The 115,343-nt window shown below is 57.5% G+C and carries 99 protein-coding genes (2 of these 99 running past the window's edge); 61 read left to right on the top strand and 38 right to left on the bottom strand.

Annotation, left to right across the window (positions count from 1 at the left end; translation table 11 throughout):
* Positions 1-611, bottom strand: partial view of an EamA family transporter RarD gene (gene rarD / locus CPA59_RS21095; RefSeq protein WP_038920482.1) — the 5' portion only. The gene continues 310 nt to the left of window position 1, outside the view; the window shows 611 of its 921 coding nt (coding positions 1-611); its start codon is at positions 609-611; its stop codon lies beyond the left edge, outside the window.
* Positions 612-713: 102 nt separating this feature from the next.
* Positions 714-1,184, bottom strand: coding sequence for a thioesterase family protein (locus CPA59_RS21090; RefSeq protein ID WP_038920481.1), 471 nt, complete (start codon positions 1,182-1,184; stop codon positions 714-716).
* A gap of 223 nt (positions 1,185-1,407) precedes the next feature.
* On the opposite strand from CPA59_RS21090, the gene pldA reads away from it, so the two are divergent.
* From pldA to rhtC, 3 genes are all read left to right on the top strand, one after another.
* Positions 1,408-2,277: a phospholipase A gene (gene pldA, locus CPA59_RS21085; protein WP_049854256.1), complete on the top strand. Its 870-nt coding sequence runs from the start codon at positions 1,408-1,410 to the stop codon at positions 2,275-2,277.
* A 152-nt stretch (positions 2,278-2,429) separates the two neighbouring features.
* Complete coding sequence (gene recQ / locus CPA59_RS21080; RefSeq protein ID WP_038664763.1) at positions 2,430-4,259, top strand: ATP-dependent DNA helicase RecQ; 1,830 nt, start codon at positions 2,430-2,432, stop codon at positions 4,257-4,259.
* 61 nt (positions 4,260-4,320) lie between these two features.
* The gene (rhtC, locus tag CPA59_RS21075) at positions 4,321-4,941 is read left to right on the top strand and encodes a threonine export protein RhtC (RefSeq protein WP_038664766.1); all 621 of its coding nucleotides are present in this window, start codon (positions 4,321-4,323) and stop codon (positions 4,939-4,941) included.
* Between the two features lie 133 nt (positions 4,942-5,074).
* On the opposite strand, the gene CPA59_RS21070 is transcribed toward rhtC, so the two are convergent.
* The gene (locus CPA59_RS21070) at positions 5,075-5,632 is read right to left on the bottom strand and encodes a TetR/AcrR family transcriptional regulator (protein WP_049854255.1); all 558 of its coding nucleotides are present in this window, start codon (positions 5,630-5,632) and stop codon (positions 5,075-5,077) included.
* A 95-nt stretch (positions 5,633-5,727) separates the two neighbouring features.
* Here CPA59_RS21070 and CPA59_RS21065 point away from each other — a divergent pair, with 95 nt between their 5' ends.
* Complete coding sequence (locus CPA59_RS21065) at positions 5,728-6,204, top strand: HPP family protein (RefSeq protein ID WP_049854254.1); 477 nt, start codon at positions 5,728-5,730, stop codon at positions 6,202-6,204.
* Positions 6,205-6,308: 104 nt separating this feature from the next.
* Here CPA59_RS21065 and rhtB read toward each other — a convergent pair whose 3' ends face one another.
* Complete coding sequence (rhtB, locus tag CPA59_RS21060; protein ID WP_038664774.1) at positions 6,309-6,929, bottom strand: homoserine/homoserine lactone efflux protein; 621 nt, start codon at positions 6,927-6,929, stop codon at positions 6,309-6,311.
* Between the two features lie 113 nt (positions 6,930-7,042).
* Here rhtB and pldB point away from each other — a divergent pair, with 113 nt between their 5' ends.
* Both pldB and yigL read left to right on the top strand, forming a co-directional pair.
* The gene (gene pldB, locus CPA59_RS21055; RefSeq protein WP_107760648.1) at positions 7,043-8,035 is read left to right on the top strand and encodes a lysophospholipase L2; all 993 of its coding nucleotides are present in this window, start codon (positions 7,043-7,045) and stop codon (positions 8,033-8,035) included.
* Positions 8,036-8,087: 52 nt separating this feature from the next.
* Positions 8,088-8,885: a sugar/pyridoxal phosphate phosphatase YigL gene (gene yigL / locus CPA59_RS21050; protein WP_038920476.1), complete on the top strand. Its 798-nt coding sequence runs from the start codon at positions 8,088-8,090 to the stop codon at positions 8,883-8,885.
* On the opposite strand, the gene glpQ is transcribed toward yigL, so the two are convergent.
* Positions 8,876-9,958 (bottom strand): glycerophosphodiester phosphodiesterase, encoded by a 1,083-nt coding sequence (gene glpQ / locus CPA59_RS21045; RefSeq protein ID WP_107760646.1) that lies wholly within the window; start codon positions 9,956-9,958, stop codon positions 8,876-8,878. The genes yigL and glpQ overlap by 10 nt on opposite strands.
* A gap of 149 nt (positions 9,959-10,107) precedes the next feature.
* The gene (glpT, locus tag CPA59_RS21040; RefSeq protein ID WP_100850258.1) at positions 10,108-11,457 is read right to left on the bottom strand and encodes a glycerol-3-phosphate transporter; all 1,350 of its coding nucleotides are present in this window, start codon (positions 11,455-11,457) and stop codon (positions 10,108-10,110) included.
* 300 nt (positions 11,458-11,757) lie between these two features.
* Here glpT and glpA point away from each other — a divergent pair, with 300 nt between their 5' ends.
* The 4 genes from glpA to CPA59_RS21015 all read left to right on the top strand — a co-directional run bounded on the left by glpA (position 11,758) and on the right by CPA59_RS21015 (position 17,201).
* Positions 11,758-13,401, top strand: coding sequence for an anaerobic glycerol-3-phosphate dehydrogenase subunit A (glpA, locus tag CPA59_RS21035; RefSeq protein WP_038920473.1), 1,644 nt, complete (start codon positions 11,758-11,760; stop codon positions 13,399-13,401).
* The gene (gene glpB, locus CPA59_RS21030; RefSeq protein WP_107760644.1) at positions 13,391-14,641 is read left to right on the top strand and encodes a glycerol-3-phosphate dehydrogenase subunit GlpB; all 1,251 of its coding nucleotides are present in this window, start codon (positions 13,391-13,393) and stop codon (positions 14,639-14,641) included. The genes glpA and glpB overlap by 11 nt, the downstream gene beginning before the upstream one ends.
* The gene (gene glpC, locus CPA59_RS21025; protein WP_038920471.1) at positions 14,641-15,840 is read left to right on the top strand and encodes an anaerobic glycerol-3-phosphate dehydrogenase subunit GlpC; all 1,200 of its coding nucleotides are present in this window, start codon (positions 14,641-14,643) and stop codon (positions 15,838-15,840) included. The genes glpB and glpC overlap by 1 nt, the downstream gene beginning before the upstream one ends.
* Positions 15,841-16,502: 662 nt before the next feature.
* Positions 16,503-17,201: a pirin family protein gene (locus tag CPA59_RS21015; RefSeq protein WP_038920470.1), complete on the top strand. Its 699-nt coding sequence runs from the start codon at positions 16,503-16,505 to the stop codon at positions 17,199-17,201.
* Positions 17,202-17,337: 136 nt separating this feature from the next.
* On the opposite strand, the gene CPA59_RS21010 is transcribed toward CPA59_RS21015, so the two are convergent.
* Positions 17,338-18,135, bottom strand: coding sequence for a hypothetical protein (locus tag CPA59_RS21010; RefSeq protein ID WP_107760642.1), 798 nt, complete (start codon positions 18,133-18,135; stop codon positions 17,338-17,340).
* Between the two features lie 503 nt (positions 18,136-18,638).
* Here CPA59_RS21010 and gntR point away from each other — a divergent pair.
* Positions 18,639-19,637 carry a gluconate operon transcriptional repressor GntR gene (gene gntR / locus CPA59_RS21005; protein ID WP_022635213.1) on the top strand — a complete coding sequence of 333 codons (999 nt, stop codon included), beginning with the start codon at positions 18,639-18,641 and terminating at the stop codon, positions 19,635-19,637.
* Between the two features lie 10 nt (positions 19,638-19,647).
* On the opposite strand, the gene CPA59_RS21000 is transcribed toward gntR, so the two are convergent.
* On the bottom strand, positions 19,648-20,166 hold the full coding sequence (locus CPA59_RS21000; RefSeq protein WP_033569420.1) for a gluconokinase: 519 nt from the start codon (positions 20,164-20,166) through the stop codon (positions 19,648-19,650).
* A 248-nt stretch (positions 20,167-20,414) separates the two neighbouring features.
* Between CPA59_RS21000 and gntT the strand changes: the two genes are divergently transcribed.
* Positions 20,415-21,731 (top strand): gluconate transporter, encoded by a 1,317-nt coding sequence (gene gntT, locus CPA59_RS20995; protein WP_038664809.1) that lies wholly within the window; start codon positions 20,415-20,417, stop codon positions 21,729-21,731.
* Between the two features lie 70 nt (positions 21,732-21,801).
* Here the strand turns inward: gntT and CPA59_RS20990 are convergent, their stop codons facing one another.
* On the bottom strand, positions 21,802-22,395 hold the full coding sequence (locus CPA59_RS20990; RefSeq protein WP_012768001.1) for a YhgN family NAAT transporter: 594 nt from the start codon (positions 22,393-22,395) through the stop codon (positions 21,802-21,804).
* Between the two features lie 200 nt (positions 22,396-22,595).
* Here CPA59_RS20990 and asd point away from each other — a divergent pair, with 200 nt between their 5' ends.
* The 3 genes from asd to CPA59_RS20975 all read left to right on the top strand — a co-directional run bounded on the left by asd (position 22,596) and on the right by CPA59_RS20975 (position 24,929).
* Positions 22,596-23,696 (top strand): aspartate-semialdehyde dehydrogenase, encoded by a 1,101-nt coding sequence (asd, locus tag CPA59_RS20985; RefSeq protein ID WP_038664817.1) that lies wholly within the window; start codon positions 22,596-22,598, stop codon positions 23,694-23,696.
* A gap of 198 nt (positions 23,697-23,894) precedes the next feature.
* Positions 23,895-24,332, top strand: a complete 438-nt coding sequence (gene nikR, locus CPA59_RS20980; protein ID WP_038920468.1) for a nickel-responsive transcriptional regulator NikR — start codon at positions 23,895-23,897, stop codon at positions 24,330-24,332.
* Positions 24,333-24,716: 384 nt separating this feature from the next.
* A complete protein-coding gene (locus tag CPA59_RS20975) occupies positions 24,717-24,929 on the top strand; it encodes a cold shock domain-containing protein (RefSeq protein WP_013319797.1) in 213 nt (70 codons plus the stop codon).
* A 178-nt stretch (positions 24,930-25,107) separates the two neighbouring features.
* Here CPA59_RS20975 and CPA59_RS20970 read toward each other — a convergent pair whose 3' ends face one another.
* Entirely contained in the window at positions 25,108-26,793 is a 1,686-nt protein-coding gene (locus tag CPA59_RS20970; protein WP_038920466.1) for a sensor histidine kinase, read from the bottom strand.
* A 382-nt stretch (positions 26,794-27,175) separates the two neighbouring features.
* Here CPA59_RS20970 and glgB point away from each other — a divergent pair, with 382 nt between their 5' ends.
* The 5 genes from glgB (at position 27,176) to glgP (ending at position 36,607) form a co-directional block, all read left to right on the top strand.
* Positions 27,176-29,359, top strand: a complete 2,184-nt coding sequence (glgB, locus tag CPA59_RS20965) for a 1,4-alpha-glucan branching protein GlgB (RefSeq protein WP_107760640.1) — start codon at positions 27,176-27,178, stop codon at positions 29,357-29,359.
* Entirely contained in the window at positions 29,359-31,329 is a 1,971-nt protein-coding gene (glgX, locus tag CPA59_RS20960) for a glycogen debranching protein GlgX (RefSeq protein WP_100850253.1), read from the top strand. The genes glgB and glgX overlap by 1 nt, the downstream gene beginning before the upstream one ends.
* Positions 31,330-31,342: 13 nt before the next feature.
* Positions 31,343-32,629 carry a glucose-1-phosphate adenylyltransferase gene (glgC, locus tag CPA59_RS20955; RefSeq protein ID WP_038920463.1) on the top strand — a complete coding sequence of 429 codons (1,287 nt, stop codon included), beginning with the start codon at positions 31,343-31,345 and terminating at the stop codon, positions 32,627-32,629.
* Positions 32,630-32,703: 74 nt separating this feature from the next.
* Entirely contained in the window at positions 32,704-34,137 is a 1,434-nt protein-coding gene (gene glgA, locus CPA59_RS20950) for a glycogen synthase GlgA (RefSeq protein WP_107760638.1), read from the top strand.
* A gap of 22 nt (positions 34,138-34,159) precedes the next feature.
* Positions 34,160-36,607 carry a glycogen phosphorylase gene (gene glgP / locus CPA59_RS20945; RefSeq protein WP_038920461.1) on the top strand — a complete coding sequence of 816 codons (2,448 nt, stop codon included), beginning with the start codon at positions 34,160-34,162 and terminating at the stop codon, positions 36,605-36,607.
* Between the two features lie 412 nt (positions 36,608-37,019).
* Here glgP and glpD read toward each other — a convergent pair whose 3' ends face one another.
* Positions 37,020-38,519 carry a glycerol-3-phosphate dehydrogenase gene (gene glpD, locus CPA59_RS20935; protein ID WP_038664843.1) on the bottom strand — a complete coding sequence of 500 codons (1,500 nt, stop codon included), beginning with the start codon at positions 38,517-38,519 and terminating at the stop codon, positions 37,020-37,022.
* A 363-nt stretch (positions 38,520-38,882) separates the two neighbouring features.
* Here glpD and glpE point away from each other — a divergent pair, with 363 nt between their 5' ends.
* The gene (gene glpE / locus CPA59_RS20930) at positions 38,883-39,203 is read left to right on the top strand and encodes a thiosulfate sulfurtransferase GlpE (protein ID WP_049854241.1); all 321 of its coding nucleotides are present in this window, start codon (positions 38,883-38,885) and stop codon (positions 39,201-39,203) included.
* A gap of 41 nt (positions 39,204-39,244) precedes the next feature.
* Here the strand turns inward: glpE and CPA59_RS20925 are convergent, their stop codons facing one another.
* The 4 genes from CPA59_RS20925 to rbsK form a co-directional block, all read right to left on the bottom strand.
* On the bottom strand, positions 39,245-40,546 hold the full coding sequence (locus CPA59_RS20925; protein ID WP_038920459.1) for an MFS transporter: 1,302 nt from the start codon (positions 40,544-40,546) through the stop codon (positions 39,245-39,247).
* 5 nt (positions 40,547-40,551) lie between these two features.
* The gene (locus CPA59_RS20920; protein WP_049854240.1) at positions 40,552-41,031 is read right to left on the bottom strand and encodes a YhcH/YjgK/YiaL family protein; all 480 of its coding nucleotides are present in this window, start codon (positions 41,029-41,031) and stop codon (positions 40,552-40,554) included.
* A 110-nt stretch (positions 41,032-41,141) separates the two neighbouring features.
* Positions 41,142-42,062 carry a dihydrodipicolinate synthase family protein gene (locus CPA59_RS20915; RefSeq protein ID WP_038920455.1) on the bottom strand — a complete coding sequence of 307 codons (921 nt, stop codon included), beginning with the start codon at positions 42,060-42,062 and terminating at the stop codon, positions 41,142-41,144.
* A 58-nt stretch (positions 42,063-42,120) separates the two neighbouring features.
* Positions 42,121-43,332, bottom strand: coding sequence for a ribokinase (gene rbsK / locus CPA59_RS20910; protein ID WP_038664858.1), 1,212 nt, complete (start codon positions 43,330-43,332; stop codon positions 42,121-42,123).
* Positions 43,333-43,610: 278 nt separating this feature from the next.
* Here rbsK and glpG point away from each other — a divergent pair, with 278 nt between their 5' ends.
* From glpG to malQ, 4 genes are all read left to right on the top strand, one after another.
* Positions 43,611-44,435, top strand: coding sequence for a rhomboid family intramembrane serine protease GlpG (glpG, locus tag CPA59_RS20905; protein ID WP_039692860.1), 825 nt, complete (start codon positions 43,611-43,613; stop codon positions 44,433-44,435).
* Positions 44,436-44,578: 143 nt separating this feature from the next.
* Complete coding sequence (locus CPA59_RS20900; RefSeq protein WP_012768014.1) at positions 44,579-45,337, top strand: DeoR/GlpR family transcriptional regulator; 759 nt, start codon at positions 44,579-44,581, stop codon at positions 45,335-45,337.
* Positions 45,338-45,381: 44 nt separating this feature from the next.
* Positions 45,382-47,799: a maltodextrin phosphorylase gene (gene malP, locus CPA59_RS20895; protein WP_107760636.1), complete on the top strand. Its 2,418-nt coding sequence runs from the start codon at positions 45,382-45,384 to the stop codon at positions 47,797-47,799.
* A 12-nt stretch (positions 47,800-47,811) separates the two neighbouring features.
* The gene (malQ, locus tag CPA59_RS20890) at positions 47,812-49,980 is read left to right on the top strand and encodes a 4-alpha-glucanotransferase (RefSeq protein WP_107760634.1); all 2,169 of its coding nucleotides are present in this window, start codon (positions 47,812-47,814) and stop codon (positions 49,978-49,980) included.
* Between the two features lie 183 nt (positions 49,981-50,163).
* Here malQ and nfuA read toward each other — a convergent pair whose 3' ends face one another.
* Both nfuA and gntX read right to left on the bottom strand, forming a co-directional pair.
* A complete protein-coding gene (nfuA, locus tag CPA59_RS20885) occupies positions 50,164-50,739 on the bottom strand; it encodes a Fe-S biogenesis protein NfuA (RefSeq protein ID WP_033569397.1) in 576 nt (191 codons plus the stop codon).
* A gap of 56 nt (positions 50,740-50,795) precedes the next feature.
* A complete protein-coding gene (gntX, locus tag CPA59_RS20880) occupies positions 50,796-51,500 on the bottom strand; it encodes a DNA utilization protein GntX (RefSeq protein WP_038920450.1) in 705 nt (234 codons plus the stop codon).
* A gap of 78 nt (positions 51,501-51,578) precedes the next feature.
* On the opposite strand from gntX, the gene bioH reads away from it, so the two are divergent.
* Both bioH and CPA59_RS20870 read left to right on the top strand, forming a co-directional pair.
* On the top strand, positions 51,579-52,352 hold the full coding sequence (bioH, locus tag CPA59_RS20875) for a pimeloyl-ACP methyl ester esterase BioH (RefSeq protein WP_107760632.1): 774 nt from the start codon (positions 51,579-51,581) through the stop codon (positions 52,350-52,352).
* 161 nt (positions 52,353-52,513) lie between these two features.
* Positions 52,514-52,996 (top strand): Hcp family type VI secretion system effector, encoded by a 483-nt coding sequence (locus CPA59_RS20870; protein ID WP_071605242.1) that lies wholly within the window; start codon positions 52,514-52,516, stop codon positions 52,994-52,996.
* 84 nt (positions 52,997-53,080) lie between these two features.
* On the opposite strand, the gene CPA59_RS20865 is transcribed toward CPA59_RS20870, so the two are convergent.
* The 5 genes from CPA59_RS20865 to greB all read right to left on the bottom strand — a co-directional run bounded on the left by CPA59_RS20865 (position 53,081) and on the right by greB (position 58,919).
* Positions 53,081-53,416, bottom strand: a complete 336-nt coding sequence (locus CPA59_RS20865) for a DUF1493 family protein (RefSeq protein WP_107760624.1) — start codon at positions 53,414-53,416, stop codon at positions 53,081-53,083.
* Positions 53,406-53,867, bottom strand: a complete 462-nt coding sequence (locus tag CPA59_RS20860; protein WP_038920447.1) for an STM2901 family protein — start codon at positions 53,865-53,867, stop codon at positions 53,406-53,408. The genes CPA59_RS20865 and CPA59_RS20860 overlap by 11 nt, the downstream gene beginning before the upstream one ends.
* 159 nt (positions 53,868-54,026) lie before the next feature.
* Positions 54,027-56,360: a Tex family protein gene (locus CPA59_RS20855; protein WP_107760623.1), complete on the bottom strand. Its 2,334-nt coding sequence runs from the start codon at positions 56,358-56,360 to the stop codon at positions 54,027-54,029.
* Positions 56,361-56,512: 152 nt separating this feature from the next.
* The gene (locus CPA59_RS20850) at positions 56,513-58,222 is read right to left on the bottom strand and encodes a lysophospholipid acyltransferase family protein (protein WP_038920445.1); all 1,710 of its coding nucleotides are present in this window, start codon (positions 58,220-58,222) and stop codon (positions 56,513-56,515) included.
* A gap of 214 nt (positions 58,223-58,436) precedes the next feature.
* Positions 58,437-58,919 (bottom strand): transcription elongation factor GreB, encoded by a 483-nt coding sequence (gene greB / locus CPA59_RS20845; protein ID WP_038920444.1) that lies wholly within the window; start codon positions 58,917-58,919, stop codon positions 58,437-58,439.
* Between the two features lie 270 nt (positions 58,920-59,189).
* On the opposite strand from greB, the gene ompR reads away from it, so the two are divergent.
* Both ompR and envZ read left to right on the top strand, forming a co-directional pair.
* Positions 59,190-59,909 (top strand): two-component system response regulator OmpR, encoded by a 720-nt coding sequence (gene ompR / locus CPA59_RS20840; protein WP_005969424.1) that lies wholly within the window; start codon positions 59,190-59,192, stop codon positions 59,907-59,909.
* Entirely contained in the window at positions 59,906-61,303 is a 1,398-nt protein-coding gene (gene envZ, locus CPA59_RS20835; RefSeq protein WP_107760621.1) for a two-component system sensor histidine kinase EnvZ, read from the top strand. Before ompR ends, envZ begins: the two co-directional genes overlap by 4 nt.
* Before the next feature lie 95 nt (positions 61,304-61,398).
* Here envZ and pckA read toward each other — a convergent pair whose 3' ends face one another.
* The 5 genes from pckA to CPA59_RS20810 all read right to left on the bottom strand — a co-directional run bounded on the left by pckA (position 61,399) and on the right by CPA59_RS20810 (position 67,780).
* A complete protein-coding gene (pckA, locus tag CPA59_RS20830; RefSeq protein WP_038664892.1) occupies positions 61,399-63,018 on the bottom strand; it encodes a phosphoenolpyruvate carboxykinase (ATP) in 1,620 nt (539 codons plus the stop codon).
* A 295-nt stretch (positions 63,019-63,313) separates the two neighbouring features.
* Positions 63,314-64,186, bottom strand: a complete 873-nt coding sequence (gene hslO / locus CPA59_RS20825) for an Hsp33 family molecular chaperone HslO (RefSeq protein WP_107760620.1) — start codon at positions 64,184-64,186, stop codon at positions 63,314-63,316.
* A gap of 173 nt (positions 64,187-64,359) precedes the next feature.
* Positions 64,360-64,773, bottom strand: a complete 414-nt coding sequence (gene hslR, locus CPA59_RS20820; protein ID WP_038920441.1) for a ribosome-associated heat shock protein Hsp15 — start codon at positions 64,771-64,773, stop codon at positions 64,360-64,362.
* Positions 64,770-65,474 carry a GMP/IMP nucleotidase gene (gene yrfG, locus CPA59_RS20815; RefSeq protein WP_107760618.1) on the bottom strand — a complete coding sequence of 235 codons (705 nt, stop codon included), beginning with the start codon at positions 65,472-65,474 and terminating at the stop codon, positions 64,770-64,772. The genes hslR and yrfG overlap by 4 nt, the downstream gene beginning before the upstream one ends.
* A gap of 176 nt (positions 65,475-65,650) precedes the next feature.
* Complete coding sequence (locus CPA59_RS20810) at positions 65,651-67,780, bottom strand: intracellular growth attenuator family protein (protein ID WP_049854229.1); 2,130 nt, start codon at positions 67,778-67,780, stop codon at positions 65,651-65,653.
* 423 nt (positions 67,781-68,203) lie between these two features.
* Here CPA59_RS20810 and nudE point away from each other — a divergent pair, with 423 nt between their 5' ends.
* Positions 68,204-68,755 carry an ADP compounds hydrolase NudE gene (gene nudE / locus CPA59_RS20805; protein ID WP_038920437.1) on the top strand — a complete coding sequence of 184 codons (552 nt, stop codon included), beginning with the start codon at positions 68,204-68,206 and terminating at the stop codon, positions 68,753-68,755.
* A gap of 113 nt (positions 68,756-68,868) precedes the next feature.
* On the opposite strand, the gene mrcA is transcribed toward nudE, so the two are convergent.
* On the bottom strand, positions 68,869-71,427 hold the full coding sequence (gene mrcA, locus CPA59_RS20800) for a peptidoglycan glycosyltransferase/peptidoglycan DD-transpeptidase MrcA (RefSeq protein ID WP_038920436.1): 2,559 nt from the start codon (positions 71,425-71,427) through the stop codon (positions 68,869-68,871).
* Between the two features lie 319 nt (positions 71,428-71,746).
* Between mrcA and pilM the strand changes: the two genes are divergently transcribed.
* The 14 genes from pilM (at position 71,747) to ppiA (ending at position 84,582) form a co-directional block, all read left to right on the top strand.
* A complete protein-coding gene (pilM, locus tag CPA59_RS20795) occupies positions 71,747-72,670 on the top strand; it encodes a type IV pilus biogenesis protein PilM (protein WP_107760616.1) in 924 nt (307 codons plus the stop codon).
* Entirely contained in the window at positions 72,664-73,224 is a 561-nt protein-coding gene (locus CPA59_RS20790) for a PilN domain-containing protein (RefSeq protein WP_107760614.1), read from the top strand. The genes pilM and CPA59_RS20790 overlap by 7 nt, the downstream gene beginning before the upstream one ends.
* Complete coding sequence (locus CPA59_RS20785; protein ID WP_255412251.1) at positions 73,221-73,775, top strand: hypothetical protein; 555 nt, start codon at positions 73,221-73,223, stop codon at positions 73,773-73,775. Before CPA59_RS20790 ends, CPA59_RS20785 begins: the two co-directional genes overlap by 4 nt.
* Before the next feature lie 62 nt (positions 73,776-73,837).
* Positions 73,838-74,128, top strand: a complete 291-nt coding sequence (locus CPA59_RS20780) for a HofP DNA utilization family protein (RefSeq protein ID WP_229705568.1) — start codon at positions 73,838-73,840, stop codon at positions 74,126-74,128.
* 3 nt (positions 74,129-74,131) lie between these two features.
* Positions 74,132-75,442: a DNA uptake porin HofQ gene (gene hofQ, locus CPA59_RS20775; protein WP_049842585.1), complete on the top strand. Its 1,311-nt coding sequence runs from the start codon at positions 74,132-74,134 to the stop codon at positions 75,440-75,442.
* A 601-nt stretch (positions 75,443-76,043) separates the two neighbouring features.
* The gene (aroK, locus tag CPA59_RS20770) at positions 76,044-76,565 is read left to right on the top strand and encodes a shikimate kinase AroK (protein WP_038669202.1); all 522 of its coding nucleotides are present in this window, start codon (positions 76,044-76,046) and stop codon (positions 76,563-76,565) included.
* A 53-nt stretch (positions 76,566-76,618) separates the two neighbouring features.
* Positions 76,619-77,704 (top strand): 3-dehydroquinate synthase, encoded by a 1,086-nt coding sequence (aroB, locus tag CPA59_RS20765; RefSeq protein ID WP_049842586.1) that lies wholly within the window; start codon positions 76,619-76,621, stop codon positions 77,702-77,704.
* A gap of 134 nt (positions 77,705-77,838) precedes the next feature.
* Positions 77,839-78,900: an SPOR domain-containing protein gene (locus tag CPA59_RS20760; protein ID WP_107760612.1), complete on the top strand. Its 1,062-nt coding sequence runs from the start codon at positions 77,839-77,841 to the stop codon at positions 78,898-78,900.
* A 76-nt stretch (positions 78,901-78,976) separates the two neighbouring features.
* Positions 78,977-79,804: an adenine-specific DNA-methyltransferase gene (gene dam, locus CPA59_RS20755; protein WP_038664929.1), complete on the top strand. Its 828-nt coding sequence runs from the start codon at positions 78,977-78,979 to the stop codon at positions 79,802-79,804.
* Positions 79,805-79,943: 139 nt separating this feature from the next.
* The gene (rpe, locus tag CPA59_RS20750) at positions 79,944-80,621 is read left to right on the top strand and encodes a ribulose-phosphate 3-epimerase (protein WP_107760609.1); all 678 of its coding nucleotides are present in this window, start codon (positions 79,944-79,946) and stop codon (positions 80,619-80,621) included.
* Positions 80,614-81,312 (top strand): phosphoglycolate phosphatase, encoded by a 699-nt coding sequence (locus tag CPA59_RS20745; protein WP_038664935.1) that lies wholly within the window; start codon positions 80,614-80,616, stop codon positions 81,310-81,312. The genes rpe and CPA59_RS20745 overlap by 8 nt, the downstream gene beginning before the upstream one ends.
* A 1-nt stretch (position 81,313) precedes the next feature.
* On the top strand, positions 81,314-82,318 hold the full coding sequence (gene trpS, locus CPA59_RS20740) for a tryptophan--tRNA ligase (protein ID WP_038920431.1): 1,005 nt from the start codon (positions 81,314-81,316) through the stop codon (positions 82,316-82,318).
* Positions 82,319-82,610: 292 nt separating this feature from the next.
* Complete coding sequence (locus CPA59_RS20735; RefSeq protein ID WP_107760608.1) at positions 82,611-83,765, top strand: mandelate racemase family protein; 1,155 nt, start codon at positions 82,611-82,613, stop codon at positions 83,763-83,765.
* A 244-nt stretch (positions 83,766-84,009) separates the two neighbouring features.
* Positions 84,010-84,582, top strand: a complete 573-nt coding sequence (ppiA, locus tag CPA59_RS20730) for a peptidylprolyl isomerase A (RefSeq protein ID WP_038920429.1) — start codon at positions 84,010-84,012, stop codon at positions 84,580-84,582.
* Between the two features lie 250 nt (positions 84,583-84,832).
* On the opposite strand, the gene pelZ is transcribed toward ppiA, so the two are convergent.
* From pelZ to pelC, 3 genes are all read right to left on the bottom strand, one after another.
* Positions 84,833-86,095, bottom strand: coding sequence for a pectate lyase PelZ (gene pelZ, locus CPA59_RS20725; protein WP_107760606.1), 1,263 nt, complete (start codon positions 86,093-86,095; stop codon positions 84,833-84,835).
* Between the two features lie 169 nt (positions 86,096-86,264).
* Positions 86,265-87,389 carry a pectate lyase PelB gene (gene pelB, locus CPA59_RS20720; protein WP_107760604.1) on the bottom strand — a complete coding sequence of 375 codons (1,125 nt, stop codon included), beginning with the start codon at positions 87,387-87,389 and terminating at the stop codon, positions 86,265-86,267.
* Between the two features lie 578 nt (positions 87,390-87,967).
* On the bottom strand, positions 87,968-89,095 hold the full coding sequence (gene pelC / locus CPA59_RS20715; protein WP_049854221.1) for a pectate lyase PelC: 1,128 nt from the start codon (positions 89,093-89,095) through the stop codon (positions 87,968-87,970).
* Positions 89,096-89,553: 458 nt separating this feature from the next.
* Between pelC and CPA59_RS20710 the strand changes: the two genes are divergently transcribed.
* The 11 genes from CPA59_RS20710 (at position 89,554) to CPA59_RS20665 (ending at position 102,379) form a co-directional block, all read left to right on the top strand.
* Positions 89,554-90,924 carry a pyridoxal-dependent decarboxylase gene (locus tag CPA59_RS20710; RefSeq protein ID WP_038920425.1) on the top strand — a complete coding sequence of 457 codons (1,371 nt, stop codon included), beginning with the start codon at positions 89,554-89,556 and terminating at the stop codon, positions 90,922-90,924.
* A gap of 1 nt (position 90,925) precedes the next feature.
* Positions 90,926-91,957, top strand: coding sequence for a gamma-aminobutyric-acid receptor subunit beta (locus CPA59_RS20705; protein ID WP_038920424.1), 1,032 nt, complete (start codon positions 90,926-90,928; stop codon positions 91,955-91,957).
* Positions 91,954-93,243: a PDC sensor domain-containing protein gene (locus CPA59_RS20700; RefSeq protein WP_107760601.1), complete on the top strand. Its 1,290-nt coding sequence runs from the start codon at positions 91,954-91,956 to the stop codon at positions 93,241-93,243. Before CPA59_RS20705 ends, CPA59_RS20700 begins: the two co-directional genes overlap by 4 nt.
* Positions 93,240-94,382 carry an MFS transporter gene (locus tag CPA59_RS20695; RefSeq protein WP_038920422.1) on the top strand — a complete coding sequence of 381 codons (1,143 nt, stop codon included), beginning with the start codon at positions 93,240-93,242 and terminating at the stop codon, positions 94,380-94,382. Before CPA59_RS20700 ends, CPA59_RS20695 begins: the two co-directional genes overlap by 4 nt.
* Before the next feature lie 211 nt (positions 94,383-94,593).
* A complete protein-coding gene (locus CPA59_RS20690) occupies positions 94,594-95,220 on the top strand; it encodes a glycoside hydrolase family 19 protein (protein ID WP_107760599.1) in 627 nt (208 codons plus the stop codon).
* A 485-nt stretch (positions 95,221-95,705) separates the two neighbouring features.
* The gene (locus CPA59_RS20685; RefSeq protein ID WP_038920419.1) at positions 95,706-97,670 is read left to right on the top strand and encodes a PatA/PatG family cyanobactin maturation protease; all 1,965 of its coding nucleotides are present in this window, start codon (positions 95,706-95,708) and stop codon (positions 97,668-97,670) included.
* 107 nt (positions 97,671-97,777) lie between these two features.
* Positions 97,778-97,927, top strand: coding sequence for a hypothetical protein (locus CPA59_RS23000; RefSeq protein ID WP_022635150.1), 150 nt, complete (start codon positions 97,778-97,780; stop codon positions 97,925-97,927).
* A gap of 264 nt (positions 97,928-98,191) precedes the next feature.
* Positions 98,192-98,509 (top strand): helix-turn-helix transcriptional regulator, encoded by a 318-nt coding sequence (locus CPA59_RS20680; RefSeq protein ID WP_107760597.1) that lies wholly within the window; start codon positions 98,192-98,194, stop codon positions 98,507-98,509.
* A gap of 458 nt (positions 98,510-98,967) precedes the next feature.
* Positions 98,968-100,173 (top strand): helix-turn-helix domain-containing protein, encoded by a 1,206-nt coding sequence (locus CPA59_RS20675; RefSeq protein WP_107760595.1) that lies wholly within the window; start codon positions 98,968-98,970, stop codon positions 100,171-100,173.
* Between the two features lie 220 nt (positions 100,174-100,393).
* On the top strand, positions 100,394-100,969 hold the full coding sequence (locus CPA59_RS20670) for an aminodeoxychorismate synthase component II (RefSeq protein WP_107760593.1): 576 nt from the start codon (positions 100,394-100,396) through the stop codon (positions 100,967-100,969).
* Between the two features lie 186 nt (positions 100,970-101,155).
* Positions 101,156-102,379, top strand: a complete 1,224-nt coding sequence (locus CPA59_RS20665) for an aspartate aminotransferase family protein (protein WP_107760591.1) — start codon at positions 101,156-101,158, stop codon at positions 102,377-102,379.
* A gap of 88 nt (positions 102,380-102,467) precedes the next feature.
* Here CPA59_RS20665 and crp read toward each other — a convergent pair whose 3' ends face one another.
* Positions 102,468-103,100: a cAMP-activated global transcriptional regulator CRP gene (gene crp / locus CPA59_RS20660; protein WP_012768072.1), complete on the bottom strand. Its 633-nt coding sequence runs from the start codon at positions 103,098-103,100 to the stop codon at positions 102,468-102,470.
* Positions 103,101-103,429: 329 nt separating this feature from the next.
* Between crp and CPA59_RS20655 the strand changes: the two genes are divergently transcribed.
* Positions 103,430-103,837, top strand: a complete 408-nt coding sequence (locus CPA59_RS20655) for an OsmC family protein (RefSeq protein WP_038664988.1) — start codon at positions 103,430-103,432, stop codon at positions 103,835-103,837.
* A 43-nt stretch (positions 103,838-103,880) separates the two neighbouring features.
* Here the strand turns inward: CPA59_RS20655 and CPA59_RS20650 are convergent, their stop codons facing one another.
* The 3 genes from CPA59_RS20650 to CPA59_RS20640 all read right to left on the bottom strand — a co-directional run bounded on the left by CPA59_RS20650 (position 103,881) and on the right by CPA59_RS20640 (position 106,109).
* Positions 103,881-104,750, bottom strand: coding sequence for a phosphoribulokinase (locus CPA59_RS20650; protein WP_038920414.1), 870 nt, complete (start codon positions 104,748-104,750; stop codon positions 103,881-103,883).
* Between the two features lie 127 nt (positions 104,751-104,877).
* On the bottom strand, positions 104,878-105,114 hold the full coding sequence (locus CPA59_RS20645; protein ID WP_038664995.1) for a YheU family protein: 237 nt from the start codon (positions 105,112-105,114) through the stop codon (positions 104,878-104,880).
* Positions 105,111-106,109: a hydrolase gene (locus CPA59_RS20640; protein ID WP_049854212.1), complete on the bottom strand. Its 999-nt coding sequence runs from the start codon at positions 106,107-106,109 to the stop codon at positions 105,111-105,113. The genes CPA59_RS20645 and CPA59_RS20640 overlap by 4 nt, the downstream gene beginning before the upstream one ends.
* 134 nt (positions 106,110-106,243) lie before the next feature.
* Here CPA59_RS20640 and CPA59_RS20635 point away from each other — a divergent pair, with 134 nt between their 5' ends.
* A complete protein-coding gene (locus tag CPA59_RS20635) occupies positions 106,244-106,849 on the top strand; it encodes a LysE family translocator (protein ID WP_038920412.1) in 606 nt (201 codons plus the stop codon).
* A 51-nt stretch (positions 106,850-106,900) separates the two neighbouring features.
* On the opposite strand, the gene CPA59_RS20630 is transcribed toward CPA59_RS20635, so the two are convergent.
* Positions 106,901-108,820: an ABC transporter ATP-binding protein gene (locus tag CPA59_RS20630; RefSeq protein WP_038921147.1), complete on the bottom strand. Its 1,920-nt coding sequence runs from the start codon at positions 108,818-108,820 to the stop codon at positions 106,901-106,903.
* Positions 108,821-108,944: 124 nt separating this feature from the next.
* Between CPA59_RS20630 and kefG the strand changes: the two genes are divergently transcribed.
* The 4 genes from kefG to slyD all read left to right on the top strand — a co-directional run bounded on the left by kefG (position 108,945) and on the right by slyD (position 112,306).
* Positions 108,945-109,496: a glutathione-regulated potassium-efflux system ancillary protein KefG gene (kefG, locus tag CPA59_RS20625; RefSeq protein ID WP_038665004.1), complete on the top strand. Its 552-nt coding sequence runs from the start codon at positions 108,945-108,947 to the stop codon at positions 109,494-109,496.
* Between the two features lie 3 nt (positions 109,497-109,499).
* The gene (kefB, locus tag CPA59_RS20620) at positions 109,500-111,305 is read left to right on the top strand and encodes a glutathione-regulated potassium-efflux system protein KefB (RefSeq protein WP_038920411.1); all 1,806 of its coding nucleotides are present in this window, start codon (positions 109,500-109,502) and stop codon (positions 111,303-111,305) included.
* Between the two features lie 78 nt (positions 111,306-111,383).
* Complete coding sequence (locus CPA59_RS20615) at positions 111,384-111,578, top strand: YheV family putative zinc ribbon protein (protein WP_038920410.1); 195 nt, start codon at positions 111,384-111,386, stop codon at positions 111,576-111,578.
* 143 nt (positions 111,579-111,721) lie between these two features.
* Positions 111,722-112,306, top strand: coding sequence for a peptidylprolyl isomerase (slyD, locus tag CPA59_RS20610; RefSeq protein WP_038920409.1), 585 nt, complete (start codon positions 111,722-111,724; stop codon positions 112,304-112,306).
* A 64-nt stretch (positions 112,307-112,370) separates the two neighbouring features.
* Here the strand turns inward: slyD and CPA59_RS20605 are convergent, their stop codons facing one another.
* Together CPA59_RS20605 and eat are read right to left on the bottom strand one after the other, a co-directional pair.
* Entirely contained in the window at positions 112,371-113,588 is a 1,218-nt protein-coding gene (locus tag CPA59_RS20605) for an oxalate decarboxylase family bicupin (RefSeq protein WP_100850235.1), read from the bottom strand.
* 471 nt (positions 113,589-114,059) lie between these two features.
* Positions 114,060-115,343 carry the 3' portion of an ethanolamine permease gene (gene eat, locus CPA59_RS20600; RefSeq protein ID WP_038665023.1) on the bottom strand. It continues 84 nt past the right edge of the window, so 1,284 of the gene's 1,368 nt are visible here — the last part of the coding sequence; the start codon falls outside the window, past its right edge; the stop codon is at positions 114,060-114,062.

Genomic DNA, 115,343 nt, shown 5'->3' with positions numbered 1-115,343 from the left:
TGGCTGGTGGGCGAATCGGCCAGCCATTCCAGATAGACCAGCGCGGCGGGCAGCAGCCACAGGGTTTCGAACAGCATGCCGGTCTGGCCGTCGATAGCGATCTTTTTACGCAGCAGACCGTAAAATCCGAAACTGAAGGCCAGCGTGAGCGCGATGACCGGCAGCGAGCCGAGCGTCCACAACTGCACCAGTACGCCGCACACCGCCAGCATCATCGCCAGCCATTGCGTCGGGCGGAACCGCTCCCCGAGAAACAGCATCCCCAGCAGCACACTGACCAGCGGGTTGATGAAGTAACCCAGGCTGGCTTCCAGCATATGGTTATGGTTGACCGCCCAGATGTAAATCAGCCAGTTACAGGCCACCAGCGTGGCGGTGATCGCCAGCAGCAATAGCTGGCGCGGCCGGCGGCAGGCGTTGCGCACCACGCCCCATTTACGGCTGAGGCTCAGCAGCAACAGCATGAAAAAGAACGACCAGATAATACGGTGGCTGAGAATTTCATCAGCCGGCACTTGCCCGAGCTGTTTGAAATAAACCGGGGCAATCCCCCAGATGATATAAGCGCCGAGGGCGAACAGTACCCCCTGGCGGTGTTGTGGCATACTCATTGATTAGAAACCAGATAAACCGCAGATGAGCATCCAGTGTACCGGACCACGGCGCGGGTGTCTTGACGCTGCGTGTCGATAAATCCCTGTTCGGTGTTCCCTTTAGCCAACGATGTAGGTGGCGATGGCGCTGGCGATATGCGACTGTTTTTCGTTATGCAATTCGGCCCGCGCCACGGCGATTTTATTGCCGCCGCGCAACAGCTGGCTGGTCAGGATAAAACGTTCGCCGCGGCCGGGGCGCAGATAATCCACCCGCAGGTCGATGGTGCCCATACGCGACAGCCGCTGGTGAAGCTCCTGCTCGCTCAATGTGTCATGGCGCAGCAGCGCGCTGCCCACGCACACCAGCCCGGCAGCCACGTCCAGACCGGCGGCAATCACGCCGCCGTGCAGGATCTGCTGCAACGCGTTGCCCACCAGTTTGTTCTGATGGTGGAAACTCAGCGTGACCGCATCCGGCGAGAACGCCTCCAGCGTGAGTCCCAACTCCTGATTGAACGGCATCTGATAAATGAAAATATCGCTGACGCGCTGACGCAGCGTGTCTTGAGTGAGCGGTGTAGTAAGCATGTGTGAGCCTCTTTTCGCGCCTGTAGGGGGAGGTGGTTAATTTTTATGTATTTATAGGTTAATGAGTTGTTATTTTAGGCGCCGTTATGCTTTCTTGCTACCGCTGGTCGATATAACAACAGGAAAACTGCGCGAAGCGGGTGACCTGTGTACACTATCCGCCGTCATTTCAGTTCGTTATCCAATTCACATAACTATCTTGACCCTTTGGGAGAATACGCGCATGTATAAATCAGGTGGGATGGCTGTTGCGCTGATGCTGGCGGCGACCGCCCAGGCTCAGGAAGCCCGCGTTCAGGAAATCCATGACGCTCCGGCCGTACCGGGCAGTATTATCGCCGGGCTGCTGCAGAAACATGACACGCCGTTCATACTCTACCCTTATGAAAGCAACTACCTGCTTTACACCTACACCAGCAACATCAATAAACAGGCGATTCAGAGCTATAGCTGGGCCGACGATGCCCGTAAAGATGAAGTGAACTTTCAGCTAAGCCTCGGTTTTCCGCTGTGGCGCGGCATTGCCGGGGAAAATTCGCTGTTGGGCGCGTCTTATACCCAGCGCTCCTGGTGGCAGATGTCCAACAAGAGCGAGTCTACGCCGTTTCGTGAAACCAACTACGAACCGCAGCTCTTTCTTGGCTGGGCGACGGATTACCGTTTTGCCGGCTGGACGCTGCGCGACGTGGAGATGGGGTTCAATCACCAGTCCAACGGGCGCGCCGATCCGACCTCGCGCAGCTGGAACCGGGTCTATGCCCGCCTGATGGCGCAGAACGGCAACTGGCAGGTAGAAGTGAAACCCTGGGTTCGCCTGAGCGACAGCGATGACGACAATCCGGATATTACCCGCTATATGGGGCACTATCGGGTGCGGGTCGGCTACCACTGGGGAGACAGCATTTTCAGCGCCGAAGGACGTTATAACTGGAATTCCGGTTACGGCGGCGGCGAGCTGGGATGGAGTTACCCGATCAGCGATCATGTCCGTTTTTACACCAAGGTATTCAGCGGTTACGGCGAGTCGCTGATTGACTACAATCACCGCCAGACCCGCTACGGCATTGGCGTGACGCTCAACGACATGTTCTAGCTCTGGTCGGCAGGACTGCGGGCCGTCGCAGAAAACCCGGCGACAGACGTTGCAGTTTTGGCGGGCGGCGCTGAAAATAGCGCCTGTTTGCTTTTTTCGAAAGCGGTGAATAACTTTTTCAGGGCAGTGAATAACGTGAAAGCGGTGAAGGCGTGTCTACGGCAGAAGTATTGAATAAAGAAACGCTGGCGATGCAGGTGCTGCGTGAAACCTTCGGTTACCAGCAATTCCGGCCGGGTCAGCAGGCAATTATCAATGCCGTCATCAGCGGGCGTGACTGCCTGGTGATCATGCCGACCGGCGGGGGCAAATCCCTGTGTTATCAGATTCCGGCGCTGGTGCTGGAAGGGCTGACGTTGGTGGTGTCGCCGCTGATTTCCCTGATGAAGGATCAGGTCGATCAGTTGCAGGCTTATGGCGTGGCGGCGGCTTGCCTCAATTCCACCCAGACCCGTGAGCAGCAGCAGGAGGTGTTCAGCGCCTGTCGCCGCGGCGAACTGAAACTGCTGTACATCGCGCCGGAACGTCTCACCACCGACGGGTTTCTGGAGCAACTGACGCACTGGAACACGACGCTTATCGCCATCGACGAAGCGCACTGCATTTCCCAGTGGGGGCACGATTTTCGCCCGGAATACCGCGCGCTGGGGCAGATCAAACAACAGTTTCCCGCCCTGCCGATTGTGGCGCTGACCGCTACCGCCGATGAAACCACCCGTCAGGATATCGCCCGTCTGCTGGATTTGCGCGACCCGCTGATCAATATCAGCAGCTTTGACCGCCCCAACATCCGCTACACGCTGGTGGAAAAATTCAAACCGCTCGATCAACTGTGGCTGTTTGTGCAAGGGCAGCGCGGCAAGAGCGGCATCGTGTATTGCAACAGCCGGGCCAAGGTGGAAGACCTGTGCGCCCGGTTGCAGAACCGCGGGCTGAGCGTCGGTGCTTATCACGCCGGGCTGGAAAACGACCGTCGCGCTCAGGTGCAGGAGGCGTTTCTGCGCGATGACCTGCAGGTGGTGGTCGCCACGGTGGCGTTCGGCATGGGTATCAACAAACCGAACGTACGCTTTGTGGTGCACTTCGACATCCCACGTAATATCGAATCCTACTATCAGGAAACCGGCCGCGCCGGGCGCGACGGCCTGCCCGCCGAAGCGGCGCTGTTCTACGACCCGGCGGACATGGCCTGGCTGCGCCGCTGTCTGGAAGAAAAACCGGCCGGCATGCAGCTGGATATCGAGCGGCACAAACTGAATGCGATGGGGGCGTTTGCCGAAGCGCAGACCTGCCGCCGTCTGGTGCTGCTCAACTACTTTGGCGAAAACCGTCAGCAAGCGTGCGGCAACTGCGATGTTTGTCTCGATCCGCCCCGACGCTACGACGGGCTGGTGGACGCGCAGAAAGCGCTGTCCTGCGTCTACCGCGTCGGGCAGCGGTTCGGCATCGGTTACATCGCCGAAGTGCTGCGCGGCGCCAATAACCAGCGCATTCGCGAATTCGGTCACGACAAACTGCCGGTGTACGGCCTGGGTAAGGATAAAACGCAGGAGCAGTGGGTCAGCATCCTGCGTCAGTTGATCCACCTGGGGTTGCTGGCGCAGAACATCGCCCACCATTCCGCGTTGCAACTGACCGAGTCGGCTCGGCCGGTACTGCGCGGCGAAGTGCCGTTGCAACTGGCGGTGCCGCGCGTCATCAGCCTGAGCAAGCCGCGCGCCAGCCAGAAAACCTACGGCGGCAATTACGACCGTAAACTGTTCGCCAAACTGCGCAAACTGCGTAAATCCATCGCTGACGAAGACAATATTCCGCCGTACGTGGTGTTCAGCGACGCCACGCTGCTGGAAATGGCCGAACTGTTGCCGGTCACCGCCAGCGAGCTGCTGGCGGTCAATGGCGTCGGCCAGCGGAAACTGGAGCGATTTGGCGCCCCCTTTATGACGTTGATCCGCGATCATTTGGATAACGGCGACGATTGAGGCGTGCTCAGTCTGCTGGCCGGGTCTTCGCCTGTTCTGGCATGTAAAAAAAGGAATGAATATGTTGATGTTGTTTCTCACGGTAGCGCTGGTACACCTGATTGCGTTGATGAGTCCGGGGCCGGATTTCTTTTTCGTCTCCCAGACGGCGGTCAGCCGTTCCCGTCGTGAAGCGCTGATGGGCGTCCTGGGGATTACGCTGGGCGTGCTGGTATGGGCCGCTATCGCGCTGATGGGGCTGCATCTGCTGCTGGAGCGTATGGCGTGGCTGCACCGTCTGGTCATGATCGGCGGCGGCCTGTATCTGTGCTGGATGGGCTGGCAGATGCTGCGTTCGGCTTTGCGTAAGCGTGAACAGCAGGAAGGCGACGTGATGGTGGCATTGCCGCAGCGGGGCAAAACCTTCATGCGTGGTTTTCTGACTAACCTGTCCAACCCCAAGGCGTTGATCTATTTCGGCAGCGTGTTCTCGCTGTTTGTCGGTGACGATGTGGGCGCGGCGGCGCGCTGGGGACTGTTTGCCCTGATTTCGCTGGAAACGTTGCTGTGGTTCAGCCTGGTGGCGTTGGTGTTCGCGTTGCCGGTGATGCGCCGCGGTTATCAGCGGCTGGCGAAATGGGTGGACGGCTTGGCTGGCGTGTTGTTCACCGGGTTCGGCATCCACCTGATTATCTCGCGTTAAATTCCACCTGCCTTTTTACCACTGGCAGGCGTTCGCGGTGCTGACTCCCGGCCGGGTCGCCGGGAGTGTTGCGCTCCGGCAGCCGCTGGAGTCGGCAAGGTCAGCAAGCAAGATAGTGCGTCAACCGCGCCTGTCAGGTCGCCGTCGTTAACCCGTGTTCCGCCAGTGGAATGCATTTTTCAGCGGCATCAGGGTCCTGACCGACAAAAGCCGCCACGATAGCCCCTTCTTTCAGTAAACACAGCAGGTCAATAAAGGCTTCACTCGCCGTGGGTAAATGCTGTTGCAGCAACCGGCGCACTTTCTGCTTGTGCTCACGGCAATATTGCGCGATCGGGCTGGAAGGATCGCGGATTTCCGCCGCCGTATTGATGAAAAAGCACCCATGAAATGCGCTCAGTTCCTTAACCTCTCCCCTGAACCAGTCGGTCAGCGCATGAAACAGGCGTTGCACAACGTCATTCGGCGTCGCGGCCTGCGCCAGCGCCGAAGATAACCAGCTCATGAAGATCTGATCCCGGTACGCCAGCGTCGCGAGTACCAGCTCGTTTTTGCCGGGGAAATGGTGATAAAGGGTCTTTTTAGCGATCCCTGAAACCTCAAGCACTTCGTTGATACCGACCGAATTAATGCCTTTCTGATTGAACAATGCCAGGGCTGTAGTGATCAGTTGCTGTCGTTTGTCGTTCATAGCTGGCCTCCTGACGATATATTGACAAAGGTAGACCAATCTGTCTACTCTAAAAGTAGACCAAGTTGTCTACTTTTAGAGTCCAGGAGTAAGTCATGATAAAAAAACTGATTTTCCCGGTGGTATCGGGTGTCGGCGCAGCGCTGACCATTGGTCTGCTGTCGTATGTGGATACGCTGCAGTCAGGCTGGGTATTGCTGATGGCGCCTTTCGGCGCGACGGCGGTGCTGGTATTCGGGGTGCCGGCCAGTCCACTGGCGAAGCCCAAAAATGTGATTATGGGGCATTTTATTACGGCGTTGATTGGCGTCTGCTTTGCGCAATGGACGGGCGTCAGCCCGCTGACGCTGGCACTGGCGACCGGGTTGGCGGTTAGCGCTATGCTGCTGACGGGAACGACGCATCCGCCCGCGGGCGCGAATCCGCTGCTGATTATGCTGACAGGACAGAGCTGGTCGTTCTTGCTGGCGCCGGTGTTGATGGGCGCCGTCATCATCGTTCTGGCCGGCAAGGCGCTGAATGTTCTGCGCGCACATCCGCTCTGGCAACGGTCAGTAGCCGGCGGGGAGTAACTACGGTGAGCTATTCCGGCGGGGAGGTAGGTGGTAAGACTGCTGTCGAAAAAATCCATCTGTACCGCTCGCCGTACCTGCCGTGAGCGGTAACATCCTCAGATTCAGGCTTTGCGGGCCGTCGCCAGCAGCGCGCCGACCAGCATGAACAGCGAGCCGAAGGTCCGGTTCAGCTGTTTGAGCTGGCGCGGACCTTTCAGCCACAGCGCGATGCGCCGCGCCAGCGTGGCGTAGCCAATCATCACGATGATGTCGACCACGACGGTGGTGACGCCCAGCACCAGATACTGCATCGCCTGGGGCTGATGCGGGATAATAAACTGCGGGAACAGCGCGGCCAGAAACACGATGCTTTTCGGGTTGGTCAGATTGACCAGAATCGCCCGTTTGAACAAACGACGACGCGGCATACTGTTAGCCAGCGTTTGCAGGTCCAGCGAACCGGCGCTACGCCATTGCTGGATGCCAAGCCAGATCAGGTAAGCGGCGCCGAACCATTTCAGCAAATCAAACGCCAGCACCGACTGAGATAACAACGCCCCCAGACCGATCCCCACCAGTACGATATGAATAGCCAGGCCCAGTTGCAGCCCGGCGATGGACGCTATCGCGCCGCGGTAACCGTGGCTGATGCTGGTGCTCATGGTATTGATGGCGCCGGAACCGGGCGACAGGCTTAGAATCAATGTGGTGACGAGGTAGGTTAACCACCAGTCCTGGGTCATGGCTGAATGCTCCCTGATTGCGGTTTTTTATGCCACAATACGCCAATGCCCGTCTTTGTGCCATAGCTCACAAAAATCAATCCGTTCGGCATGATTTACCTCGGGAGAGCCTGATGAATCCTTATCCGGAGTGCCTACTGACAAGGGAATGGCAGTACGCCGCATTCGCTACCGGGCCGTTGCTGGATTTCTGGCGACAGCGTCAGGAAGGGATGTTCATCGGCGTGGATGACGTGCCGATTCGTTTCGTGCGTTTTAGCTCACTGTCGCACTCGCATCTGGTGGTGGTGTTGCCCGGCCGCACTGACAGCTACGTAAAATATGCCGAGGCGGCCTACGACCTGTTTCAGTGCGGTTACGATGTGCTGATGATGGACCACCGTGGACAAGGGCGCTCCGGCCGGTTGCTGAAAGATAGCCATCGGGGGCATGTGCGCCGCTTTTGCGATTATGTGGACGACGTGGCAATGCTATGGCAACAACAGGTGGCGCCGGGACATTATACCAAACGGTTCGCGCTGGCCCATTCGATGGGCGGCGCGATTCTGGCGCAGTTTCTGGCGCGCCAGCCGCAGACGTTCGATGCGGTCGCGCTCTGTGCGCCGATGTGCGGCATTCTGCTGCCGATGCCGCGCTGGCTGGCCTGGCGTATTCTGGACTGGGCCGAGCGTTACCCGGCGATACGGGACTATTACGCCATCGGCACCAGCCAGTGGCGTCCGTTGCCGTTTATGGTCAATGTGCTGACCCACAGCCATGCGCGTTATCGTCGCCACGTGCGTTTTTATGCCGATGACCCGGATTTGCGCATCGGCGGCCCGACCTATCACTGGGTGCGGGAGGCGCTGCAGGTGGAAACACAACTGCTGCAACAGGCGCCGGCGATCACGACGCCGTTGCTGCTGTTGCAGGCAGAAGAGGAGCGGGTGGTGGACAATGGCTGTCAGGACGCTTTTTGTCAGGCGCTGGCGACAGCCGGTCACCCGTGTGCGGATGGTCATCCTTATGTCATTCGCGGCGCCCGCCACGACATTCTGTCGGAAAAGGATGCGATGCGGGCCGAGGCCTTCGGGCGGATTTTGCGACACTTCAACGATTATCATTAATACGTCTGTGCGGCCAGGCCGCCCGGCACCAGCGGAGGTTGGATTTCAACGTATGTACCCGATTGTTGCTTCCGATTTGGATGGCACCCTGCTGTCACCCGATCACACCCTGTCACCCTATGCCAAAGAAACCCTGCGTCTGATGACGGAACAGGGCGTCCATTTTGTGTTCGCCACCGGGCGTCACCATATGGATGTGGCGCAGATCCGCGATAATCTGGCGATCAGCGCCTACATGATTACGTCTAACGGCGCGCGGGTGCATAACACCGACGGCGAGCTGATTTTCAGTCACAATCTGGACCGCGACATCGCCCACGATCTGTTCGGCATGGTGTATCACCATCCGGAAATTCTGACCCACGTTTATCGCGGCGATGAGTGGTTCCTGTGCCGCTCCCGCCCTGAAGAAGAGCGCTTTTTTACCGAGACGGTGTTCCGCTACAAACTGTTCGACCCGGAAACGCTGGGTACGGACGGCGTCGGCAAAGTGTTTTTCACCTGTGAAGATCACGACAAGCTGCTGCCGTTGGAAGAAGCGCTCAACGCGCGCTGGGGCGACCGGGTGAACGTCAGCTTCTCCACCCTGAGCTGTCTGGAAGTGATGGCGGGCGGCGTATCCAAAGGTCATGCGCTGGAGCAGGTCGCCAAAATCCTCGGTCATACCATCAAAGACTGCATCGCCTTCGGCGACGGCATGAACGACTATGAAATGCTGTCGATGGCGGGCAAAGGCTGCATCATGAGCAATGCCCACCAGCGACTGAAGGATATGCTGCCGAACAACGAGGTGATTGGCACCAACATCGATCAGGCGGTGCCAAAATACCTGCGTCGTCTTTATCTCTGAGACGGCCGGGAATCCTGCGGTGAATGCAGGAACGACACGGCTTTGTCGGGGAAGTCGGTGAACAGGCCGTCGACATCGGCCTGACGGTAGAGCAGCGCATAGAGCGCGTTCACGTCGGCGACGTACTTCGGCAACCGGTCAGCCCGCACCGTGTAGGGGTGCACCACCATGCCGCTGGCGTGCGCCTCTTTCACCAGCGGACTGACGGCGACCTTGCCCGCGTCGCCGCTGAGCAGCATGTGATAGTCGGGGCCGACGCCGTCGGCGTAGCGGGCGATTTTCTGCATCGCGCCCGGTTTGAGCATCCAGTCGTAGTCATAGTTGACCCAGCGGCCGTCGGGTTGTTGCTGCTGGGTTTCCTGCCAGCGGGTTTCGGCGATCAGTTGCACCAGTTTCAGGTCCATCCCCAGCGCCGGTTCCAGTTCGGTTTTGATGCGTTGCAGCTCGCTGGCGTCAAAGCATTGCAGGTAAACCCGGTCGCTTTTTTGGCTGTAACCGTACTGTTTGAGCACCTCCAGCACCGCGCGGGATATATCTTTGCCCTCCTGACGGTGGAACCACGGCGCTTTGATTTCCGGGTAGATGCCGATGTTTTTGCCGGTCGAGTGGTTCAGCCCCTGAATGAATTCGATTTCATCCTGAAAGGTGTGAATGCGAAAGTCCGATTTGCCCATCGGGAAGCGATTCGGGTAGCTCTGCACCGGCTTGCCGTCTTTCAGGTCAAACCCTTCGGTGAATTTAAGCGAACGGATTTCCGCCAGCGTAAAATCGATGGCGTAGTAACGGCCGTCAGCCCGCGCCCGGCCGGGGAAACGCTCGGCGACGTCGATGACGCGGTCAAGGTAGTGATCGTGCAGCACCACCAGCGCGTTGTCCCTGGTCATGACCAGATCCTGCTCCAGATAGTCCGCGCCCTGCGCGTACGCCATCGCCTTGGCGGGCAGGGTATGTTCCGGCAGGTAGCCGCTGGCGCCCCGGTGGGCAATCACGATTTTATCGCCGGTCTGCGCCAGCACGGAGAGGGACATCGCCAGCGTCATGCCGGCCAGTAAAGGCTTGAACAGAGGATTCATGTCAGCGTCCTTTTTCAGTGGGAGAAAGAAAAGCTGTGTGAGTCGATGTGTTGAAAATAGCGTTGATAACTCCCCGCCGGCCCGGCATGGTCCGGCGGGGATAAAGCGCATGGTTACCGTCGTCAGTAAACCACGGCTGGATGACAGAATCAGGCGCGTTGCGCCAGTTCTTGCTTGTGTTTCTTCTCGTTGATCATGGTCAGGATCAACAACAGTACCGCCAGTACGCTGCCGCCGATCATCACCAGGAAGCCGCCGTTCCAGCCGAAGAAGTCTACGGTGTAGCCGACGATGGCGCTGGCTGCCACCGAACCGCCCAGGTAACCGAACAGGCCGGTGAAGCCGGCGGCGGTGCCGGCGGCTTTCTTCGGCGCCAGTTCCAGCGCATGCAGGCCGATCAACATCACCGGGCCGTAGATCAGGAAGCCGATGACGATCATGCAGAGCATGTCCACGCCGGGGTTGCCCGCCGGATTCAGCCAGTACACGATAGTGGCGATGGTCACCAGACTCATGAAGAACACGCCGGTGGCGCCGCGGTTGCCCTTGAACACCTTGTCGGACATCCAGCCGCACAGCAGCGTGCCTGGAATACCGGCGTATTCATACAGGAAATAGGCCAGCGAAGACTTATCCAGCGCAAAGTGCTTCACCTCTTTGAGATAGGTCGGCGACCAGTCGAGAATGCCGTAACGCAGCAGGTAGACGAACACGTTGGCAAAGGCGATGTACCACAACAGTTTGTTGGGGAACACGTACTGCATGAAGATTTCTTTGGCGGTCAGCTCCTGTTCGTCTTTCTCGCTGTAATCCACCGGATAATCGTTTTTGTATTCTTCGATCGGCGGCAGACCGCAGGACTGCGGCGTGTCGCGCATCATGGCGAAGGCGAACAGCGCCACCAGAATGGCGGCGAACGCCGGCATATAGAGCGCGGCTTTCCAGTCATTGAACCAGGCCATCCCCAGCAGGAACAGCAGCGGCGGGATGCCGCCGCCCACGTTGTGGGCGCAGTTCCAGACGGAGACGATGCCGCCGCGTTCTTTCTGCGACCACCAGTGCACCATGGTACGGCCGCACGGCGGCCAGCCCATGCCCTGGAACCAGCCACAGACGAACAGCAACACGAACATCACCATGATGCTGGAAGTCGCCCACGGTACGAAGCCCATAAACAGCATCACCGCCGCCGCCAGAATCAGGCCGGCGGGCAGGAAGACACGCGGGTTGGAGCGGTCGGATACCGAACCCATGATGAATTTGGAAAACCCGTAGGCGATGGAAATGCCGGACAGCGCGAAACCCAGATCACCCTTTGAGAACCCCTGCTCGACCAGATAAGGCATCGCCAGCGCGAAGTTCTTTCTGACCAGATAGTAGGCGGCGTAGCCGAAAAAGATCCCCAGAAAAATTTGCCAGCGCAGACGACGGTAGAGCGGATCCACCCGATGTTCCTCTACGCGCGGACGATGTGCCGCAGGCTTGAAAATACTCAGCATAAATAAACGATCCCCGATAGTTATGTTCTATAACGCTCGCCAGCGTAGCGAATACGCGTGATGTTCAGTGTGAGTAAACGCGCAATTGTTACACTTTTATGACGAGGTGGGTCATTTTGAGCTGTGAGTAACACAAATGAAATAACCATTTTTCATTTCTGAGTGATTTGAATCACATATTTGTCGTCTCATCATCGTTTAATTTTCGTTTTTTGAGTGTTTTTGTTCTTTATCAATCATTGTGGCGGCGGTTTGTGTCCCACTACATACAGACATGATCCGGATTGAGGTGGGACGGTAATGGCGAACAACGGTTTGCGACGTGAAACGGATGTGGTGATTATCGGCGGCGGCGCCACCGGCGCGGGGACCGCCCGTGACTGCGCGTTGCGCGGTTTGCGGTGCCTGCTGCTGGAACGGCACGACATCGCCACCGGCGCCACCGGTCGTAATCATGGGTTGTTACACAGCGGGGCGCGCTATGCGGTCACCGATGCGGAGTCCGCTCGCGAATGCATTGAAGAAAACCAGATATTGCGACGCATCGCCCGCCACTGCATTGAGCCGACCGACGGCCTGTTTCTGACGCTACCGCAGGATGACCTCGACTATCAGGCGCGGTTTGTCGCCGCCTGCCGACAGGCGGGGATCCCGGCGCAGGCGATCGATCCGCAGGAGGCGCTGCGGCTGGAGCCGGCCGCCAATCCAGCCTTGATCGGCGCAGTGAGGGTGCCGGACGGTACCGTGGATCCGTTCCGGCTGACCGCCGCCAATATGATCGACGCCTGCGAACATGGCGCGGAAGTGCTGACCTACCACGAAGTGATCGGGTTGATTCGCCAGGGCGATCGTGTCACCGGCGTGCGCGTTTTCGACCACAAACGCCATGTCGCCAGTGAAATTTATGCGCAGGTGGTGGTGAACGCGGGCGGCATCTGGGGGCAGCGCATCGCTGAGTACGCCGATCTGACTGTGCGCATGTTTCCAGCCAAGGGCGCGCTGCTGATTCTGGGGCACCGCATCAACAACCGGGTGATCAACCGCTGCCGTAAACCGGCGGACGCCGACATTCTGGTGCCGGGCGACACTATTTCGCTGATTGGCACCACCTCGACCCGCATCGACTATGACCAAATTGACCACATGACCGTTACCCCGGCGGAAGTCGATACCCTGATCCGCGAAGGCAGTCTGCTGGCGCCGCAACTGGCGCAAACCCGCATTCTGCGTGCCTACGCCGGGGTGCGGCCGCTGGTGGCGAGCGACAACGACCCGTCCGGGCGCAGCGTCAGCCGCGGCATTGTGCTGCTGGACCACGCCAGCCGGGACGGGCTGGAAGGGTTTGTCACCATCACCGGCGGCAAGCTGATGACCTACCGGCTGATGGCGGAATGGGTGACGGACAAAGTATGCGAAAAGCTCGGCCACCGGGCCGAATGCGCCACCGCGTCACGGCCGTTGCCGGGATCGGAAACGCCGAATCCGGACACGCCGCAGGCCGCATCGGCGCTGTCGGCGCCGTTGCGCGGTTCTGCGATTTATCGCCACGGGCATCGCGCCGCGCCGCTGGTGTCCGGCCAGCGGGTGGACAGCAGTCTGGTGTGCGAATGTGAAGCGGTGACGGCGGGCGAGGTGCGTTATGCGGTGGAGTCGCTGCAGGTCAACAACCTGACTGACCTGCGCCGCCGTACCCGCGTCGGCATGGGCACCTGTCAGGGGGAACTGTGCGCCTGTCGCGCGGCCGGTCTGTTGTGCCGGCTGGGACAGTCCACGCCGCATCAGGCGGTGTCGCAACTGAGCCAGTTTCTCAACGAGCGCTGGAAAGGCATGCGCCCCATCGCGTGGGGGCACACGCTGCGGGAAAGCGAATTTACCAGCTGGATTTATCAGGGGCTGTGCGGGCTGACCGAAAGCCGGGAGCAGGAGAACAGCGATGCGTTATGACGTGGTGATAATTGGCGGCGGGTTGGCCGGGTTAGCCTGCGGCATTCGCCTGCAGGAGCAGGGTAAACGCTGCGCCGTGGTCAGCGTCGGGCAAAGCGCGCTGACCTTTGCGTCCGGCGCGCTGGATCTGCTGGCGACGCTGCCGGACGGCACGGCGGTCGACCAGCCGTTAGCGGCGCTGGATGCGCTGGCGGCGCAGGCGCCGCATCATCCTTATACCCTGATGGGTAAGGCGCGCGTAAACCAACTGGCGTCGGACGCCGAAGCGTTGCTGGCGCGCTGCGGGTTGTGGCTGCGAGGGGAAAGCGGGGGCAATCATCAGCGTCTTACGCCGTTGGGCAAGTGGCATCCGTGCTGGCTGAGCCCGTCGGATAGCGTAACGCGCGGCCTGCCGGGGTCGCCGGCGTGGCGTCAGCCGCTGGTCGCCGGTATCGACGGCTTTATGGATTTTCAATCCCGGCTGGTGGCCGGGGAACTGCAAGCGCAGGGGATTGCCGCCCGCGCCGACGATCTGCACTTGCCGTTGCTGGATGCGTTGCGGCAAAACCCCAGCGAGTTTCGTTCGCTGAATCTTGCCCGGGTGCTGGATACCCCGGTGGGCGTGGCGGCGCTGGCGGAAGAGCTGCTGACGCGATCGAACGGCAATGACGCGGTGATACTACCCGCTTGTATCGGGCCGGACGCGCAGGCGCGGCTAAATGCCGCGCTGGGTAAACCGGTGGGACTGCTGGCGACGCTGCCGCCGTCGTTGCCGGGCATGCAGTTGCATCAGGCGCTGCTGGGCCGCTTTCGTCAGATTGGCGGCACCGTGATGCCGGGGGACCGGGTGTTGTCGGCGCAGCCGCAAGAAGACGGCGTGGCGCTGTATACCCGCAGCCACGGCGAAATACCGCTGCGAGCCGGTCATGTGGTGCTGGCGAGCGGCAGTTTTTTCAGCAACGGTCTGGTGGCCGAGCGCGATCGGGTGGTGGAACCGGTGTTCGGGCTGGACGTGGATTTCCTGCCCACGCATGAAGACTGGAGTCGGCCGAATCTGTTCGCCGCTCAGCCGTACCTGCAATTCGGCGTAATGGTGGATGAATGCCTGCACCCGGCTATCAGCGGCCGTGTCCAGCCCCGTTTGTACGCGATTGGTTCGGTATTACGCGGGTATGACCCGTTGCGTCAGGGGTGCGGCGGCGGGGTGTCGCTGTTGACCGCGTTGTACGCCGCTGAAATGATCGTAAGGGAGAGCCTGTGATGAGCCGGTCTGACACCAGTTTCGAAAACTGCATCAAATGCACCGTCTGCACCACCGCCTGCCCGGTGGCGCGCGTCAATCCGCTCTATCCGGGGCCGAAGCAGGCTGGGCCGGATGGCGAACGGCTACGGCGTAAAGACCCGGCGTTGTTTGATGAAGCGCTGAAGTATTGCACCAACTGCAAGCGGTGCGAGGTAGCCTGCCCGTCGGATGTGCACATCGGCGACATCATCCAGCGCGCCAAAGCCAGCCATAGCCAGCATCGCCCGACGCTGCGCGACGCCATTCTCAGCCACACGGATCTGATGGGTACCGTCGCCACGCCGTTTGCGCCGCTGGTGAACACCCTCACCGGGTTAAAACCGATGCGCCAACTGCTGGATAAGGCGTTGAAAATCGACCATCGCCGCCAGTTGCCGCGCTATTCCCACGGCACTTTCCGCAGCTGGTATCGCCAGCAGGCGGCGCATCAGTTGCAATTTGCCGAACAGGTCGCCTATTTTCACGGCTGCTACGTCAACTACAACCACCCGCAGCTGGGGCGCGATCTGATTCGTGTGTTTAACGCGATGGGGGTCGGGGTGCAGCTGCTGACCAAAGAGAAGTGCTGCGGCGTGGCGCTGATCGCCAACCGTTTTCTCGACAAGGCGCGCAAGCAGGCGCGTTTCAACCTGGCTTCGCTGGATGACGCCATCAACAGCCGGGGGCTGCCGGTCATCGCCACCTCGTCCAGTTGCACTTTTACGCTGCGCGATGAATATCCCCATCTGCTGGGGCTGGACAACCAGCATGTGCGCGACGGTATCGAACTGGCGACGCGTCACCTTTATCGCTTGCTGGAACAGGGCCGGACGCTGCCGTTGCAGCCTTTGCCGCTGCGGGTGGTGTATCACACCCCTTGCCATCTGGAGCGTATGGGGTGGACCGCGTATACCCTCGAACTGCTGCGGCGGATTCCAGGGCTGGAGTTGCAGGTGCTGGATTCCCAGTGTTGCGGCATCGCCGGGACCTATGGTTTCAAGAAGGAAAACTACGATACCGCGCAGGGGATTGGCGCGCCTTTGTTCCGGCAGATTGACGCGAGCGGCGCCGATCTGGTGATCACGGATTGCGAAACCTGCAAATGGCAGATTGAAATGTCCACCGGCAAACCCTGCGAACATCCCTTCAGCCTACTGGCTAAAGCGCTGCCGGCGTAAATGGTTTTAGTGGGGCCGCCCTCGCTGTTTTTTCCAGGAGAGGGCGGCCGTTTTTCTATTCCCGCGCATTACACATGGTTAAATGTTAATCATTTGATTCTGAAAAAATAATCTTGTATGCCTGTAGCGAAATGACTGGAATGTCAGGCGGGCTGGCCTTCTCAGGCATGATTTTTCTTTGAGTTGAACAAAAAAACGCTTTACAGATGCAAATGATAATGATTATTATTGCCATGCGTTCCGGGAAAGCCTAATGAATCCATCCTTGTGACTCATCGCGGTTTTGCTGTGAAGGCACGACATTGCTCACATTGCTTCCAGTATTACTTAGCCAGCTCGGGTGCTGGCTTTTTTTTATCCTGAATTTTTAGGAATCCGGTTTCCAATTTGTTTGTCGCTGCGCGACGTTAAAAATTTCTCCCGGAAATTTTTTATGGCGGGCCATCCCTGGCCGCCACCCTTCGGGCCGTCGCTGCGCGACGTTGAAAATTTCTCCCGGAAATTTTTTATGGCGGACCATCCCTGGCCGCCACCCTTCGGGCCGTCGTTGCACGACGTTAAAAATTTCTCCCGGAAATTTTTTGAATAGAGCGGTGAGTTTTTTCGGCTTTCTTATTCTCCGGCGGCCGCTAGACTGAAAAAAAACGTTGGAGGAACGTCACATGATTTATTTACGCAAAGCACAAGATCGCGGTCATGCCAATCACGGCTGGCTCGACAGCTGGCATACTTTTTCATTCGCTGATTACTACGACCCTGATTTCATGGGCTTTTCCGCGCTGCGGGTGATCAATGAAGACCGTATCGAGGGCGGCCAGGGTTTTGGAACCCACCCGCACCGGGATATGGAAATTCTCACCTATGTGCTGGAAGGCACGGTGGAACATCAGGACAGCATGGGCAACAAAGAGCAGATCCCGGCGGGCGAGTTTCAGATCATGAGCGCCGGCACCGGGATCCGTCACTCGGAGTACAACGCCAGTCAGGACAAATTGCTGCACCTGTACCAGATCTGGGTGATCCCGGAAAAAACCGGCCTGACGCCGCGTTACGAGCAGCGCCGTTTTGATGCGCCGCAGGGCCGCCAACTGGTGCTGTCGCCGGATGCCCGCGACGGGTCGCTGAAGGTGTTTCAGGACATGACGCTGTGGCGCTGGGCGCTGAAATCGCAGGAAGCGTCGAGCTATCAGGCCCAGCAGGGGCGTCAGCTGTGGATTCAGGTGGTGCGCGGCGCCATTGAGATCAACGGTCAGCAGGCCAACGCCAGCGACGCGCTGGCTATCTGGGATGAGGATTCCATCACCGTGCGCGCCAGCGAAGACAGCGAAATCCTGCTGTTTGACCTGCCGCCGGTAAAATGACGGCGGCGGCGTTTACCAAGGCGATCCCATGCCGGATCGCCTCGTTTGCCCCCAGTTCACGGTAGTACAGCGGAGGCCCAGCCTCCGCGACCAAACCGCCTGGGGTTGAGGCTGCCTGGCCTTGTGCTGCTGATAGTTAATTAATCGGTACTCCCTTACGCGCCAACTGTTGCCGCCAGTTGTTGTCCCAGTTTTTCTGATGGACATCATTCGCCGAGCCGTCACGAGGGGCGTAGCGGGCACGATTTCTGGTCAGGAGTTCTGTTCCGATATCAATGGTTTGGGCGTAGTTGTCCCGGTTAAAGGAGATAATGGCGTTAGGACTTTCAGCCTCGAAGAGCGCGATTTGGGCATCGGCCAGTTTATTCGCCTGATCCACCAGCTCACGGGATGAATTCAGCGCCTGTTCCAGCCGCTGAATCTGTTCCAGGTTCAGCCCTTGTGCTCCGGTCACTACGAGCCTGTTGTACTTACTCACGCTGAAACCGAAAGTCGCTCCCTTTAAATCCGGGTTATCTTTGCCGAGTTGTTCCAGAAAAGACATATAAGTCGGCTCAATCTGAGCAGACGCCGAACGCAGGTTGAGTGTCGCCTGGTCCACGGTTTTCATCCGCTCGGCCCAGGTATCAGTCGGCGTCATCAATTTGGCATACTCTTCTTCGCTGAGCGCATCGGGAACCTGAAGCGCAATGCCTTCCGAGATAGTTACCTGATTAGAGGTAGCGTCACCCGATTTTCGCGCTTCAATATATGCCTGATATTTACTGAGGGCTTCTGCGCTGATATTGACATCCTGACGTTCAATTTTTACTTCGTCCGCGACAGCCCCGCTATTATCGACTTGTTGTTCCGCCGTGCTGTGCGTTACCCGCCAACTCTGTCCTGACTGTGGGTCTGCCACCGTGTACGATCCAAATGTAGGAATACTATTCATATTCTTTGCTCCTGTTCGCCAGGCGTTTGCGCTGTGCAACAACGTCTGCCTGCAACTCGAATTATTTAGGGTATATATTCATAAATGAAATAATACGGTAGACCTTTTATCGCAGAAGGCGAGTGTAGCACTCTGTTTCAGTCCGTCATTCCGAAGGCGCGGCGCTGAAATAGCCTGTCTCTGCATGAAATTATGGAACATTTCCACCGGCTTGTTTTTGTGACGTAAGCTGGAATGTAACATTAATGCGCGATGCTATTTATAATAAAAAATCATTTATTGTCGGATTTTTATTAATATAAAAATCGTCATTTATTGGCGATATATACTCATTCGTTGTTGGTTATAATTAATAACCAGCAAACAATAAAAATCAAAATAATATAATGGGTATTATTTGCGCGACTTCACCATGCCTGATTTTATGTCCTGTGTTCAAGTACATATTCTGCTAACCATTTCTCTAGTACAATCGGCGTTTTCAGCCACGGGGATGTCAACGGATGATAAAGAAAAAAAGGCCGGGACTTCAGGATGTCGCCGACCGGGTCGGGGTGACCAAAATGACGGTCAGCCGCTATTTGCGCAACCCCGAGCAGGTGTCCGCGGCGCTGAGAGGCAAAATCGCCGCCGTACTGGATGAACTGGGGTACATTCCCAACCGAACGCCGCACATTCTCGCCAATTCCACCAGCCGGGCGATCGGCGTGCTGTTGCCGTCGCTTACCAACCAGGTGTTCGCCGAGGTGTTGCGCGGCATCGAAAAAGTGGCGGAAGCGCAGGGATATCAAACCATGCTGGCGCATTACGGTTATCAGCCGGAAATGGAAGAGCGACGTTTGATGTCATTGCTGGCCTACAACATTGACGGACTGATCCTCGCCGAGCGCAATCATACCGCCCGCACCCGTCAGATGATCGCCGTGGCCGGGATCCCGGTGGTGGAGTTGATGGATTCCGTGTCGCCCTGTCTCGATATGGCGGTGGGGTTCGATAATGTGGACGCCGCGCGCCAGATGACGCGTTACATGATCGCGCGCGGTCGCCGCCATGTGGTGTATCTCGGCGCGCGTCAGGACGAACGCACGCTGATGAAACAGCAAGGTTACGCGCAGGCGATGGCCGAAGCCGGTCTTGCCAGCTACAGCGTGATGAGCGAAAGCCCGTCGTCCTATACGCTGGGCGGAGAACTGTTGCGCCGGGCGCAGGCGGAATACCCGCAGGTGGACAGCCTGTTCTGCACCAACGATGACCTGGCTATCGGCGCCATGTTCGAGTGCCAGCGGCAGGGGGTGCGCGTTCCCGAACAGATGGGCATCGCCGGTTTCCACGGTCACGATATCGGCCAGACCACAGTACCGCGGCTGACCAGCGTATTGACGCCGCGTAAGCGCATTGGCGAAGTCGGCGCTGCGCAGCTGCTGGCGCGTCTGCATGGGGAAACGTTGCCGACGGCCAGCGTGGACGTCGGCTTTACTCTGCAGGTGGGAGAGAGCGTCTAGGCTGGCGCTTTCAGCGTGATGGGTGCGCGCGTAACGCCGCGGCGCACCGCTCCACCACCTGATCCATCGGGCCGTTGATATCGACGGTGATGACATCGGTTTCCGTTTCACCCGGTTCTTCCAGCGCATCAAACTGGCTTTGCAGCAATCCGGTCGGCATAAAATGCCCGGCGCGCGCCTGATGGCGCTGCAGAATCACCTCGAAGCTGCCTTTCAGGTACAGGAACACCATGCCGTCGTTGCCTTCGCGCAGCCGGTCACGGTAGCGCTTTTTCAGCGCGGAACAGACGATAATGCCGGTTTCATTTTTATGCAGCAGGCTGTAGGCGGCGTCGTTCAGGCGCTCCAGCCAGGGGGCGCGGTCGTCGTCGTTGAGCGGCTGACCGCTGGCCATTTTCTGGATGTTGGCTCTGGGATGCAGATCGTCGCCGTCGATGAATTTGGCGTTGATTTCCCGTGCCAGCCGGGCGCCCACGCTGGATTTCCCGCTGCCGGAAACCCCCATCAGAATAATACTTTGTCCTGACATAATTTGATCTCTATCCCAAACTGTAAATTAAATGCTTCGTACCGGTTTCAGACTTTAACATGTTACCGGTATCATGATACCGGTAACATCGTGCGTTGTGATGTACATCACACGGGTTAAGCGCTACCCGAACGCCTGACTCTACTGTAGCGAAGGCACGCCCGAAACACCGGGAGAATTCGCAAAACACAAGAAAATCCCCCCTGTCGTTGCCCGACTCGCGCAGGCAGGGGTTGCCGGAGATCGTTATGCCACTCGTGATTGTCGCTGTGGGTGTCGCACTGCTGCTGGTGCTGATGATCCGCTTTAAACTGAACGGCTTTATTGCACTGATTCTGGTTGCCCTGGCCGTGGGCATCATGCAGGGAATGCCGGTGCAGAAGGTGATGACGTCCATCAAGAACGGGGTGGGCGGCACGCTGGGCACGCTGGCCTTGATCATGGGCTTCGGCGCCATGTTGGGGAAACTGCTGGCGGACTGCGGCGGCGCGCAGCGTATCGCCACCACGCTGATTAATCGCTTCGGTCGCAAACATATTCAGTGGGCGATTGTGCTGACCGGTTTTACCGTCGGCTTCGCGCTGTTCTACGAAGTGGGTTTCGTGCTGTTGTTGCCGCTGGTGTTTAGCATTGTGGCGTCGGCGCGTATTCCGCTGCTGTATGCCGGCGTGCCGATGGCGGCGGCGTTGTCCGTCACCCACGGCTTCCTGCCGCCGCATCCGGGGCCGACCGCCATTGCCTCGTTGTTCCACGCCGACATGGGCAAAACGCTGCTGTACGGTACGCTGTTGGGGATCCCGACGGTGATTCTGGCCGGCCCGGTTTACGCCCGCTTCCTGAAGAAAATCGACAAGCCGATTCCGGAAGGGCTGTATAACCCGAAGCAGTTCACCGAGCAGGAGATGCCGAGCTTTGTCGTCAGCGTGATGACCGCGCTGGTGCCGGTGATTCTGATGGCGCTGCGCGCCGTGGCGGAAATGGTATTGCCGAAGGGACACGCGTTGTTACCGTATGCCGAGTTCTTCGGCGACCCGGTGATGGCGACCCTGATTGCGGTGCTGATCGCTATTTTCACCTTCGGCCTGAACCGTGGCCGCAGCATGGATGAGGTGATGGGCACCATTACCGACTCGATTAAAATCATCGCCATGATGCTGCTGATCCTCGGCGGCGGCGGTGCGTTTAAACAGGTGCTGGTCGACAGCGGCGTAGACAAATACATCGCCGGGATGATGAACGGTAGCAGCGTGTCGCCGTTGCTGTTGGGTTGGCTTATCGCCGCCGTGCTGCGTCTGGCGCTGGGGTCCGCCACGGTGGCCGCGCTGACCGCAGGCGGGATTGTGGCGCCGATTATTGCCACCAGCGGCGTCAGCCCGGAGCTGATGGTGATCGCGGTCGGCTCCGGCAGCGTGATTTTCTCCCACGTTAACGACCCCGGCTTCTGGCTGTTCAAAGAGTATTTCAACCTGAGCATTCCGGAAACGCTGAAGTCGTGGTCGGCGCTGGAAACCATCATCGCGGTGTGCGGTTTGGTCGGCACCCTGCTGCTGAGTTACGTGGTGTGATGAACGTAGGTTGGATGTAGCGGTTTGCTCTCAGTCTTCGCTTCGGCAGGGAGACTGAGAGCGTCTGCGGTTACAGTTTCAGATAGGCCCGAATGCCATCAAGGAACATTTGGGTGGAAAGCATGACCAGCACCAATCCCATCAACCGTTCCAGCGCGTTGACGCCCTTGTCGCCCAACAGGCGCAGGAACAGATTCGACAGCAGCAGCACGACAACCGTGATACCCCAGGCGATGAATAGCGCCAGCGTCAGGTGCGGCATTTGATTCGGGTACTGGTGCGAGAGTAGCATCAGCGCGGCCAGAATCGACGGCCCGGCCACCATCGGGATAGCCAGCGGCACCAGAAACGGCTCGTCGCCGGCGGGCAGACCGCTGGTAAAGCCTTCCTGCGTCGGGAAAATCATGCGGATGGCGATCAAAAACAGCACGATACCGCCGGAAATGGAGACGGTTTCCGTGCGCAGGTTCAATATCGCCAGAATCTTCTCGCCGGCGAACAGGAATACCAGCATCACCCCCAGCGCGATGATCATTTCCCTAATCAGCACCACGCGCCGCCGTTTGGGATCCAGGTGCTTCAATACGGACATGAACACTGGCAGATTGCCGAGCGGATCCATAATTAACAACAACAGTACGGTTGCCGAGATCATTTCAGTCATGGTGGCGGTAAGCTCCTCTCATCCCCAGCCTTTTGCCAGACACATTAGGCGTGTTGCTGAAAACGCCTGAGTCATCGAATAAATTCACTTGCGACTTCTGATACATTTTGTAAGGTTGACAGTCATCACTTTAAACTTATGCTCCCTGCCTGAAACGGCAGTCGGATTGCTTTTTGTCACCCCCAGGCAGGACGGTTACCATGAAAAATGTTGGTTTTATTGGCTGGCGCGGTATGGTCGGTTCGGTACTCATGCAGCGCATGGTGGAAGAACGCGACTTTGATTTAATCCGCCCGGTATTCTTCTCTACGTCTCAGCACGGCCAACCGGCGCCGGCGCTGGGCGGCCAGCAGGGTGTCCTGCAGGATGCCTACAATCTGGAAGCGCTGCGCGCGCTGGATATCATCATCACCTGTCAGGGCGGCGATTATACCAACGAAATCTATCCAAAGCTGCGTGAAAGTGGCTGGCAAGGATACTGGATCGACGCAGCATCGTCTCTGCGAATGAAAGATGACGCGATTATTATCCTGGACCCGGTCAACCACGGCGTGATCAAGTCCGGTCTGGATAAAGGCATCAAAACCTTCGTCGGCGGCAACTGTACCGTCAGCCTGATGCTGATGTCGCTGGGCGGCCTGTTCGCCAACGATCTGGTGGAGTGGGCGTCTGTCGCCACTTATCAGGCGGCATCCGGCGCGGGCGCGCGCAACATGCGCGAACTGCTGGTGCAGATGGGCCAACTGAATGCCGAAGTGGCTGCTGAACTGCGCGACCCGGCTTCCGCCATTCTGGATATCGAGCGCAAAGTGACGGCGCTGTCGCGCGGCGGTCTGGATGTGGAAAACTTCGGCGTGCCGCTGGCCGGCAGCCTGATTCCGTGGATCGACAAACAGCTGGAAAACGGCCAAAGCCGCGAAGAGTGGAAAGGTCAGGCGGAAACCAACAAGATTCTGAACACCGCCAGCACTATTCCGGTGGACGGTCTGTGCGTGCGTATCGGCGCGTTGCGCTGCCACAGCCAGGCTTTCACGCTGAAACTGAAGAAAGATGTGTCGATTCCGGAAATCGAGCAGATGCTGGCAACCCACAATGACTGGGTGAAAGTGGTGCCGAACGACCGCGAGATCACCATGCGCGAACTGACCCCGGCCGCCGTGACCGGTACGCTGTCCACGCCGGTGGGCCGTCTGCGCAAACTGAACATGGGCCCGCAGTACCTGTCCGCCTTCACCGTCGGCGACCAACTGCTGTGGGGCGCTGCCGAACCGCTGCGCCGCATGCTGCGCATCCTGCTGTAATCATTGCCATACGAGGCGCGCCAGCACGGCGTGCCTCGCCTTGGTTTCTGCTTTTCCCCCAAATCTCGCCCGTTGCGTCCTACTGATTCACACGCCATATTGCGCTGCGTCACGATAGCCGTTGCGGCGCGCGGCATAATGGGGCGACCCGAGCGGCGACGTCGCCGGGGATTCTTTTCGCTTTTCTGTGAGGCCGACATGCAACGACTGACGATTTCTCTGGATGACCCGCTGGCCGAGGCGCTGGACGCGTTGATGCTGCGTAAAGGCTATGCCAACCGGTCGGAAGCGTTTCGCGATATGCTGCGGCGTGAGCTGGGCGAAATGACGGTGGCGCAGGATAAAAACGCGGAATGCGTGGCGGTGCTGAGCTATGTGTACGACCATCACGAACGCCAACTGTCGAGCCGACTGGCCGGCATGCAGCATGAGCATCATCACCTCACCGTGTCCACCATGCATACCCATCTGAGCCATGACGAGTGTGTGGAAACCGTGATTCTGCGCGGGCCGACCGAGCGGGTGGAACAGTTCGCCGCGTCGGTCATCGCCCAGACCGGCGTGCGTCACGGCCGATTGAACCTGATCCCGATGGATCATGCCGCCAATGGCGCGGAACCGGAAAAGCACAAATAATCAGCGGTCTGGTGGGGGGAGCCGCAGGTTGTGGCGTGGCGTTGGCAAAATATCCTGCGCTTCGGCCTCTGCCTTGAAACCGGTGGTGTCGAAGAAATAACCTATCGGGATTCATTAACTTCATGAATTATAATAAATATAAAATATTTACATCTCGCGATAATACATAACGCTTGCATTCGTTCCGGATGAATGCGTTAATGGTGTCACGGTTTGTTAGTCAGACCTATTTATGCAAAGCATTTTACTAAAGCAGTCCTCAGTCCAAGCGTTATCCTCGATATCACTTCCCCTGAATCTCTTTTTTTCTTGCTCATAAGTATTTCCTGCAATGCAGACCTATATTGCCCTCTAACGGGCTGGAAAAAATTACGAGGTAATATAATGTCTAATAAAATGACTGGTTCAGTAAAATGGTTTAACGAAACTAAAGGTTTTGGCTTCATCACTCCGGCAGACGGCAGCAAAGACGTGTTCGTTCACTTCTCCGCCATTCAGAGCGATAGCTTCAAAACTCTGTACGAAGGCCAGAAAGTTGAATTCGTTATCGGCAACGGCCCGAAAGGTCCTTCCGCTGAAAACGTTGTAGGGCTGTAATTCCCCGGGTAATCATCGCTTACGATAGCGAAGATGGCGTTAGCCGGAGCAGTTAAGCTGATGTGATACCCAGGTCTGCCTGAGAGCGGCTTCCCCACAAGGGAAGCCGTTTTTTATTATTGGCATACTGAAACGCCTGAACAGGTGTAGTAAATAATGAGCGGTTTCGGCCGCGAATTTATCCCACCCGCAGCGGCACTCGTACCCGCACGCGGGTAAAGTGTTCCGGCTCGCTGGTGACGGTGATGCCGTAGTGATGGCCGTAACGCGCCTTGATGCGCCGGTCCACCAGATTCATGCCCAGCCCGTCGCCGCCGTTGCGCGGGTGATAAGTCCCGGCGTTGTCCTCCACCGTCAGCTCCAGCATGTTGGCGTGGGTGCGGGCGTCAATGCGCAAATGGCCGTTGTCCAGCATTTGGGAGATGCCGTGCTTGATGGCGTTTTCCACCAGCGGCTGCAGGGAAAAGGCCGGTAGCCTGGCGGCCCTGAGCGACGGCGGAATGGCAATGTCCACCGTCAGCAGATTGGCGAAACGCGCCTTTTCGATTTCAAGGTAGGCGTCGACATGCTCCAGCTCATCGCTGAGAGCCACTTCGTCACTGCTGCGCTTGAGGTTTTTGCGAAAGAAGGTGGATAGCGACAGCACCAACTGACGCGCCTGATCCGGGTTGCGGCGAATAATCGCCGACAGGGTATTGAGGGCGTTGAACAGGAAGTGCGGGTTGACCTGAGCGTGCAGCAGTTTGATTTCGGACTGCGCCAGCAATTGTTTCTGTTGCTCAAAACGGCCGGCGAAAATCTGGGCCGACAGCAGGTGACCGATGCCTTCCCCCAGCGTCCGGTTGATGCTGGAGAATAGCTTGTTTTTCGGTTCATACAGCTTGATGGTGCCGATCACCCGCTGTTCTTCGCCGCGCAGCGGTATCACCAGCGTGGACCCAAGCTTACAGTGCGGTGAGATGGAACAGTTGAAGGGCGCTTCGTTGCCGTCGGCGTACACCACCTGATTGTGGTCGATGGCCTGATGGGTGAACGGCGAGGTGATCAGCGAGCCGGCCGTGTGGTGATCGTCGCCGGTACCGACGAACGCCAGCAATTTTTCCCGATCGGTGATGGCGACCGCGCCGACGCCCAACTCTTCATACAGGATGCGCGCCACCCGCATACTGGTTCTCGGATTAAATCCTTCCCGCAGCGCCCCTTCGGCGCGGGCGGCAATCTGCAACGCCCGGGCGGAAAACGCCGACGTGTATTTCTCGAACATCGCCCGCCGGTCCAGCAGGATGCGCATGAACATCGCCGCCCCGACGCTGTTGGTGATGATCATCGGCAGCGCGATGCTTTTGACCAGCGTCAGCGCGTCGCCGAATGGCCGCGACAACAGCAGGATGATGCTCATCTGCAACACTTCCACCAGCAGGGTGGCGGCGGCGATGACCAGCGGCTGGAACAGCAGATCGACGCGATGGCGGCGGGTCAGGTAGCGGTGCAGCAGGCCGCCGGCCAGCCCTTCCGCGATAGTGGAAACCATACAGGCCAGCGCGGTCATGCCGCCGAGGGAATAGCGATGCAAACCGCCGGTCAGCCCGACCAGCACCCCCACCGACGGCCCGCCCAGTACGCCGCCCAGCAGCGCGCCGATGGCGCGGGTATTGGCGATGGAATCGTCGATATGCAGGCCAAAATAGGTGCCGAGGATGCAGAACATCGAGAAGGTCAGGTAGCAGATCAGTTTATGCGGCAGGCGGATGGTGACCTGCGTCAGCGGAATAAACAGCGGAGTTTTGCTCAATAGATAGGCAATGACCAGATAGACGCATGTTTGTTGCAGCAATGACAGAATCAGATCGATTTGGCTTATCATAAGCAGTACACCTCCCTGTTGATGCATCCGATTTTACCCGTCGCGGTCGAACAATCTCCGGACAGGATCAACATTCGCTAACACTATGATTAATTATTTTTTCTTATAAGTCTTTGGCGCAAAAATTTATCCATAATCTCAAATGTTTTCTCTTTTCTTGACTAAGCTGAATCTTAGGTTTGTCTGAAAAATGCTTCGCAGGCTCAGCGAGTGCTGTGAGGTGTTTTCTGTTCGGGTGCGTTTTCTTTTTTTATGGGGTCAGGCTGGTTCCTTTTCTGTTATTGACGCAGGGCATTTCCCTATCCACAAGAATGCCGAAGAAATGATCTGTCTCTTTAACATGCTTAACTTATTCAGATGGTTAATTCAGAGGATGGATGCCATGTCAGGGTTTTCTGATCAGAACATTATTAATCTCCTTTTTTCCGGCCATTACGCCGATCCTTTTGCGGTACTGGGTATGCATGACACCGCCTCGGGGCTGGAAGTGCGCGCGCTGCTTCCCGATGCCAGCGACGTGCACGTGGTGGACGCACACAGCGGACGTAAAGTGGCGGACCTGCAATGCCGGGACCCGCGCGGTTTTTTCTCGTCGGTGCTGCCCCGCCGCAAAAAGCCGTTCAGCTATCGGCTGGCGGTGACCTGGCAGCAGGATACGCATGTTATCGATGACCCTTATCGTTTTGGCACGCTGTTGCAGGAGCTGGATATCTGGCTGTTGGCGGAAGGGCGCCATTTGCGGCCGTTTGAAACGCTGGGCGCGCATCCGACTACGTTGGATGGCGTCGATGGCACCTGTTTTGCCGTCTGGGCGCCGAATGCCCAGCGGGTGTCGGTGGTGGGCGATTTCAATTTCTGGGACGGTCGCCGCCATCCGATGCGTCTGCGGCGCGAAAACGGCGTGTGGGAGCTGTTTGTGCCGGGCGTCGGGCCGGGTCAGCTGTACAAGTTCGAGATTATCGACTGTTACGGCAATGTGCTGGTGAAGTCCGACCCCTATGCGTTCGAGTCGCAGATGCGCCCGGATACCGCGTCGGTGGTCGGCCGTCTGCCGCCCGCGTTGCCGGTGGATGAAGCGCGGCAACACGCCAACGATCTGCAATCGCCGATTTCCATTTACGAGGTGCATTTAGGGTCATGGCGGCGGCACACCGACAATAATTTCTGGCTCAGCTACCGCGAGCTGGCGGACCAACTGGTGCCGTACGTGAAAGAAATGGGATTTACCCACGTTGAACTGATGCCGGTGCATGAGCACCCGTTTGACGGCAGCTGGGGCTATCAGCCGCTGGGGTTATACGCGCCCACCCGTCGTTTCGGTTCGCCGGACGATTTCCGCTATCTGGTGTCGGCCTTTCATGAGGCGGGCATCAATGTGCTGCTGGACTGGGTATCCGGCCATTTCCCGGCGGACAGCTACGGGCTGGCGCGTTTTGACGGCACCGCGCTGTACGAATACGCCGACCCGAAAGAAGGCTACCACCAGGACTGGAACACGCTGATTTATAACTTTGATCGCCACGAAGTGCGCAACTATCTGGCGGGTAACGCGTTGTACTGGACGGAGCGCTTTGGCGTCGACGGGCTGCGGGTAGACGCGGTGGCCTCGATGATTTACCGCGATTACAGCCGCCGCGACGGGGAATGGGTGCCGAACTATTTCGGCGGCAAGGAGAATCTGGAGGCGATCGGCTTCCTGCGCTACACCAATCAGATGCTGGGGCAGCATCATGCCGGCGCGGTCACCATCGCCGAAGAATCCACCGATTACGCCGGGGTGACGTTGCCGCCGGAGCATGGCGGGCTGGGTTTCCACTACAAGTGGAACATGGGCTGGATGCATGACTCGCTGGCCTACATGCAACTGGACCCGGTACACCGCAAATACCACCACGACCTGCTGACCTTCGGCATGCTGTACGCCTATAGCGAAAACTTCGTGCTGCCGCTGTCGCATGACGAAGTGGTGCACGGCAAGCGCTCGTTGCTGGATAGGATGCCCGGCGACGCCTGGCAGAAGTTCGCCAACCTGCGCGCCTACTACGGTTTCATGTGGGCGTACCCCGGCAAGAAGCTGCTGTTCATGGGCAGTGAATTTGCGCAGGGGCGGGAGTGGAACCATGACACCAGCCTGGACTGGCATCTGCTGGATGAGGAGGAAGGCTGGCACGCCGGGGTGCAGCAACTGGTGCGCGACCTCAACCACTGTTACCGCCAGCATCCGCCGCTCTATCAGTGCGACTACCTGCATCAGGGCTTCGAATGGGTGGTGGTGGACGACCGGGAAAACTCGGTGTTCGCCTTTATCCGGCGTGATGTCGACGGCAACGAAATGCTGATTATCAGCAACTTTACGCCGGTGCCTCGGGACGGCTATCGCGTCGGCATCAACCAGCCGGGGCAGTGGCGCGAGGTGCTTAATACCGACTCCTGGCATTACCACGGCAGTAACCTTGGCAATCAGGGACTGGTGCGCAGCGAAACGGTGGGTAGCCATTCCCGGCCGCAGTCGCTGGTGCTGACGCTGCCGCCGCTCTCCACCTTATATCTGGTGAAGGAGGCGTAATGGCTGAGCTGCTGGCGGGTCGCCCGCGACCATTAGGCTCTCATTTCGATGGCGAAGGCGTGAACTTCGCCTTGTTCTCATCCGGGGCGTCGCGGGTGGAATTGTGTATTTTTGACGGCCTGCGGGAGCAGCGTTTGCCGCTGACGGCCCGCACTGGCGATATCTGGCACGGTTATCTGCCGGACGCTCAGCCGGGCTTGTGCTACGGCTATCGCGTCGATGGCGCGTTCGAGCCGCGACGCGGGCTGCGTTTCAACGCCAATAAGCTGTTGCTTGACCCTTGCGCCCGGCAGATGGACGGCTGGGTGGTGGATGACGAGCGGCTGCACGGCGGTTACGACCAGCCCGACCTTTCCGACAGCGCCGAAGTGATGCCGCGCAGCGTGGTGGTGGACGAACATTACGACTGGCAGAACGACCGGCTGCCGCGCACCCCCTGGGGGCAGACGGTGCTGTACGAAGCCCACGTGCGCGGGTTGACCCGTCGACACCCCGGTATTCCGGCGGCGATACGCGGCACCTATGCCGCGCTGGCTCACCCGGTGATGCTGGATTATCTGACGCAACTGGGCGTGACCGCGCTGGAGCTGATGCCTATCCACCAGCATGCCGACGAGCCGCGTCTGCAATCAATGGGCCTGCGCAATTACTGGGGCTACAACACGCTGTTGCCATTTGCGGTGGACAGCAGCCTGGCGGCGAGCGATGACCCGCTCAACGAGTTCCGCGACGCGGTGCGTGCGCTGCATCAGGCCGGTATCGAGGTGATTCTGGATGTGGTGTTTAACCACAGCGCGGAGCTGGATGTAGACGGCCCGACCCTGACGCTGCGCGGTATTGATAACGCCAGCTACTACTGGCTGACGGAGAACGGCGATTATCACAACTGGGCGGGGTGCGGCAACGTGCTGCGGCTTGAGCATCCGGCGGTGCTGCATTGGGTGATCGAGTGTCTGACGTTCTGGCGCGAGGTCTGCCATGTGGATGGTTTTCGTTTTGATCTGGCGACGATTCTGGGACGCCTGCCGGATTTTTCTTCCGCCGCTCCGTTCTTTACGGCCCTGCGCAATCACCGCTCGCTGCGCGACTGCAAATTGATTGCCGAACCCTGGGACATCGGTCCCGGCGGTTACCAACTGGGGCAATTCCCGGCGCCGTTCGCGGAGTGGAACGACCGCTTCCGCGACGACATACGCCGTTTCTGGCTGCATGGCGATCTCCCCGTTGGGGTGCTGGCCCGTCGTTTCGCCGCCTCCAGCGAGGTGTTTGAGCGCGGCAGCCGGCAGCCCTGGGCGTCGGTCAACATGCTGACCTCTCATGACGGTTTTACCCTGCGCGATCTGGTGTGTTTCAACCACAAGCACAACGACGCCAACGGGGAGCAAAACCGGGACGGCACCAACAGCAATTTCAGTTTCAACCACGGGACCGAGGGGCTGGAGGCGGATGAGGCGACACAGGCGCGGCGGCGCGTCAGTCAGCAGGCGCTGCTGACCACGCTGCTGCTGTCGCAGGGAACGCCGATGCTGCTGGCGGGCGATGAATTCGGCAACAGCCAGCAGGGCAACAATAACGCCTACTGTCAGGACAACGCGCTGGCCTGGTTGCATTGGGATCAGGCGGATGACGCGTTGCTCGCGTTTACGTCCGGGTTGATCCGGCTGCGCCGGTCTATCCCTGCGTTGCAGCGGGGGCGCTGGTGGCGTGACGGCGAGAACGACGTGCGGTGGCTGAATGCGCAGGGAGAGGCATTAACGCCGTACGAATGGGAACAGGGAGCACACCAGTTGCAAATCCAGCTTTCCGAACGCTGGCTACTGTTGATCAATGCCACGCCGCAGGAATGTGATTTCTCCCTGCCGGAAGGGGAATGGCGGGTTGAGCCGCCGTTTAGCGCGGCCGACCATCCACTCGATGGGCGGGTCTGGCGCGGGCAGGCGAATGCGGTGTGCGTACTGGTAAAACAATAATAAGGAGCCTGACATGGTGAGTACTGACAAACACGATCCTCTGATGCTGGCCAGACAATTGCCCCTAAAATCCGTCGCGCTGATTCTGGCGGGCGGGCGAGGTACCCGACTGAAAGATTTGACCGCATACCGCGCCAAGCCGGCCGTACACTTTGGCGGTAAGTACCGAATTATCGATTTTGCTCTTTCCAACTGCCTGAATTCCGGTATCCGCCGGATTGGCGTCATTACTCAGTATCAGTCGCACACGCTGGTGCAGCACATCCAGCGCGGCTGGTCGTTCCTGAATACCGAGATGAACGAATTTGTCGATTTGCTGCCGGCGCAGCAACGACACGATGAAAACGATCACTGGTATCGCGGCACCGCCGACGCCGTGTGCCATAACCTGGATATTATCCGGCGCTATCGGGCGGAATACGTAGTGATTCTGGCCGGCGACCACATCTACAAGATGGATTATTCCCGCATGCTGCTGGACCACGTGGAGAACGGCGCCGAGTGCTCGGTAGCCTGTATCCCGGTGCCGATTAAAGAGGCGCACGCCTTCGGCATCATGAGCGTGGACAAGGATAACCGCATCGTCAGCTTTGAAGAGAAACCCGCCAAACCGACGCCGATGCCGGATAACCCGGACATGGCGCTGGCCAGCATGGGGATCTACGTGTTCAACGCCGACTATCTCTACCGGCGGCTGGAAGAAGACGTGTGCACCTCGGACTCCAGCCACGATTTCGGCAAAGACCTGATCCCGAAAATCGTGGCGCAAGGGCATGCCTGGGCGCACCCCTTCACGCTCTCCTGCGTTACCTCCTCGGACAACGCGCCGCCTTACTGGCGGGACGTGGGAACGCTGGAGGCCTACTGGCGCGCCAACCTCGATCTGGCTTCGGTCATGCCGGAACTGGACATGTACGACCACAACTGGCCGATTCGCTCGGCGATGGCGGCCTTGCCGCCCGCCAAATTCGTGCAGGACCGCTCCGGCAGCCACGGGCTGACCATGAATTCGCTGGTTTCCGGCGGGTGCATCGTCTCCGGCTCGGTGGTAACGCACTCGGTGCTATTTCCGCGGGTGCGAATCAACTCCTTCTGCAGCATCGATTCGTCGGTGTTGCTGCCGGATGTCAAAGTGGGACGCTCATGCCGTCTGCATCGCTGCATTGTCGATCGCGCCTGCGAAATTCCGGAAGGCATGGTGATCGGCGAGAACGCCGAGGATGACAACCGTCGCTTTTATCGTTCCGAAGAAGGGATTGTGCTGGTGACGCGCGCCATGCTGGCCAAACTCAAACCTTAGCCGCGATGCCCGGCCGAGGGCGGCCGGGGGATTGATGCCGCCGCGCCAGAGACGAGGCGGCTACGGGAGACAAGATGCGGGTATTACATGTGTGTTCAGAGCTGTTCCCCCTGCTGAAAACCGGGGGACTGGCGGATGTGGTGGGGGCATTGCCCGGCGCGCAGATCGCCGCGGGGATGGATGTGCGGGTGCTGTTGCCGGCGTTCCCCGACCTGAAAAAAGGCATCCCGGATGCGCAGGTGGTGCGGGAACTGGATACGTTTGGCGGTCGTGTCACGCTGCGCTACGGTCATTACAACGGCGTGGGCATCTACCTGATCGATGTTCCCCACCTGTATGAACGGGCGGGCAGCCCGTATCACGACACCTCTTTGTTTGCCTATTCGGATAATTTTCTGCGCTTCGGTCTGCTGGGTTGGATGGGGGCGGAAATGGCCAGCGGCGTCGATCCGTTCTGGCGGCCGGACATCGTGCACGCCCACGACTGGCATGCCGGTCTGGCTTGCGCTTACCTGGCGGCGAAAGGTCGACCGGCAAAATCGGTATTTACCGTCCATAATCTGGCTTATCAGGGATTATTTGATGCCCGTCACATGTCGGAGCTGCGGTTGCCGCCGGAGTCCTTCAGCATGTACGGGCTGGAATTCTACGGTCAGATCTCGTACCTCAAAGCCGGGCTGTACTATGCGGATCACATCACCACCGTCAGCCCGACCTATGCGCATGAGATCACTCAGACGGAATACGGCTACGGGCTGGAGGGGTTGCTGAAGTCGCGGGAAGACGCCGGTCGTCTGTCCGGCATCCTCAACGGCGTGGATGACGAGATCTGGAACCCGGCGCACGATTCGTTGCTGACCGCCACCTATAGCCGCGATGAGCTGGCGCGCAAGGCGGATAACAAACGGCATCTGCAAACGGCGATGGGGCTTAAGGTGGATGACCGGGTGCCGGTGTTCGCCATCGTCAGCCGTCTTACCAGTCAGAAGGGGTTGGATATCGCGTTGCAGGCCGTGCCGGGTTTGCTGGAGCAGGGCGGGCAACTGGTGGTGCTGGGGGCGGGCGACGCCACCCTGCAGGAAGGTTTTCTGGCGGCGGCGGCGGAGTATCACGGCCGTGTCGGCGTTCAGATCGGTTATCACGAAGCGTTCTCGCACCGCATTATTGGCGGCGCGGATGTGATTATGGTTCCTAGTCGGTTCGAACCCTGCGGTTTGACTCAGTTGTACGGCCTGAAATACGGCACGTTACCGCTGGTCAGGCGCACCGGCGGGCTGGCGGATACAGTGGCAGATTGCTCGCTGGAAAATCTGGCCGATGGCCTGGCGAGTGGTTTTGTGTTCAGCGATTGCAATACAGCGTCGCTGTCGCGGGCGATTCGTCGGGTCTTTGTGTTGTGGTCACGCCCTTCGCTCTGGCGTTATGTACAGCGTCAGGCAATGGCAATGGATTTTAGTTGGCAGGTTGCTGCCCAGGCCTATCGTGCGCTTTATCAACGTCTGTGGTAGTACGCATCAGTGGGAATGACATATGAACTCTCCATTTATCTACAACTCACCTACGCTTAGCGTAGACGCGCTGAAACACTCCATCGCTTACAAGTTGATGTTTACCGTAGGCAAGGATCCCAGCATCGCCAGTAAACATGACTGGCTGAATGCCGCGGTGTTGGCCGTGCGGGATCGCATGGTAGAGCGCTGGCTGCGTTCCAATCGCGCGCAGTTATCGCAGGATGTCCGGCAGGTTTACTACCTGTCGATGGAATTCCTGCTGGGACGCACGCTGTCCAACGCGCTGCTGGCGATGGGCATGTTTGACGATCTGAGGGACGCGCTGGAAGCGATGGGCCTGGATCTAAACGAGCTGCTGGAAGAAGAGGACGATCCGGCGCTGGGCAACGGCGGTCTCGGACGGCTGGCGGCCTGCTTCCTCGACTCGCTCGCCACTATGGCGCTGCCGGGGCGCGGTTATGGCATCCGTTACGAGTACGGTATGTTCCGGCAGAACATCGTCGACGGCAGGCAGGCGGAGTCGCCGGATTACTGGCTGGAATACGGTAACCCGTGGGAATTCGTCCGCCACAGCACCCGTTACAAAGTGCGTTTCGGCGGTCGTATCCAGCAGGAAGGCAGTAAAACCCGCTGGCTGGAAACCGAGGAGATCATCGCTTGCGCCTATGATCAAATCATCCCCGGCTTTGATACCGACGCCACCAACACCCTGCGGCTGTGGGCGGCGCAGGCCAGTAACGAAATCAACCTCGGTAAGTTCAATCAGGGCGACTATTTCGCGGCGGTGGAGGATAAAAACCACTCCGAAAACGTGTCGCGCGTGCTGTATCCCGACGATTCCACCTATTCCGGCCGTGAGCTGCGTTTACGTCAGGAGTACTTTCTGGTCTCCGCCACGGTGCAGGATATCCTCAGCCGCCACTGGATGATGCACAAAACCTACGCCAATCTGGCGGAAAAATTCGCTATCCACCTCAACGACACCCACCCGGTGCTGGCGATTCCGGAACTGATGCGCCTGTTGATCGACGAGCATAAGTTCAAGTGGGACGCCGCCTGGGAAGTGGTCACCAAGGTGTTCTCCTACACCAACCACACCCTGATGGGTGAGGCGCTGGAGACCTGGCCGGTCGACATGATGGGCAAAATTTTGCCGCGCCATCTGCAACTGATTTTCGAAATCAACGACCGTTTTCTGGACGACGTGCAGGAACGTTTCCCGAACGACAACGATTTGCTGACGCGGGTGTCGATCGTGGATGAAACCCACGGGCGCAAAGTGCGCATGGCATGGCTGGCGGTGATCTGCAGCCATCAGGTGAACGGGGTGTCCCAGCTGCATACCGACCTGATGGTGCAGTCGCTGTTCGCCGACTTCGCCCGGCTCTATCCGGACCGTTTCTGTAATAAAACCAACGGCGTTACTCCGCGGCGCTGGCTGGCGCTGGCGAACCCGTCGCTATCGAAAGTGCTGGATGACACCATCGGCAAAACCTGGCGCACCGATCTGAGCCAACTGGCGGACCTGAAGCCGCACATTGATTTTCCGGCCTTCCTGCAGAAAGTGCGTAAGGCCAAACAGGAAAACAAAAAGCGGCTGGCGATCTACATCGCTCAGCATCTGGATGTGGTGGTGGATCCCAGCGCGTTGTTTGATGTGCAGATCAAGCGTATTCATGAGTACAAACGTCAGCTGCTCAACGTATTGCACCTGATTACGCTTTATAACCGCATCAAGGATGACCCGAATCTGGATCGCGTACCGCGCGTCGCCATCTTTGCCGGCAAGGCGGCATCCGCCTACTACATGGCCAAGCACATCATTCACCTGATCAACGATGTGGCCAGCGTGGTGAACAATGACCCGGAGGTGAAAGACAAACTGAAGATCGTTTTCATCCCCAACTACGGCGTCAGCCTGGCGCAAATCATCATTCCGGCGGCCGACCTGTCGGAACAGATTTCGCTGGCGGGCACCGAGGCTTCCGGCACCAGCAATATGAAGTTTGCCCTGAACGGCGCGCTGACCATCGGCACGCTGGACGGCGCCAACGTCGAAATGCGTGAACGGGTGGGGGAAGAGAATATCTTCATTTTCGGCAACACCACGGAACAGGTGGAAGAACTGCGGCGTAACGGTTACAACCCGCGTGAATTCTACAATCAGGACGAGGAGTTGCACCGGGTGCTGACGCAGATCGCCACCGGCGTGTTCAGCCCGGATGAACCGGGCCGCTATGCCGACCTGTTCGATTCGCTGGTCAATTTCGGCGATCACTACCAGTTGCTGGCGGATTACCGCAGTTATGTGGATAGCCACGACAAGGTGGACGATGTCTACCGCGACGAGGACGAATGGACGCGCCGTACCCTGCACAACATCGCCAACATGGGCTATTTCTCCGCCGATCGCACCATTCAGGAATACGCCGACGACATCTGGCATATCAAGCCGATACGGTTGTAGGTCGATTGGATGGTGTAACTGGATGTGCAGTTAGGCTGTAGACAAACAGCGCTGTTGTTTTGTGATTGGCGATTTATGTCGGAGTAGTGTGAGGTTTCGTGCTTGATGACATCGGTTATTCCTTTGCGACATCATCGCATGCACGACAAGGAGAGGTTCAAACGCCACCTCTCCTTGACCTCTGGCTGAGGGCTAAACTGTGCCGCTGGCGCGGTGCCTTCGGCAATCGTCTTCGCAGTTCGGGCCGCCCGTGACGTGCTCCCAGCACGACACGGGCTTTCACCGCGTCCATGCGGCTCACCCGGCGAAGCCGCTAGCCTCAGCACAGTTTTTGACGCCGAAAACGCCTTCGTTTTGTATCGAGTGAGGTCAATAGAAACGGCTTCCATAAGGAAGCCGTTTTTCTTTGGGATTAACCGGCCTTGGCTAACTGACTGCGGTAGTTTGCCAGCCATTCACTAATACGCTGCTGTTGGGCGTCATCCAGCCACATGCCCAGTTTGGTGCGGCGCCAGATAGCGTCTTCCAGCGACACCACCCATTCGTGCTCCACCAGATAACGCAGCTCGGCTTCGTACAGGGTATGGCCGAAATGTTCACCCAGATCGCTCAACGCCTGCGCGTTGCCGAGTATTTTCTCGCTCTGGGTGCCGTAGGTGCGGCTGTAGCGACGTGCCAGCGCTTCCGGCAGATTGTAGCGGCGGCGCAGCAGGGCGGCGTAGTCTTCGCGGCTGCCGCTGATATCGCCGCCGGGCAGAATGGCGCGGTTGGTCCACGCCTGGCCCGCCTGCGGGTAGTATTTCGCCAGCTTGTCCATGGCGTGTTCCGCCAGCTTCCGGTAGGTGGTCAGCTTGCCGCCGAACACCGACAGCAGCGGCGCCTTACCGCTTTCATCCGCCACTGACAGCGTGTAATCGCGGGTGATGGCCTGCGGTGAATCCGACTCGTCGTCGCACAACGGACGCACGCCCGAGTAGCTCCAGACGATGTCGTCGCGCGTCAGCTGCTTTTTGAAGTGGTCGTTGTATACGTCCAGCAGGTAACGAATTTCGTTGTCGTCAATCTTCACCTGATGCGGATCGCCGTGGTACTCCACATCGGTAGTGCCGATGATAGAAAACTCATCCTGCCACGGGATCACAAACACGATGCGGTGGTCTTTATTCTGCAGAATGTAGGCCTGCTCTTCCTGATGTACGCGCGGAACGACGATATGGCTGCCTTTGATCAGTCGGATGCCGTACGGCGACGGCAGCGCCAGACCATCGTCAAAGAACTGGCGTACCCACGGGCCGGTTGCGTTGACCAGGCCTTTCGCCTGCCAGCGATGCGTCTCGCCGCTCAGCGCGTCTTCGGCTTCCACCACCCACAGGCCGTTTTCTCGGCGGGCGCGGGTGACGGTCATGCGCGTTTTCACCTCGCCGCCGCGGCGTACGACTTCCTGCGCGTTCAGCACCACCAGACGGGCGTCGTCCACCCAGCAGTCGGAATATTCGAAACCGCGCGTCAGTTCCGGTTTCAGCACCGATTCACGGCCGAATCGCAGCCCGTGGCTGGACGGCAGGCTGACGCGTTTGCCCAGATGGTCGTACATGAACAGACCGGCGCGAATCATCCAGGCCGGACGCAGGTGCGGCTGGTGCGGCAGGCGAAAACGCATCGGGAAAATGATGTGCGGCGCCATTTTCAGCAGCACTTCGCGTTCGGACAGCGCTTCCCCCACCAGCCGGAACTCATAGTGTTCCAGATAGCGCAGGCCGCCATGAATCAGCTTTGAGCTGGCGGAGGAGGTGGCGCAGGCCAGATCCTGCGCTTCCAGCAACAGAACGGACAGTCCGCGCCCGGCGGCATCCGCCGCGATGCCGGTACCGTTAATGCCTCCGCCGATCACGATCAGATCTTTGGTTTCCACGTTTTCTCCTCCGCCACGTCAAAAGCCGTCATATTCGTTAAAAGCTATTAATGTCGTTAAAAGCAATAATGTTCGTTTTCGCTCACGATATTAATCGAAAACAAACATGTTAGCCAAGCGTTAACCAATTAAAAACATTTGCGCGTGATGTAGCTAACAGTTTCGCGCCTGATTTAATTAAAGATAACCTGTTCGGCACGGGTGATCTGGGGGGTTTCCCTGCCGCGCGCGCCCGGTTGTTCGCGATATCCCTGTGGTTTATCCGGTCTATCGGCGCGATGAGTGGGTTACAATGCGCGCAATGTAATGCAAGGCATACCATTCGGTAACCACCACCCTTTATCAGGCAATATGAGGCAGGCAATGGAGCAGTTTGAGGCAATCGATATTGAGCAGGCGCATCAGCGCTGGCAGCAAGGCACTGTGCTGGTGGATATTCGCGATCCGCAGAGTTTCGGCGGTGCCCACGTGCCTGGCTCGACCCACCTGACCAACGAAACCCTGTCGGATTTTGTGCGCGGCGCCGATTTCGAACAGCCGGTGATGGTGATGTGCTATCACGGCATCAGCAGCCGTAACGCGGCGAATTACCTGATAAGCCTGGGTTTTGAGGCCGTATATAGCGTGGATGGCGGTTTCGACGCCTGGCAAACGCGCTTTCCGCAGGATGTGGCGGCGGGATGACGGTGAACCGGTGTGGCGCGCGAGGCGCCACACCGGCTTGATTACCGGACTTCAATCGGTTTTTTGACGAACAAGCCGTAGCTCAACGCCCCCAGCATCAGCAAACCCGCCCCCAGAAAGAAAACATTGGTGAACATCCCGGTGGCGTCCAGAATCACCCCGGTAATAATGGGCGCGCTGGCTGCCCCGAGAAAACCGCCGAAGTTCTGAATGGCGCCAAGTGACGCCACCTGCTCTTTGGGAGCAATGTCGGTCGCCAGTGTCCAGATGACGCCGGAAGGCAACTGCGAGCAGAAATATCCCAGCGATAACAGCAGAATGGACATCGAGGTGTTGCTGACGAAAGGAATCGGCGCAACAAAGCAGGCCGCCAATGCTGCTCCCAGTACGATAGGGATCTTACGGGCGGTGATGGTGTTGACGCCGCGGCGAATCAGCCGATCGGAGATAGCACCGCCACACAGCACGCCGAGAATGCCGGCGAGGAACGGAATGGAGGCAATCCAGCCGGTCTGTTTCAACGTGAAGCCGAGGGATTTTTCCAGATAGCCCGGCAGCCAGGTCAGATACACCCAGATGGTAAACATGATGGAGAAATTACCCAGAATCATGAACCAGGTGGTTTTATGCCGAAACAGCGCGCCCCAGCCTGGCTGGCTTTTGGCCGCCTCATCGCCGGACGCCGGCGCCGCCGCTGTTGTTCCGGCATGAATGTCGCGCTCTTCGGCCGCGGTCGGTTCGCGGTAAAACTTCAGCCAGACCAGCAGCAGCGGTATGCCCGCCAGGCCGATGGCGATAAACATGCCGCGCCAGCCCAGCGTCAGCAACAGTACGGTCAGAATCGGCGGCGCCACGGCGTTGGCGATCTGCGAGCCGGTATTGATGATGGCGGTCGGCAGGCCGCGTTCGCGGGCGGAAAACCAGCGGTGGGTGATTTTAATGCCCGAGGTAAAAAAGGGCGACTCGGCGATACCCAGCAACATGCGCAATCCATAGAACATGGAATAGCCGTTGATGAATCCGGCCAGCACGGTAAAGGTTGACCACAACCCCACTGCGCCGGAAAACATTTTTTTCGGCCCCAGTTTGTCCACCAGCCAGCCGGCCGGCAGGTTGGCGAGCGCATAAGGCCACAGGAAGGCGGAAAGCAGCATGCCCATCTGGGTGGCGCTGAAACCGAACTCTTTAGCGATGGTGGTATTGGCGATACTCAAGTTGGCGCGGTCAAGGTAATTGATGATCGCCGCCATTAACAGAATGAAAATGATTCCCCAGCGTAAGCGGGTAATCGGCGAGGTGGTTATAACCGTATTATCTTGTAAGGTAGAGGTGGCGTTTTTCATAATAATCAGCAATCCGTAAATAAACTGATGTGAATTTTAATCACCGCTTTGCGAATAAAAGACGGGCCTCGGCTTTGACAGCATGGCCGGTGCAGATCTTCCGGAAAGAAAACGGCAAACATGCCTGGTGTTAATGAAATAAAGCTTTCGTTTTGAGTATTGCGATAAAAGACAATATCGTGGTGCTCGCTTTTGTCTTCAATCACAGTATTGCTGCGGCTGCCGCGTGCGACGCCGATGGTTTCTTCCCCCTGTAATAAATATTGGATATCGACAAAATTAAAATGTGATTCCGCCAGCCGTTCCTCGGCAGGTTCTGTGGTGAACTCTTGTAATAAGCAGAACATTTTTCCGGGAATAATGTCGTATTTCCCCGTCGCCATCACGGCAAAGTCGGTCGTGGAAATATAATCGATGGCCTGATGAATAATCGGATGTGTTGCGTATTTCTCCCGACTCCAGTCTTGTTGATCGCAAATAATCATAGCGGGTTATTCCTGGTGAATGACAAGAGCATGCCATTAAGCCGGCAGGTGGAAATAAAGGCGTTATTTCCACTCGCCGGACAATACGCCTGACGGCGGTGACGTTATCGTTACTGAATTTTTTTCTGGTAGTGTTCCGTTCCCTGACGAATCTGATCCAGGATCACCGTCAAGGCCCAGAATTTCTCCAGCACATTGTCCCCGGTCACCCGGCAGTGATCGTGTTCAAAGGTGCCGAGGCGCTGATGGTAGATCTTGGCGTTTTTGGGGTAGCCCAGCGTTTCGGTGACCGCCGCCAGCGACAGAAAGGTCGCCAGCTCCTGCGCCAGTTCCGGCTGCTGCCGGCTTTGCGAATACAGCCACTGATACAATTCCGGGTGGAAGTTGGTGAACACGCCGCTAAAGCCTTTGGAGCCGGCGCGCATCGCCGGAAAAGCGATGGCGGCGTTGGCGTTGATGATATTCAGCGGCGTGCCGGCGGTGAGTTTTACCCGGCGTTCTACCGTTGGCAGGTCGCAACTCACGTCCTTGAGCACCACAAAGCGGCCGCTGTTGGCGCAGTGCATCAGTTCTTCATCCGTCAGCAGGCGGCGATACGGCGCCGGACATTCGTATAGGCCGAGCGGCAGTGTCGCCGGCAGCGCCGCCAGCAACGTGTCCAGCGTACTGAAGAATGTCGCCGAGCCTTGGTTTTTCGGGTCCAGATGATTGGTGACCAGCACCAGCGCGTCGATGCCGGTTTCCGCCATCGCCTGCAGTTCGGCAATCTGCTCGTCGATAGCGTCGCTGATGTGGCCGGATGCGATCACCGGCACGCGTCCCGCTACGGTGTCTACGACGAAACGAGCCAGATCCACGCGCTCCTGCAGGCTGAGGAACAACATTTCGCTGGACTGGCAGACGGCGAACAGCGCGTCCACTCCTTTGTCCAGATACCAGTCAATCAGTTTCGCCAGACCGGGGTAGTCGATTTCGTTTCTGGTGTTAAACGGGGTCAGCATGACGGGAATGATGCCTTCGATGCTCTTCATTCTTTTTCTCCTTGCCCGAAAATCTGTTCGGGGTGTTTAAAAATAAGGTGTGGGTAAATCAGCGTTGCGCCAGCCGGTTCGTCACCTGCTGATGGGTTGGCATATTGGCGGCGCCTTCCCGTTCGACCGCCAGAGAGGCGAACGCATTGGCATAGGTGGCGGCCTGCGCCACGCTCTGTCCGGCGGCCACGGCGGCGGCGAATGCGCCGTTGAAGGCATCGCCGGCGCCGGTGGTATCCACGCTGACGGCGGGAAAGGCTGGAATATGCTGGAATTGCTGACCGTCAAACAGCAGGGCGCCGTTGGCGCCCATGGTGATGATCACCCGTGCGGCGCCAAGAGCGTGGATTTTCTGCGCGGCTTGTCTGGCACTGTCCAGGCTGTTGATCTCAATACCGGACAGTAATGAGGCTTCGGTTTCATTCGGGGTGATGATATCCACATAATCGAGGCAGGATAAAACATCGTCGGAATAAGGGGCCGGATTCAGGATAATTTGCGTGTCGAGCGCCCTGGCCAGCTTCATGGCGCTTAGCGTAGCCGGGAAATTATTTTCCATTTGCAGCAGCAATACGTCCGCGTCTTCCAGCTCGGGCATGATTTCGGCAATTTCTTCATCGGTCAGCGTTTTATTGGCGCCGGAATAAATGGCAATCATATTTTCGCCATTTTGCAGCGAGACATAAATAATCGCGTTGCCGGTCGGTTCCGTGTCGGACTGATATAATTTAAATGAGTGAATGGCGGATTTTGAAAGATGTTCGTAAGCAAAATGACTGAATTGATCTTTCCCGACTTTGGAAACAAAATGCACTTTCGCACCGGCCATACTGGCGGCCATTGCCTGATTGGCGCCTTTTCCTCCTGGCCCCAGTGCGCTGCCTTGCGCCAGTAACGATTCTCCGCCTTTGGGAAAACGCGCGACCCTGGCGACAATATCCACATTAAACGAGCCAAGAATACAGACTTTACCTTTCATGGTTTTATCCTTTTTTCGTATGCTTTTATTTCTTACCTGATTTTTTATTTTCTTTAACAGGACCTCAAAATCTTTTCCGGTTTCGGTAATAAGCTGAGATTGCAGGCTGCGGCGAATAATAATGGCGCCGCCGTGGCAACGCTGAATCAGTTGTTGCCGGGCCAGGGCATTCAGATCACTGCGTATGGTTTCTCTGGTGACAGAGAAAATAGCGGCCAGATATTCCACGCTGGCGCGATCGTATTGATCCAGATATTCCAGAATCTTGTTTCTACGCTCTTCAAGAAACATACCCTTAACACCTCTTAAATGAGAGTAATGGAGCCTCCCTGGTTGAAAAGTGACCGCGATCATAGGATGTCGGACAAAACGGAAGTAAACAAAAATCCGCAGTACACCCGCCGGGCGGCAAGGGAGCCTGTCATGACGAATGCCCGAGAGATGTGAAAGCCATCACATCCAAACGGAAATAGCGGGGGTTATGAACGGTTATTGCGCTGCGCTCCGGGCGGTAAATGTTTTAGAATCGAAGACATAAATTCATTGGCGGGAAGCGTTGGGCTATTGTCATGATCCGAATTGTTGCGTTATCCAATCCGCGTCTGGCGCAGGCGTTTGTCGACTATATGCATACGCACCAGGTGCGACTGGTTGTCCGCATCAACGGCAGCGAAGTGGATATCTGGCTGCCGGATGAGAGCCAGCAGGAGCGGGTGAAACAGGAACTGGCGCGCTTTCTGCAAGAACCCTGGCATGAACGCTATCAGGCGGCCAGCTGGCAGAACGGCACTACCGACAGCGGGCTGCGTTACCCGTCGTTTTCCTACCTGCAGACGCTGCGCCAGCGCGCGGGGCCGTTGACGCTGGCCGTGCTGGTGGTCGCCATCGCCGTCTACCTGCTGATGCAGGCCTACGGCGTCGAGCGCATGATGGTGCTGCTAGCCTTTCCGGACAGCACGCAGACTCTGCAGCTCTGGCGCTGGTTCAGCCACGCGCTGCTGCATTTCTCGCTGTTGCATCTGCTGTTCAACCTGATGTGGTGGTGGTATCTCGGCGGCCCGGTGGAGCGTGTGCTCGGCACCCGGCGCTTGTGCGTCATTCTGTTATTGTCATCTGCGCTCAGCGGTTGGGTGCAGTCCTGGTTCAGCGGTGTCTATTTCGGCGGCCTGTCCGGCGTGGTGTATGCCCTGATGGGGTACGTCTGGCTGCGCGGCGAGCGTGAGCCGGATGGCTCGCTGCATCTTCAGCGTGGTTTGATGGCGTTTGCGCTGGTGTGGCTGGTGGCGGGCTATTTCGATATTTTGGGCATGTCGATCGCCAATGCGGCGCATGTCGCGGGACTGGTCATTGGCTTGCTGATGGCATGGTGGGATACACGCAACAGACACCGTTAATGCCATCATACCGTTTACCGAAATCCGAATGAGTGGCAGAAGGGCGCGCAGTGGCTACTGCATGGCCGTGCGTTGTTTTGCCTGCGAGGCGCGGTTTCTTAATTGGCCGGCATGACGGCATGCCGGTGTTTGAGGGGATCAATGTGAAGCAAACACAGCGGCACGACGCCATTATCGATTTGGTGCGTCGGCAGGGATACGTCAGTACCGAGGAGCTGGTGGAGCATTTTGCGGTCAGCCCGCAGACCATTCGCCGCGATCTGAACGATCTGGCGGAACAGAACAAGATCCATCGTCATCATGGCGGAGCGGCGTTGCCCTCCAGTTCGGTTAATACCGCCTATCACGATCGCAAAATGATGTGGTCTGATGAAAAAGCCAGGATTGCGAGGCAGGTCGCCAGCCAGATTCCGGATGGTGCTACGCTTTTTATTGATATCGGCACCACGCCGGAAGCGGTGGCCCACGCGTTGATGAACCATAAAGATTTGCGGGTGGTCACCAACAACCTGAATGTGGCGACGCTGCTGACCGCCAAAGAAGATTTTCGCCTGATTCTGGCGGGCGGCGAGGTGCGCAGCCGGGACGGCGGCATCATCGGCGAAGCCACGCTGGATTTCATCTCTCAGTTCAGGCTCGATTTCGGCATTTTGGGAATCAGCGGTATTGATATGGACGGCTCGTTGCTGGAGTTTGATTACCACGAGGTACGCACCAAGCGGGCGATTATCGAAAACTCCCGCTGCGTGATGCTGGTGACGGACCATTCGAAGTTCGGCCGTAACGCTATGGTCAATTTGGGTAACATGGATTTGATCGACTATCTTTTTACCGATCAGTTACCACCGCCCAGTGTGCTGAAAATCATCGAACAACATAAGGTACAGTTGGAGTTGTGCTGATCCCGACGTGCCTTTTTCCATCACTGATAGAGGAGAGAGGCACGATGTCACCATCATTCAATCCTTCCCGGTTCGCCGCCGCCCTGCAGCGTCAGTTGCAGGCGTGCGCTCAACCGTCCTTGCAGGCGCTGTCGTTGCGTCAGTGCTGGCAACTGGTGAGCGCCGCGCTGACGGAGCAACTGGATGTGTTGACGTCTGCCGACCAGTTCCCGCCCGACGCCGCGTCTGCGGCGGCGCGGCATGTCAATTACCTGTCGATGGAGTTCCTGCCCGGCCGCCTGACCGGCAACAACCTGCTCAATCTGGGTTGGTATGACGCGGTGGCGGAGGTGCTGGCGCAACAGGGGCTGGCGCTGAGCGACGTGCTGGAGCAGGAAACCGACCCGGCGCTCGGCAACGGCGGGCTGGGACGGCTGGCGTCCTGTTATCTGGACGCGATGGCGACGGTCGGCCAGCCGGCGACAGGCTATGGTCTGCATTATCAGTACGGCTTGTTCCGCCAGCATTTTGACGCCTGCTTTCAGCGGGAAACGCCGGACGACTGGCTGCGCGACAGCTACCCCTGGGCGCGTCCGCGTCCGGAGCTGGCGGTGGAGGTCGGCTTCGGCGGCGAACTGGCGATACAGGCGGATGGCAGCGAGCGTTGGATACCGGAGCAGGTTATCGTCGGCGAGGCCACCGATATCCCGGTTATCGGCTATCGCAACGGCAGGGTACAACCGCTGCGGCTGTGGCAGGCCACGCACAGCGACCCGTTTGATCTTGAGCAGTTCAACGCCGGTCATTACCTGAAAGCCGAGCAGCAGGGCATCGCCGCCGCCAGTCTGACCAAGGTGCTTTACCCGAACGATAATCACACGGCAGGTAAAAAACTGCGCCTGATGCAGCAGTATTTTCAGTGCGCCTGCGCCGTGGCGGACATCTTCCGGCGGCATGAGCGCGCAGGAAGGTCTCTGGAGACGTTGCCCGACTATGAAGTGGTGCAGTTGAACGATACCCATCCGACGCTGGCGATCCCCGAAACCCTGCGTCTGTTGCTGGACGAGCACGAAATGCCGTGGGAACAGGCCTGGCAGCTTACCGGGCGCCTGTTTGCCTACACCAATCATACCCTGATGCCGGAGGCGCTGGAGTGCTGGGACGAACGGCTGTTCGGCCGGCTGCTGCCGCGTCATCTGTCGATTATCAAAACGATTAATGAGCGCCTGCGCCAGCAGGTGGACGCGAGCTGGCCGGGCGATCGGCACGTCTGGGCGCGGCTGGCGGTGGTACATCGCCGTCAGGTGAGAATGGCGAACCTGTGCGTGGTGGCCTGCTTTGCGGTCAATGGGGTGGCGCAGATGCACTCTGATCTGGTGGTGCGCGACCTGTTTCCGGAATATCACCAGCTGTGGCCGACGAAGTTTCACAATGTCACCAACGGCATTACGCCGCGCCGCTGGCTGAAACAGTGCAACCCGGCGCTCTCTTCGCTGATCGACGATACCCTGCGCACCGAATGGGGCAACCGGCTGACGCTGCTGGACGGGCTGGCGCCCTATGCGCAGGACAGCGCGTTCCGGGCGCGCTACCGGCGCATCAAGCAGGACAATAAAACGCAACTGACGCAATTTTTGCAGCGCGAATACGGCATCCGTATCGATCCGGCCTCGTTGTTTGATGTGCAAATCAAACGGTTGCATGAATACAAACGGCAGCATCTGAATCTGCTGCACATTTTATCGCTATATAAGCGATTGCTTGCCGACCCCGGATTGGATATCGTGCCGCGCCTTTTTCTGTTTGGCGCCAAGGCTGCGCCGGGGTACGTGCTGGCAAAAAACATTATTTACGCCATCAACTGCGTGGCGGAGCACATTAACCGGGACAAGCGGGTGAATGATCGCCTGAAAGTGGTCTTTTTGCCGGATTACCGTGTTTCGCTGGCGGAGCGGATTATTCCGGCCGCCGACGTATCGGAGCAGATTTCCACGGCGGGCAAGGAGGCGTCCGGCACCGGCAACATGAAGCTGGCGCTGAACGGCGCGCTGACGGTGGGCACCCTGGACGGCGCCAATGTGGAGATGGCGCAGGAAGTGGGCGCGGAGAATCTATTCATCTTTGGGCATACCGTCGAACAAGTGAAAGCGCTGACCGCCGACGGCTATAAACCCGCTCGCTACATTGCCGCGAATCCATTGCTCAAGGAAATCCTCGCCGAACTGGCCGATGGAACGTTCAGTCACGGGGATAAAACGGCGTTCGCCCCTCTGCTGGATAGCCTGCTGAAACTGGGGGACCCCTATCTGGTGCTGGCCGATTTCGCACCTTACTGCCAGATCCAACAGCGTGTGGATGAGCTGTATCGTGAACCTGATGAATGGACGCGTCGCTGCATTCTGAATACCGCCCGCATGGGGATGTTCAGTGCCGATCGGGCAATTCATGATTATCAGAAACGCATCTGGACGATGCGTGATTAAGGAATCAATACCATGGCGTTGAAAGCAAAAAAATCTGTACCCCAACATCCGGGGATCGCTGATACCTATAAAGATGCTTACGGTAATGAACAGGCGATAGACCAGGAAACCCGCGAGAAACTGTTGCAACTGCTTGATGTGGCGGCTCCGACGGTAGCGCCGTTGCCTTCGGTGTGCGTGTTCCGTCAGGGGCAACCGCATAGGTTGCCGCTGCGCGATGAAGGCGAGTATGGCTGGACGCTCACCTATGAGAAAGGCGGCATTATCGAAGGGCGTTCGGCCGGGCAGGCGGCGCTGGCGTTGCCGGACAACCTGCCGCTCGGCTACCACCAACTTATTCTGACGCAGGGCGAACAGCAGTGGTCATGCCGGGTGATTGTGGCGCCGGCGCGGTGTTACGAGCCGGAACCGCTGACGCAGGGAAAACGCTGGTGGGGCGTCACGGTGCAGCTTTATACCCTGCGTTCGTCGGATAACTGGGGGATCGGCGATTTCGGCGACCTGAAAACGCTGGTGGAGCAGGTAGCGCGCCGGGGCGGCGCCTTTGTCGGCCTTAATCCATTGCACGCGCTTTATCCGGCCGAGCCGGAAGCCGCCAGCCCGTACAGCCCGTCATCGCGCAACTGGCTGAATATTATCTATATCGATGTGAATCAGGTGGATGATTTTCATCAGAGCGACGCCGCCTGCGAGTGGTGGAAGCAGGACGACGTTCAGCGACGGCTGACAGCCGCCCGCGCCAGCCGATGGGTGGATTACGCCGCGGTCACCAGCCTGAAACTGACGGCGCTGCGGTTGGCGTTTAATCATTTTAATCGCCGCAACGCGCTGGACCCGCGCAAAACCGCCTTCCAGCAATTTCTGAAAACCCACGATGAAAGCCTGTTGCAGCAGGCGACTTACGACGCGTTGCAGGCGTGGCGGAAGAAGCAGGGCGAGCCGGCCGCCGATTGGTTGCAGTGGCCGCGGGAATACCACGACGCGCGTAGCGACGCCTCGCTGCGATTCCGGCAGGAACACGCCGATGATGTGCAGTTTTATTGCTGGCTGCAGTGGCTGGCGCATGAACAGCTGGCGACCTGTTTTTCCCACAGCAAACAACTGGGCATGCCGATCGGTCTGTATCGCGATCTGGCGGTAGGGGTGGCGCAGGGCGGCGTGGATACCTGGGGCGATCAGCAATTGCACTGCATGTCGGTGACGCTAGGCGCGCCGCCGGACCCGCTGGGGCCGGGCGGACAGAACTGGAACCTGACGCCGATGCACCCGATCCTGCTGCGCCAGCGCGACTATCAGCCGTTTATCGATTTGCTGCGCAGCAATATGGCGCACAGTGGCGCGCTGCGTATCGACCATGTGATGGGGCTGCTGCGGCTGTGGTGGATTCTGAGCGGTAGCACCGCTACCCACGGCGCTTATGTGCTTTATCCGGTGGATGACCTGCTGGGGATCCTGGCGCTGGAAAGCCATCGCCATCGCTGCCTGGTGATCGGCGAGGATCTGGGGACGGTGCCGGAAGAGATCGTCAACAAACTGCGCGACAACAGCGTCTACTCCTATAAGGTGCTGTTTTTTGAAAAGGATCAGCACGATCGTTTTCGCGCGCCGGACGAGTATCCGCCCCGCTCAATGGCTACCATCACCACCCATGACCTGGCGACGTTACGTGGCTACTGGCAGGGCGTCGATCTGACGCTGGGCAAGGATCTCGGGTTGTATCCCACCGACGCATTGCTGCAACAGCAGCACGACGCGCGGGAAAGCGCCAAGCAGGGGCTGCTTGACGCCCTGCATGAGCAGGGACTGCTGCCGCAGCGGGTTGGGCGCAATGCATCGCTCACGACCATGAGCGCCCAGCTTAACCGCGGAGTGCAGCGTTATCTGGCCGACAGCGCCAGCGCGCTGCTGGGATTGCAGCTTGAAGACTGGCTGGACATGGCGACGCCGGTGAATGTGCCGGGCACCCATCAGGAATACCCCAACTGGCGGCGCAAGCTGAGCCGTTCGCTGGATTCCATTTTTACCGACCGCTATCTGGAACGGTTGATTCGGGATATCGATTTGCGTCGTGGCGGGCCGGTACCGTCGCGGACCAGAAAGACGGCGAAACCGGCAGATAACGACAAGCCGGAAGAGACAAAAAAGGAAGAGACAAAAAAGAAAGTAACGAAAAAAGCCTGAGTGGCGAGTAAACGGCATCGGGAAAAACGACGGGCGACCAGATGACTGGCCGCCCGTGATAATCAAAACCGGCTCGATGGGGCCGATCGTCAGCATCGTATCCGATCAGCACTACGTCGTATCATGGCATCTGATTGGAATGACCATCCCATCAGAGCGACATCCTGTCAGAACGGCATTCTATCAATAGTAGGAGTGTTCGCCGCGCTGATGCTCGGTGAGGTCACGCACCCCTTTCAGTTCCGGGAATTTCTGCAACAGCTCTTTTTCGATGCCTTCCTTCAGGGTGTAATCCACCATGGAACAGCCGTTGCAGCCGCCGCCGAACTGCAGAATGGCGTAACCTTCCTCAGTGATTTCCATCAGCGTGACGCGGCCGCCATGACCGGCCAGCTGCGGGTTGATCTGGGATTGCAGCACATACTCCACACGCTCCATCAGCGGAGCGTCGTCGCCGACTTTGCGCATCTTGGCGTTCGGCGCTTTTAACGTCAGCTGGGAGCCTAACTGGTCGGTCACGAAGTCGATTTCGGCGTCTTCCAGATACGGCGTGCTGAGTTCATCCACGTAGGCGGACAGTTTCTCGAACTTCAGCTCGGTATCGTTCGGCTCGACGGCATCGGGCGGGCAGTAGGACACCCCGCACTCGGCGTTAGGGGTACCGGGATTGATGACGAAGACACGGATCTGGGTGCCTTCCTCCTGTTTTGCCAGCAGCTTGGCAAAGTGCTCCTGAGCAGCGTCGGTAATACGAATCATAATGTTAACTCAATAGTTGACTACGCCAGTTGGTTATAATACGCCCATCCCGGCGGTTACGACAAGGTGCGGCATAGACACCACACCTGAACCTGCCGCGCGCCGGCATTGCATAATACCCGGCTGACTTCCGCCGCGGTGCTGCCGGTGGTCACCACATCGTCCAGCAACACTAACCGTTTGCCGTCGACGTCATGCCGACACTCGAACGCGCCGCGCAGGTTGCGGCGACGGGAACGCGCGCCCAACGTCTGCTGAGGAACGGTAGAACGCACGCGGACCAGCGCGGCGGGGTGATACGCGCAGCCCAACCAGCGCGCCAGCAGGCGCGCGAGCAGGTCGGTCTGGTTGAAGCCGCGCCGCCAGTGACGCCGTCGGTGCAGAGGAACGGTAACGATGGCGTCAGGCCGCGGATACGCGGCGGGCAGGCTCCGGGCGGTATCCCGGCGGCGCGCCAGCCATTGCAGCAGCATCAACCGCGCCAACGCCGGCGCCAGCTCGGTGCGCCCCTGAAATTTGACGCGTTTGAGCAGCGTGCTCAGCGGCGGCCGATAATCGCTGACAAACAGCAACGACTGCCACGGCGGCGGCTGTTGCAGGCACCGTCCGCACGGCAGGACGTCGGACGCCGAAGGCAGGCCGCAGCGCGGACAGCTGGTGACCGGCAGCGGCAGGTGACGGCGGCAGTGACTGCAAATCCCGTGATGACTATGATAGAGCGGCTGCTGGCAGAGCCAGCACTGTGCCATGATCGTCAACATCGCATTTCCCTGAGTAATCAGGCATGCCGGGCGGCGTGGCCTGAACCATTCCATTTCTGACGGAGGACAACATAACTCATGGAAGCACTGCACTGGCAAACGGAAGGGGAAGGAACATGCGAACTTGTGATGCTGCATGGCTGGGGAATGAATTCGCAGGTATGGAACAACATCGTCGTGCGACTGGCCCCGCATTTCAGGCTGCATCGGGTGGACCTGCCGGGTTATGGTCAGAGTCAGGGATTTGGGGTGATGTCGCTTGCCGACATGGCGCAGCAGGTGTTGGCGCAGGCGCCGCAGCGGGCGGTGTGGCTGGGCTGGTCGCTGGGCGGGCTGGTGGCCAGTCAGGCGGCGCTGAGCGCGCCGGAACGGGTCAATGCGCTGATTACGCTGGCGTCGTCCCCGTGCTTTGAAGCGCGCGACGACTGGCCGGGCATCCGTCCGCAGGTGCTGTCCGGTTTCCAGCAAATGCTGAGCGAAGATTTCCTCGGCACCATCGAGCGCTTTCTGGCGTTGCAGACGCTGGGTACCGAAAACGCCAGAAAAGACGCCCGCTTGTTGAAAGTGGCGCTGTCCGGTCAACCGGCGCCGACTACCGAAGTGCTGAACGCCGGGTTGGATATCTTGCGCCACGCCGATCTGCGTGAACCGCTGAGTGCGCTGACCGTACCGTTCCTGCGTCTGTACGGCGCGTTGGACGGGCTGGTGCCGCGCAAAGTCGCCGCGCTGATGGACGAACGGTACCCGCACTCCACTTCCGTGGTAATACCGAAAGCCGCCCACGCGCCGTTTATTTCCCACCCGGAAGCGTTTGTGGAGCATGTGGTGGGGTTTGTGGGGGAAAATCTATAGGTGCAGTAGATTAATGGGAATGGTTTATCGAAATACGAAGATTGTGATACAAGGATCTCTGCGATTCGTTGCTGTATTTAAATCAGTTAGATTATGTTTGTAATGCCAGTTTTAAAAGAAATTACTACACGTGGATGATTGAATAGAAAAAGGATGTAAAAATGTCATATATTATTTACCTAACGCTGGAAGGCGACCAGCAGGGATTAATTTCCTCTGGTTGTTCTACTATAGATTCTATCGGTAACCGTTATCAGTCTGGGCATGAAGATCAGATACAGGTATTAGGATTGAACCATACGATAACACGAGATGATAATGTGGCTCATCATCCGATACAATTAGTAAAGCCTATCGATAAATCTTCTCCATTACTAGGCGTATCTATTACCTCAAATGAAAAGTTGACGGCGAATTTTTTCTTCTATAGAACGAATTCAGCTGGGAAGTTGGAGGTTTTTTATGAATTAACATTGGCTGATGCCAGAGTAGTATCGGTATCTTCATCATATCCACACTCTATAAATAATATAGAATCAATCCCTTATGAAGAGATTATGCTTAAATATAAAAGCATATCTTGGTCGCATAAATCTGCCGGTACTTCTGGTTATAGTATCTGGCATGATGGGATTAACGAATAGATTAATTATTGTTTCAATAATCTCCGAAGTATATACCCTGAATTAAAGCTCGAAGTGTGACGGGTATCGTATGTACTTCGGAGGTTAATCGTAAAGCCAATGCCCTAACCTTGCTGATTCTATAAGCATTGCTACAGATAATGCTTTTAATTCTGGTTTTTCAGTCTTTTTAAATGGGTTTAGAAGAGAAAATAAACTATGGTCTGAATAATCGTAATAATAATTATCTATATTAAAGTTACCTGGGGTGACTTCGAATTCTTTAAAAAATTCAGACATCAATGCTTGTATCTCATCATCATCAAAATCAAACTCTGAGTTTATTAGCGTCTCTTCTGTTACTTTCTTTTGATATGGTGTTATTGAAACACCAGCGTGTCTCTTTACTAGGTCTATTATTTTCTTTTTATTAATTTCCATATAATTTATCCTCGCCTCTGGCTATCTGATTGTAGTGTCGTACAGCATTATAGGATATGGTGCTTACATCGCAAATTAATATGGCCCAACCTAAAACAGGTATTGTCCTGCCAACAAATGTTCCTAGGTTCCTGACAAACCTTATCTTTAATCCCTGAATTGGGCCGCCAATAATCGTTGGTAATGATATTCCAAGCGGGATTTTTGTCTTTTTGAATATTCGCCTTGAGTATATGCTAGATAATGATGTCCCTTTTATTGCACCGGACGGTTTTCTTCTTGTGTCTTGATCGTTTCTCCCTAAAAGAATCATACTCATCGCGAGGGCATCGTCAATGCCAAAGTGTTTCATAGTTTCATCAACCATAATCCAGAAGAATAATTCTCCTGCGCTTAAATTTATCATCCCATTGTAAAAATATGTTCCACCTACTTCTTCCACTGTATCCATGTGTAATTCCCTTTTGAGGCGTTTGAAGTGATTTTTATATAGTTAATCTCGATGAAGACTGTTGTATTTTAGCATATGCACATCATTCAGGCATGACACGCCAGTCACTGCTTCTAAATACAGGGTTCAGGCCTGATTGCCTGAACCCTGGCAGAGAGATCACCGTTTCTTAAACGCCGCCGCCAGCGCGTCGCTCATGGCGCTATTGCCTGCCGGCGTGCTGCTCTGGCGCGGGCGGGCCTTGTTCCCTGCTTGCGATGGGCGCGACGCATTATTGCCGTTGTCGCGTCCGCTACCGCCGCGGCGGCTGTTGCCCTCGCCCGGCTGTTCGTCCAGCCGCATGGTCAGCGCGATGCGCTTGCGTTGCAGGTCTACTTCCAGCACCTTCACCTTGACGATGTCGCCGGCTTTCACTACCTGATGCGGGTCTTCTACGAAGCGATCCGACAGTGAGGAGATGTGCACCAGCCCGTCCTGATGTACGCCGATATCCACAAACGCGCCGAAGTTGGTGACGTTGGTGACGGCGCCTTCCAGAATCATGCCCGGCATCAGGTCGTTGAGGGTTTCCACCCCGTCGGCGAAGCTGGCGGTCTTGAATTCAGGCCGCGGGTCGCGCCCCGGTTTTTCCAGCTCTTTGATGATGTCGGTGACGGTAGGCACCCCGAAGCGATCGTCGGTAAAGCTGACCGGTTTCAGGGTGCGCAGCGCGCTGGAATTGCCCATCAGGTCCTGCAGTTTCTGCTCGGTGGCGGCCAGAATGCGCTCCACCACCGGGTAGGCTTCCGGGTGGACGGTGGAGGCGTCAAGCGGGTTGTCGCCGTGGTTGATACGCAGGAAGCCGGCGCACTGCTCAAAGGCTTTCGGACCAAGGCGGCTGACTTTCAGCAGTTGGTCGCGATTGTTGAAGCGCCCGTTTTCGTCGCGCCAGCTGACGATGTTTTGCGCCATCAGCCGGGTGAGGCCGGCCACGCGGGTCAACAGTGCTACCGACGCGGTGTTGAGGTCGACGCCGACGGCGTTCACGCAGTCTTCCACCACCGCGTCCAGTTTCTTCGCCAGTTGAGTCTGGCTGACGTCATGCTGGTACTGGCCGACGCCGATGGATTTGGGGTCGATCTTGACCAGCTCGGACAGCGGGTCCTGCAGGCGGCGGGCGATGGACACCGCGCCGCGCAGCGACACGTCCAGATCCGGGAATTCCAGCGCCGCCAGTTCGGAGGCGGAATACACCGACGCGCCCGCTTCGCTGACGATCACCTTCTGGGCTTTTACGTCTGGGAACTGTTTCTGGGTATCGAGGAAGAAACGCTCGGTTTCACGCGAGGCGGTGCCGTTGCCGATGGCAACCAGCTCCACCTGATGCTTGATGCACAGCGCTGCTACCACGGTAGCGGCTTTGGCGGTCTGACCGGTGTGCGGATAGATGGTGTCGGTCGCCACCAGTTTGCCGGTGGCGTCCACCACCGCCACTTTCACGCCGGTACGCAGGCCCGGGTCCAGCCCCATCGTCGCGCGCATGCCGGCGGGCGCCGCCATCAGCAGGTCGTGCAGGTTGCGGGCAAACACGTTGATGGCTTCATCTTCGGCTTTTTCACGCACGCTGCCCATCAGCTCGGTTTCCAGATGCAGCAGCACTTTGATGCGCCAGGTCCAGTTCACCACCGCGCGCCGCCAGCTGTCCGCCGGCGCGTTGCCGAGACGCAATCCCAGATGGTCGACGATGATTTGCTCGCAGTGGCTCTCTTTCGGCGGTTCGTCAAACTGCGGATCGGCGTTAAGCGACAGTTGCAATACGCCTTCGTTACGGCCGCGGAACATTGCCAGCGCCCGGTGCGACGGCACCTGCGACAGCGGTTCGTGATGGTCGAAGTAGTCGCGGAATTTCGCGCCGTCTTCCTCTTTGCCTTCCACCACGCGGGACACCAGATGGGCGTTTTTCCACAGGTAATCACGCACCTTAGCCAGCAGCGCAGCGTCTTCGGCGAAACGCTCCATCAGAATATAGCGCGCGCCGTCCAGCGCGGCCTTGACGTCGGCCACGCCGTTATCGGCATTGACGTAAGCGTCGGCCACGTGTTCCGGCGTCTGGCTCGGGTCGTTCCACAGGCTGTCCGCCAGCGGTTCCAGCCCGGCTTCGATGGCGATTTGCCCGCGCGTGCGGCGTTTGGGCTTGTAAGGCAGGTAGAGGTCTTCCAGCTCGGTCTTGCTGAGCGTGGTGTTGATCGACGCCGCCAGCGCGTCGGTCAGCTTGCCCTGTTCCTCAATGGATTTGAGGATGGTCTGGCGGCGTTCTTCCAGCTCGCGCAGGTAAGACAGACGGCTTTCCAACTGGCGCAACTGGGTATCATCCAGCCCGCCGGTGACTTCTTTACGGTAACGGGCGATAAAAGGCACCGTGTTGCCTTCATCCAGCAGTTGAATGGCCGCACTGACCTGTTCGGTTCGTGCCTGCAGTTCGCTGGCAATAATCTGGCTTAATGCATTCGTCATAGTGTTATCAGCAAGATAGTTTTATTAGCGAGATAATGAACGTTGAAAGGATAAATGACTGGGGGACAGTTATACGGATTGACGGCGCAAAATGCCAGTCAGACAAACGGAGGGTTTGCAGCGGCCCGGCCGGCGCCGGTACCGCCAGAGTATTACGCCTCGTTGCAGAACGGCGCGATGTAGCGCTGATGACGAGAGGCTTTCAACTGCTGTAAATCCACCAGCACCAGACCATCAACGCAGTTGTTGAAGTCCGGGTCGACGCCAAAGTCGATAAACTGCACGCCGCCCGGCTCGCACAGCTCCGAGTACTGCTTATACAGCGTGGGAATGGAGCATCCCATGTTGCTGAGCATACTTTTGAGGCGCGTCAAATCCTGTTGATAGTCGTCGCCTTCGAATTGCCTGAGCACTTCCGGCAGCGAGGCCGGGTAGGGCCGACGCGAACGGGCCAGCGCCTGGCTGGGTGCGAAGTGCAACCGGTAGAACGCAATCAGCAGATCGCGCGCCGGCGAAGGCAAGGAACCGGACAAGGAAACCGGGCCGAACAGATAGCGGTACTCCGGGTAGCGCGCCAGATACGCGCCGATGCCCAGCCACAGGTAGTCCAGGCCGCGCTTGCCCCAGTATTTGGGCTGAATAAAGCTGCGGCCCAGCTCAATTCCGCTGGCCAGCACCGGGGCCATCTCTTCGCCGTACTGAAACAGGCTATGACTGTACAGACCGCTGATGTCTTTTTCCGCCAGCAGGCGCGCCGTCGGCGCAAACCGATAGGCGCCGACGATTTCCAGTTCGCGGTCGTCCCATAACACCAGATGCAGGTAATCGTCGTCGAAGCTGTCGAGATCGCGACGTTTGCCGGAGCCTTCGCCGACGGCGCGAAAGGCGATTTCGCGCAGACGTCCCAACTCACGCAAGATAGGAACGTAATCTTCGCTGCCGCGACGATAGAGGTAGATTTTTTTGCCGTCCGGCGTGGTGCCGAGTGCTTCGCAGGTTTCCAGCGCCCGTTTCAGCAGCGTGCGCTCTTCCGGCAGCGCAATCGGCTTGTCGCCGTTAAAACAGCCGGGTTTGCCTTGCCCCAGGCGGTAGACATGGCGGCGGAAGCGGGCGGCCAGATCGTTGGGCTGCCATTCGCCCTGGCTCCAGGTCGAGTAAGGGATCTGCGCGCCGATGCGAAAGCGCAGCCGGTTGCCGTGCTGGCGGAACATTTCCCGCACCAGCAACAGGGTGGACAGCGGGCGATAAATCAGCGACGACAGGTAGAACAGATTGCTGTTACGTCCGCTGATGTGAATCGGCACAATCGGCGCGCGCGCTTTGGCCGCCATGCGGATAAAGCCGTTATGCCAGTGGCCGTCCCGGATGCCTTTCAGGCTCATGCGGGAGACTTCGCCGGCGGGGAACATGATGATCGCGCCATCGCCGGCCAGATGTTCCTGAATGGCGGCGAGCTGATGACGCCGGGTGCGGTTGCTAAAGTTATCCACCGAAAAAAACAGGTTTTTCAGGGGCTCGATATAGGAAAGTAATTGGCTGGCGACGATACGCACATCCGGACGCACGCTGGCGACGGTACGTAGCAACGCCAGGCCGTCCAGCGAACCGATCGGGTGGTTGGCGACCAGTACCACCGGTCCATGACTGGGGATGTTTTCCAGATCGCCTTCCACCATTTCACAATTAAGGCTGAAGTAATCCAGAACCTGTTCCACCAAATCCAGTCCTTTGAGGTGGGGGTAACGCTGGGCAAATTGCTGGAATTCATTCTCGAACAACAGACTACGCAGCAGTGAACGCTGCCAGGTCGGAGTGGAACGATGCGGAGCAAGCTCTTGTAATAGGTTATCCAGGCTAAACATAAACGGCCCTCCATAATCACCGATGCCACGGTAAGGGAGGGAAATGACATCTTTATGTCAAAGTGAGAACAAATATGTGAAGGTAAGAACCTATATGTCAAAAAAAGAATAAGAATGACTAATAGCAATGTATTTTGATATTTGGACGCCGGCATGGCGAACACGGCGAGCGTGATCGGCAAAACGCCCGCCGGTATGACGGGGCTTGAGCCGGTCAATCGATAGGGTTGCGATAGTCGATTTTATTGACGTACCAGACCCTTGGGCCGGTTGGCGTATTAACCACCGCTTCTTCATCCACCGCTTTTTTCAGCAGCGCGCGCGCCATTGGGGCGTCGATTGAGATGTAATCCTTGCGGCCGTAAATTTCATCCGGCCCGACGATCCGAAAGCGTTTCACGTCGCCGTCTTCGTTTTCCACCTCGACCCAGGCACCGAAAAACACCTTGCCGTCTTGCTGGGGGGAGTAATCCACCACGCGCACTACCTGCAGGCGTTTGCGCAGATAGCGCACCCGGCGGTCGATTTCGCGCAACAGGCGTTTGTTGTAGAGGTAATCGGCGTTTTCGCTGCGATCGCCCAGACTGGCGGCCCAGGCTACCTTCTCCGTGATTTCCGGGCGGCGTTCCTTCCACAGATAGTTGAGTTCCTGATGCAGGGCTTCATAGCCTTCGCGCGTGATCAGATCGGTTTTCATACGCTTTTCTGAAATGTGAGGATCATAAAATCGTTATAATCGTTGGCTGTGAGATAACATAGCGGATAAATCGTCATTTGTGGCGTGATTTGCAGTGCCCGGTGATGGGAACGGCTTGATTACAACGTATTTTTATATCCTTTGTAACAATTTTGCCTAGAATATATACCAGAAACGACTGTCAGTTCATTGCCGGTTTCTGAACAATATCAGATTGTGTTTCGTAATAAAGCCAAGCGCTGGCGGCTATCACGTCTTTGGAGAAGAGAGATGCAAGAGAATTATAAAATTCTGGTTGTGGATGACGATATGCGCCTGCGTGCGTTGCTGGAACGCTATCTGACCGAACAGGGTTTTCAGGTCCGTAGCGTCGCTAACGCCGAACAGATGGATCGCCTGCTAACGCGCGAGTCCTTCCATCTGATGGTGCTGGACCTGATGTTGCCGGGGGAAGATGGCCTGTCCATCTGTCGCCGTCTGCGCAGCCAAAGTAACCCGATGCCGATCATTATGGTGACGGCGAAAGGCGAAGAAGTGGACAGGATCGTGGGTCTGGAAATCGGTGCGGACGACTACATTCCTAAACCGTTTAACCCGCGCGAACTGCTGGCTCGTATCCGTGCGGTTCTGCGCCGTCAGGCCAACGAACTGCCGGGCGCGCCGTCGCAGGAAGAAGCGATTATCGCGTTCGGCAAGTTCAAACTGAATCTGGGCACCCGCGAAATGTTCCGCGACGACGAGCCGATGCCGCTGACCAGCGGCGAGTTCGCCGTACTCAAGGCGCTGGTCAGCCATCCGCGCGAGCCGCTGTCCCGCGACAAACTGATGAACCTGGCCCGCGGCCGTGAGTACAGCGCGATGGAACGTTCGATTGATGTGCAGATTTCCCGTCTGCGCCGCATGGTAGAGGAAGACCCGGCACACCCGCGTTATATCCAGACCGTGTGGGGACTGGGCTACGTGTTTGTGCCGGACGGCAGTAAAGCATGATTCGATGGCGCTTCTCTCCGCGCAGCGCCTTCGCCCGTACGCTGTTGCTGATTGTTACTCTGCTGTTCGTCAGTCTTGTCACCACCTATCTGGTGGTGCTTAACTTCGCGATTCTGCCCAGTCTGCAGCAGTTCAACAAGGTTCTGGCCTACGAGGTCAGAATGTTGATGACCGACAAGCTGCAACTGGAAGACGGTTCCACGCTGGACGTGCCCCCCGCGTTCCGGCGTGAGATTTACCGCGAACTGGGCATCTCGCTCTACACCAACGCCGCGGCGGAGGAGAGCGGGCTGCGCTGGGCGCAACACTACAAGTTTCTGAGTCAGCAGATGGCGCAGCAACTGGGCGGGCCGACCGAAGTGCGGGTGGAAGTGAGCAAGAATACCCCGGTGGTGTGGCTGAAAACCTGGTTGTCGCCGGATATCTGGGTGCGGGTGCCGCTGACGGAAATCCATCAGGGCGACTTCTCGCCGCTGTTCCGTTATACCCTGGCGATTATGCTGCTGGTGATCGGCGGCGCCTGGCTATTTATCCGGGTGCAGAACCGACCGCTGGTGGAGCTGGAGCACGCCGCCATTCAGGTGGGGAAAGGCATTATTCCACCGCCGTTGCGCGAGTACGGCGCGTCGGAAGTACGTTCGGTGACGCGCGCTTTCAATCAGATGGCGTCCGGGGTCAAGCTGCTGGCGGATGACCGCACGCTGCTGATGGCCGGCGTCAGCCACGACCTGCGCACGCCGCTGACCCGTATTCGTCTGGCGACGGAGATGATGGGTCAGGAAGATGAATACCTGGCGGAGTCGATTAATAAGGATATCGAAGAGTGCAACGCCATCATTGAGCAGTTCATCGACTATCTGCGCACCGGTCAGGAAATGCAGATGGAAGTGGCCGACCTCAACGCGATTCTGGGGGAGGTGGTGGCGTCGGAAAGCGGTTACGAGCGCGAGATCGACAGCGAACTTGCTCAGGGCGAGTTGCAAATGAAGGTCAGCCCGTTATCCATCAAGCGGGCGGTGGCGAATCTGGTGGTGAACGCGGCCCGTTACGGTAACGGCTGGATTCGCGTCAGCAGCGGCCGAGAGTTGCAGCGCGCCTGGTTCCAGGTGGAGGACGACGGTCCCGGCATCGACCCGTCGCAGCTTGCGCACCTGTTCCAGCCGTTTGTGCGCGGCGATAGCGCCCGCAGCACCAGCGGCACCGGTCTGGGGTTGGCGATTGTGCAGCGTATCATTGATGCGCACAACGGATCGCTGGATGTCGGCGCCAGTGAGCGCGGCGGGCTGCGGGTGAGAGCCTACCTGCCGTTAACCTTCCCGAATCAATCCGGCGGAACGCCGGCGCGTGATGGCAACCGGCGAGCATCGGCCCCTGTAAACGGCAGAAAGAAATAGAAAAAGTGGCGGCGGATGCCGCCAGGAAAACGACGAAAACGGTAAAGAAAAAGGCGCGTTCATCGCGCCTTTTTGCTGTCGGTGGGTTGCCGTCGTTATTGCTTCGGCCCGGCGGAAACCAGCGCCGCACCGGCAGGAGTGTCGGTGTACTTGTCGAAATTGGTGATAAAGCGCTGTGCCAGATCGTGCGCCTTCTCCTCCCACTGCGCCGGGGAGGCGTAGGTGTCGCGCGGATCCAGAATCGCCGGATCGACGCCCGGCAGCGCGGTCGGGATCGACAGATCGAAGATCGGCAACGTCTGGGTTTCGGCGTCGTCGATGCTGCCATTGAGGATCGCGTCGATAATGCCGCGGGTGTCCTTGATGGAGATACGCTTACCGGTGCCGTTCCAGCCGGTGTTCACCAGATAGGCTTTGGCGCCCGCCGCCTGCATGCGTTTTACCAGCACTTCGGCGTACTGCGTCGGGTGCAGCGCCAGGAACGCCGCGCCAAAGCAGGCGGAGAAGGTTGGCGTCGGTTCAGTCACGCCGCGCTCGGTGCCTGCCAGTTTGGCGGTAAAGCCGGACAGGAAGTGGTACTGGGTCTGATCCGCGGTCAGTCGGGAAACCGGCGGCAGCACGCCGAAGGCATCGGCGGTCAGGAAAATCACCTTGGTGGCGTGCCCGGCTTTGGAAACCGGCTTGACGATGTTATCAATGTGATAGATCGGGTAGGACACGCGGGTGTTTTCGGTTTTTGAGCCGTCGCTGAAATCCACGCTGCCATCCGCCAGCACGGTCACGTTTTCCAGCAGCGCGTCGCGGCGGATGGCGTGATAAATATCCGGCTCCGCTGCAGCGGACAGATTGATGGTTTTCGCGTAGCAGCCGCCTTCAAAGTTGAACACGCCGTCGTCGTCCCAGCCGTGTTCGTCATCGCCGATCAACTGCCGTTTCGGGTCGGTGGACAGCGTGGTTTTGCCGGTGCCGGACAGGCCGAAGAACACCGCCACATCACCTTTTTCGCCCACGTTGGCCGAGCAGTGCATGGAGGCGATGCCTTTGAGCGGCAACAGGTAGTTCATGATGGAGAACAGACCTTTCTTCATTTCGCCGCCGTACCAGGTGCCGCCGATGAGCTGGATGCGCTCAGTCAGGTTGAAGGCCACGAAGTTTTCCGAGTTCAGCCCCTGTTCCTGCCACTGCGGGTTGGTGCATTTCGCGCCGTTCATCACGATGAAATCCGGCTCGAAACCCTGCAACTCCTCATCGCTGGGACGGATAAACATGTTTTTCACGAAGTGAGCCTGCCAGGCGACTTCGGTGATGAAACGAACCTTCAGGCGCGTGTCGGCGTTGGCGCCGCAGAAAGCATCAACGACAAACACGCGTTTGCCTGATAACTGGTTGGTGACCAGCTGTTTCAGGTGTTGCCAGGTTTCCTGGCTGAGCGGATGGTTGTCGTTTTTGCCTTTGCCCTGATCGGACCACCAGACGGTGTCGCGGGTCACATCGTCGCGGACGATGTACTTATCCTTCGGGGAACGGCCGGTGAAAATGCCGGTATCAACGGCAACGGCGCCCAGCTGGGTTTCGATACCGCGTTCATAACCTTGTAGGGTAGGGGATGTTTCTTCAGTAAAAAGTAAATCGTAGCTTGGGTTGTAGACAATTTCGCGGACATCATGAATGCCATAAGCCGTCAGTGCTTCTGGCGTAATGCCTTTTATCTGCATGTTGCTACTCCTAGATCGTTATAGTCGTACTGTTAGTAAGTCTAGAAGGTGAGCTTATTTTAACCGCGATAACAATCAAAAAATTAAATAAATTCATTAATAACTTTGCTTATACATGTGAAGAAAAAGTAAGCAAACGGTTGTTGTGTAAGCGAAATGACCGGGTGAGATAACGGGCGGTTTTTTCGTAGTACCGTCGTTGTGAGTGGTACCGTCGTTGTGAGTCGTATTGTTGTTGTGAACGTTGTTGTGAAAGTAGAGAAACGGCCCGCAGGCGGGCCGCTGAAACGGGGAATCAGTGCAGGGTCGGCTCGGCGCCGGGCTGGCGAAGGTCGGCAATATCCTGCGGGCTGAACAGATAATGGCTGCCGCAGTAGTCGCAGTGCATATCGATCTGTCCGTCCTGCGCCAGAATGTCGTTGACCTCGTCCGCCGACAGGGTCATCAGCGCGTCGGCGCAGCGTTCCCGCGAGCAGTGGCATTGGAACGCTACCGGCTGCGGCTCATACAGCGTGACGTTTTCCTGATGATACAGCCGATAAAGCACCTCGTCGGCCGGCAGACCGAACAGTTCCTCGCTCTTGACGGTGGCGGTCAACTGGGCCAGGTGGTCGAAGTCTTCGCGGTTGCCGTGCTGCGCGGGCAGAACCTGCAGCAGCATCCCGGCGGCGCACTGGCGGCCATCGTGTTTGCCGGTGCGGATGAACAGGCGCGTCGGCAACTGCTCGGACTGCTGGAAATAGTTTTCCAGACAGGCGGCCACGTTGTCGCCGTCCAGCCCCACTACGCCCTGATAGCGCTCGCCCTCGGTCGGGGTAATGGTGATCACCAGATAGCCGTTGCCCACCATGTCGTGCAGCGAGCTGTCGGCGGCGATGTCGCCCTGCAGGCGGGCGACGCCGCGCATCTGCTGTTGATGATTGCCGTTGATCACCGCCAGTTTCAGCGGGCCGTCGCCCTGTAACTGCACGGTGATATCGCCGCTGAATTTCAGCGTGGCGGTCAACAGGCTGGTGGCGACCAGCATTTCACCCAGCAGGTTTTTTACCGGCGCAGGGTAGTCGTGATTGGCCAGCATCTGCTGGAAGGTGTCGCTTACTGTTACCAGTTCGCCGCGAACGGCATGATTTTCGAACAGATAACGATGCAATTGGTCATGATTGGCCATAATGTTCTCTCGTGGTGATGACGGCTTGGAGCCTGGCCCACCGGGGCTATTTTACTTGCCATTTTGGCCCTGGACAGTGCTCGAAATCCTCACGTACTAGGTGTACGCTCCGGGTTCTCCGCGCTGTCCGTGTCCAAACTGGCTGCGCCAATAACGCCTGGTGGGCCAGGCTCTTATTCCGCGTCACTGTATTTGAATTTGATTAAATCCCGGCGCTCTTTTTTATCCGGCCGCCGGTCCGGGTGCGGCATCGACAGGGCGTTGAGCTTTCTGGCCTGCGCCAGTTTTTCCCGCTTTTCAATGCTCTGCTGCGTTTCTTCATACAGCGCCTGCGCTTGCGCCGCCGTGCGCCGTTGAGCGCTGATGGCGCGGACAATCACCGTGCGCGCGTCGTTGCCCTGACGCAGCGTGATTTCGGCATCCAGCTCCACCAGCTTGCCGGGTTTGCTGCGCTGGCCGTTATAGTGCACTTTGCCGCCGTCGATCATCTCGCGCGCCAGTGAGCGGGTTTTGTAAAAACGCGCCGCCCACAGCCATTTGTCCAACCGGACCGCATTGTCATCGTCATGCTGGCTGTCTTTGCTCATGAGCACTCCTGATTGCCGACGAAAACCGACTGGTGGATGCCCGGGAGCAACGCCAGATAGTCATTCATCGACGGATGCTGCCGAAAACGGTTTTCCCGCCGGCAGGTCGAGTCAGGATTACTGACGCCCAGACAATAACGGATGCCAAACGTTCTGGCGGCATCCAGTATGGGTTCGCTGTCATCCACAAACAGCGTACGCGCCGGGTTAAACCCGGTTTCCGCCTGAACGGATCGCCATAACCGCTGATCTTCTTTGGGATACCCATAAGTATGGGTGGAAAGTAATAAATCAAGGTGCCGATCGAGCCCGGTGTGGGCTATCTTGACCGACAGGCTGTGCGGATGGGCGTTGGTCAGCAAAATAGTCCGGCGGCCGCTTTCGCGCAGTGCATGCAGAAACGGCGTGGTATCGTCGCGCAGGCGGGCGCGGTGGCCGATATCGCTGGTCATTTGGTAGATATCCAGCCCCAGCCGGTCGCTCCAGTAATCAAAGCAGTACCAGTTCAGGGTATGGCGCACCGCCTGATATTCCGCCGTGATCAATTGTTGAGCCTGATCCAGGCTGATATTGCGCTGGCGGCTCAGGGATTCCGGCACCAGTTGCAGCCAAAAATAGCTGTCAAACGCCAGGTCGAGCAGCGTGCCGTCCATATCCAGCAGGACGGTATCGATCTCATTCCAGTTCAGTTCGGGATTCATGCACACTCCGGGACATACGCCCCGTTTCCGGTTGGGCCGGAGGCGGGGCAGTCGATGTTATCAGCGTAGCATAACCGCTAAACGCGGCCGATCGCACTCGTCGATTGAGGTAACCGGTCGATTATGCCGGTTACCTTATCTGGGAGCGGAGTCTGTTGACCTGGGAGCGAAGTCCATTATCCGTACATGGCGGTGGCGGCGGGCGCTTCCGGCACCAGATGGCGGGCGTAGTATTGCTGGATGTTGGCGATACGCTGCTGACTGCGGCGGCGTTTCACCAGCAGCAACACCAGATTCAGTATCAGAATGACGCTGAAGGCCAGCAACAGCAGGCAGGCGCCCAGCGAACGCCACATGGTGACCGCGTCTGGTTCACTGTGCAGCGAAATATGACGGGTACCGTTGGCATCGATGCTCAGTTGAGTAATCACGCCGTTGGACTCGAACGGCGTGTGCAGCAGCAGGGATGACAGACGTTGCAGCTCCTGCCATTGCTCCTGCGGCGGGAAATCGCGCAGCGGCGTGGCGGGCATCTGATGATTGACGAACTGGCGGCCTTCGTCGCTGCGAATCAGAAAACCGCCCGGCGGCGGACTGTTCAGCGAATTGGACGCCGTGATGATTTCGCGGCTATAGAACTCGTCGGTGGCGTTTTTCACCAGCGAATCCAGCGACTCGGCGCTCACCGGGCGCAGCACCACGCTCATGCCTTTCAACGCGCCGGAACGCGCACGTTTAACCAGCAGATCCCAGTTCTTGGCGTTGCCCAGATTGATTAGCGCGTTTTTGAGCCGGGTGCAATCTTCTTCTTTTTCACACAGCGCATCGGTTTTCAGCACGATATCCGAGAAATTATTCAGCAGAATCATGCCGGATTTCTGAATGGCGTCCGCCAGTTGCGAGCTGACCTGATTGTCGCTGACGGCTGGGTGCAACTGCTCGTTGACCGTCTTTTGCAGCGCGGCGGTTTTCTCGATGGTGTCCGACTCGGGCAATGGCAGAGGCGCGGCCTTGTTCCAGTAAATGGCGGCGCAATCAAATGGCGCAAACGCCGAGGCCCGGGAGGAGGTCGGATTAAGGTTGATCGGCGGCACATAGCACATGCCGCTGCCGCGGATCTGCAATTTGTCGCCGATGTGCAGCGGCATACGCTCCAGTTCTTCTACCTGAGTCACCTTGATGCTGCTTGCGCCCTGCATCCAGGCCAGACTGAGTTTCAACGGCAGATCAAGCGGCACCGAGGTCAACAACAGGATCAGGCTTAACAGCGCGCCAACCGCCAGTACGGCGTTTTTGCCCCATTGCTGTAGCGGGAAGAATTTGACTTCGTTATGTAATGACAGGTAATGACCCTGACGCACGACCTGGCGGGTCAGGTAGATATCCACATCGGTTTTTCTGCCGAGATCGTAGCCGATATAAGGCTGCCAGTGAGGGGGATAGATGAGATCAATATTGCCGAGAGAGACATTGCCGATCTGGCTTTGACTGGCGTCGCTGAACAACCCCATGCATTGTGGCGTGCCGTGCAGGCAATGCACCTCGCGGAGTTCTTTCTGCGAGGGCGGGCGGAACAGCTGCCAGCATCCCCAACCGGCCATGAGGCAGGCGGCGCCGGCCAGCCAGGGCAGCATCGCCAGCGGGCTGGTCAGGCTGAACACCAGCAGCAAAAACGCCAGACTCAGCACCCCGGTTTCGCGCAGGCCGCGTGAGCGGTGCACGGCGTGTTCTTCCAGTGTTTCCCTGCGAATCGCCACCAGTTCGGTGTGCTCATGGACTTCCGGGCGAATCGACGCCTGTTCGCCAGAGATATCGGCGCCGGTGCTGGAATCCATCTCATTGACGAATTCCGTCAGCGAATGACCGTTGAGTGAAACCACCAGCGGAATCGAACGGGTTTTGATCAGCTCGATCTCATTGTTCTGGGTGATGTATTGCTCCCAGCGCGCGGGCAGGTGAATCTCCTGAGTGTCGATATAGTAGCGCCATTTGTTGGGCGCATCGGTACTCAGCCCATAGCGAGTGATGCTATGAGTAATGGGATACACCCGGTTGCCCGGCAGCAGACGAGGCAGACGCGGCGACGCGACCGGAACGGACGACGAAACCGGGCCGTCCAGATGGGACATGGCCAGATAGCGTTCGATGGCAATACGTTCCGACGCCGTCAGTTGACGATGTCCCGACGGTGTAACTGGCAAACGTTTGGCGAATAGAAGACGACGATACATTAGATAGCCAATGATCCCCCCTACCGCAATCAGACAGGCAAACAATACAGCCAATATGATGAGTATTGTGCGCATATTATCTCCAGCCAACAGCGTAAGGTTCCCTCTGTTATTTCCGGATAGTAACAAAACTACACGAACAATGTTAACCCGCGTCGCATGGTTAATGACTGAATTAACCGACTATTAGTTGTTTAACAGCGTATGTTAGCAAGCGGGAGATATTGCTGAAATGAGGAAAGTCTGAATTTTTTCTGATGAGTCATCAATAACCGGCTATGCGCACGCCATGATTTTTGTATAAAAAAAATTAATGTGTACGTGGTGTTGCTGATATGTAAAGTCACCATGATAGAGTTGCAGCAGCTGTTAATGTTAACGCACAATGTGACTCACTGAAGATTCTGTAGGAAACTGCGGCTCTACCGGTTTTTTGTTCCGTGCCGACCATTGGCCTGAACAGGGAAAGCCTGTTGATGTTTCCTTATAGAGGCCACGATGAATAATAACCTGCAAAAACCCAAAATCCTCAAGGTTGAGACCGTAGCCCGTTCACGTCTGTTCAATGTGGAAGCCGTTGATTTGGAATTTAGCAACGGCGAGCGCCGCGTTTACGAGCGTATGCGTCCATCGGGCCGCGAAGCGGTGATGATTGTACCGGTGAGCGGCGACGAGTTGCTGTTGATTCGTGAGTACGCGGTAGGGATTGAGCAGTATGAACTGGGGTTTCCCAAGGGCTTGATAGATCCGGGTGAGACGGTGTTTGAAGCGGCTAACCGTGAACTGATGGAAGAGGCCGGGTTTGGCGCGGAACAGTTTGAATTGTTATCCACCCTGACGATGGCGCCGTCCTATTTTTCCAGCAGTATGAATGTGGTGGTGGCGAACGGCCTGTACCCGCAACGCCTGCAGGGCGACGAACCGGAACCGCTGCAACTGGTGCGCTGGCCGCTGGCGGACATGATGTCGCTGCTGAAAGAGCCGGATTTTCGCGAAGCGCGCAACGTCAGCGCGCTGTTTCTGGCGCAACAGTGGCTGGGCCGGCAATAACCGACAGCGACCTGCCAGAACGATCGATAACCAAAGAAAAAGGCGCGATAATCGCGCCTTTTTGCTATCTCAATCAGAAACGTATCTCAATCAGAAACGTATCGCCGCCGGGATCAGAACAGCTCTTCCGCCTGACCGCTGCTGGTATTGAACAGCGTGGTGCCGGCGTCATGCACTGCCCGTTCGGTCGGCTGCGTGCCATCGATGAAGTATTCCTGACGGCTGTTGGCGCCGCCATCCGACAGTTTGCCGCTGCTGCGATCGATGGTGACGGTCACGATGCCTTGCGGCGGCGGCGTTTTCTGTTCCGGTACGCCCGCCAGCGCCACCTTCATGAAGTCATCCCAGGCAGGTTCGGCACTCTTCGCGCCGCCTTCGTAACCGGAAATCTGGTCGCGAATTACGCCGGATGCCGACGTCCGGCCAAGGTCGCGGCGGTGATCGTCAAAACCAATCCACACGGAAGCGACGATATTGGGGCCATAACCTGAGAACCAGGCATCCTTCGAGTTGTTGGTGGTACCGGTTTTACCGCCGATATCGCGGCGTTGCAGCACCTTGCCCGCGCGCCAGCCCGTCCCCATCCAGCCCGGTTCGCCGAACACATTACTGTTCAGCGCATCCTTGATCAGGAAAGACAGCGGCGTGCTGATGACATGCGGCGCATAAGGCTGCGTCGCCGCTTGTCTGGCGACTTCCGACGGTGTGGCCGGGTCAGCTTGCGGCGCGGCCTGCACCGGGTTTTCCTGCGAGGTCGCCACGTTTTCCATGCTGTCATCCGACAGAACGGCGGAGCGTTGGGTATCCCCGTAGATCACCGGCAGATTACAGGTATCGCACACCACTTTCGGGGTGGCGCTGAATACGGTGCTACCGCTGGCGTTGTCGATTTTGGTGATGAAATAAGGGTCGACCAGATAACCGCCGTTGGTCATCACCGCGTAACCGCGCACCACCTGCAGCGGTGTAAAGGACGCCGAGCCCAGCGCCAGCGATTCGGTATGCACGATGTTCTGTTCCGGGAAGCCGAAGCGCTCCAGATAATCGGCGGCGTAATCCACGCCCATCGCGCGCATCGCGCGTACCATCACCACGTTTTTCGACTGCCCTAACCCCTGACGCAGACGGATCGGGCCGTCGTACACCGGAGGCGAGTTTTTCGGGCTCCAGTCGGAACCGGCGCCCGGATCCCAGCGCGTAATCGGGGCGTCGTTGAGAATGGTGGCCAGTGTCAGCCCTTTATCCATTGCCGCGGTATACAGGAACGGTTTGATGTTCGAACCGACCTGACGCAGCGCCTGCGTGGCGCGGTTGAACTTGCTCTGGTTGAAGTCGAAACCCCCTACCAGCGCCAGCACGGCGCCGTCTTTCGGATTGAGCGACACCAGCGCGGAGTTGACGTCCGGCACTTGCGCCAGCCACCAGTCGTTATCGACTTTACGCACCCAGATTTGCTGGCCGGCCTCCAGCACGTCCGTCACGCGCTTCGGCGTGGGGCCCTGCTGGTCATCCGAGCGGTAGGCGCGCGCCCAGCGTACCCCTGCCAGCGGCAGTTCGATTCTGTCGCCGTTGGCCATCATGGCATGGGCTTTGTCGGCGCTGGCGTCAGTCACCACCGCCGGGAACAGCGGCCCGTAAACCGGCAGCTTTTTCAAGGCCTCGACGATTTTATCCTGCGTCAGGGCCGGGGTGCCCACTTTCCACAGCACCTGCTCCGGCCCACGGTAGCCGTGGCGCATGTCATAAGCGATGACGTTATTATGCACCGCGTCTTCCGCCGCCAACTGCAACTTGCGGGTAATGGTGGTGTAGACCTGATAACCGTCGTTATACGCATCTTCGCCGTAACGCTTCACCATTTCCTGACGAACCATTTCGGCCAGATAGGGCGCGGAGAAGGCGATTTCCGGCGCGTGATAATCCGCCACCAGCTTTTCATTGCGCGCCTGATCGTATTGCGTCTGCGTAATGTAGTTTTCGTCCAGCATACGGGACAGCACCACATTGCGGCGAGCGACGGCGCGATCGTAGGAGTAGAGCGGGTTGAAGGTGGACGGCGCTTTCGGCAGACCGGCGATCATCGCCATCTGCGCCAGCGTCAACTGGTCCACCGGACGGCCGAAATAGACCTGCGCCGCCGCACCGACGCCATAGGCGCGGTAACCCAGATAGATCTTGTTCAGGTACAGCTCAAGAATTTCGTCTTTGGTCAGCGTTTGCTCGATGCGAATCGCCAGAAACACTTCTTTGATTTTACGCAACAGCGTGCGCTCGGGGCTCAGAAAGAAGTTTCGCGCCAGCTGTTGGGTGATGGTGCTCGCCCCCTGCGAGGCGTGACCGGACGTCAGGGCGATCACCGCCGCACGGATAATCCCTTGTGGGTCAACGCCATGATGTTCGAAGAAACGGCTGTCTTCCGTGGCGATAAACGCGTTCACCATCGTGGGGGGAATCTGATCCAGCTTCAGCGGGATACGACGCTTTTCGCCAAACTGGGCGATCAGCTCGCCGTCGGCGCTGTAAACCTGCATCGGCGTCTGCAGACGGACGTCTTTCAGCGTGGCGACATCAGGTAACTGCGGCTCGATATAGCGATAGAGGCCATAGAGCGAAGCGGCTCCCAGCAGAATGCAACTCACTGCAAGGATGAATAGGTACTTTACGAACTTCACCGGAGATTTTCCATTCAGTAGCAATTGAATAGTTTATAAACAGACGGGCGCTAGTATAAAGGGAAGCCAGCAAGGTGGATATACCCGTCATCTTTCAGGTTACAGATGCGTTGGCCGCCCTCTGTATACGGCCCTTCTCTGGGCCTCGCCCCGCATGGGGGCGCTGCAAACCGGGGCCGAATCAGCCCGGCAGATTTGTCACCCTGCCGCTACCGGGTTCAGTTCCTGGGGATTCACCCGGTCGGTGGCCGCCTTATCTGTACCCCGACATCCATCGGGTATCTGTTCTGTTATGAAACGATAAGGAGATCGAACACTCATGGCTTATCCCATCTGGCAGGTTGGACTGGATATCCAGAACGGTTTTATGCGTGCTCTGGCCGTACAACGCCGCAGGCATGGCTGGCAATTGCGCCACTGGTGGCAGTTGCCGTTGCCGGGCGGAACATTAAGCGGCGGTAGTCTACATCATCCCGCCGCGCTTTGTACGGTTCTTCGTCAATGGCGGCAGGAATTGCCACGATTTGTTTCATTGCGGTTGGGATTTCCCGCCTCGCGGGTACTGCAGCAACGGCTGGCGCTGCCTGACCGCCGTTTGCGTGAGCCGCGGCGCGGCGAATATATCGGAAAGATGGCGGCAAAGGCGTTGCCGATCAGCGGCGACGATCTGGCGCTGGATTATCGCCCCGACCCGCAAACGCCGAATACGCTGCTGGTCACCGCGGCGCGCCAAACCGAATTGAACATCTGGCTGCATTGCCTGCGCGATGCCGGCCTGCAACCCGACGCTGTGGATATTACTCCCTGCGCTTTGCGTTGCATGGCAGCCCAGGCCGGACTGGCGACCGATCGCCTGTTGCTGCACCGCTTCGACGATCACTGGCTGTGGGTTGCACCGCTGGGGGAGCCGCTGGCATTCGGTACTTTTTATCCCGACGACATTTATTCAGATGGCATTTATTCAGATGGCATTTATTCAGATGACATGTCGAGCCGCTCGGATGGCGTTGCGACGTCGCCTGATGTACTGAAGTATGTAAGTACCTGCTATCAAAATAACGCTTCTCATCAGGCCTATCTCAGCGCATCTGCGCCGGAGTATCTGCAACAGCTTCCCGCTACGTTGATTCCCTGGTCCCCCCTGAGCGCGTTTGAGCGGCAGCAACCTCCGTTGCCGACGTTTCCCGCCGCCTTTGCCATTGCCGGTGGTCTGGCGATGCGCCCGGAGGATACGCCATGTTGACGGTTAATCTTCTGGCGTGGCGCCAGCGCCTGTTATATCGGCGTATGCGGCTGAGCCTGCTGGCGCTGGGTTTCTCGCTGTTTGGCATCGGTTGTACGGCGGCCGTGGTCGGTGGGTACTGGCAGCAACAACTGGCGGAACTGCGGCTGCGCCTCGATCAAACGCAGTCGCAACGGTCGCAGTATGAACAGCTCTACCGCCGGACGCGGGATGCCTGGCAGGCGCGGGAAGCGCGGCTGGCGCAGCAGGCGGCGCAGGAACGAGGACGGCGGCAGAATTTGCGCTATCAGGCGTTGCTTGAACAGTTGCCGACGCTGGTGCCCGATTCGCTCTGGCTAACGGAAATCGGCGATAGCGGCGCGCATCTCCAGATATCCGGAGTGAGTAATCACTATTCTGCTATCGTCACTCTGGCGAAGGCGATGTCGACGTTACCGCAGATAGAACACGCCAGCGTACAACAGACGCAGCGCGACACGCAGGATAGTTCGAGGCTGGTTTTCTCGTTGCGCCTGTATTGGCAGGCGTTGGCTGAGACGGGAGACAACGGATGATGGCATGGCTTTACCCCATGACTGCCCGCTGGCTGGCGACGCCGTTGTGGTTACTGCTACTGGCGCCATCAGCGCTGGTGATGCTGGCGGCGCTGATTGTCGGCGGGGTATGGATTTCGGCAGAACGGCAGTTGCTGTTGCAACTTGAGCAGCAGCATCGGGACAGTACGCTGGTCATTGCGCAGTGGCGGGAGAACATTACCCGGATGCCAGCCTTGCACGCGCTTCAGCGCTGGCTGGCGGATCAGCCGCCCTTGGCGGCGGACTGGTCGTCGAATCGCGTGGCAGCGTGGCTGGAAGCGCCGCTACGTGATAGCGGCGTACATCTGGTGACGTGGCGTCCGGTGCAGCCGGAAGACATGAACACGACAGCGCCTGCCTGGCTGCTGGCTTTTAACGCGGAGTATGCCGCGACCCTGAATTTTCTGACGCGTTTCAGGGCGCTCCCGGTGGTGCTGCGCATTGATCATCTGACGATCCGAAAAACGCCTGCCGGGCTGCGCACCGAACTGCGGCTGTCGTTGCCGCAGCCAGTGGAGACGGCGCGATGAGCGGATGGCGAGGCATCATATTGTGGCTCGCTTGGCTGTCGGGAATGACGAGGGCGGAGACGATGCGCGATCCGTTTCAGCCGCGTCTGGTCGCATCATGCGAGAACCGAACGTTACCGGATGAATGGCGGTTGAAAGGCATGGTGGGGTCGTCATCGCAGTGGGTCGGATGGCTGGCGCAGACGCCAGGCGGCTGGCTGCGAGTCCGCGATGGCGACGTTATCCCGCCCGGCGACTGGCGGATTACGCGGCTGGATAGCACTGGCGCCACGCTGCGCCCGGCAGACGAGACGGTGCATTGTGGGGCTTCAGAGGTTCATCTTGGCTCGCCCTTTCATCACAAAAAGGAATAACGCATGAAGACAGGATGTTTTCCCGGCGGGCGGTTACGTCGGTACGGCTGGCTAATCTGGCTGATGATGTTGTTTAGCGGTGTGCTAGCCGAAGCCCGCGGCGACGAGCCGGTTTCGCTGGCGTTCGATGATGTGCCGGTTCAGCGCGTCTTGCAGGCGCTGGCCGATCACCAGCAGCTTAATCTGGTGGTGGCGCCGGGCGTGACGGGCAACGTCAGCCTGAATTTGCAGCAGGTTCCCTGGCAGCAGGCGCTCGATATTATTCTGCGCATGGGTCAGTTGACGATTGAACGGCAGGACAGCGTCATGATGGTCTACCCCGACACCTATACGAAAGACCGGCAGCGGCAACAGGAGGAGCTGGCGGCCAAACAGCGCCAGCAACTGCCGTTGCAGAATCTGTCCGTTACCTTGCAGTACGCGGAAGCCGCCGACGTGGTAGCGAGTCTGCAGAGTCAGCGCGGTACTTTACTGACCGAGCGTGGCAGCGTAACGGTGGACAAACGCACCAATACGCTGTTGGTGAGGGATGTCGTTTCAGCGCTGGAGCAAATTCGTCCCTGGGTCGGGGAACTGGACAAACCGCTGGCGCAGGTGCAACTGGCGGCGCATATCGTGACCATCAGCAGTGAGCACCTTAAGGCGTTGGGCGTCAACTGGGGACTGGGCGATGCCGCGACGACGGGGCAGGCGCTGCAAATGAACAATTTCAGCGTCAGCCTGCCGGTGGAGTCGCCCGCCGTCAACGCGGGGTTTCATCTGGCGAAGTTGAACGGACGGTTGCTGGATCTGGAATTGATGGCGCTGGAACAGGAAAATGAAGTGGAGATCATTGCCAGTCCGCGCCTGTTTACCGCACATCAGCAGACGGCCAGCATCAAGCAGGGCACGGAAATTCCGTATCAGGTGTCCAGCGGCGCCAGCGGCTCAACGTCGATTGAGTTCAAAGAAGCGGTGCTGGGAATGGAAGTCACGCCCAGGATTCTGCATGGCGGGCAGATAACGCTCAATCTGTTGATTAGCCAGAATATGCCGGGACGCGCCATCAAACAGGGCGAAGGGGGCGAAATACTGGCGATCGATAAACAGGAAATCCAGACACAGGTGACGGTGCAGGATGGTGAAACCATTGTGCTGGGCGGTATTTTCCAGCAGCAGAAGAATCAGGGCGAGCGGCAGGTTCCGGGGCTGGGCGCGTTGCCGGGCATAGGGCAATGGTTCCGCAGCGGTAATCAGCAGCACACGCGCCGCGAGCTGGTCATCTTTATTACGCCAACGCTGATCCAGTCGGCCAGACGCGCTCCGGCGGCCTGAAGGCGGGCAGGCGGACGAGCAGCGCCGCCTGTCTTGTGGGCCCGCTTTGTTAAAATAGTGCCCTTCATCGTTTGACGATACCCTCGTTTTAGCATACAAGGATAGCGGCTTGAGCACGGAAGTGGTGTTACATCAGCGGTGTACACCCCAAATAATTCAAGTTGCAGGACAAAACGCTCGCGTTTTAAACAACGCAACGCGTTGGCCTTTCAGGGCCAGGCTCATTATGAGCCTGGTAACGCGGCGACGCAGCGAATCCTCGGGCGTTTACATCAGTAAGCGACAAAGGGCGTGACAACGTTGCCGTGAGCAGCGTTTAACACAGCGTGCTGCGGCCTGGAAGGGGCGAGGCCCATGTATGGGCCGCGTAATAACGCCAACGCACCTGCAACTTGAAGTATGACGGGTATAGATAAAACGCACGGTTTATCGCTGCCTGATTCGTGTGGCATTTTATTCGGTTGCCAAACTACCCTGAGTATTGAGATAATTTTTTGTCTGATTCTCGCACTATCGCTCATGAGGTTTCAGTTTAGGTTCCGCCGCAGGTTACATGGCGGGGCGGGTTATCATTAACGAATTTCTTAGTAATACCAAAAAAATGGCAGAGAAACGCAATATCTTTCTGGTTGGGCCTATGGGTGCCGGCAAAAGCACTATTGGCCGTCAGTTAGCTCAGCAGCTCAATATGGAATTCTTCGACTCCGATCAAGAAATTGAGCGACGTACCGGGGCTGATGTGGGCTGGGTATTTGATGTGGAAGGCGAGGAAGGCTTCCGCGATCGCGAAGAGAAAGTCATTAATGAATTGACGGAAAAGCAGGGCATTGTACTGGCAACAGGCGGCGGTTCGGTGAAATCACGCGAAACCCGCAATCGCCTGTCTGCACGCGGCGTGGTGGTGTATCTGGAAACCACCATTGAAAAACAGTTGGCCCGTACTCAACGAGATAAAAAACGTCCGTTGCTTCAGGTTGAAACCCCACCACGCGAAGTGCTGGAGGCATTGGCGAAAGAGCGTAATCCGCTGTATGAAGAAATCGCCGATGTCACGATTCGCACCGATGAACAAAGCGCCAAGGTCGTTGCCAACCAGATCATCAGCATGCTGGAAAGCAACTGATTTTGTGTAATCTCCTGCACACCGCAGGTTTCTGACAGATCAATGGAACGCGCATGGAAAGAGTCACCGTAACCCTCGGGGAACGCAGTTACCCCATTACGATCGCCGCCGGTCTTTTCAACGATGCGGCTTCTTTTATGCCGCTGAAGGCTGGCGATCAGGCCATGCTGGTGACCAATGAGACGTTGGCGCCGCTTTATCTGGATGCGTTGCGTGATCGGTTGGAAAAAAGCGGCGTGCGGGTTGATCAGGTGATTCTGCCTGATGGCGAGCAGTTCAAGTCTTTAACCGTGCTGGAGCAGGTGTTTTCCGCCTTGCTGGCCCGGCCGCATGGGCGCGACACCACGCTGGTCGCGTTGGGGGGCGGCGTTATCGGCGATCTGACCGGCTTTGCCGCCGCCTGTTATCAGCGCGGCGTTCGCTTCATTCAGGTTCCGACCACGCTGCTGGCGCAGGTCGATTCGTCCGTCGGCGGAAAAACCGCCGTCAACCATCCGCTAGGCAAAAATATGATTGGCGCGTTCTACCAGCCTGCTTCGGTGGTGGTCGATCTGGATTGCCTTAAAACGCTGCCCGCACGCGAGCTTTCCTCCGGTCTGGCTGAAGTGATCAAGTATGGCATCATCCTTGACCGCGCGTTTTTCGAATGGTTGGAAGAGCATATTGACGCTGTGCGCAGCCTGCAGGATGAACCGCTGGCTTACTGTATTCGCCGTTGTTGCGAACTGAAGGCGGAGGTGGTGGCGGCGGATGAACGTGAATCCGGACTGCGCGCCTTGCTGAATTTGGGCCACACTTATGGACATGCCATTGAAGCGGAAATGGGCTACGGCAACTGGCTGCATGGCGAAGCCGTAGCCGCGGGCATGGTCATGGCGGCCGAGGCCGCCCGCCGTCTCGGGCAGTTTAGCGCTGACGATGTCGAGCGCATCAGGGCGCTGTTGCTGCGGGCCGGATTGCCTGTCACCGGGCCGCGTGAAATGGCTCCACAAGCGTATCTGCCGCACATGATGCGGGACAAGAAGGTTCTGGCGGGGGAACTGCGTCTGGTTCTGCCCACGGCGATAGGTCAGTCGGAAGTCCGAGCGGGCGTATCGCACGAACTGGTGCTGGCATCCATTGCCGACTGCCTTCCCTGAACGCACTCCCTGACTGGCTGAATAGCCAGCAGCCGGAGTTGTGGTAGTTTACGTTTAAAATACAATGCCTTATGATTTAGACTTTCGCAGTGTCAGATGTCCGCGGAAGCTAGCCTTTCAGTTGGAGGGTATAAATGGATGAGTTCAATCCGGAAGAAGAATTGAAGCCGGATACCAGCGATCGACGCCCTGCGCGCCAGCAGAGACGAAGCAAAGGCTTCGCTGCCCCCAGTGTCTCGCTATCCAGACAACACACCATGATTGGTATCGGTATTGTGGTACTGGTGCTGCTGATCATCGGCATTGGTTCTGCTCTGCAATCTCCCAGCCAGAACAAATCTTCGGCTCCGTCGCAACCAGCAGGTTCTGACAGGAATATCGATCTGTCATCGTCCATGTCTTCCAGTCAGGAACCGGGAACACCGCCACCGCCACCGGCGGCGGCGCTTCAGCCCTCTTCTCCGGCGCCGGTCGCCGCTCCGAATGCGGGCGCAGGCTCTGCGCAGACGCTGAGTGGTCAGCCTGTTTCCGGTACGCCCACGCAGGCGCCGTTGCCTTCGCAGAATAGCAACCAGCAGCGTATTGAATTGCCGGGCAATATTACCGATGCGCTGTCTCAGCCTCAGCAACAGGACCGGGTGAACGCGTTGTCTTCCGGGTTGCCGACCGAACCGGCGACCGTGCTGGCGCCGGCAACCAAAGGCGGACGTGCTCAGCCTGCGGAGAAATCTCCTGCCCATGTTCAGGCGGAAAAACAGCCTTCTCCGGCATCTCATAAAACCGCCGCCGAGGCGAAAGAGAGCGCCAAACCTGCTGCGAATGCGCATCGGGCACCCACGACGGCCGTGACGCCCGCACCGGCCAGCAAACCGGCAGCGGCGGTCAAACCGGCGACGTCAGCCGGAAGCCAGAGCGGTACGGCTATCCAGAGTGCGCCGGCCGGCCACTTTACTTTGCAACTCAGCAGCGCCTCCCGCGAGGATTCCCTCAAAGCGTATGCCCGGGAACAGCGGCTGGCGAATTACTGGGTATATGAAACGAAACGTGACGGGCGGCCCTGGTATGTTCTGGTGAATGGTGTTTACGCCTCGCCGGAGGATGCCAAACGCGCCATTGCGTCCTTGCCTGCTGATGTTCAGGCGAAAAAACCATGGGTCAGGCCGATCCGTCAGGTGAAGCAGGACTTGACCAAGTAAGACCAATTGGCCCTGATGTGCTGTCTAAACAGAGTACAATCCGTGGCTCTGAACTGTGTGAGTAATTAACGACGGCATGAAGAAAAACCGCGCGTTCTTAAAATGGGCCGGTGGGAAGTATCCGCTGGTGGAAGAGATTCGCCGATATCTGCCAGCGGGAGAGCGATTAATCGAGCCTTTCGTGGGCGCGGGTTCCGTATTTCTCAATACTGACTACGACAGCTATATTCTGGCGGATATCAACAGCGATCTGATTAATCTCTATAAAATTGTCAAAACCGAAACCGATGCTTTCATCCGCGATGCCCGCGAGCTGTTTATCGATGAAGTGAATACCTCGGATGTTTTTTACCGGTTGAGAGAGGAGTTCAATCTCTGTACCGATGATTATCGTCGGGCGCTGCTGTTTCTGTATCTGAACCGTCATTGTTATAACGGCCTGTGCCGCTATAACATGCGTGGCGAGTTCAATGTGCCGTTTGGGCGCTATAAGAAACCCTATTTTCCGGAAGAAGAGCTTTACTGGTTTGCGGAAAAGGCGCAGAACGCTACGTTCGTGTGCGAGCATTATCAGCAGACGCTGACTAACGCCTCCCCGGGCTCGGTGGTGTATTGCGACCCGCCTTACGCGCCGCTGTCGGCTACGGCCAATTTTACGGCGTACCATACCAACAACTTTAATAATCGGGACCAACAGAATCTGGCGCAGCTGGCGCAGCAGTTGTCGTCGCAAAGCCAGATCCCGGTACTGATTTCCAATCACGATACGGTACTGACTCGTGAATGGTACCGTGACGCTTCGTCGTTGTATGTGGTCAAGGCGCGTCGCACCATCAGCCGCAATATTTCGGGCCGCAGTAAGGTCAATGAGTTGCTTGCGTTGTATTGTCAGGCAGCGTTCTGAGCGTGATCGGGCGCTGCGGGCGGATGGGCGCGATGTGAGGAAGTAAAAGGGTTGTTCCCCTACAGAGTGGCTGCGCAGGTGTGAGATTAATCCATAGCGCCCGGCAGCGAAATGCAGACTTGATGGTTTGGAGAAACGCATGAAACCGTTTTTAATCGCCCCGTCTATTTTGTCGGCTGACTTTGCCCGTCTTGGCGAGGACACGGCGCAGGCCCTGGCGGCCGGGGCGGATGTGGTCCACTTTGACGTGATGGACAATCACTATGTTCCCAATCTGACTATCGGTCCGCTGGTGCTGAAATCTCTGCGCAACTATGGCATCACCGCACCGGTGGATGTGCATTTGATGGTAAAACCGGTGGATCGGCTGATCCCTGATTTTGCCGAAGCCGGCGCCAGTTTCATCACGTTTCATCCCGAAGCGTCCGAACATGTCGACCGCACCCTGCAATTGATCAAGGATCACGGCTGCAAGGCCGGTCTGGTGTTTAACCCCGCCACCTCGCTGAGTTATCTTGATTACGTGATGGATAAGCTGGACATCATTCTGCTGATGTCCGTCAATCCGGGCTTTGGCGGCCAGTCTTTCATTCCGTCCACGCTGGATAAACTGCGCCAGGTACGTAAGCGGATTGATGAAAGCGGCTACGATATTCGCCTGGAAGTGGATGGCGGCGTTAAAGTCGAGAATATCGCGCAGATTGCGGCGGCCGGGGCGGACATGTTTGTCGCTGGTTCGGCGATTTTCGGCCAACCGAATTACCGGGCGGTGATTGAGCGTATGCGACAGGAACTGGAGACGGTACGTCATGACTGATTTCTCTGCGATTCGCGGGCTGGCGTTCGACCTTGACGGCACGCTGATCAACAGTGCGCCGGGGCTGGCCGAAGCGGTCGATATGACTCTGGGTGCGTTGTCACTGCCTCGCGCGGGCGAAGCGCTGGTGTCCACCTGGATTGGCAACGGCGCCGATGTGCTGGTAGAGCGCGCATTGCGCTGGGCTGGTATGGAACCGACGGCACGGCAGGTTCATGACGCCCGTTCGCTGTTCGACAAGTATTATGCCCGCACGGTGGACAGCGGTAGCCTGCTGTTTCCGGGCGTGCAGGAAACGCTGGCGCAATTGGCCGAACGCGGTTTTCGCATGGCGGTAGTCACCAATAAACCGACGCCGTTTGTCGCGCCGTTGCTGGAGATGCTGGGGATCGGCAACGACTTCTCGCTGATTCTGGGCGGCGATGATGTGACCGAGAAGAAGCCGCATCCGGCACCGCTGTATATGGTGCTGGGCAAGCTCGGTCTGCGGGCGAACGAGTTGCTGTTCGTCGGCGATTCGCGCAATGATATACAGGCGGCGCGGGCCGCCGGATGCCCGTGCGTCGGCATGACGTACGGTTATAACTATGGCGAGGCGATTGCCCTGAGCCACCCTGACGTGGTGCTGGATCGCTTTGCAGATTTATTGACCCTTGCCGGGTTACCCCTTTCAAACGATCAGGAAGCATGACATGAGTAAGCCCATTGTATTTAGCGGCGCACAGCCGTCAGGCGAGTTGACCATTGGTAACTACATGGGTGCGTTACGTCAGTGGGTCAACATGCAGGATGATTTTGACTGCATCTATTGCATCGTGGATCAGCATGCGATCACCGTCCGCCAGGACCCGCAGCAATTGCGCAAAGCGACGCTGGACACGCTGGCGCTCTATCTGGCCTGTGGCATCGACCCGCAGAAAAGCACGATTTTCGTTCAGTCGCATGTGCCGGAGCACGCGCAACTGGGTTGGCTGCTGAATTGCTACACCTATTTCGGCGAACTGAGCCGCATGACCCAGTTCAAGGACAAGTCCGCCCGTTATGAAGAAAACATCAACGCGGGTCTGTTCGATTACCCGGTGCTGATGGCGGCCGATATCCTGCTGTACCAGACCAATCAGGTGCCGGTCGGGGAAGACCAGAAACAGCATCTGGAACTGAGCCGTGATATCGCCCAGCGTTTCAACACTATTTACGGTGAAACGTTCCGTATTCCGGAGCCGTTCATTCCTAAATCCGGCGCGCGAGTCATGTCGCTGCTGGAGCCGACCAGGAAAATGTCCAAGTCGGATGACAACCGTAATAACGTCATCGGCCTGCTGGAAGACCCGAAATCGGTGGTGAAGAAGATCAAACGCGCGGTAACGGATTCCGACGAGCCGCCAGTGGTGCGTTACGACCTGCAAAACAAGGCCGGCGTATCCAACCTGCTGGATATCCTCTCTGGGGTGACGGGAAAATCCATTGCCGAACTGGAGCAGGAGTTCGACGGCCAGATGTATGGTCACCTGAAAGGCGCGGTGGCGGACGCCGTCTCCGGCATGCTGATCGAGTTGCAGGAGCGTTATCACCGCTTCCGCGATGATGAAGCCTTCCTGCAGCAGGTGATGCGTGACGGTGCGCAGAAAGCCAGCGCCCGCGCGCAGGAAACGCTGCGCAAGGTGTATGACGTGGTTGGATTCGTGGCTCGCCCGTAATCTGATTTTCGCCAGACCGGTTCAGACAGCGCCGTTTCCATCAGGAACGGCGCTTTTTTTATGCCCTGATGGGCGGACACTTGTAAATAGGGCAATTGCATAATCATCGGGTGGATAATTTTCACAAATGTTATAGATTGCCTAATGACCTCACAGCAGACTTCCTCAATAATCGATAAAAATAAAACGCAATTTTATTAAATCAGCACTGTGTTTTTATTCTCTCTCCGTTCTTCTTATGGTTATAAGAGCCCGTGCTGGCAGGCGCTTCACCTTCAGGCAGGTAATCAACGTGAAAATTGAATCGATCGACGTCACCGTCTTCACTTATCCCACTCGTCGCGTTTCCGACAGCGCAGGACATTCTCATCCGGGCGATGAGCATCAGGCCAGTATGGCGTTGCTGACCATCACCGCCGACAGCGGTCACAAAGGCTATGCGTTTGCGCCGCCGGAAGTGATCCGCCCGTATGTGGTGAACAGCTTTTTCCGCAAGGTGCTGATTGGGCAGGATCCGTTTGATCGTGAGCGGTTGTGGCAGGATCTGGTGCACTGGCAGCGCGGCAGCGCCAACCAGTTGACCGACCGCGCGCTGGCGATCGCCGAGCAGGCGCTGTGGGATCTGGCCGGGCGCGCGCTGAACCTGCCGGTGTACAAACTGCTGGGCGGCTACCGCGATAAAGTGCCGGCCTACGGCAGCACCATGTGCGGCGACGAGCTGACAGGCGGCCTGTCCACGCCGGAAGAATACGGCCGGTTCGCTGAAAAGCTGGTGAAACGCGGTTACAAGGCCATCAAACTGCACACCTGGATGCCGCCGGTGTCGTTCGCGCCCAGCCCGAAAATGGACGTCAAAGCCTGTGCGGCGGTGCGCGAGGCGGTGGGGCCGGATATCTGCCTGATGCTGGACGGCTACCACTGGTACAGCCGCAGCGAGGCGCTGTATATCGGCCGTGAACTGCAAAAACTGAACTTCACCTGGTTCGAAGAGCCGATGGAAGAGCAGAGCATGGCGTCCTACAGCTGGCTGAACAAGAATCTGGACATTGACGTCATCGGGCCGGAAAGCCTGGGCGGAAAACACTTCAGCCGCGCCGACTGGGTGAAAGAGGGCGCCTGCGACATTCTGCGCGCCGGGGTGCAGGGCGTGGGCGGGATTTCGCCGTGCCTCAAGGTGGCGCATCTGGCGGAAGCCTTCGGCATGGATTGCGAAATTCACGGCAACGGCGCGCCGAACCTGGCGGTGGTGGGGGCGATTAAAAACTGCCGCTGGTACGAACGCGGCCTGCTGCATCCGTTCCTGAACTACGACGAGCCGGCGGCCTATCTGAATACGCTGGTCGACCCGATGGACGAAGAAGGGTATGTCCATTTGTCGCAGCGTCCCGGTTTGGGCGAGGACATTAATTTTGACTGGATTGATGCCCATACGTTGAGCAAGCACTGATAAGACGTTTCAGACGTCTTCCTTTTGACGGTTTTTACCTCCCCCGGCAGCGGGAATCCGGCACCGGGGGAGCGCGATTGTCGCCATCGTCTGTCCTGTGGGGGGTTAAGAGCGCAAATAGTGCTCTTTTTATCGCCAATGGGTGGCTGGGATCGCGTAAAAAAAGGTAAATGGGTAGCGCAGAAAGGTGTGGCTATTTAAAATCGGTACGCTTTCTGTCGTTGATCCTCAAAAGGAATTCTTCATGTCAAAACGTATATTGGCAGCGGTAGTAACTGTACTCTCTCTGACCGCTTTTTCACCGGCTTTTGCCGCTACCACGTCCACCCATGTGTTGCTGACAACCTCCGCGGGCAACATTGAGCTGGCTCTGGACGACCAAAAAGCGCCGGTTTCCGTGAAAAACTTTGTTGATTATGTCAACAGCGGGTTTTACAACGGCACCATTTTCCACCGGGTAATTCCGGGATTCATGGTGCAGGGCGGCGGTTTCGGCAGCGATATGAAGCAGAAACCCACCAATCCGCCGATCAAGAATGAAGCGGACAATGGTCTGCGTAACCTGCGCGGCACCATTTCCATGGCGCGCACCAGCGAAAAAGACAGCGCCACCAGCCAGTTCTTCATCAACGTCGCGGACAACGCTTTTCTGGATCACGGCCAGCGTGATTTTGGCTACGCCGTCTTCGGTAAAGTGGTGAAAGGCATGGAAGTAGCTGACAAGATTTCTCAGGTTCAGACAGAAAATGTGGGGCCGTACCAGAACGTGCCTTCCAAACCGATTGTGATTCAGTCAGCGAAAATCATTAAGAAATAATCGCTTACTGACCTGACATGTCCTGATGAGAGGTTAACGCTGTCCCCTTGCCGTTGAACGGTAAGGGGATTTTTTATTTCAACCGGTGCTAAGCGCCCGCTTCCTATCTTTAATCAGCGCAGGCTGATAAAGACACGTCTTTAGCCGTCAGGCAACGCTACCCCACCAATAAAATGTTAAATGCCAGCCACTTAGCGTGACTGGCATTCGCCGGTAAAGTTTTATTGCACTGAACGGATAAAAGCCGACGTTATTCCAGCTCTTTGGCCATTTGCTGCAGCCAGGCGTCCACACCGGTACTCGGGACTGTCAGAGTACGTTGGGTAGCCGCTGCGGTCGGGTAACCGCCCACTTCGCTCTGGCTGTTGACGAAGGTGCCGCTGCGTTTCTGGAAATCGCTGACGATGCGTTTATCCACCGCGTCGCGATCTTTCGGGCGAGCGCCGGCGTGCTGCGTCACCTGACTGACCACCGACGAGGAACTGATCGCGGTCAGCCCGGTGGGCCATACCGGCGCCGATTTCAGCAGGTTGATGCCGGTGCCGGAGGTTTGCGCCACGGCCTTGCCTGATTTGTCGAAGGCCAGGTTGTCGCTCATCCAGACATCGCCGCCGGTGGTGTTGCTGCCGACCAGCGACAGGCCGGACTTGGTGTTGGCGCCGTGATACATCACGTTACCGGCGATCGCCACTTTGGCGTTCACCGGCAGGGAGCGGCCTTCCCATTCGCTCTGCACCGCACCGACACGAATACCCCAGATGCCTGGGTTGTAGATCAGGTTGTTGACCACCACGCCGGTAGTCGCGCCCTTGAACCAGGGGTTACGCTCGTTGTTGTGGGCGTACAGGTTGCCGATGATCGCCGCGTTGGTCACGTTATCGTGGACCAGCGTGCCCATCGAGTGAATGCCTTTGGAGTGGCTGGAGTCGTACAGGCCTTCCGCAATGATGTTATTGGAGAAGGTGACGTTATGAGCCGTACCGGACTGACCATCGTAACGCGGCCCGGAAACCGACAGGTTTTCGTCGGTGCCCCAGGCAAAGCTACAGTGGTCTACCACCACGTTATAGGCGTCCGGCCCGTAGAGCGACACATCTTTCTCAAAGCCGCTCTTCTTGGCGTGACCGTTATCGCCGATGCGGAAACGGATATGTTGTATCAGTACGTCATGGGTGGAGATCATCATGCCGCCCTTGACCAGCGTGATGCCCGGCGACGGTGCAGTCTGACCGGCAATGGTGACGTAAGGTTCGGCAAGCCGGATGTCTCTATCCGATATGTCGATCACGCCGCCCACTTCAAACACGATAATGCGCGGGCCTTTGGTGGCCAGCGCTTCGCGCAGCGAGCCGGCGCCGCTGGAGGCCAGCGTAGTCACGCGGATGATTTTGCCGCCGCTGCCCGCTACCGTCTCGGTTCCGAATCCTTTCAGGTCGGGGGCGGCGGTGCTGGCGGCCTGAGCGGTCAGGACGCTGGTGCTGAACAGTAAAGCAAACAGAAGGGTATGTTTCATAATGGCTTGCTCCTTATGCCGGGTCGTGTCCTGTCTGGCATTAGTGACACGGCGAGATAAAAAAGCGGGCGAGCGAATGTCGCTCCCCCGCTCCATAGTGGCTCCGCTATCCGCCCGGGCTTGCCGGGCGGATGGGGTTCCAGACATCAGCGTGGCTGATGGGAACCGATTATTTACAAGCTGAGCTGGTCAGCTCGGCCAGGTTTTTACCGACACCAGCGTAGTTAGCCAGTTTGTCCTTCACGCACTGTGCGCTGACCGGGCTGTAGCTGTAGGTCACAGTCGGGTAAGTGCCGGTGGAAGTCCAGCTATCGGCGTTGACGTAAGCTTTGGTATCCGCCGTCCAGGTGATGTTGTAGGTAGCGAAATCAGCCGGTTTGGTGATGTTGTTGTTTTTCAGCACCCAGGTGCCGAAATTGCTGCCGTCGTAGCGGGACGTCACCGGGTTCACCGCGTTTTCGAACCAGTTGCTTTCGACCAACGCCTTGCCGTTCTGACGCACGTTCAGACCAGAGCTGGTGATGTTGGTGTACAGGTTGTTGTAGGCGTGTACGTTACCGCCGCGCTGCAACGGCAGACGGGCGTTGACGTCATTGTAGATATTGTGGTGGTAAGTGATGTTGCGTTCGGCGCTGTCAGAGGCGCTGAACCCTGCCAGACCGACTTTCTTCACGCCGTGGATGTAGTTGTAGGAAATGGTGACGTAAGTGGCGCCTTTCTTGATGTCAAAGGCGGATTCGAACGTGGTGTCGCCGTCTTTGGTGCCATCACACTCGTGGTTGGCGGCAAACAGTTCGTTGTGGTCCAGCCAGATGTTCGGCGAGTTGTCGATACGGAACATATCGCCATCCTGAGCGCCGCCCGGCAGGTAGCCGATACGCATGTTGCGTACTACTACGTCGGAGGAGTTCACGATCCAGATGCCGAAGTTGGCGGAAGAACCGTTGGCGCCGATGATGGTGATGCCTTTGGTGAAGTCTTTGATTTCCACGCCGCGGGCGTCTTTGCTCCACTGGCCGCAGATATTGGCGGCAGCGGCGTTGATCAGCGAATCTTCGTTACCGGTATAGGTGATGACCAGCGGGTACGCGCCGCCTTTCACCTTTTTGCCTTTGGCGTCGAGTTTGGCGGCATCGATGATATCGATGATGTCCTGCATGGATGCTGCGGTTTTGCTGACGGTTCCTGTCACGTTGCCCCCGGAAGTGGTGGCATAACCGCCCGTCGCAGCCAGACTGGATTGACTAAAGGCCAGCAGCAGACCGGCGGCAATCGGGGCAATGAATGATTTCATGAGTAGTATTCCTGTTTTTGAAAAATGTGAGATGGGCATTTATCGTTCCACATGCCCTTTATAGGTTGGTGCGGCAGGGGTATCCCGGTCATGTTTCAGGTTACGAACGCGCCGACGACCCTCGCTTGCCCCAGTTACTTGCTTCTGTCGCTGGGGTTTGCCGGTTGCCGTCTGCCCGCAACCCGAATATTTAGGGGATAGATAAGTAAAACCGAATCGCACGAATCAACCTGTGCTCAGTTTTAGCTCAAAAGTGGGACATTTCAATAGTTGGAACGGCGGTTCATTATTAGAGGTGATTATGTTTTTGCAAATTTTGACAGACGTCACTTTTGGCGGCCGGAGTTCTGACCACTTAGTTATAACGTTTGATAATTAAAAGATGATTAATTATCAAATTAGCGTGAAAAGCGGCATAAGGCAACGTGCATAGCCGGTAGCGTTCCGCATCGGGTTCATGGTGATAAGGTGCCATGACGGCCTGGCTGCGTATCGAAGAAGAAAAAGAGCGGGCGTGTGGCCCGCTCGGTGATGGGGCGTCAGCTGGGCCGTTTTCATGCCCGGCTTTCGCTGTCGGATTATTTACAGGCTGCGCTGGTCAGCGTCGCCAGGCCTTTGCTCACGCCGGCGTAGTTAGCCAGTTTGTCCTTCACGCACTGCGCGCTGACCGGGCTGTAGCTGTAGGCCACCGTCGGGAAAGTACCGGTGGAAGTCCAGCTATCCGCGTTGACGTAAGCCTTGGTGTCTGCCGTCCAGGTGATACTGTAGGTAGAGAAGTCGGCCGGTTTGGTGATGTTGTTGTTTTTCAACACCCAGGTGCCGAAGTTCTTACCGTCATAGCGGGACGTCACCGGGTTCACCGCGTTTTCGAACCAGTTGCTTTCGATCAGCGCCTGACCGTTCTGGCGCACGTTCAGGCCGGAACTGGTTACGTTGCTGTACAGGTTGTTGTAAGCGTGCACCAGGCCGCCGCGCTGCAACGGCAGACGGGCGTTGACGTCGTTGTAGCGGTTATGGTGATAAGTGATGTTGCGGCCGGTGTCGCTGCTGCTGGAACCGTCCAGACCGACTTTCTTCACGCCGTGGATGTAGTTGTAGGACACGGTGACATAGTCCGAAGCCCCCTTGATATCTACCGCGGCCTCAAAGGTGGTGTCGCCGTCCGGCGTACCGTCGCATTCGTGGTTGGCGGCGAACAGTTCGTTGTGGTCAATCCAGACGTTCGGCGAATCGTCAACGCGGATCATGTCGCCATCTTTGGCCCCGCCCGGCAGGTAGCCGATACGCATGTTTTGCACCACCACGTCGGAGGATTTCTTAATCCAGATACCGAAGTTGGCGGAAGAGCCGTTGGCGCCGATGATGGTGATGCCTTTGGTGAATTCTTTGATTTCCACACCGCGGGCGTCTTTGCTCCACTGGCCGCAGATATTGGCGGCAGCGGCGTTGATCAGCGAATCTTCGTTACCGGTATAGGTGATGACCAGCGGGTACGCGCCGCCTTTCACCTTTTTGCCGTTAGCATCCAGACGGGCCGCGGCGATGATATCGACGATATCCTGCATCGACGTCGCCGTTTTGCTGACGGCGCCTGTCGTGTTGCCGCCTGCTGTAACGGCGTAGCCGCCGGTGTCGGTGGCGGCCAGCAACGGTTGACTGAGTGCCAGTAGCAGTCCAGCGGTAATCGGGGTAATGAGTGATTTCATAGCGTGTGTTCCTTTTCTCTAAACCATAAATATGTTGCGGGCATGTGTTATTCCCTTCGCCCGTATTGAGGGTGGAGTCGGCATGCATTGGTAAGAGAAATCAAAGTATGCCGGCAGCCAGACTCATTTTTAGTGTAAAAATCGCACAATTCAATAATTGAAATGCCATTTCATTATCTGGATCGAAGAGATCTTTTAATAGTTTTGAGCAGGCTCACGCTAACGTGTTCCCATAATGAAAGCGGGGAATAATTGTTTAGTCATGCTCATGGTTTTGGTTTGGCATGAACTGTGAAATCGGTCACTGGCGTTCTGGATGGCTCGCCGGTTGACCTTGTTGCTGACGTCTGCTTCCTCTCTCCCGCATTTCGCCGTATTTCCACGCTGAACAGCCGCGCTCGCTAACCGGGCGATTCCTTACCCTGCTTTTATCGCTGAAATGAGCAGACGGAGAGGATATGCAACCAATTGATGAATTAACAATTTTGTCCGAAGGGATGCACGATGTGGTGCGAAGGCGAATTTTGCGGACCTACACCGCGCGTATGGAGGAGCAGCGGCGACATTTCGCCGGGTTTCAGACCAACCAACAGGGAGAGTTCGACGCCGGATTGCGCCCGTTGCTGGACATGAATCTGCTGAATCTGGGAGACAGCATGGAGCCCGGCGCCTATCAGGTTAACAGCAAGCGTTTTGAACGGGCGGTGCTGGATTATTACGCCCGGCTGTGGAACCTGCCGTCGCCGTACTGGGGATACCTGACCGCGATGGGGTCTACCGAAGGCAATCTGTTCGCGCTGTGGAATGCGCGCGATTTTCTGTGTGGCGCGGCTACCACGCACTGGCCGGCCATGACGCATGCGCGTTACGCGCCGGTGGTGCTGTATTCCGACCACAGCCACTATTCGCTGGCGAAAGCCTGCCGGGTATTGCAACTGGCGACGCCTGCCGAAGCCGGGCCGACGCTGGGGCGTTGCCCAATCAACGCCGGCGTGTGGCCGCGAGCGGTACCGTGCGACGACGCCGGGCGAATCGATGTGGAGAGCCTGCTGCAACTGGTGATGTTTTTTTATCGCTACCGGCGGCCGGTGATTGTCTGCCTGACCAGCGGCACCACCTTCAGCGGTTCCTGCGACGACTGGCCGCAGATTACCACGCAACTACGGCAGCGCCTGCCGCCCAATACGCCGCAGCAGCGCAGTTACTGGGTGCATGTGGATGGCGCGCTGTCGTCCAGTTATCTGCCGTTCTGGCCGGAACCGGAAGGGCGCCAGCTGGCGATTGATGCGCAGGCGGCGTCGCTGCACTCCATCTGCGCCAGCCCGTACAAATGGCTGAGTATGCCGTGGCCGTGCGGCGTGGTGATGCTGTCGGCGCCGTATCGCGCGGTGGCGCTCAGCCGCCCGAATTATATCGGCAGCGGAGACTCGACCTTATCCGGTTCGCGTCCCGGCCTGTCCGCGGTGGTGTTGTGGAACCAACTGTGTCGCCTCGGCGAACAGGGGCAGCGGGAGATGATCCGCCGCTGTCACGACATACAGCGCTACGCTCACCAGCAACTTCGGTACCTATTTGAACGGCTTGATCCCGGCCGGGAACGACTGTTTCTGCAACCGTTACTCAGCGGCTCGCTGATGGTGCAGTTCAGCGCGCCCAGTCCGTCCATCATCGAGCGTTTCTCGTTGTCCAGCGAACAACTGATGGTGCAGGGCAAGCCTGCGCTCTTCTGCCATCTGGTGGTGCTGCCGCATTGCCATCGGGCGCTGGTGGACAACCTGTTGTGGGCGCTGGGTCAGCCAGGCGCTTTTCCATCGGCCGGGGAGGTGTGAGATGCGGATTCTGTGGTCATGCTGCGGGCTTGTTTTGTTGCTTATGGGGTTGCCGGCGTGGTCCGCGCCGGCGGATAGCGCGGCGGATGCCCGCCCGGTGGATGTGAGTGTGAGCATTTTTATCAACAAGATCTATGGCGTGAACACGCTGGAGCAGACCTACAAGGTCGATGGCTACATCGTGGCGCAATGGACCGGAAAACCGCGCAAAACGCCGGGCGATAAGCCATTGATTGTCGAAAATAACCAGATCGAGCGGTGGATCAATAACGGATTATGGGTGCCGGCGCTGGAATTCATCAACGTGGTAGGCAGCCCGGACACCGGCAATAAACGCCTGATGCTGTTTCCCGACGGGCGGGTCATTTATAACGCCCGCTTTCTCGGCTCATTCAGCAATGACATGGACTTCCGGCTGTTTCCGTTTGATCGTCAACAGTTCGTGCTGGAACTGGAGCCTTTTTCCTATAACAACCAGCAGCTGCGGTTCAGCGATATACAGGTCTACACCGAAAATATTGATAACGAAGAGATCGACGAATGGTGGATTCGGGGCAAAGCCTCTACCCACATCAGCGATATTCGTTACGACCACCTGAGCAGCGTACAGCCCAATCAGAACGAGTTCTCCCGCATTACGGTACGGATAGACGCCGTGCGCAACCCGTCGTACTACCTGTGGAGTTTTATTCTGCCGCTGGGGCTGATTATTGCTGCGTCCTGGAGCGTGTTCTGGCTGGAGTCTTTCTCCGAGCGACTGCAAACCTCGTTCACTCTGATGCTGACGGTAGTGGCCTATGCGTTTTACACCAGCAATATTCTGCCGCGTCTGCCTTACACCACGGTCATCGACCAGATGATCATCGCCGGGTATGGCAGCATTTTCGCGGCGATCCTGCTGATTATTTTCGCCCACCACCGTCAGGCGAACGGCGTGGAAGACGATCTGTTGATACACCGCTGCCGCCTGGCCTTTCCTCTCGGGTTTCTGGCGATTGGCGGCGTGCTGATTATACGGGGGATTACGCTATGAGCGCTTCACCTTCACGGGCGGCGCTGGCGGAAGCGCTGTTCGCCAGCCTGATCTTTATCGGGCTGCTGGGATTCTCTACCTACATGGTCTACCACAAGTCGATCAGTACGCTGGAACAGGAGATCAAAATCGGGTTGTTGTCGAACGTGCGGGCGGCGGCCTCCACCCTGTCCGGCGATCGGCATCAGGACATTACCGCGCGCACCGTGCGCGATGATCCGGTTTATCAGCAACTGGCGGTGCAACTGGAACGCATTCGTCAGGCATCGCAGGATGTGCGCTACATCTATACCACGGTGCTGGATCAGGACAAGGTGCGGTTTGTGGTGAACCCCAGCCCGCAGAACGACAACGATGGCGACGGCCTGCCGGACCTGCCTCCGGCGTTGATGCAGGTGTATGACAACGCGCCGTCGGAACTGGTGGACGCATTGCGGCAGCACAAAGCTGCGGTGTCGGACCAGCCGTATCGGGACGAGTGGGGCTCTTTCATCAGCGCCTACGCGCCTTTTTATGACCAGCAAGGCGAGTTTCGCGGCGTACTGGCGATGGATCTGGAGCTATCGAGCTTTTATCAGCGGCTGGAAGCGCTCAATCAGGTATTTCGCAAGGCAATCAGCACCATTCTGTTTCTCGGGCTGGTTGTCGGGCTGGCGGTGTGGTGGATGCGGCGCAGCAGCCAGCAGGTCCGGGTGCAACTGGCAAGCCGCGAACAGGCCTACAGCGCGCTGCTGCACGCCACGTTGCCTTCACAACTGGAGCGATTGTATGACTGGCCGCTGCCGTTACTGTTCCTGCGCGGCGGCGACCATGACCGGCCGCCGGCGTATCTGGCGGCAACGGCTGCCGATCCTTGGCTGTCGGGAGGCGAGCAGGCACAGCAGGCAAGCCTGAGCGAGTGGTGGCGCAATGCGGCGCCGTCGCTGCTTCCCTGCCCGGATTCGGTGTTGGCGATTGCGTCGACTGAAGCGCTGGAGGCGCATTTTTCGCCAGACTGTTGTCACCGTTTCTGGCTGCAGAGCTTTCAACTGTGGCGGCAACTGGCGCAGCAACCGCTGACGATTGAGGTCAGCCAGAGGGAAGAGGCGTTGCTGTATTGGGTGCTGGATGTCCGGCTAACGCGGTGCGGCGAGCCGAACGGCGCTGTGACTGAGGAGCCGGACTGGTGGCGGCGTTTTCTGCGCTGGCAGGCGGAGGCGGAATCCGCGCAGGTGACGATCCGTCAGGTGACGCGCGGCCAGTTGTTGCTGAGCTGGCGAGTGCCTAAATATCCGGAGGCGCTATGATGCCGCGTTTACTACCGATACTGTTAATCGTGCAGACCTTCCTGATCCAACTGGTTTCCGGCATCAATTACGTCACCATTCCGGTGCTGATGAACCTGCAGGGCCATAATAATCTGTGGATCGGCGTGGCGATGGCCTGCGAAATCATTGGCGTGCTGCTGTTCCACCAGCGCCTAAGCCGCATCATCCAGCGGATGGGGTTGATGTGGTCGACGCTGCTGCTGGTGCTGTTGCGCGCCAGCCTGTGCGCCAGTATGGCGTGGCAACAATTTTACCCCGGCTGGCTGGTCAGCATTCTGGGATACGGTCTGTGTACCGGGATGCAGTTGATCCTGTTGCAGACCTGGCTGAATCAACTGCCGTTGCGACGGCGCGGCATCATCATGGGATTGTTTTCCGCCGCGCTGTCGCTGGGGGTGGCACTGGGACCGGTATTGCTGCAACTGACGCAGGTCTCCATGTCGCAACGGTTCTGGCTGACCGCGCTGCTCAGCCTGAGCGCGCTGCTGCTGGTGTGGATCGCCCACATCAATCCACTGTCGGGAACGGTGTCCGCGGTGCGTTTTCGCTTTGTCTGCCGCCATGCCCGCGCCATTCTGGTGTCCGCGCTGGTCGGCGGCGTCAGTTTCTACGGCCTGCCCAACTTCCTGACGCTGTATGGCATCAGCGACGGGCTGACGGAGGAGCGGGCGTCGTTGCTGATGACCATGTTCATGCTGGGCAGCGTCACGCTCGGGATGCTGGTCAGCCTGCTGTCGGATTGGGTAAACCGGCAGTGGATCGTGGTGTTCTGCATTTTCTGTTCGGTGGTTTGCGCAGTATTTCTGGCGCTGGCGGTGTATGCCGATTACGGCGCTACGCTGGTGCTGCTGTATATCTGGGGCGGTAGTATGGGCGGCGTTTACAGCATCGGCCTGTCGCTGATCGGCGATCGCTTTCATCCACAGCAGCAGATGTCCGCCAACATGAGCTACACCATGATGGATTCACTAGGCGGCATCGCCGGTCTGATTGGCATCGGCTTCATGATGGACCGTATGGGGCCGGAAGGCATGACGATGGTGCTGGTAGCGGTAGGTTGTGCGTTTCTCTGCTATTTGGTGTGGGAACTGGTCGAACACCAGACGCCTTTTCAATAAACGTCTCTTCTCAATGAGCCCGCACCGTACGGGCATTGCCCGCGGTGTTTTTCTTCCCGATCCCCGGCGTATTGCCGGGGACTGGTTCATCATGTCCTTATTTTCTCCGGGTTTACTGCATGTTCCCCTGCTTTTTGCCGATGTTTACCCAAGAGAGGGAGCGTGTTTCCTCTGCAAACTGACTGCGTCAAGCAATTGAGGAGGAAACCCGATGACTCTTGAAATCAGCCAGGAAAAATTAAAAAAGGTAATGACGGCGGCCGGTGCGGACGACCTCGCGCTGTTCCAGCCCGCGTTGCAGCAGGAGTGCAATGCGGCGGAGATCAACACCCCGCTACGTTTTGCGCACTTTGTCGCCCAGATCGCGCATGAAAGTAATGAACTGCGTGCGCGGGTGGAGAATTTGAACTACAGCGCCAAAGGGCTGCGTTCGGTGTTTGGGCGCTATTTCACCACCGATGAGATGGCCGCGCAGTGTGAGCGCAAACCGGAGTCGATCGCCAACATTGTTTACGCCAACCGGCTGGGCAACGGCGCGACGGAAACGGGAGATGGCTGGAAGTACCGCGGCCGGGGGTTGATTCAGCTGACGGGGCGTGACAATTACCGCACCTGCGGGAGCGCCATCGGCCAGGATTTGGTGACGAACCCGGATTTGATCAGCCAGAACCCGTCGGTGTCGGTGGCGGCGGCGATCTGGTTCTGGAAAAAGAACGGACTGAACGCGTTGGCCGATCAGGATGACGTCAATGGCATTACCCGTCGGATTAATGGCGGCCTTAATGGTCTGGCAGACCGTAAGGACTATCTGGCAAAAGCCAAGCGCGCTTTTGGTTGAGAAGCGGCCGGCGGTTCCAGTCTGGTAAGCGGGAATTCCGGGGTTGCAGGCAGCTCCGGTTTTATCAGAAACAGGCATTCGCCGCGCCGGAACGAATAATTATCCGTTTTACAAAGGAGATCGTCATTCAATAAACGTTCAGTATTTTATTTATCAGTTCTATGTAACCTACTGAGCTACATAGAACTGATAAAACTGATACTAAAGTGATACCAAAATATTTTTTAAGTAAGGCTACTATAAATTTATTAGCCTAAGATAAATGCTCAACTTGTCAGAACGTTTTTAAACAATAAAACGATGACGAGCATTTATTGAGAAATACCGTATTTGCTGTGTGAATGTTCTGCGCCAGTTCCAGAGTGAAAGAAAATATAACCGGAATGATTGCTGATAACTTGTGCGATAATCACGGTTGTTATTCTCTTGCAAACGGAATGGTATACAAACACCGGGGATTTTAAATTCCATATTCAGGAAAGAGAATGATGATGCACCCGTCGAACACTCATAATGCATTATTGAATAACCCACTTTCTGATTTACAGCAATTGGGGATAAATGGAGAAGGAATAAAAATCGGTATTATTGATGGCGCCATTGATTGCCAGCATCCGATATTAAATCATTTAAATATTGAATGCCTTTCTGTGCAGACAAATAAAAGCACCTCACACGGTACGGCTGTGGGCAGTATTATCGGTGGAAAGGGCGTTGGCATTGCACCGGCGGCAACCATTTTGAGTATTCCCGTCTTTCATGAAGACGAGTGGGGAAATATTCATGGCTGCTCTGAGCGTACGCTGGCGAAAGCCATTCGTGATGCTCGTTTAAAGGGGTGCAATATTATCAACGTTAGCGGTGCGTCATTATCGGTTAATGGCCAGGGAACGGATGAATTACGCAAAGCTGTCGACGATTGCGAAAAAGAAGGCGTATTGGTTATCGCCGCTGTCGGTAATGAAGGCCGTAATAGTGAGTCATTACCGGCGTCGATGGATTTTGTTTTAGCCGTCGGCGCTTGTGATAAAGAGGGATTGCCCGCCTCATTTAATAATTACGGGGTGAAGCTGAGAAAGAAAATGTTGCTGGCATCTGGTGTATCAATCCCTGTTGCTACGCCGAATTATGATCTGTCTGTTGTATCTGGTAGCAGTTTTTCTGCCCCGGTGGTGTCGGCGGTCTCGGCATTAATCATGAGGGCGATGAATGTAGCAAACGATCGTCGTGCGTCAAAAATGATTCGGGACGTGCTGTTTAACACAGCCACCCCACTCGTGTTGTCAACGGCAGGTAATCGGGAGTCTGTTGTATACCGATTAAATATTCAGAAATTATTCCGGCAAATAGCACAGGAATTCTATCACCAACCACCAAAAAGGATCACCACCATGTCAACTGAAGAGAAAATGGTTGAACCCGCCGCCGTGGAGCTGCTGGTTCCCTCGATTATCGACGCCCAGCAGGACATTCAGGATATCGAGCTGGATGACGATGAGGTGCTGGCGCCTTCCAGCCTGAGCCCGGAAGCGAGCGCCCCGTCGCGCGCCGCCGGCCTGTCGTTATCGAAAATCAGCGATCCGGCAGCCAATCACTATGTCCATGCTCCGGCCCGGCGGGTTATGCCGCAATCCTCGCTGCTGGATGCGCGCACGGTCCGCGATCAGGAAAAGATCTTTGTCATCGGCCAGGTCGGCTATGACTTCGGTACCGAAGCGCGGCTGGATTATTTTACCCAGGTGATGGGAAATAAAAGCGGCTACCCGTTTGACCCGGTGCAAATGGCTGAGCACTTGAATACCGGTGATAATGCGGAACAATCCAACGCGCTTATCTGGACGCTGAAAATTGACGGCATTCCGGTTTATGCCATTAAACCGGATGCTCAGTTCGCGGTGCTGGAATATGCCCGTTTGGTGGAGTTCCTGTACGAACAGGAAACCAAAGGCGTGGAGCGCGTTTCCATCGCCGGGATTATCAGCGGCGAAACCCGTTTGTTCAACGGCCAGGTGATCCCCACCATCAGCCCGGTATTACGCGGCATGTTCAACTGGGAATCCCAGGATATTTCCAAGATGCTGATGGGGGAAAGCGCCGTCGGCACGCCGAAATCCAAGGAACTGGTCAACTTCATCAACCGCATTTATTACGAACTGCGTAACCGGGGTTACGAGTCGAATGAACGCGCCATTAACTATGCGGCCACCAACGCTTATCAGATGAAGGAAATCTTCGACGACGCTTTCGGCGAAGGGTTATTCCTGAACAAGATCGGCGCGGAACGCAGCCCGGTCAGCCGTCCGGAATCCGATTGCTGGGACGTGGTGCTGGAATTCTTCAACCCGAAAGAACGCCTCACCGCCGCACGCAAACTGTATCGCTACACCATTGACGTCAGCGATGTCATGCCGGTCACCATCGGTACGCTGCGCAGCTGGCATGCCTATTAATATCGGCCTGCCGAACCATACCGTTTTTCAGCTTTGCCGCCAGTCGGTGGCATTAACCTGGGGATATCCCCAAAACGTAATGCAAATACACTCAAGGAGAAATAACCATGAAACTTCCAACCCAAGCACAGAATGTTAATCGCGCTAACCGTGTTGCCGAAGCCAAAGCGTCCGGCGTTAACCCGGCCTTCTGGGGCCAGGCGCTGAATCTGCTGAAAAAAGCAGGCCAGGGCGCGCTGTCCGGCGTACTGAGCTAATCAGTAATGGTGCATGACCGAATGGTCATGCACCATTTATTCATAATAAAAATAAATAATTAAATGTAGTCTGGTGTTAATTGTGTTGTCAAAATCAGGGGATATTAGGTTAGGTGAATTTACATCATAACTAATTGGTATGCTTTATTGTGGTTGGTGTGCGTAAATATCAACCTGTCGTGAGTGTGGTCTGGTATTTGGAAATGAAGCCATGAAAAGGTGTATTGATTTTGATTGCAGAGGGGAATGTATGTCTAACAACGGATTTATGGTGAACACAGCAGTGATCAAAGACCTCAGGTTAAAAAAAAATTAAGTCAGGAGGAACTGTCAGAACAAAGCCTTGAATCAAAGTGTTATATCTCTATCTCTACAATAAAAAGAGCGGAGTTAGGCAAGCCGATCTCCAGACAAACGTTGTATAAATTTGCAAAATTCTTTGATGTCACCGAGGAGAACCTCGTGCTGCAGTCACATGATCCCGCATCCTGTGATTTTAATTCTGATGAGTATAAATATATCGCATTTTTGTTTGCTGATTTATATCAGATGCTGGTTCTACGTGATGCGAATAAAATCTGATTGTAGATATAGAAAATAATATTTTAATGGTTTTAAGAATGATGCCGTTTTTATCATTGTGATAAGAGTGGTTGCATAAGAATAAAGTAATGGCCTATTCAGCGATACAATAGCGCCGAATATTTATTCGGCTGATTTTAATGCCGGCAGGGAATGCATTTATTTTTATCCCGATACAACGGTGATAATGAGTAAAAAATCAGTAAAGGGATTTACATTATTTTTACCAGGGTTTGTCCAGAGAGTCTGTCGACAGAATCTACGGATTCATTTTGATTGTCGAAATAGCGGTTTGAATGAGAAGGGCGTGTTGCAGAAGTCACGCCATTTCTTATGAAGGGGCGCATTTTATTACCTCAACTAATTTGACTGCAGGAAAACCAACGCACCTGCAGCTTGAAACATGACGGGGATATTGTGAAATGTGCACTGGCAGGAGTTGAATAAAGGATTTTCCCGTGAAAACAGAAAATATACTACCTGGTAAATTAAAAAGTATTCCTGCCGAAAAAATACCCCTCATGGGCTATTCGGTGGGGCGACATATCCCGGAATTTATCTTTTTGCCTTCGGTACTGCGTGACCGAATCGATCGGTTGATGTTATCCGGTAGACCCATTTTGCTTTCTGGCGAGCCGGGCGCAGACCTGTCTGAGATTACCGGCTATATTCGCGCCAGACTTCAGGCGTTGCAGGGGCGCTATGTCGAACTGAGCGGCGAGGGCGATCCAACGAAACGGCTGGAGGAGGCACTCGCCGCTATTCCCGACGATCGTCGGCTAACCTTGTGCATTCCTGGTTTTGATACGCTGACCGAACAGCAGCAGCAGAAGGCTCTGGCGTTGCTTCGGGTGGAACATGCCAGGCGGAGCGAGCTACGGCTGGTGTTCGGGCTGATTGCGGCGCCGGCGGAGAACAGCGCGTCGTCGGCGCAGCCTGCGGCGCAACTGGTGTCGGCATTTGGCTGCCAGTCGCTGTCAGTACCGGCCCTGAAAGGCCGAACGCAGGATATCGCCGAACTGGTTCATGCCGCCTGGCAGGCGTACCGTCAGTCAATCCGGCAGACATTGCATCCTGAGGTGCTGTTTCACCTGCATCATTACGACTGGCCCGGCAATGTGCGGCAGCTGTGGCACAGTATCGCCCGGCTGTTGATGCTCAGCGACGACGCCGAGATCGACCTGTCGCAGGCCAGTAGTATTCTGCCGCAAATCGTGGCGCGAACGGGGCAAGCGCCGTCAGGCGAGCGGCAACGGATCAACCGTTCATTATGCGATGCGGTGCTCAGCCGCGATCAGGACGCCCTGCAACAGTTTCACCCGTCGGTGATCAAAGCGCTGCTGTATCTGGGCGAGCATTTCCAGCAGGAAGTAACGTTGATTGAGCTGGCGGAAAATTCCCACATCAGCCCGTCGCATCTCTCCTATCTGCTCAAGCACAGCCTCCGGCTGTCGTTTAAGCAGATTCTGAATCAGACCCGCATCTTCTATGCCTGTCAGCGGCTGGAATGCCACCCCATGAGCCGGATCACCAATCTCTACCTGGATTGCGGCTATGGCGACCTGAGCCATTTTGAGAAGATGTTCAAACGCTATACCGGCGTTACGCCCATCGAGTTCCGGAAAAAATTCAACCCGGTGGTGCTGCGTGATGAAACCGGGTGACAGCCGACGCCCTTTCTTAACGTCCCCGGTCATGGCATGGCCGGGTTTTCCCCGGGATTGGCGCACATTTATTTATTTCCTTCTCCGGCTGTTTCAGATGTGCATCTGGACAACCGTGTCTTAACTCTTCAGACTCGACATCATTCCTTCTTCATCATGCTGTGTTAGGTATGATGTCTGCGACGAGCGTAACGCCATTCACCCGCTGATAGATAAAGATATGTTGCTACTTATCGACAACTACGACTCCTTTACCTACAACCTGTACCAGTATTTTTGCGAGTTGGGGGCGGAGGTGCTGGTCAGGCGTAATGATGCGCTGACTTTGGCGGACATCGAGCGGTTATCGCCGCAACGGCTGGTGATTTCCCCCGGACCCTGTACGCCTGATGAAGCCGGGATTTCGCTGGCGGCTATCCGCCATTTTGCCGGCACGCTGCCGATTTTGGGGGTGTGCCTAGGGCATCAGGCGCTGGGGCAGGCATTTGGCGCACGGGTGGTGCGCGCCCGTCAGGTGATGCACGGCAAAACCTCGCCGGTGCGGCACACCGGCCGCGGCGTGTTCGCCGGGCTGGCAAACCCGTTGACCGTCACCCGTTATCACTCGCTGATTCTGGAACAGGATTCGATGCCTGATTGTTTTGAGGTAACCGCCTGGACCGAGAACGACGCCGGAATGGATGAGATCATGGGAGTGCGTCACCGCTCGTTGCCGCTGGAAGGCGTGCAGTTCCACCCGGAAAGCATTCTCAGCCAGCAGGGGCATCAGCTACTGAAGAATTTCCTTGATTTATAGAGGGATAGTGGGAGCAAATCCGGCTTTATACCCGTCATGCTTCACGTTGCAGGTGTGCCGGCGTTATTACCAGGCCCTTCCTATTTAGGGCATGTCGGATTAATGATTGCGTATTTTTGATTTTTTATGCATATTTAATGACTATATTTTCACTCGAAAACCACGGATATCACAACGGGGCAGCAAATGGCGACAGAGAAAGCAGCAGTAACACGGGATACTTACGATAAGGTAATTCTTCCGGTTTATGCACCCGCGCAGTTTGTGCCGGTAAAAGGCAAAGGGAGCCGTGTCTGGGATCAGCAGGGCAAGGAATATATCGATTTCTCCGGCGGCATCGCGGTGACGGCGCTGGGGCACTGCCATCCGGCGCTGGTGACGGCGTTGAAAGAGCAGGGCGAAACCCTGTGGCACACCAGCAACGTGTTCACTAACGAGCCGGCGTTGCGTTTGGCCACCAAACTGATTAATGCGACCTTTGCTGACCGCGTCTTTTTCGCCAACTCCGGTGCGGAAGCCAACGAAGCGGCATTCAAGCTGGCTCGTCATTACGCCATTACCCGCCACAGCCCGTACAAAACCAAGATCATTTCGTTTTATCAGTCGTTCCACGGTCGTACGCTGTTCACCGTTTCCGTCGGCGGCCAGCCGAAATACGCCGATGGTTTCGGCCCGAAACCGGCGGACATCGTGCACGTGCCGTTTAACGATCTGGATGCGGTAAAAGCGGTGATGGATGACCACACCTGCGCGGTGGTGCTGGAACCGATTCAGGGCGAAGGCGGCATCACGCCTGCCACGCCGGCGTTCCTCAAAGGGGTTCGCGAGCTGTGCGACCAGTATCAGGCGCTGCTGGTGTTTGATGAAGTGCAGTGCGGCATGGGCCGCAGCGGCAAGCTGTTCTCTTATATGCATTACGGCATCACGCCGGACATTCTGACCACCGCCAAAGCGCTGGGCGGCGGTTTCCCGATCAGCGCGATGCTGACCACGGAAGAGATCGCGTCGGTAATGGCGGTCGGCACCCACGGCACGACTTACGGCGGCAATCCGTTGGCCTGCGCAGTGGCGGAAGCGGCGCTGGATGTGATCAATACGCCGGAAGTGTTGTCTGGAGTGGTGGATCGCCATGCGCGCTTTGTGTCCGCGCTGGAGAGTATCAACGCGCAGTACGATATTTTCGACGAAATCCGCGGCATGGGGCTGCTGCTGGGCGCGCAGCTGAAACCGGCCTGGCATGGCCGCGCCCGGGATTTCCTGGCGGCATCGGCGGATCTGGGGTTGATGGTTCTGGTGGCGGGGCCGGACGTGATTCGCTTCGTGCCGTCGCTGGTGATTACCCCGGAAGAGATCGATCAAGGCATGGCGCTGTTCGGAAAAGCAGTGGCGCAGGTGGTGAAAGGCGCGTAAGCCGCGATTTTTCTTTCCACTAAAACGACAAGAGCGTGCCTGGGCACGCTCTTTTTGATCCGGCTGATGTTGATCCGGTGGATGATAATCAGCGGGTGCCGTACACCACGATGGTTTTACCGTGGGCGGAAATCAGGTTCTGATCTTCCAGCATTTTCAGGATACGACCGACGGTTTCGCGGGAACAGCCGACAATCTGGCCGATCTCCTGTCGGGTGATCTTGATCTGCATGCCGTCCGGGTGGGTCATGGCGTCCGGCTGCTTGGCCAGGTTGAGCAGGGTTTGCGCGATACGACCGGTAACGTCGAGGAACGCCAGGTTGCCGACTTTCTGCGAAGTCACCTGCAGGCGGCGCGCCATCTGCGAGGACAACCGCATCAGAATATCCGGGTTGACCTGAATCAGCTGGCGGAATTTTTTATAGGAAATCTCAGCGACTTCGCAGGCAGTTTTCGCCCGGACCCACGCACTGCGTTCCTGCCCATCTTCGAACAAGCCAAGTTCGCCGATAAAATCGCCCTGATTCAGATAAGAAAGAATCATTTCCTTGCCTTCTTCATCCTTGATCAGCACGGCAACCGAGCCTTTCACGATGTAGTAAAGCGTCTCTGCTTTTTCACCCTGATGAATCAGAGTGCTCTTCGATGGGTACTTGTGAATGTGGCAATGAGAAAGGAACCATTCGAGAGTCGGGTCTGTTTGCGGTTTGCCGAGAACCATTCGCTGTTATCCTCTGTTGTAATTCACTGCGCAAATCACAGGGCTCAGAGTTCCCTGTACGGCGTGATAACATAGTTATAATTCAATTCCGTCCTGGCGGAATGACGTCAGGGAATAAATATACTGAGGCTGTCTATCGGATGACGCCAGTAAGCCGGCTGCGGGTCTTGCAGAGGCTCAACATACACCGGTTTACTTCTTCGTTTGTAACACAGGTTGAGTGTAGTGTCTTGTGTTGTCTCGCTTCAGCATGATTAAGCTCTGATTATCAGGCTTTTTTGTACATAAGCGGTGTAAAATTTCAAAAATAATTGATTGAGGGCAAACTTATGCAGGCTCGGGTGAAATGGGTTGAAGGGTTAACGTTTCTTGGCGAATCCGCGTCCGGACATCAGTTGCTGATGGACGGTAACGCCGGCGATAAAGCCCCCAGCCCGATGGAAATGGTGCTGATGGCGGCAGGCGGGTGCAGCGCCATTGATGTGGTGTCTATCCTGCAGAAAGGCCGTCATGATGTGGCGGACTGCGAAGTGCGTCTGACCTCTGAACGCCGTGCGGAAGCGCCGCGCCTGTTCACCGCCATCAACCTGCACTTTATCGTTACCGGCAAGGGGCTGAACGACAAGGCGGTAGAGCGCGCGGTGTCGCTGTCGGCGGAGAAATACTGCTCCGTGGCGCTGATGCTGGAGAAGGCGGTGACGATTACCCACAGCCACGAAGTGATCGCGCTCGACTGAATTGCCTGCACGCGGCGGCTAACTTCACCGCCCGCCGCGTCGCTTAATCAATATGATTACCTTCTACTAACCGCTGCACCAGCGGCATCATGATCAACTCCATCGCCAGCCCCATTTTGCCGCCCGGCACCACCAGCGTGTTGATGTGGGAAATGAACGAACCCTGCAGCATCGCCAGCAGGTAGGGATAATCAATGTGGTCCAGCCCCTGAAAGTGGATGACCACAAAACTTTCGTCCATCGACGGAATGGCTTTGGCGGCAAACGGGTTGGAGGTGTCCACCGTCGGCACGCGCTGAAAGTTGATATGCGTGCGGGAAAACTGCGGAGTGATGTGGGTGATGTAATCTTCCATCGAACGTACGACGGAATCCATTACCGCTTCGCGGGAGTGACCGCGCTCGTTGATATCGCGCACCAGCTTTTGAATCCACTCCAGGTTGACGATCGGCACCACGCCGACCAGCAGGTCGACATGCTGCGCCACATCGTGCTGGTCGGTGACTACGCCGCCGTGCAACCCTTCGTAGAACAACAGATCGGTCGGTTCCGGCATCGGCTCCCACGGGGTGAAGGTGCCCGGCACCTGATTGTAGGGAATCGCCTCGTCGTAAGTGTGCAGGTATTTGCGGGTCTGGCCGGTGCCGCTGTGGCCGTATTCGATAAAGGAGTGTTCTAGCTGGCAGAAGTCGTTCGCTTCCGGCCCGAAATAGCTGATGTGGCGGCCCAAATCCCGCGCCTTGCGGATCGCCATATCCATTTCCGGCCGGGTGTAACGGTGATAGCTGTCGCCATCCACCAACGCGGCGCGAAGATTCAGTTGCTGGAAAATCTTGCGAAACGCCAGACTGGTGGTGGTGGTCCCCGCACCGCTGGAGCCGGTGACCGCGATAATTGGATGCTGGTGCGACATGGTGTGCAACCTCCGGTGAATGGTGCAACCTCCGGTGAATGGTGCCAACTCCGGTCAGAGATATCTGATAATTGTTAGCATGTTTATACCGCGGTGACACGCCAATTTACGTTTTTAAGCGATTGATTCAGGGCTGATACCGTTCACCGCTGCTGAGCTGACTGCGGGGCATGATATTGACGGTTTCATGCAGTTCAGACCAGACCAACACCACGTCGCCCTGCGCCAGTTGCTGGCGTACATCGGCCACTTTTTCATCCAGCGTTCGCTCCTGCTCGCCGTAGTCGGTCCCTTCGCGCAGGACGAACGATTCAATCAGGTTTTGCAGCGTTTCCGACGCCAGTTCTTGCCAGGGAATGATCATGCGTTCTGCTCCAGATAAGGGGTAAACCAGTCGGGAATACGGTGTTCCAGCCACAGTTCGGGTTTGCGCCATGACCCACCGACAAAGCCGACATGGCCGCCGCATTCCGTCAGTTGGTAGTCGATGTTGGCCGGCAATTGCGATGTATCGGGGATCACGGCCGGCGTCATGAACGGGTCGTCTTTGGCCTGAATGATCAACAACGGCTGGCGGATGTGCGATAACCGCGGCAGCGCGCTGCTGCGCCGGTAGTAGTCCGTCGCGCCGGTAAACCCATGCAGTTGTGACGTCACCAGGTCGTCAAACTCCCGCAGGCGATGTACCTGACGTAGCCGTTCGGCGGAAATCGGCAGGCTGCCGGGGTAGGCGGAGAGCTTGCGCAGGGCGCTGCGGCGCAACAGATTAAGCAGATACGACTGGTACAGCCGGGAAAAGCCGTGCTCCAGACGGTGGCTGCAAGGCTCCAGCATCAACGGCGCGGAGACGATAGCCGCGGCGTTCAGCGTGCCGGGCGCGTCCTGACCGCTCAGCAGGCAAGCCAGCATGTTGCCGCCCAGCGATACCCCGACCGCCGCCGTGGGCGCGGCGCCCAGCGTCTGGTTCAGCCAGTGCAGAAAATAGCGGGCGTCTTCGGTTTCGCCGGCGTGATAGGCGCGCGGCAGGCGGTTGGGCTGCCCGCCGCAACCGCGAAAGTGCATCACCACCGCCAGCCAGCCGCGCCGCTGGCAGGCGGTCATCAACCCGTGGGCGTAAGGGCTGTGGAAACTGCCCTCCAGACCATGAAACAGCACCACGCGAGGTTTGTGTTTCGCCTGAGCCGGCGTTTCGCTCCAGGCGAGATCGACAAAATCCCCGTCCGGCATAGTCAGCCGCTGCCAGACCGGTTTCAGCGCCGGATGGCGTCGAAGCAGGCGCGGCAGCAGAGTCTGCAGATGGGGATTGCGCACGCCCGGCAAGGGCTGAAAACACTCGCTACGGTGAGAAGAATTATTCATAACCAGAAAGCCATGATGAAAAGGTGTCGTGATGCCCGTGGCGGCGATGCCTGTAGCGGCATCGCGAAAAGCTTGTCTGCATCACATCACGCTGCTAGGTTGTGACGTCCCTTCTGTTACAGGATTGTCGTTTCATGGAGCACTTCAGTCTGTTTCTTTCAATGCTCGGTTTCTTGTGGGTCGCCGCCATTACGCCCGGCCCCAATAATATGCTACTTACCGCCTCCGCCGCCAATTTTGGCGTATTGCGTTCTATGCCGTTGATGCTGGGCATCATGGTCGGCATGCAAAGCATGTTGCTGCTGGTGGCGCTGGGGCTGGGGAGCGTGATCCTGCTTTATCCGTCGCTGCATTTGGCGTTGAAGGTGCTGGGCAGCGCCTATCTGCTATGGTTATCGTGGAAGATCGCCACCGCGGCGTATGAAAAACTGGATACCGACACCGCGCCGTCGGCGCCGATACCGCTGTATCAGGGCGGGTTGCTGCAATTCCTCAATCCGAAGGCCTGGCTGATGGCGTTGGGCGCGGTGGCGGGGTTTAGCCTGGCAGGCGACGGTTACGCAGGGTCGGTGGTGGCTATCAGCATTGCGATGGTGTGCGTCAATTTCGTGGCTGGGGTTATCTGGCTGGGATTCGGCGCGATGATCGGCCGCTTGTTGCGTAGCCCGCGCGCCTGGAAGATTTTCAATCTCGCGATGGGGTTGCTGACGGCGACCTGCGTGCTGATGATCTGGCATTGATGGGTGCGGCGGGCCGTACGTTGCCCGCCGTTTGGACGTGAAGTCGGGTTTTTACCCCTGGCTTTCCGCGTCGCGCAGCAACTGCTCCAGTTGCTCCTGCGCATCCAGCCAGGCCATTTCGGCGTTTTCCAGATCCGCTTTCGTCGCGCTTTGCTTTTGCAGGCACTCGGTCAGTTCGCTTTTACGGCTGACGTCATAAAGCGCGCTGTCGGCCAGGCGTTCTTCCACTGCGGTCAGCGCGGTTTGCAGTTTCTCCATCTGTTGTTCCAGTTGGGTAATCTGCTTGCGCAGCGGTTGGGTCAGCGTGCGTAGCTCGGCGTCGCGCCGTTTCTGATCCTTCCTCGACTGAGCGCTGTTGGCGGCGTTGTCTCTGGAAGCGGATTCCGTTGCGTTATCCTGCTTCTGCGCATCCAGCAGCCATTGCTGGTAATCCTCCAGATCGCCGTCAAACGGTTCGACCTTGCGGTCGTGCACCAGATAGAGATCGTCGGTGGTGGATCGGATCAGGTGACGATCGTGAGACACCACGACCAGCGCGCCTTCGAAGTCGATCAACGCCTCGGTCAACGCCTGACGCATGTCGAGATCCAGGTGGTTGGTCGGTTCGTCGAGCAGCAGCAGGTTGGGGCGCTGCCAGACGATCAGCGCCAGCACCAGCCGTGCTTTCTCGCCGCCGGAAAAGCGCTCGGTAGGCTCGGTCACCTTGTCGCCCCGGAAATCAAAACCGCCGAGGTAGTCGCGCAACTGCTGCTCGGTTTCCCGTTCCGCCAGCCGGACAAGGTGCTGCAACGGCGACTCGTCGGGACGCAGGAACTCCAACTGATGCTGGGCGAAATAGCCGAGACGCACGCCTTTGGCCAGGCCGATGTCGCCGCTGAACGGCTGAAGCTCGCCCGCCAGCAGCTTGATGAGCGTCGATTTCCCGGCGCCGTTGTGGCCGAGCAACCCGATGCGCGAACCGGGCACCAGATTGAGTTTGATGGAATCCAGAATCAGACGGTCGCCGTAGCCCGCGCTGACTTTTTCCATCCGCAACAGCGGGTTGGGCAACGCTTCCGGCGCCCGGAAGCTGAAGCGGAATGGGTTGTCGACGTGGGCCGGGGCGATAAGCTCCATGCGTTCCAGCATCTTGATACGGCTTTGCGCCTGCTTGGCCTTGCTGGCTTTGGCGCGAAAACGGTCGATGTAGTGCTGCAGGTGGGCGACCCGCTCCTGCTGATGCTGGTACATCGCCTGCTGTTGAGACAGGCGGGTGGCGCGCTGCTGCTCGAACGAGGTGTAGTTGCCGGTGTATTCGAACAGGGTTTCCTGCTCGATATGCAGAATCCGGTTGGCGATCGGGTCGAGAAAATCCCGATCGTGGGAGATCAGCACCAGCGTGCCGGGATAGTTCTTCAGCCACTTCTCCAGCCAGATCACCGCGTCCAGATCCAAGTGGTTGGTCGGCTCGTCGAGTAGCAGTAAATCGGAACGGCAAATCAGCGCCTGCGCCAGATTCAGGCGCATACGCCAGCCGCCGGAGAAGTCGCTGACGGGCTGTTGCAACTGTTCCTGCTGAAAGCCGAGCCCGTTGAGCAGGCTGGCGGCGCGGGCCTGAATCGACCAGGCCTGAACGGCGTCCAGCTTGCCGTGCAGGGTGGCGATGGCGTTGCCGTCGTTGCGGGCATTCGCCGCGTCCAGGTCGGCTTCCAACTGGCGGAACTCGCGGTCGCCGTCGATCACGTAATCAATCGCCGATCGCGCCAGCGCCGGGGTTTCCTGATTGACCCACGCCAGCGCCCAGTTTTGCGGAAAGGTTACGCTGCCGCCGTCGGCGCTGATTTCCCCTTTCAGCAACGACAACAGGGTTGATTTGCCACAGCCGTTTTTACCGACCAGGCCGACTTTTTGGCCGGGGTTGACGGTAGCGGTGGCGTTGTCCAGCAGTACCCGGGTACCGCGTCGAATTTGCAAGGAGGAGAAAACAATCATAACGCGCCAAATGTTCAAATATGTTAAATTACCGATCGGGTATCAGGACTGCCGTGTCCTGTTTTATTGCTGCGCAGCATGGTAGCCGAAAATACCTGCAATGACGACGCTTTGGAGGGGAATGATGTCGCAGCCACCAAAAATTTTGCTGCTGTTTGCCCATCCGGAATCCCAGGATTCGGTCGCGAATAAGCTGTTATTACAATCCGCCCGCCAGCTCGGGCATGTCACCGTGCACGATCTTTACGCGCACTATCCTGATTTTTTTATCGATATTCATCATGAGCAGCAGTTGCTGCGCGAGCATCAGCTGATCGTGTTTCAGCATCCGCTTTATACCTACAGTTGCCCGGCTTTGTTGAAAGAGTGGCTGGATAGGGTGCTGACCCGCGGCTTTGCCAACGGGGTCGGCGGTAATGCGCTTGCCGGAAAATACTGGCGATCGGTGGTGACGACCGGCGAGCAGCAAGACGCTTACCGGTCTTCGGGTGTGAATCGTTACACGATGGATGACGTATTGAGACCGTTTGAAATGACGGCGACCATGTGCCACATGCACTGGCTGTCGCCGCTGGTGATTTACTGGGCCCGGCGCCTACCGCCGGATGTATTGCAAGAGCATGCCAGAGCCTATGGCGACTGGCTGGCGTCGCCATTTCCGCGTGGAGAATCCTAGCACATGGAAACCTCTTCTTTGCTGAATGCCGGCGTGCTGTTTCTGTTTGTTGCCGTGTTGATGGTGCCGATTGCCGCCCGTTTGGGAATCGGCGCGGTGCTGGGGTATTTGCTGGCCGGTATCGCCATCGGTCCGTGGGGGTTAGGCTTCATTCGTGATGTGGAAGCCATCCTGCATTTTTCCGAGCTGGGCGTGGTGTTCCTGATGTTTATCATCGGTCTGGAACTGGACCCGGCCAAGCTGTGGCGGCTGCGGCGTTCTATTTTCGGCACCGGCGCGGCGCAGGTGCTGTTGAGCGCCGCGGTGCTGGGCGGCGCGCTGTATCTGAGCCAGTTTTCCTGGCAGGCGGCGCTGATTGGCGGTATTGGACTAGCGATGTCTTCCACCGCCATCGCGCTGCAGCTGATGCGCGAAAAAGGCATGAACCGCAACGAGTCCGGCCAGCTCGGCTTTTCCGTGCTGCTGTTTCAGGACCTGGCGGTGATCCCGGCGCTGGCGCTGATTCCGGTGATGGCGGGCGTGCAGGGCGAGCTGGATGACTGGCGTCAGGTGGTGCTGAAGGTGGTGGCGTTCGGCGGCATGTTGATCGGCGGCCGCTATCTGGTGCGTCCGCTGTTCCGTTTTATCGCCGCCTCGGGCGTGCGGGAAGTGTTTACCGCCGCCGCGCTGTTGCTGGTGCTGGGCTCCGCGCTGTTCATGGACGCGCTGGGGCTGTCGATGGCGCTCGGTACCTTTATTGCCGGCGTCCTGCTGGCGGAAAGCGAATACCGTCATGAACTGGAAATTTCCATTGAGCCATTCAAAGGGCTGTTGCTGGGACTGTTCTTCATTTCGGTAGGGATGTCGCTCAATCTCGGCGTGCTGTACGCCAATATCCTGATGGTGCTGGCGGGCGTGGCGATCCTGGTGGTGGTGAAAGGGTTTATTCTGTACCTGCTGGCGCGGTTGTACGGGCTGCGTTCCTCCGAACGCCTGCAGTTCGCCGGGGTGTTGAGTCAGGGCGGTGAATTCGCTTTTGTGCTGTTTTCCTCCGCCGCCACCCACAAAGTGCTGAAAGGGGCGCAGTTGCCGCTGCTGCTGGTGACGGTGACCCTGTCGATGATGGTGACGCCGATCCTGATGCAGTTGATCGACCGTATTCTGGCGCGCCGTTTCAATGCGCAGGAAGAGCCGGACGAAACGCCGTACGTGGAAAACGATGAGCCGCAGGTGATCGTGGTGGGATTCGGTCGTTTCGGGCAGGTGATCGCCCGTTTGCTGATGGCCAACAAAATGCGCATCACCGTGCTGGAGCGCGATATCAGCGCCGTCAGCCTGATGCGCAGCTACGGCTACAAGGTCTATTACGGCGACGCCACCGAGCTGGAGTTGTTGCGCGCCGCCGGCGCGGCACAGGCTCAGTCCATCGTGATTACGTGTAATGAGCCGGAAGACGCGATGACCATCGTGCATCTGTGCCAGCAGCATTTCCCTCACCTGGAAATTCTGGCCCGTGCGCGCGGCCGTGTGGAGGCGCACGAGTTTTTGCAGGTCGGCGTGACGCAGTTCTCGCGCGAAACCTTCTCCAGCGCGCTGGAGCTGGGCCGCAAAACGCTGATCTCATTAGGGATGCATCCCCATCAGGCTTACCGGGCGCAACAGCATTTCCGGCGGCTCGACATGCGCATGCTGCGCGAACTGATGCCGCAGCGCCAAGGCGATGTGGCGCAGATTTCCCGCGTTAAGGAAGCCCGCCGCGAGCTGGAGGATATCTTCGAGCGCGAAATGCTGCGTGAGCGACGTCGACCGGACGACTGGGACGAACACTAGGCGCATTCGCGGCGTACCGCAGTATGCCGCGAACGCAGACCATCAGGATACATCAAGAAAGGGAGCCGGAGGGCAACCATGCGGAAACGTTTTATTGCCGGGGCGGTATGCCCGAAGTGCCACTCGCAGGATACGCTGGCGGTGGGGCGCGAGGGCGACGATGAGGTGGTGGTGTGCGTGCACTGCGGTTATCAGCAGAGCCAGTCGGAAACGCCGCCAAAAGCCGCCACCCCGCCTGCCGGCGAAATCATCGGTATGTTTCGCCCGGAATAGGGCGACACAAGCCTTAAGTCATTGCTGCCGGCCAGCTTTGCCGGGATAGTTTATCGCAGACAGTTTTTTTATCCCGGACAGTACATGGGGACGTTTTTCCGCTACAATTTGCGCAAAATCGATTTCCAACGCTAGGAGATATCATGAAAGTAGCAAAAGACCTGGTGGTCAGCCTGGCCTATCAGGTACGTACGGAAGATGGTGTATTGGTTGATGAGTCTCCGGTGAGCGCACCGCTGGACTATCTGCATGGTCACGGCTCGCTGATTTCCGGTCTGGAAAAAGCGCTGGAAGGCCGCGATGTGGGCGAGCGTTTTGACGTCAGCGTCGGCGCCAACGATGCCTACGGCGAATATGATGACAATCTGGTTCAGCGCGTGCCGAAAGACGTGTTTGTCGGCGTGGACGAGCTGCAGGTCGGCATGCGTTTCCTGGCCGATACCGATCAGGGTCCGGTGCCGGTAGAAATCACCGAAGTGCAGGACGATCACGTCGTGGTTGACGGCAACCACATGCTGGCGGGTCAGAACCTGAAATTCAACGTGGAAGTGGTCGCTATCCGCGAAGCGACGGAAGAAGAACTGGCGCACGGCCATGTACACGGCGCGCACGATCATGACCACGATCACGACGGTTGCTGCGGCGGCCACGGTCATGATCACGACCACGATCATGACCACGGTAAAGGCGGTTGCGGCGGTAACGGCGGCTGCGGTTGCCACCACTGATTTGCCCTTCCCCGAAAAGGCCGCGTTTGCGGCCTTTTTCTTTTTTGTGTCAGGGGTTGAGTTGTCAGGGCACGATCGGCGCTTTGGTTTTTTGCAGTGAACGCATGAACGTGTCGTTCAGATGCAGGTGCTGTTCCACCAGTGTCGGCGGCGTGAGCGCCAGCCATTGATTCAGGGAGATGTCCGCGTAGTGGTCGCTCTTGAACAGTTCCAGAAAGCGTAGTGGCGTGGTGCCGGTGTTCTCCACATAGTGCCCCATAGCGAACGGCACATAACCGACGTCGCCGGCCCGAAAATCGAACGTTCGCGCCTGCCCGGACGAAGCAAATACCCCCATCCGTCCTTCCCCTTCGAGATAGTACTGCCATTCGTCATTGTTGGGGTGCCAGTGCAGTTCCCGCATCGCGCCGGGCTCCAGCTCCACCAGCGCGGCGGCGATGGTTTTGGACACTTTGAACACCGAGGAGTCGGTAATGCGCACCGTGCCACCCTTCATCTTGATTGGGGTTTGCGCCAGCATGCGGTGACTGAATGGGTTGGCGACCTGACCGGCGCCGCCAAACGCGCCTTTGTCGATCGACCCCGGCACCGGCGCGGCAAAGATGTACTCTTCGGACGGGCTGGGCAGATGGCTGAAGGTTTCTACCGGTACGCCGAAGTTTTTTGCCAGCACCTCCGGCGGTACATGTTTGAACCAGTCGCTAAGTAAAAAGGTGCTGTCTTCGTCGAAGTTACCGCTGTCAAACGCCAGCAGAAATTCACAGCCATCCGGCCCCAATCCCTGAATCGAGTGCGGTACGCCGGGCGGGAAGTACCATAAATCGCCGACGCCCAGATCGTCGACAAACCAGCGTCCCTCGGCGTCGATGGCGGTGATGCGGGCATTGCCGTACAGCATATAAGCCCATTCGCCTTCCTTGTGCCAGTGCAGTTCACGGATGCCGCCGGCGTTGAGGCGCATATCAACGCCGGCGATGGTGGTGGAAATGCCCAGTTCTCGCTGCGTCACCTGACGCGTCCAGCCGCCGCTGCCTTTGCGTATGTGTGCGTCGCTAAAAGAAAAACGCAGGTTGGGCAGGGTGCCGTTGTCGGTCAGTGGCGGGTTGACCAGGTCCGGGTTCTGCGCTTGCCGCAGCGGGTTTTGCGGGCCGGGATCATTACCGCCCTGGCCGTTGCCGGTCCACGGAATGGCGTTGTCTTGCGCATGCAGTTTACCGGCGGCCAGCGCGACGGTTCCACCGACAGTAAACGCCATAAAGTTTCGACGAGTTAATGCATTCATTAGCGACTCCCTTGCTGAGTGATCGTGGTGTCATGATTGACGTGGGTATCATTCGAATGTGTTTTTCCGTGTGGGCACATCACTACCCACAGCCGGTTACAGTTAAACGTTATTTATTCTTGTGGTGGAGAGATGTCGTTTCATCCCTTTAGGGAAGGCGAGTTGTAAGGATGTGTTGGCAATAAATATAAATATAATTTATGTGTTTGCGGTGAGTAATGGTGAAAAAACAGGCTGGTTGATTTTTTGTTTAATTAATGTGTCTTTTTTGTTTTATGAAGAGCACGTTCTGATAAAAACAGCTTGGGCGGGTTGGTTGGGGGGATAAATCAGGCCGATGTGGTTCAGTCATACTCGTTTACACGTTGTGTACCCGTCCGGGCAAAACCGTCCATCATAAAAACCGCATCATCATGAAAACCCAACGCCTCCCGTGGGAGGCGTTGAAAGCACATCAGTCAGCGACGCCGGTCACTCTTTTCCCATCAGCATTGCGTCCTGCGGGGCATTGTCGCGCTGGGAACGCGTCATCAGGAAATAGCTGTAGCCCGTCAGCATCAGCACGATGAACAAGCCGCCAATCACCGGGTTAAACCACAGCATGGCTATCAGGCACACCACGGACAGCGCCAGTGCGATAGCCGGGATGATCGGATAGCCCGGCGCATGGAAAGTACGATGCAGGCCCGGTTCGGTACGACGCAGGCGGAACAGACTCAGCATACTCATCATGTACATTACGTTGGCGCCGAACACCGCCATGGTGATCATCGCGGCGGTCAGGCTCATCCCCTGCAGGTTGATCCAACTGTCGCTGAAGATAGTAGCGATGCCAATCACGCCGCCGGTCAGAATGGCGCGGTGCGGCGTCTGAAAACGGGACAACTTCGCCAGACCGGCGGGCAGGTAACCGGCGCGGGCCAGCGCGAAGAACTGGCGGGAATAGCCGAGGATGATGCCGTGGAAACTGGCGATTAGCCCGAACAGCCCGATCCACACCAGCATGTGCATCCAGCCGGAGTTTTCACCCACCACGGCTTTCATCGCCTGCGGCAATGGGTCGTTGATGTTAGACAGGGTGCGCCAGTCGCCCACGCCGCCAGCCATAATCATGACCCCGAGCGCCAGCACCACCAGCGTGATGATGCCGCTGATGTAGGCTTTGGGGATGGTGCGCTGCGGATCTTTGGCTTCCTCGGCGGCCATGGCGGCGCCTTCAATCGCCAGAAAGAACCAGATAGCGAAAGGAATGGCGGCGAAGATGCCGGAGATAGCCGGGCTGCCGAAATTATCGCTGCCGGCCCAGCCGTTGGCGACAAAGTGGCTGATGCTGAAACCCGGCGCCACCACGCCCATGAACACCAGTAGCTCAATGACCGCCAGCACGGTGACAAACAGTTCGAACATCGCCGCCAGTTTCACGCCCAGAATATTCAGCGTCATGAAGATTAGATAAGCCCCGGTGGCCGCGTAGCGCGGATCCAGCGACGGATACTGCACGTTGAGATAGGCGCCGATAGCCATCGCGATCGACGGCGGGGCGAAGACGAACTCGATCAGGGTCGCCATGCCGGCAATCAGGCCGCCGGTTTCGCCGAAGGCGCGGCGGCTGTAAGCGAACGGGCCGCCGGCGTGAGGAATGGCGGTGGTCAGCTCGGTAAAGCTGAAAATAAAGCAGGTATACATGGCGGCGATAATCAGGGTAGTGACGAGAAAGCCTAATGTTCCCGCCACGCCCCAGCCGTAGCTCCAGCC

Origin of the sequence: Dickeya sp. Secpp 1600, assembly GCF_003049805.1 — a bacterium.
GTDB classification, from domain to species: domain Bacteria; phylum Pseudomonadota; class Gammaproteobacteria; order Enterobacterales; family Enterobacteriaceae; genus Dickeya; species Dickeya fangzhongdai.
The sequence above is the reverse complement of the archived record's forward strand: the minus strand, read 5'-3'. Positions and strand labels throughout refer to the sequence as shown.

Excerpts from the sequence above, each read along its gene's own strand:
- CPA59_RS21090 (WP_038920481.1), bottom strand. The coding sequence starts at position 1,184 with ATGCTTACTACACCGCTCACTCAAGACACGCTGCGTCAGCGCGTCAGC.
- pldA (WP_049854256.1), top strand. The coding sequence starts at position 1,408 with ATGTATAAATCAGGTGGGATGGCTGTTGCGCTGATGCTGGCGGCGACC.
- rhtC (WP_038664766.1), top strand. The coding sequence starts at position 4,321 with ATGTTGATGTTGTTTCTCACGGTAGCGCTGGTACACCTGATTGCGTTG.
- CPA59_RS21070 (WP_049854255.1), bottom strand. The coding sequence starts at position 5,632 with ATGAACGACAAACGACAGCAACTGATCACTACAGCCCTGGCATTGTTC.
- CPA59_RS21065 (WP_049854254.1), top strand. The coding sequence starts at position 5,728 with ATGATAAAAAAACTGATTTTCCCGGTGGTATCGGGTGTCGGCGCAGCG.
- rhtB (WP_038664774.1), bottom strand. The coding sequence starts at position 6,929 with ATGACCCAGGACTGGTGGTTAACCTACCTCGTCACCACATTGATTCTA.
- pldB (WP_107760648.1), top strand. The coding sequence starts at position 7,043 with ATGAATCCTTATCCGGAGTGCCTACTGACAAGGGAATGGCAGTACGCC.
- yigL (WP_038920476.1), top strand. The coding sequence starts at position 8,088 with ATGTACCCGATTGTTGCTTCCGATTTGGATGGCACCCTGCTGTCACCC.
- glpQ (WP_107760646.1), bottom strand. The coding sequence starts at position 9,958 with ATGAATCCTCTGTTCAAGCCTTTACTGGCCGGCATGACGCTGGCGATG.
- glpT (WP_100850258.1), bottom strand. The coding sequence starts at position 11,457 with ATGCTGAGTATTTTCAAGCCTGCGGCACATCGTCCGCGCGTAGAGGAA.
- glpA (WP_038920473.1), top strand. The coding sequence starts at position 11,758 with ATGGCGAACAACGGTTTGCGACGTGAAACGGATGTGGTGATTATCGGC.
- glpB (WP_107760644.1), top strand. The coding sequence starts at position 13,391 with ATGCGTTATGACGTGGTGATAATTGGCGGCGGGTTGGCCGGGTTAGCC.
- glpC (WP_038920471.1), top strand. The coding sequence starts at position 14,641 with ATGAGCCGGTCTGACACCAGTTTCGAAAACTGCATCAAATGCACCGTC.
- CPA59_RS21015 (WP_038920470.1), top strand. The coding sequence starts at position 16,503 with ATGATTTATTTACGCAAAGCACAAGATCGCGGTCATGCCAATCACGGC.
- CPA59_RS21010 (WP_107760642.1), bottom strand. The coding sequence starts at position 18,135 with ATGAATAGTATTCCTACATTTGGATCGTACACGGTGGCAGACCCACAG.
- gntR (WP_022635213.1), top strand. The coding sequence starts at position 18,639 with ATGATAAAGAAAAAAAGGCCGGGACTTCAGGATGTCGCCGACCGGGTC.
- CPA59_RS21000 (WP_033569420.1), bottom strand. The coding sequence starts at position 20,166 with ATGTCAGGACAAAGTATTATTCTGATGGGGGTTTCCGGCAGCGGGAAA.
- gntT (WP_038664809.1), top strand. The coding sequence starts at position 20,415 with ATGCCACTCGTGATTGTCGCTGTGGGTGTCGCACTGCTGCTGGTGCTG.
- CPA59_RS20990 (WP_012768001.1), bottom strand. The coding sequence starts at position 22,395 with ATGACTGAAATGATCTCGGCAACCGTACTGTTGTTGTTAATTATGGAT.
- asd (WP_038664817.1), top strand. The coding sequence starts at position 22,596 with ATGAAAAATGTTGGTTTTATTGGCTGGCGCGGTATGGTCGGTTCGGTA.
- nikR (WP_038920468.1), top strand. The coding sequence starts at position 23,895 with ATGCAACGACTGACGATTTCTCTGGATGACCCGCTGGCCGAGGCGCTG.
- CPA59_RS20975 (WP_013319797.1), top strand. The coding sequence starts at position 24,717 with ATGTCTAATAAAATGACTGGTTCAGTAAAATGGTTTAACGAAACTAAA.
- CPA59_RS20970 (WP_038920466.1), bottom strand. The coding sequence starts at position 26,793 with ATGATAAGCCAAATCGATCTGATTCTGTCATTGCTGCAACAAACATGC.
- glgB (WP_107760640.1), top strand. The coding sequence starts at position 27,176 with ATGTCAGGGTTTTCTGATCAGAACATTATTAATCTCCTTTTTTCCGGC.
- glgX (WP_100850253.1), top strand. The coding sequence starts at position 29,359 with ATGGCTGAGCTGCTGGCGGGTCGCCCGCGACCATTAGGCTCTCATTTC.
- glgC (WP_038920463.1), top strand. The coding sequence starts at position 31,343 with ATGGTGAGTACTGACAAACACGATCCTCTGATGCTGGCCAGACAATTG.
- glgA (WP_107760638.1), top strand. The coding sequence starts at position 32,704 with ATGCGGGTATTACATGTGTGTTCAGAGCTGTTCCCCCTGCTGAAAACC.
- glgP (WP_038920461.1), top strand. The coding sequence starts at position 34,160 with ATGAACTCTCCATTTATCTACAACTCACCTACGCTTAGCGTAGACGCG.
- glpE (WP_049854241.1), top strand. The coding sequence starts at position 38,883 with ATGGAGCAGTTTGAGGCAATCGATATTGAGCAGGCGCATCAGCGCTGG.
- CPA59_RS20925 (WP_038920459.1), bottom strand. The coding sequence starts at position 40,546 with ATGAAAAACGCCACCTCTACCTTACAAGATAATACGGTTATAACCACC.
- CPA59_RS20920 (WP_049854240.1), bottom strand. The coding sequence starts at position 41,031 with ATGATTATTTGCGATCAACAAGACTGGAGTCGGGAGAAATACGCAACA.
- CPA59_RS20915 (WP_038920455.1), bottom strand. The coding sequence starts at position 42,062 with ATGAAGAGCATCGAAGGCATCATTCCCGTCATGCTGACCCCGTTTAAC.
- rbsK (WP_038664858.1), bottom strand. The coding sequence starts at position 43,332 with ATGTTTCTTGAAGAGCGTAGAAACAAGATTCTGGAATATCTGGATCAA.
- glpG (WP_039692860.1), top strand. The coding sequence starts at position 43,611 with ATGATCCGAATTGTTGCGTTATCCAATCCGCGTCTGGCGCAGGCGTTT.
- malP (WP_107760636.1), top strand. The coding sequence starts at position 45,382 with ATGTCACCATCATTCAATCCTTCCCGGTTCGCCGCCGCCCTGCAGCGT.
- malQ (WP_107760634.1), top strand. The coding sequence starts at position 47,812 with ATGGCGTTGAAAGCAAAAAAATCTGTACCCCAACATCCGGGGATCGCT.
- nfuA (WP_033569397.1), bottom strand. The coding sequence starts at position 50,739 with ATGATTCGTATTACCGACGCTGCTCAGGAGCACTTTGCCAAGCTGCTG.
- gntX (WP_038920450.1), bottom strand. The coding sequence starts at position 51,500 with ATGTTGACGATCATGGCACAGTGCTGGCTCTGCCAGCAGCCGCTCTAT.
- bioH (WP_107760632.1), top strand. The coding sequence starts at position 51,579 with ATGGAAGCACTGCACTGGCAAACGGAAGGGGAAGGAACATGCGAACTT.
- CPA59_RS20870 (WP_071605242.1), top strand. The coding sequence starts at position 52,514 with ATGTCATATATTATTTACCTAACGCTGGAAGGCGACCAGCAGGGATTA.
- CPA59_RS20865 (WP_107760624.1), bottom strand. The coding sequence starts at position 53,416 with ATGGAAATTAATAAAAAGAAAATAATAGACCTAGTAAAGAGACACGCT.
- CPA59_RS20860 (WP_038920447.1), bottom strand. The coding sequence starts at position 53,867 with ATGGATACAGTGGAAGAAGTAGGTGGAACATATTTTTACAATGGGATG.
- CPA59_RS20855 (WP_107760623.1), bottom strand. The coding sequence starts at position 56,360 with ATGACGAATGCATTAAGCCAGATTATTGCCAGCGAACTGCAGGCACGA.
- CPA59_RS20850 (WP_038920445.1), bottom strand. The coding sequence starts at position 58,222 with ATGTTTAGCCTGGATAACCTATTACAAGAGCTTGCTCCGCATCGTTCC.
- greB (WP_038920444.1), bottom strand. The coding sequence starts at position 58,919 with ATGAAAACCGATCTGATCACGCGCGAAGGCTATGAAGCCCTGCATCAG.
- ompR (WP_005969424.1), top strand. The coding sequence starts at position 59,190 with ATGCAAGAGAATTATAAAATTCTGGTTGTGGATGACGATATGCGCCTG.
- envZ (WP_107760621.1), top strand. The coding sequence starts at position 59,906 with ATGATTCGATGGCGCTTCTCTCCGCGCAGCGCCTTCGCCCGTACGCTG.
- pckA (WP_038664892.1), bottom strand. The coding sequence starts at position 63,018 with ATGCAGATAAAAGGCATTACGCCAGAAGCACTGACGGCTTATGGCATT.
- hslO (WP_107760620.1), bottom strand. The coding sequence starts at position 64,186 with ATGGCCAATCATGACCAATTGCATCGTTATCTGTTCGAAAATCATGCC.
- hslR (WP_038920441.1), bottom strand. The coding sequence starts at position 64,773 with ATGAGCAAAGACAGCCAGCATGACGATGACAATGCGGTCCGGTTGGAC.
- yrfG (WP_107760618.1), bottom strand. The coding sequence starts at position 65,474 with ATGAATCCCGAACTGAACTGGAATGAGATCGATACCGTCCTGCTGGAT.
- CPA59_RS20810 (WP_049854229.1), bottom strand. The coding sequence starts at position 67,780 with ATGCGCACAATACTCATCATATTGGCTGTATTGTTTGCCTGTCTGATT.
- nudE (WP_038920437.1), top strand. The coding sequence starts at position 68,204 with ATGAATAATAACCTGCAAAAACCCAAAATCCTCAAGGTTGAGACCGTA.
- pilM (WP_107760616.1), top strand. The coding sequence starts at position 71,747 with ATGGCTTATCCCATCTGGCAGGTTGGACTGGATATCCAGAACGGTTTT.
- CPA59_RS20790 (WP_107760614.1), top strand. The coding sequence starts at position 72,664 with ATGTTGACGGTTAATCTTCTGGCGTGGCGCCAGCGCCTGTTATATCGG.
- CPA59_RS20785 (WP_255412251.1), top strand. The coding sequence starts at position 73,221 with ATGATGGCATGGCTTTACCCCATGACTGCCCGCTGGCTGGCGACGCCG.
- CPA59_RS20780 (WP_229705568.1), top strand. The coding sequence starts at position 73,838 with ATGCGCGATCCGTTTCAGCCGCGTCTGGTCGCATCATGCGAGAACCGA.
- hofQ (WP_049842585.1), top strand. The coding sequence starts at position 74,132 with ATGAAGACAGGATGTTTTCCCGGCGGGCGGTTACGTCGGTACGGCTGG.
- aroK (WP_038669202.1), top strand. The coding sequence starts at position 76,044 with ATGGCAGAGAAACGCAATATCTTTCTGGTTGGGCCTATGGGTGCCGGC.
- aroB (WP_049842586.1), top strand. The coding sequence starts at position 76,619 with ATGGAAAGAGTCACCGTAACCCTCGGGGAACGCAGTTACCCCATTACG.
- CPA59_RS20760 (WP_107760612.1), top strand. The coding sequence starts at position 77,839 with ATGGATGAGTTCAATCCGGAAGAAGAATTGAAGCCGGATACCAGCGAT.
- dam (WP_038664929.1), top strand. The coding sequence starts at position 78,977 with ATGAAGAAAAACCGCGCGTTCTTAAAATGGGCCGGTGGGAAGTATCCG.
- rpe (WP_107760609.1), top strand. The coding sequence starts at position 79,944 with ATGAAACCGTTTTTAATCGCCCCGTCTATTTTGTCGGCTGACTTTGCC.
- CPA59_RS20745 (WP_038664935.1), top strand. The coding sequence starts at position 80,614 with ATGACTGATTTCTCTGCGATTCGCGGGCTGGCGTTCGACCTTGACGGC.
- trpS (WP_038920431.1), top strand. The coding sequence starts at position 81,314 with ATGAGTAAGCCCATTGTATTTAGCGGCGCACAGCCGTCAGGCGAGTTG.
- ppiA (WP_038920429.1), top strand. The coding sequence starts at position 84,010 with ATGTCAAAACGTATATTGGCAGCGGTAGTAACTGTACTCTCTCTGACC.
- pelZ (WP_107760606.1), bottom strand. The coding sequence starts at position 86,095 with ATGAAACATACCCTTCTGTTTGCTTTACTGTTCAGCACCAGCGTCCTG.
- pelB (WP_107760604.1), bottom strand. The coding sequence starts at position 87,389 with ATGAAATCATTCATTGCCCCGATTGCCGCCGGTCTGCTGCTGGCCTTT.
- pelC (WP_049854221.1), bottom strand. The coding sequence starts at position 89,095 with ATGAAATCACTCATTACCCCGATTACCGCTGGACTGCTACTGGCACTC.
- CPA59_RS20710 (WP_038920425.1), top strand. The coding sequence starts at position 89,554 with ATGCAACCAATTGATGAATTAACAATTTTGTCCGAAGGGATGCACGAT.
- CPA59_RS20705 (WP_038920424.1), top strand. The coding sequence starts at position 90,926 with ATGCGGATTCTGTGGTCATGCTGCGGGCTTGTTTTGTTGCTTATGGGG.
- CPA59_RS20700 (WP_107760601.1), top strand. The coding sequence starts at position 91,954 with ATGAGCGCTTCACCTTCACGGGCGGCGCTGGCGGAAGCGCTGTTCGCC.
- CPA59_RS20695 (WP_038920422.1), top strand. The coding sequence starts at position 93,240 with ATGATGCCGCGTTTACTACCGATACTGTTAATCGTGCAGACCTTCCTG.
- CPA59_RS20690 (WP_107760599.1), top strand. The coding sequence starts at position 94,594 with ATGACTCTTGAAATCAGCCAGGAAAAATTAAAAAAGGTAATGACGGCG.
- CPA59_RS20685 (WP_038920419.1), top strand. The coding sequence starts at position 95,706 with ATGATGATGCACCCGTCGAACACTCATAATGCATTATTGAATAACCCA.
- CPA59_RS23000 (WP_022635150.1), top strand. The coding sequence starts at position 97,778 with ATGAAACTTCCAACCCAAGCACAGAATGTTAATCGCGCTAACCGTGTT.
- CPA59_RS20670 (WP_107760593.1), top strand. The coding sequence starts at position 100,394 with ATGTTGCTACTTATCGACAACTACGACTCCTTTACCTACAACCTGTAC.
- CPA59_RS20665 (WP_107760591.1), top strand. The coding sequence starts at position 101,156 with ATGGCGACAGAGAAAGCAGCAGTAACACGGGATACTTACGATAAGGTA.
- crp (WP_012768072.1), bottom strand. The coding sequence starts at position 103,100 with ATGGTTCTCGGCAAACCGCAAACAGACCCGACTCTCGAATGGTTCCTT.
- CPA59_RS20655 (WP_038664988.1), top strand. The coding sequence starts at position 103,430 with ATGCAGGCTCGGGTGAAATGGGTTGAAGGGTTAACGTTTCTTGGCGAA.
- CPA59_RS20650 (WP_038920414.1), bottom strand. The coding sequence starts at position 104,750 with ATGTCGCACCAGCATCCAATTATCGCGGTCACCGGCTCCAGCGGTGCG.
- CPA59_RS20645 (WP_038664995.1), bottom strand. The coding sequence starts at position 105,114 with ATGATCATTCCCTGGCAAGAACTGGCGTCGGAAACGCTGCAAAACCTG.
- CPA59_RS20640 (WP_049854212.1), bottom strand. The coding sequence starts at position 106,109 with ATGAATAATTCTTCTCACCGTAGCGAGTGTTTTCAGCCCTTGCCGGGC.
- CPA59_RS20635 (WP_038920412.1), top strand. The coding sequence starts at position 106,244 with ATGGAGCACTTCAGTCTGTTTCTTTCAATGCTCGGTTTCTTGTGGGTC.
- CPA59_RS20630 (WP_038921147.1), bottom strand. The coding sequence starts at position 108,820 with ATGATTGTTTTCTCCTCCTTGCAAATTCGACGCGGTACCCGGGTACTG.
- kefG (WP_038665004.1), top strand. The coding sequence starts at position 108,945 with ATGTCGCAGCCACCAAAAATTTTGCTGCTGTTTGCCCATCCGGAATCC.
- kefB (WP_038920411.1), top strand. The coding sequence starts at position 109,500 with ATGGAAACCTCTTCTTTGCTGAATGCCGGCGTGCTGTTTCTGTTTGTT.
- CPA59_RS20615 (WP_038920410.1), top strand. The coding sequence starts at position 111,384 with ATGCGGAAACGTTTTATTGCCGGGGCGGTATGCCCGAAGTGCCACTCG.
- slyD (WP_038920409.1), top strand. The coding sequence starts at position 111,722 with ATGAAAGTAGCAAAAGACCTGGTGGTCAGCCTGGCCTATCAGGTACGT.
- CPA59_RS20605 (WP_100850235.1), bottom strand. The coding sequence starts at position 113,588 with ATGAATGCATTAACTCGTCGAAACTTTATGGCGTTTACTGTCGGTGGA.